The 115343-nt window shown below is 71.5% G+C and carries 90 protein-coding genes and 1 pseudogene (2 of these 91 only partly in view); 38 read left to right on the top strand and 53 right to left on the bottom strand.

Features of this window, described 5'->3' with window-relative positions; translation table 11 throughout:
* Nucleotides 1-241: the 5' portion of a DUF5615 family PIN-like protein gene (locus tag IPJ95_00955; protein ID MBK7922197.1), read on the bottom strand. It extends 131 nt beyond the left edge of the window; the window shows 241 of its 372 coding nt (coding positions 1-241); the start codon lies at nt 239-241; the stop codon falls past the left edge of the window.
* Entirely contained in the window at nt 242-466 is a 225-nt protein-coding gene (locus IPJ95_00950) for a DUF433 domain-containing protein (GenBank protein ID MBK7922196.1), read from the bottom strand.
* Nucleotides 467-713: 247 nt separating this feature from the next.
* Here IPJ95_00950 and IPJ95_00945 point away from each other — a divergent pair, with 247 nt between their 5' ends.
* Nucleotides 714-1025, top strand: coding sequence for a type II toxin-antitoxin system RelE/ParE family toxin (locus IPJ95_00945; protein MBK7922195.1), 312 nt, complete (start codon nt 714-716; stop codon nt 1023-1025).
* A gap of 12 nt (nt 1026-1037) precedes the next feature.
* Nucleotides 1038-1382 (top strand): helix-turn-helix domain-containing protein, encoded by a 345-nt coding sequence (locus IPJ95_00940; GenBank protein ID MBK7922194.1) that lies wholly within the window; start codon nt 1038-1040, stop codon nt 1380-1382.
* A gap of 173 nt (nt 1383-1555) precedes the next feature.
* Here IPJ95_00940 and IPJ95_00935 read toward each other — a convergent pair whose 3' ends face one another.
* Nucleotides 1556-2044 carry a DinB family protein gene (locus IPJ95_00935; protein ID MBK7922193.1) on the bottom strand — a complete coding sequence of 163 codons (489 nt, stop codon included), beginning with the start codon at nt 2042-2044 and terminating at the stop codon, nt 1556-1558.
* A gap of 215 nt (nt 2045-2259) precedes the next feature.
* On the opposite strand from IPJ95_00935, the gene IPJ95_00930 reads away from it, so the two are divergent.
* Nucleotides 2260-2733 (top strand): hypothetical protein, encoded by a 474-nt coding sequence (locus IPJ95_00930; protein ID MBK7922192.1) that lies wholly within the window; start codon nt 2260-2262, stop codon nt 2731-2733.
* A 136-nt stretch (nt 2734-2869) separates the two neighbouring features.
* On the opposite strand, the gene IPJ95_00925 is transcribed toward IPJ95_00930, so the two are convergent.
* The 6 genes from IPJ95_00925 to IPJ95_00900 all read right to left on the bottom strand — a co-directional run bounded on the left by IPJ95_00925 (nt 2870) and on the right by IPJ95_00900 (nt 6779).
* The gene (locus IPJ95_00925) at nt 2870-3583 is read right to left on the bottom strand and encodes a formylglycine-generating enzyme family protein (protein ID MBK7922191.1); all 714 of its coding nucleotides are present in this window, start codon (nt 3581-3583) and stop codon (nt 2870-2872) included.
* Between the two features lie 184 nt (nt 3584-3767).
* Entirely contained in the window at nt 3768-4001 is a 234-nt protein-coding gene (locus IPJ95_00920) for a BrnA antitoxin family protein (protein MBK7922190.1), read from the bottom strand.
* Nucleotides 3998-4294 (bottom strand): BrnT family toxin, encoded by a 297-nt coding sequence (locus IPJ95_00915; protein MBK7922189.1) that lies wholly within the window; start codon nt 4292-4294, stop codon nt 3998-4000. Before IPJ95_00915 ends, IPJ95_00920 begins: the two co-directional genes overlap by 4 nt.
* Before the next feature lie 1282 nt (nt 4295-5576).
* Entirely contained in the window at nt 5577-6047 is a 471-nt protein-coding gene (locus IPJ95_00910) for a DUF1801 domain-containing protein (protein ID MBK7922188.1), read from the bottom strand.
* 166 nt (nt 6048-6213) lie between these two features.
* Nucleotides 6214-6537, bottom strand: a complete 324-nt coding sequence (locus tag IPJ95_00905) for a type II toxin-antitoxin system PemK/MazF family toxin (GenBank protein ID MBK7922187.1) — start codon at nt 6535-6537, stop codon at nt 6214-6216.
* Entirely contained in the window at nt 6528-6779 is a 252-nt protein-coding gene (locus IPJ95_00900; protein MBK7922186.1) for an AbrB/MazE/SpoVT family DNA-binding domain-containing protein, read from the bottom strand. Before IPJ95_00900 ends, IPJ95_00905 begins: the two co-directional genes overlap by 10 nt.
* Nucleotides 6780-7182: 403 nt before the next feature.
* Here IPJ95_00900 and IPJ95_00895 point away from each other — a divergent pair.
* A pseudogene (locus tag IPJ95_00895) lies at nt 7183-8304 on the top strand (IS3 family transposase).
* A gap of 126 nt (nt 8305-8430) precedes the next feature.
* Here IPJ95_00895 and IPJ95_00890 read toward each other — a convergent pair.
* Together IPJ95_00890 and IPJ95_00885 are read right to left on the bottom strand one after the other, a co-directional pair.
* On the bottom strand, nt 8431-8835 hold the full coding sequence (locus IPJ95_00890; GenBank protein ID MBK7922185.1) for a DUF3592 domain-containing protein: 405 nt from the start codon (nt 8833-8835) through the stop codon (nt 8431-8433).
* A gap of 164 nt (nt 8836-8999) precedes the next feature.
* On the bottom strand, nt 9000-9401 hold the full coding sequence (locus tag IPJ95_00885) for a hypothetical protein (protein ID MBK7922184.1): 402 nt from the start codon (nt 9399-9401) through the stop codon (nt 9000-9002).
* A 16-nt stretch (nt 9402-9417) separates the two neighbouring features.
* On the opposite strand from IPJ95_00885, the gene IPJ95_00880 reads away from it, so the two are divergent.
* A protein-coding gene (locus tag IPJ95_00880) for an IS3 family transposase (GenBank protein MBK7922183.1) occupies nt 9418-10544 on the top strand; the annotation gives its coding sequence in 2 pieces (ribosomal slippage) (nt 9418-9667 and nt 9667-10544; 1128 coding nt in all).
* Between the two features lie 504 nt (nt 10545-11048).
* On the opposite strand, the gene IPJ95_00875 is transcribed toward IPJ95_00880, so the two are convergent.
* The 11 genes from IPJ95_00875 to IPJ95_00825 form a co-directional block, all read right to left on the bottom strand.
* Nucleotides 11049-11342 (bottom strand): type II toxin-antitoxin system RelE/ParE family toxin, encoded by a 294-nt coding sequence (locus IPJ95_00875; GenBank protein ID MBK7922182.1) that lies wholly within the window; start codon nt 11340-11342, stop codon nt 11049-11051.
* Nucleotides 11339-11527: a hypothetical protein gene (locus tag IPJ95_00870; protein MBK7922181.1), complete on the bottom strand. Its 189-nt coding sequence runs from the start codon at nt 11525-11527 to the stop codon at nt 11339-11341. The genes IPJ95_00875 and IPJ95_00870 overlap by 4 nt, the downstream gene beginning before the upstream one ends.
* A gap of 181 nt (nt 11528-11708) precedes the next feature.
* Nucleotides 11709-12269 carry a hypothetical protein gene (locus IPJ95_00865; GenBank protein ID MBK7922180.1) on the bottom strand — a complete coding sequence of 187 codons (561 nt, stop codon included), beginning with the start codon at nt 12267-12269 and terminating at the stop codon, nt 11709-11711.
* 199 nt (nt 12270-12468) lie between these two features.
* Nucleotides 12469-13224 (bottom strand): hypothetical protein, encoded by a 756-nt coding sequence (locus IPJ95_00860; GenBank protein ID MBK7922179.1) that lies wholly within the window; start codon nt 13222-13224, stop codon nt 12469-12471.
* A 1338-nt stretch (nt 13225-14562) separates the two neighbouring features.
* Entirely contained in the window at nt 14563-15591 is a 1029-nt protein-coding gene (locus IPJ95_00855) for a transposase (protein MBK7922178.1), read from the bottom strand.
* Nucleotides 15585-15818: a hypothetical protein gene (locus tag IPJ95_00850; GenBank protein MBK7922177.1), complete on the bottom strand. Its 234-nt coding sequence runs from the start codon at nt 15816-15818 to the stop codon at nt 15585-15587. Before IPJ95_00850 ends, IPJ95_00855 begins: the two co-directional genes overlap by 7 nt.
* A gap of 254 nt (nt 15819-16072) precedes the next feature.
* Complete coding sequence (locus IPJ95_00845; GenBank protein ID MBK7922176.1) at nt 16073-16447, bottom strand: hypothetical protein; 375 nt, start codon at nt 16445-16447, stop codon at nt 16073-16075.
* A 234-nt stretch (nt 16448-16681) separates the two neighbouring features.
* Entirely contained in the window at nt 16682-16909 is a 228-nt protein-coding gene (locus tag IPJ95_00840; GenBank protein MBK7922175.1) for an HNH endonuclease, read from the bottom strand.
* A gap of 814 nt (nt 16910-17723) precedes the next feature.
* Complete coding sequence (locus IPJ95_00835) at nt 17724-17861, bottom strand: hypothetical protein (protein MBK7922174.1); 138 nt, start codon at nt 17859-17861, stop codon at nt 17724-17726.
* Between the two features lie 233 nt (nt 17862-18094).
* On the bottom strand, nt 18095-18319 hold the full coding sequence (locus IPJ95_00830) for a DUF433 domain-containing protein (protein MBK7922173.1): 225 nt from the start codon (nt 18317-18319) through the stop codon (nt 18095-18097).
* Nucleotides 18320-18506: 187 nt separating this feature from the next.
* Nucleotides 18507-19493 carry a serine hydrolase gene (locus IPJ95_00825; GenBank protein MBK7922172.1) on the bottom strand — a complete coding sequence of 329 codons (987 nt, stop codon included), beginning with the start codon at nt 19491-19493 and terminating at the stop codon, nt 18507-18509.
* An 885-nt stretch (nt 19494-20378) separates the two neighbouring features.
* Here IPJ95_00825 and IPJ95_00820 point away from each other — a divergent pair.
* Nucleotides 20379-20981 carry a hypothetical protein gene (locus tag IPJ95_00820; protein MBK7922171.1) on the top strand — a complete coding sequence of 201 codons (603 nt, stop codon included), beginning with the start codon at nt 20379-20381 and terminating at the stop codon, nt 20979-20981.
* A 358-nt stretch (nt 20982-21339) separates the two neighbouring features.
* On the opposite strand, the gene IPJ95_00815 is transcribed toward IPJ95_00820, so the two are convergent.
* From IPJ95_00815 to IPJ95_00795, 5 genes are all read right to left on the bottom strand, one after another.
* Complete coding sequence (locus tag IPJ95_00815; GenBank protein ID MBK7922170.1) at nt 21340-21771, bottom strand: hypothetical protein; 432 nt, start codon at nt 21769-21771, stop codon at nt 21340-21342.
* Nucleotides 21772-24059: 2288 nt separating this feature from the next.
* Nucleotides 24060-25334, bottom strand: a complete 1275-nt coding sequence (locus tag IPJ95_00810) for an IS110 family transposase (GenBank protein MBK7922169.1) — start codon at nt 25332-25334, stop codon at nt 24060-24062.
* A gap of 95 nt (nt 25335-25429) precedes the next feature.
* Nucleotides 25430-26161 (bottom strand): hypothetical protein, encoded by a 732-nt coding sequence (locus IPJ95_00805; GenBank protein MBK7922168.1) that lies wholly within the window; start codon nt 26159-26161, stop codon nt 25430-25432.
* A 1120-nt stretch (nt 26162-27281) separates the two neighbouring features.
* The gene (locus IPJ95_00800) at nt 27282-27830 is read right to left on the bottom strand and encodes a DUF1801 domain-containing protein (protein MBK7922167.1); all 549 of its coding nucleotides are present in this window, start codon (nt 27828-27830) and stop codon (nt 27282-27284) included.
* A gap of 889 nt (nt 27831-28719) precedes the next feature.
* Nucleotides 28720-29712: an integron integrase gene (locus IPJ95_00795; protein MBK7922166.1), complete on the bottom strand. Its 993-nt coding sequence runs from the start codon at nt 29710-29712 to the stop codon at nt 28720-28722.
* A gap of 835 nt (nt 29713-30547) precedes the next feature.
* On the opposite strand from IPJ95_00795, the gene IPJ95_00790 reads away from it, so the two are divergent.
* Both IPJ95_00790 and IPJ95_00785 read left to right on the top strand, forming a co-directional pair.
* Nucleotides 30548-34684 carry a fibronectin type III domain-containing protein gene (locus tag IPJ95_00790; GenBank protein MBK7922165.1) on the top strand — a complete coding sequence of 1379 codons (4137 nt, stop codon included), beginning with the start codon at nt 30548-30550 and terminating at the stop codon, nt 34682-34684.
* Between the two features lie 6 nt (nt 34685-34690).
* Nucleotides 34691-37651 carry a hypothetical protein gene (locus tag IPJ95_00785; GenBank protein MBK7922164.1) on the top strand — a complete coding sequence of 987 codons (2961 nt, stop codon included), beginning with the start codon at nt 34691-34693 and terminating at the stop codon, nt 37649-37651.
* Nucleotides 37652-37737: 86 nt separating this feature from the next.
* Here IPJ95_00785 and IPJ95_00780 read toward each other — a convergent pair whose 3' ends face one another.
* The gene (locus IPJ95_00780; GenBank protein MBK7922163.1) at nt 37738-38505 is read right to left on the bottom strand and encodes a carbon-nitrogen hydrolase family protein; all 768 of its coding nucleotides are present in this window, start codon (nt 38503-38505) and stop codon (nt 37738-37740) included.
* Nucleotides 38506-38515: 10 nt separating this feature from the next.
* On the bottom strand, nt 38516-40453 hold the full coding sequence (locus tag IPJ95_00775) for a M13 family metallopeptidase (GenBank protein ID MBK7922162.1): 1938 nt from the start codon (nt 40451-40453) through the stop codon (nt 38516-38518).
* Nucleotides 40454-40901: 448 nt separating this feature from the next.
* Here IPJ95_00775 and IPJ95_00770 point away from each other — a divergent pair, with 448 nt between their 5' ends.
* Both IPJ95_00770 and IPJ95_00765 read left to right on the top strand, forming a co-directional pair.
* Nucleotides 40902-41909: a helix-turn-helix domain-containing protein gene (locus tag IPJ95_00770; protein ID MBK7922161.1), complete on the top strand. Its 1008-nt coding sequence runs from the start codon at nt 40902-40904 to the stop codon at nt 41907-41909.
* Nucleotides 41910-42258: 349 nt separating this feature from the next.
* Nucleotides 42259-42534, top strand: coding sequence for a hypothetical protein (locus tag IPJ95_00765; protein MBK7922160.1), 276 nt, complete (start codon nt 42259-42261; stop codon nt 42532-42534).
* 13 nt (nt 42535-42547) lie between these two features.
* Here the strand turns inward: IPJ95_00765 and IPJ95_00760 are convergent, their stop codons facing one another.
* The 4 genes from IPJ95_00760 to IPJ95_00745 all read right to left on the bottom strand — a co-directional run bounded on the left by IPJ95_00760 (nt 42548) and on the right by IPJ95_00745 (nt 44374).
* On the bottom strand, nt 42548-42706 hold the full coding sequence (locus tag IPJ95_00760; protein ID MBK7922159.1) for a hypothetical protein: 159 nt from the start codon (nt 42704-42706) through the stop codon (nt 42548-42550).
* Between the two features lie 225 nt (nt 42707-42931).
* Nucleotides 42932-43129 carry a hypothetical protein gene (locus tag IPJ95_00755; GenBank protein MBK7922158.1) on the bottom strand — a complete coding sequence of 66 codons (198 nt, stop codon included), beginning with the start codon at nt 43127-43129 and terminating at the stop codon, nt 42932-42934.
* Between the two features lie 221 nt (nt 43130-43350).
* Nucleotides 43351-43584 carry a YgjV family protein gene (locus tag IPJ95_00750; protein ID MBK7922157.1) on the bottom strand — a complete coding sequence of 78 codons (234 nt, stop codon included), beginning with the start codon at nt 43582-43584 and terminating at the stop codon, nt 43351-43353.
* Nucleotides 43574-44374 (bottom strand): haloacid dehalogenase-like hydrolase, encoded by an 801-nt coding sequence (locus IPJ95_00745; protein MBK7922156.1) that lies wholly within the window; start codon nt 44372-44374, stop codon nt 43574-43576. The genes IPJ95_00750 and IPJ95_00745 overlap by 11 nt, the downstream gene beginning before the upstream one ends.
* A 281-nt stretch (nt 44375-44655) precedes the next feature.
* Between IPJ95_00745 and IPJ95_00740 the strand changes: the two genes are divergently transcribed.
* Nucleotides 44656-45651 carry an aldo/keto reductase gene (locus tag IPJ95_00740; GenBank protein MBK7922155.1) on the top strand — a complete coding sequence of 332 codons (996 nt, stop codon included), beginning with the start codon at nt 44656-44658 and terminating at the stop codon, nt 45649-45651.
* A 140-nt stretch (nt 45652-45791) separates the two neighbouring features.
* On the opposite strand, the gene IPJ95_00735 is transcribed toward IPJ95_00740, so the two are convergent.
* Nucleotides 45792-48227 carry an ABC transporter permease gene (locus IPJ95_00735; GenBank protein MBK7922154.1) on the bottom strand — a complete coding sequence of 812 codons (2436 nt, stop codon included), beginning with the start codon at nt 48225-48227 and terminating at the stop codon, nt 45792-45794.
* 179 nt (nt 48228-48406) lie between these two features.
* On the opposite strand from IPJ95_00735, the gene IPJ95_00730 reads away from it, so the two are divergent.
* The 4 genes from IPJ95_00730 to IPJ95_00715 all read left to right on the top strand — a co-directional run bounded on the left by IPJ95_00730 (nt 48407) and on the right by IPJ95_00715 (nt 53548).
* On the top strand, nt 48407-50875 hold the full coding sequence (locus IPJ95_00730) for a response regulator (protein MBK7922153.1): 2469 nt from the start codon (nt 48407-48409) through the stop codon (nt 50873-50875).
* A gap of 121 nt (nt 50876-50996) precedes the next feature.
* Complete coding sequence (locus IPJ95_00725; GenBank protein ID MBK7922152.1) at nt 50997-51248, top strand: hypothetical protein; 252 nt, start codon at nt 50997-50999, stop codon at nt 51246-51248.
* A 153-nt stretch (nt 51249-51401) separates the two neighbouring features.
* On the top strand, nt 51402-52430 hold the full coding sequence (locus IPJ95_00720) for a DUF1080 domain-containing protein (protein ID MBK7922151.1): 1029 nt from the start codon (nt 51402-51404) through the stop codon (nt 52428-52430).
* A gap of 8 nt (nt 52431-52438) precedes the next feature.
* Complete coding sequence (locus tag IPJ95_00715) at nt 52439-53548, top strand: pyridoxal phosphate-dependent aminotransferase (protein MBK7922150.1); 1110 nt, start codon at nt 52439-52441, stop codon at nt 53546-53548.
* Between the two features lie 33 nt (nt 53549-53581).
* Here the strand turns inward: IPJ95_00715 and IPJ95_00710 are convergent, their stop codons facing one another.
* The 3 genes from IPJ95_00710 to IPJ95_00700 form a co-directional block, all read right to left on the bottom strand.
* Nucleotides 53582-54397, bottom strand: coding sequence for a hypothetical protein (locus IPJ95_00710; protein ID MBK7922149.1), 816 nt, complete (start codon nt 54395-54397; stop codon nt 53582-53584).
* Nucleotides 54398-54576: 179 nt separating this feature from the next.
* Nucleotides 54577-55908, bottom strand: coding sequence for an Ig-like domain-containing protein (locus IPJ95_00705; GenBank protein MBK7922148.1), 1332 nt, complete (start codon nt 55906-55908; stop codon nt 54577-54579).
* 202 nt (nt 55909-56110) lie between these two features.
* Nucleotides 56111-56821 carry a hypothetical protein gene (locus IPJ95_00700; protein ID MBK7922147.1) on the bottom strand — a complete coding sequence of 237 codons (711 nt, stop codon included), beginning with the start codon at nt 56819-56821 and terminating at the stop codon, nt 56111-56113.
* 332 nt (nt 56822-57153) lie between these two features.
* On the opposite strand from IPJ95_00700, the gene IPJ95_00695 reads away from it, so the two are divergent.
* Nucleotides 57154-57921 (top strand): SH3 domain-containing protein, encoded by a 768-nt coding sequence (locus IPJ95_00695; protein ID MBK7922146.1) that lies wholly within the window; start codon nt 57154-57156, stop codon nt 57919-57921.
* A gap of 9 nt (nt 57922-57930) precedes the next feature.
* Here IPJ95_00695 and IPJ95_00690 read toward each other — a convergent pair whose 3' ends face one another.
* The gene (locus IPJ95_00690; GenBank protein ID MBK7922145.1) at nt 57931-59529 is read right to left on the bottom strand and encodes a diguanylate cyclase; all 1599 of its coding nucleotides are present in this window, start codon (nt 59527-59529) and stop codon (nt 57931-57933) included.
* A gap of 151 nt (nt 59530-59680) precedes the next feature.
* Here IPJ95_00690 and IPJ95_00685 point away from each other — a divergent pair, with 151 nt between their 5' ends.
* From IPJ95_00685 to IPJ95_00660, 6 genes are all read left to right on the top strand, one after another.
* The gene (locus IPJ95_00685) at nt 59681-60541 is read left to right on the top strand and encodes a hypothetical protein (GenBank protein MBK7922144.1); all 861 of its coding nucleotides are present in this window, start codon (nt 59681-59683) and stop codon (nt 60539-60541) included.
* A gap of 156 nt (nt 60542-60697) precedes the next feature.
* On the top strand, nt 60698-61069 hold the full coding sequence (locus IPJ95_00680; GenBank protein MBK7922143.1) for a response regulator: 372 nt from the start codon (nt 60698-60700) through the stop codon (nt 61067-61069).
* 52 nt (nt 61070-61121) lie between these two features.
* Complete coding sequence (locus IPJ95_00675) at nt 61122-62519, top strand: hypothetical protein (protein ID MBK7922142.1); 1398 nt, start codon at nt 61122-61124, stop codon at nt 62517-62519.
* On the top strand, nt 62516-63007 hold the full coding sequence (locus IPJ95_00670; GenBank protein ID MBK7922141.1) for a hypothetical protein: 492 nt from the start codon (nt 62516-62518) through the stop codon (nt 63005-63007). Before IPJ95_00675 ends, IPJ95_00670 begins: the two co-directional genes overlap by 4 nt.
* Before the next feature lie 41 nt (nt 63008-63048).
* Nucleotides 63049-63963: an oxygen-dependent coproporphyrinogen oxidase gene (gene hemF / locus IPJ95_00665; protein ID MBK7922140.1), complete on the top strand. Its 915-nt coding sequence runs from the start codon at nt 63049-63051 to the stop codon at nt 63961-63963.
* 46 nt (nt 63964-64009) lie between these two features.
* Nucleotides 64010-66214, top strand: a complete 2205-nt coding sequence (locus tag IPJ95_00660; GenBank protein MBK7922139.1) for a GAF domain-containing protein — start codon at nt 64010-64012, stop codon at nt 66212-66214.
* A gap of 291 nt (nt 66215-66505) precedes the next feature.
* Here the strand turns inward: IPJ95_00660 and IPJ95_00655 are convergent, their stop codons facing one another.
* Complete coding sequence (locus tag IPJ95_00655; protein ID MBK7922138.1) at nt 66506-69793, bottom strand: PAS domain S-box protein; 3288 nt, start codon at nt 69791-69793, stop codon at nt 66506-66508.
* 167 nt (nt 69794-69960) lie between these two features.
* Here IPJ95_00655 and IPJ95_00650 point away from each other — a divergent pair, with 167 nt between their 5' ends.
* Nucleotides 69961-72102 carry an acetate--CoA ligase family protein gene (locus IPJ95_00650; GenBank protein MBK7922137.1) on the top strand — a complete coding sequence of 714 codons (2142 nt, stop codon included), beginning with the start codon at nt 69961-69963 and terminating at the stop codon, nt 72100-72102.
* Entirely contained in the window at nt 72099-73727 is a 1629-nt protein-coding gene (locus IPJ95_00645; protein MBK7922136.1) for an NAD-dependent malic enzyme, read from the top strand. Before IPJ95_00650 ends, IPJ95_00645 begins: the two co-directional genes overlap by 4 nt.
* 9 nt (nt 73728-73736) lie before the next feature.
* Here IPJ95_00645 and ugpC read toward each other — a convergent pair whose 3' ends face one another.
* On the bottom strand, nt 73737-74825 hold the full coding sequence (gene ugpC / locus IPJ95_00640) for a sn-glycerol-3-phosphate ABC transporter ATP-binding protein UgpC (protein MBK7922135.1): 1089 nt from the start codon (nt 74823-74825) through the stop codon (nt 73737-73739).
* A gap of 18 nt (nt 74826-74843) precedes the next feature.
* Here ugpC and IPJ95_00635 point away from each other — a divergent pair, with 18 nt between their 5' ends.
* Entirely contained in the window at nt 74844-76196 is a 1353-nt protein-coding gene (locus IPJ95_00635) for a beta-glucosidase (GenBank protein ID MBK7922134.1), read from the top strand.
* Nucleotides 76197-76209: 13 nt separating this feature from the next.
* Here IPJ95_00635 and IPJ95_00630 read toward each other — a convergent pair whose 3' ends face one another.
* From IPJ95_00630 to IPJ95_00595, 8 genes are all read right to left on the bottom strand, one after another.
* The gene (locus IPJ95_00630; GenBank protein MBK7922133.1) at nt 76210-80040 is read right to left on the bottom strand and encodes a glycosyl transferase; all 3831 of its coding nucleotides are present in this window, start codon (nt 80038-80040) and stop codon (nt 76210-76212) included.
* 18 nt (nt 80041-80058) lie between these two features.
* Nucleotides 80059-83226: a discoidin domain-containing protein gene (locus IPJ95_00625; protein ID MBK7922132.1), complete on the bottom strand. Its 3168-nt coding sequence runs from the start codon at nt 83224-83226 to the stop codon at nt 80059-80061.
* Nucleotides 83223-84047, bottom strand: coding sequence for a carbohydrate ABC transporter permease (locus IPJ95_00620; protein MBK7922131.1), 825 nt, complete (start codon nt 84045-84047; stop codon nt 83223-83225). Before IPJ95_00620 ends, IPJ95_00625 begins: the two co-directional genes overlap by 4 nt.
* Nucleotides 84044-84937, bottom strand: a complete 894-nt coding sequence (locus IPJ95_00615) for a sugar ABC transporter permease (GenBank protein MBK7922130.1) — start codon at nt 84935-84937, stop codon at nt 84044-84046. The genes IPJ95_00620 and IPJ95_00615 overlap by 4 nt, the downstream gene beginning before the upstream one ends.
* The gene (locus tag IPJ95_00610) at nt 84934-86223 is read right to left on the bottom strand and encodes an extracellular solute-binding protein (GenBank protein ID MBK7922129.1); all 1290 of its coding nucleotides are present in this window, start codon (nt 86221-86223) and stop codon (nt 84934-84936) included. Before IPJ95_00610 ends, IPJ95_00615 begins: the two co-directional genes overlap by 4 nt.
* Nucleotides 86208-87632, bottom strand: coding sequence for a Tat pathway signal protein (locus IPJ95_00605; GenBank protein ID MBK7922128.1), 1425 nt, complete (start codon nt 87630-87632; stop codon nt 86208-86210). Before IPJ95_00605 ends, IPJ95_00610 begins: the two co-directional genes overlap by 16 nt.
* Before the next feature lie 72 nt (nt 87633-87704).
* Nucleotides 87705-90617, bottom strand: a complete 2913-nt coding sequence (locus IPJ95_00600) for a TonB-dependent receptor (protein MBK7922127.1) — start codon at nt 90615-90617, stop codon at nt 87705-87707.
* Between the two features lie 99 nt (nt 90618-90716).
* Nucleotides 90717-91721 carry a LacI family DNA-binding transcriptional regulator gene (locus IPJ95_00595; protein MBK7922126.1) on the bottom strand — a complete coding sequence of 335 codons (1005 nt, stop codon included), beginning with the start codon at nt 91719-91721 and terminating at the stop codon, nt 90717-90719.
* A 225-nt stretch (nt 91722-91946) separates the two neighbouring features.
* Between IPJ95_00595 and IPJ95_00590 the strand changes: the two genes are divergently transcribed.
* The 8 genes from IPJ95_00590 to IPJ95_00555 all read left to right on the top strand — a co-directional run bounded on the left by IPJ95_00590 (nt 91947) and on the right by IPJ95_00555 (nt 102311).
* On the top strand, nt 91947-93053 hold the full coding sequence (locus tag IPJ95_00590; protein MBK7922125.1) for an alkaline phosphatase family protein: 1107 nt from the start codon (nt 91947-91949) through the stop codon (nt 93051-93053).
* 200 nt (nt 93054-93253) lie between these two features.
* Nucleotides 93254-93502 (top strand): D-alanine--poly(phosphoribitol) ligase subunit 2, encoded by a 249-nt coding sequence (dltC, locus tag IPJ95_00585; protein ID MBK7922124.1) that lies wholly within the window; start codon nt 93254-93256, stop codon nt 93500-93502.
* Complete coding sequence (locus tag IPJ95_00580; protein ID MBK7922123.1) at nt 93499-94722, top strand: hypothetical protein; 1224 nt, start codon at nt 93499-93501, stop codon at nt 94720-94722. The genes dltC and IPJ95_00580 overlap by 4 nt, the downstream gene beginning before the upstream one ends.
* A gap of 120 nt (nt 94723-94842) precedes the next feature.
* Nucleotides 94843-96300 carry a D-alanine--poly(phosphoribitol) ligase subunit DltA gene (gene dltA, locus IPJ95_00575; protein ID MBK7922122.1) on the top strand — a complete coding sequence of 486 codons (1458 nt, stop codon included), beginning with the start codon at nt 94843-94845 and terminating at the stop codon, nt 96298-96300.
* Nucleotides 96297-97613, top strand: coding sequence for a D-alanyl-lipoteichoic acid biosynthesis protein DltB (locus tag IPJ95_00570; protein ID MBK7922121.1), 1317 nt, complete (start codon nt 96297-96299; stop codon nt 97611-97613). The genes dltA and IPJ95_00570 overlap by 4 nt, the downstream gene beginning before the upstream one ends.
* Nucleotides 97614-98569: 956 nt before the next feature.
* The gene (locus tag IPJ95_00565; protein ID MBK7922120.1) at nt 98570-98926 is read left to right on the top strand and encodes a helix-turn-helix domain-containing protein; all 357 of its coding nucleotides are present in this window, start codon (nt 98570-98572) and stop codon (nt 98924-98926) included.
* Between the two features lie 58 nt (nt 98927-98984).
* Complete coding sequence (locus tag IPJ95_00560) at nt 98985-100010, top strand: hypothetical protein (GenBank protein ID MBK7922119.1); 1026 nt, start codon at nt 98985-98987, stop codon at nt 100008-100010.
* 237 nt (nt 100011-100247) lie between these two features.
* Nucleotides 100248-102311 carry a glutamine synthetase III gene (locus IPJ95_00555; GenBank protein ID MBK7922118.1) on the top strand — a complete coding sequence of 688 codons (2064 nt, stop codon included), beginning with the start codon at nt 100248-100250 and terminating at the stop codon, nt 102309-102311.
* 79 nt (nt 102312-102390) lie between these two features.
* On the opposite strand, the gene IPJ95_00550 is transcribed toward IPJ95_00555, so the two are convergent.
* Complete coding sequence (locus tag IPJ95_00550; protein ID MBK7922117.1) at nt 102391-103968, bottom strand: response regulator; 1578 nt, start codon at nt 103966-103968, stop codon at nt 102391-102393.
* Nucleotides 103969-104198: 230 nt separating this feature from the next.
* Between IPJ95_00550 and IPJ95_00545 the strand changes: the two genes are divergently transcribed.
* The 3 genes from IPJ95_00545 to IPJ95_00535 are packed head-to-tail and all read left to right on the top strand — an operon-like array spanning nt 104199 to nt 108741.
* Nucleotides 104199-106394 carry a PAS domain-containing protein gene (locus IPJ95_00545; protein MBK7922116.1) on the top strand — a complete coding sequence of 732 codons (2196 nt, stop codon included), beginning with the start codon at nt 104199-104201 and terminating at the stop codon, nt 106392-106394.
* Complete coding sequence (locus IPJ95_00540; protein MBK7922115.1) at nt 106391-107581, top strand: HDOD domain-containing protein; 1191 nt, start codon at nt 106391-106393, stop codon at nt 107579-107581. Before IPJ95_00545 ends, IPJ95_00540 begins: the two co-directional genes overlap by 4 nt.
* Nucleotides 107578-108741 carry a response regulator gene (locus IPJ95_00535; protein ID MBK7922114.1) on the top strand — a complete coding sequence of 388 codons (1164 nt, stop codon included), beginning with the start codon at nt 107578-107580 and terminating at the stop codon, nt 108739-108741. Before IPJ95_00540 ends, IPJ95_00535 begins: the two co-directional genes overlap by 4 nt.
* 12 nt (nt 108742-108753) lie before the next feature.
* Here the strand turns inward: IPJ95_00535 and IPJ95_00530 are convergent, their stop codons facing one another.
* From IPJ95_00530 to IPJ95_00520, 3 genes are read right to left on the bottom strand one after another with little or no spacing between them, the layout of a single operon-like run.
* On the bottom strand, nt 108754-109173 hold the full coding sequence (locus IPJ95_00530; GenBank protein MBK7922113.1) for an SCP2 sterol-binding domain-containing protein: 420 nt from the start codon (nt 109171-109173) through the stop codon (nt 108754-108756).
* A 2-nt stretch (nt 109174-109175) separates the two neighbouring features.
* The gene (locus IPJ95_00525) at nt 109176-110273 is read right to left on the bottom strand and encodes an agmatine deiminase family protein (GenBank protein ID MBK7922112.1); all 1098 of its coding nucleotides are present in this window, start codon (nt 110271-110273) and stop codon (nt 109176-109178) included.
* A 51-nt stretch (nt 110274-110324) separates the two neighbouring features.
* Nucleotides 110325-111212: a carbon-nitrogen hydrolase gene (locus tag IPJ95_00520; protein ID MBK7922111.1), complete on the bottom strand. Its 888-nt coding sequence runs from the start codon at nt 111210-111212 to the stop codon at nt 110325-110327.
* A 147-nt stretch (nt 111213-111359) separates the two neighbouring features.
* Between IPJ95_00520 and IPJ95_00515 the strand changes: the two genes are divergently transcribed.
* Together IPJ95_00515 and IPJ95_00510 are read left to right on the top strand one after the other, a co-directional pair.
* Nucleotides 111360-112370, top strand: a complete 1011-nt coding sequence (locus IPJ95_00515) for an Ig-like domain-containing protein (GenBank protein ID MBK7922110.1) — start codon at nt 111360-111362, stop codon at nt 112368-112370.
* Nucleotides 112371-113483: 1113 nt separating this feature from the next.
* Nucleotides 113484-115013, top strand: coding sequence for an ATP-grasp domain-containing protein (locus IPJ95_00510; protein ID MBK7922109.1), 1530 nt, complete (start codon nt 113484-113486; stop codon nt 115011-115013).
* Nucleotides 115014-115031: 18 nt separating this feature from the next.
* Here IPJ95_00510 and IPJ95_00505 read toward each other — a convergent pair whose 3' ends face one another.
* Nucleotides 115032-115343, bottom strand: partial view of a DUF1925 domain-containing protein gene (locus IPJ95_00505; GenBank protein ID MBK7922108.1) — the final stretch only. The gene runs 1632 nt beyond the window's last position; the window shows 312 of its 1944 coding nt (coding positions 1633-1944); the start codon falls outside the window, past its right edge; the stop codon is at nt 115032-115034.

Genomic DNA, 115343 nt, shown 5'->3' with positions numbered 1-115343 from the left:
CCCACACGACCGCCGGGGGCGGGCCGTGCCGCTCGAGCAGCTGGACGAAGTCCTGGTCCTTGGTGAGGACCGCCGCGGCGCGCTCCCGGGCGGCGGCGAAGATCGCGGGGTCGCGGGCGGTCAGAAGGCCGAGCTCCGCCACATGCCGGAGCTCGGCCTCGGGACTCGCCAGCCAGCGGCAGGTGGCCGGGGGGAGCTGGGCATCGACCCAGATCTCCCGGCGGGCCGGGCCCGTGCCCACCTACGCCACCAGGGTGGGGTGGTCGAAGCGGCGCGCCGCGTACTGCAGGGCCGCCGCGATGTCCTCGGCCTCGAGGTAGGGGTACGCGGCGAGGATCTGCTCCTGGGTCTCGCCGGCGCCCAGCAGGTTGAGGATATCGATGACCCGGATGCGGAGGCCGCGGATGCACGGGCGGCCGCCACACTGCTCGGGGTCGATGGTGATGCGCGAAAGCAGGTCGCCCATGGGGAACTCCTTGGATGGGCTTAAGATAGGGCCGGGCGCGCGGGGTGTACAGCCGGGGGTGGGGTAGCCAGCTAACGCTCGCGCATGACCTGCGGGGCCGCGGCGCGGTCAAGGAAGTGTACCGTCCGCCGTCTGGTCGTGCCAGCCCGGCGACAACCGACGGCCGCGCCCCGACTGGTCCATGCGCTGGGTATGCCGCGCCTGCATACGCCATTGACGTACCTACGCCAATGGTGTAGACTGTAGGATGGAACTCATTGAGACACCGGTGTTCTCGCGTCAGGTGGACGCCGCCGTGTCTGATGAGGCGTACCTGGCGCTGCAATGGCACCTCCTCCTCGCCCCCGATAGCGGAGCTCTGATTCCGGGCAGCGGGGGGCTCCGCAAGCTGCGATGGGCGTTGCCGGGGCGGGGCAAGCGGGGCGGGGCGCGGGTGATCTACTACTGGCAGAAACCCGCACACCGGATCTTCCTGGTGTTCATGTATCCGAAGAATGAGCGGTCCGACCTGACGCCGGCTCAGCTGAAGGCTTTGCGGAAGTTGGTCGAGGCCGACTGAAAGGAGGAGAGAATGCGTAAAGAGCTTTTCGAGGAACTGGTCGCCAGCGTGAAGCAGATGAAGGACATCCAGGCTGGTCGGCGGAAGCCGGGCCGGGTCACCCGGGCGGAGGACCTCGTGGGCACAGGAGCGGGGCAGATTGTGGCCCTGCGGCGTCAGTTTGGCCTGAGCCAGGCGAAGTTCGCAGCGTTGCTTGGCATCAGCACCGGGACGTTGCAGAACTGGGAACAAGGCCGACGAGCTCCTGACGGACCGGCCAAGGTGTTGCTCCGAGTGGCGGCTGCGCACCCCGAAGCACTGCTATCCGTGGGTAAGCCCACGAAGCGCGCGGGCCACCGGTCCCGCACGGCCGCCTAGCTTGGACCCCCTACCGCGGCATAACGCTCCCGCATCAGCTGCAGGGCCGCGGCGCGTTGACCTGAGTATGGGGGACAGCCGCAGGTGGTGCCAGCCCCCTACACAACCCGTTGGCCGCGCCCTGGCAACTTCACGCGGTTGTTAGCCAGCCGCAAGCGTGAATAGCAATAGTGTCACCGACCGAGAGTCCGACGTATCTGGTCTAGGTGTACCGCTTCGTGATCGAGAATGCGTCTGGCGTAACCCAGCACTGTCGCGTCCGCCCCCGTCCGCGCTCCACTGAAGGTGGCGCCACGAGACCAAGCGGCCGGCTCCAGGGAACTCAGTCGATCGACGAAGCCCACGCGTGCCTCCGAGAATGCTCGCAAGGAATCGCGAAAGCTCTGCTCCAGATAGTTCGTGCGCTTGATCCAACCCCGCGGCGAGATGTACCGAATGGTCGGCTGATCCTCCGTGATCATCCGGTCAATGCTCCGACCCCACACTTCGGCGCAGGCCCGCAAATGCGCCAGGATGTCGCGCGCCGACCAGGCACCGGGTGCGGGGTTCCGGTGAAGCTGGAGGTCGTTGCAGCCGCGTGCGATGCGGACAATCTGCCTCGGCATGGCGGCTAACGCCGTGAGTGCTCGATGGGTCTCTGACTGCACGCCAGTGGTGCTCATCGGCACTGCTCCATTCCTCACCAGGTTGTGTCGGCTGGCTAACGCCCCGCATAAGTTGCAGGGCCGCGGCGCGTCTCACTGCAGTATGAGGGTCCTCGGCAGGTCGTGCCAGCCCCAACACAAGCCTTTGGCCGCGCCCTGGCAACGTCATGCGGATGTTAGGGCGCATCCTTGGTAGTAGCGGATGGCCTTGATCACGAGTACCATAGGCCGACGTGGCGTCCTACCACTACCTCCAACTGGCGATTCCTATGCGTAAGAACGGCCTGGCGGCTATCGGCGTGGCGGGTGTTCTCGCGTGCGCCACGAGTCCAAAGCCGAGCCCCATTGTGGGCGTCTGGGTGGTCCGCCACTCCAGCGCGCCGTTCCAGTATCACATGTATGTGTTCAACGGCGACGGCACGATGCAGCAGGCGAATCCTGATGCCGGAAACGCGCGCACAAGCGACAGTGACGGGAAGGGGATCTGGGCGGTGGATGGCGACAGCATTCGCGGGAAGTGGGTAGAGATCCGAGCAGATCGGGAGACCCACGGATACATCGGCCGAGGCGAAATCAGCTTTGCGGTCGCTGTGAAGGGCGACAGTCTGAACGGCGGCGCGAGCGCGCAATTCTACGACGCGGGCGGAGCGCCGAGCGACGGACCAATCGTGGTGGACATGACGGGGAACCGTGTGAAACTGCCGTGAGCACGGATGCGGCCTAACAGTCGGCGCTTGACTTGCGGGCGCTGGGGCGGCCCCGCGGAGTGGACGGGCGACCGCGCCGAGAGCGAGCGTAGCATGGGCTCCGGCGATACTTGCGCCCGGCAAGTCCAAGCGCCAGTTAGGTTGCTGCCGACCACGGCGGCGCGAGGGCCACTCGGAAGCCGAGGCAGTCGTCGTGACCGCCTGGCTCGAGCCCATAGCGCCACCACACACGGCAGTGGAGATCCCAGCTGTGATGGCAGCCGCCTCGGAGCCGCCGTTCCGTGCCGGGCCCAGGGTACGGGCGCCCGTCGCGCGAGAGGGCCTGGAGGTCCCCGGTGCACATGTCCTGACACCACTCCCAAACGTTGCCGGACATGTCATACAGGCCGAGTTGGTTCGGCGCTTTGGCCCCTACCGGGTGAGTGCGGGTGGGGCGTGGCAGTACTTTCCGCGCGCGGTTCGCCAGTCGCCATCCTGCCTGCCAGCCAAGAAGCCCCACCAAGGCCTGATCGGCCCGTCCCCAGCGTGGTCCATACCACGCCACCGCATCGGGGTCATTGCTCCCACTAAAGGCAAGATCGTCTTGCCAATGAGGACCCCCACGGGCCGCGAATTCCCACTCGACTTCTGAAGGCAGGCGGAAGCGCAAGGTCGCATCGCCCGCCGCCATGGCTGGCAGGAGGTCGCTGGCATTGAGACGGTCGAGAAAGCCGCCGGGTCCCGCGATCTGGTCCCAGGAGACATTCTCGACGGGGTGCCGCGGACCCTGATGCACGGCCGGATTGGTGCCAGTGACGTGCGCCCAGAGCGCCTGAGTGACTGGTGTGGTGCCGAGGAAGAAGCCCGCCACCTCGAACGATCGCTGATGCGGGCCGTGGCCAAATGTATAGGAGGCCCCTGAGGTCCCAGGTACCCACGCGAGTACGAACTCGTCAGGCCCCTGCGGTCCGTCCCAGACCAGCCGTCGTGGTTCCATGTGTGTGAAATCCATACCATGCGGCAGTGCGCCACTATGGGCCCGGAGGTGCAGCAACCTAACGCCCCGCAGCAGCCTTTGAAGGCCGCCACTGAAGGTTGAGCTTGCGCCCACTGGCCGCGCAATCGCGCAGGTAGAGATTGATCAGGGTTTGGTATGCAATCCCGGTCTCTTCGGCTAGGTCCTTGAAGTAGGCGATCGTCGGCCGATCAAGGCGAATCGTCACGGACTGCTTGAGCTTGGCGGCGTAGGGGTTGGCCCGCGCCTTTGAGAAATCGTACTCTCGTTTCATTGATCCCACCTATCCGTGTATGCCCGCCGCTCCACCCGCGTTGCTTTGCGGGCAGAGATCAGGCGAATGATATCCTCCGGTGTGCGGTAGCAGTGCACGACCACGAGGAGGTGGAGCGCGGCACTGAGACCGAGAAGAATGAAGCGTTCCTCGGTGCCGGAGTGCTCTGGATCGTCGAGCAGCAGGCCGTGCTCATCGGCAAAGGCCGTCTGGGCCTCTTCGAACGTTACCCCATGCTTGCGGGCATTGGTGGCGGCCTTGCGCGGATCCCAAGTGAAGCGAAGGTCGCTCATGGGCCCAATGTATGTACGTTGTAGGGTCGAGGCAAGTCTGAGTGGGCCGGGCGAGGGGTGCAGCAGAGGGCGGCGTGAATGTCAGGGCGATGCGGTCTAACGGCCTGCGCATGACCTGCAGCGCGAGGCTCGTGAGCTTCCCTTGAGCAATCCTAGTTGCCGAGCGCTGACAGGTCCATGCGCTTGTTAGCCCGCATGACCGGCACCAGACCTACTCATCGTCGTAGCTGAAACGCCAAGGCTCGTGGCGCAAGGCCGCGCACGTATGCCTCGCGACGGCTCGAGCAACACTGCCCCGCGGTGGCACAAACTCCTTGCCCGGACCGGCAGGTGTTTGGGGATTCGTGTTCCGGGACACGACGCGGGCCTTCGACGTGTCGTAGCGCACAACCTCCAGTGGTCGCATGCCAAGTGTCACGCAGTCTAGTTGATAGCGAAAAGCTTCGGTAGGAAACCGCGCGCCAGCGGTGTCTACCATGGCAGTGTCGTACTCGTGGACAGTCCACACCTCGAAGCGCTGGGCCCCGCGCTGACGAGCGCTCAGCGTATCAAGGAAAATGTTATAACCCCAGTCGCGCTTGGACTGTTGGCGAGTGAGAGTGATCCAGTGCGCGCGATCTGATAGTGCCAGCCGGTGGGCGCAGGCCGTTGCCATGACGAAAGCACCCGCGCCGAGCGCGAATCGGGTCCAAGCTGTCACTGAGGGCCTCAGGTGTGTGCGGGCTAACGCCCGCGCATGACCAGCGGAGCGCGGCGCGGGCTGGGAAACCTACGGTGCGACGCCTGGTGGTGCCAGCCCGGCACCAGCGGACGGCCGCGCCCTGGCTGCTGCATGCGGATGTTAGACGGCGTCAGGGGTCGTGCAGGGGCTGCGCCGGGGTACCACGCGGACACCGGGATCGGCGGCGGCTGGACAGAGGGCCGGCGGGCGGCCGTCGTGGGCTGCGGTGGCGAAGTCCCGCCCGATCGGCCGCTTGGCGGCCCGGACCCCTGGCGGGCGCGCGACTGGCCAGGCCGAGGTGGGTGCCATCGAGACTGGGGTGCGGCGGGCACGGGGAACGGTCCATGCTGATCCAGTGTGCGGCCTGGGCCGCTTGGCCATGCGCGGGCCCAGTATCACATTCGCGGCGACATGCCTCACTGGGGAGTGCTTCTCCGCCGTCTAACGCCCCGCATCACTTGCGGGGACGCGGCAAGTGCGCATCAGTATGGGGGAAGCCGGCGGCCGGTGCCAGCCCCCCGAACAATCCGTTGGCCGCGCCCCGTCAAGTGCATGCGGTCGTTATACGGCGCTTCTGCTCCGACGCTCTTGGACGACCGACTTGATGATCAGCTGACCTTTACCCGTCTTCGCTAAGGGTGGCGCTACATCCTTGGCGGCCGCGCGGAGGAGCTGTTGCACGGCGGGTTCCTTGAGCACCGCAACACTGGTGACGCGGACAAAGCGATTCTGCTTGCCCGTCCCCTCGAGGCGATGTGTCGGATCTGGGAGTCGGGAGCCGTGGTAGAAGGAGATCGACACGCCGCGCGCCTGCGCGGCCACGGAGGCCAGGCAGGACGAAGCATTGAGGGCGGAGCAGAACCCGATCGCTAGGAAGTTGTAGCCGTCGTAGACCAGTTCGTTCGCGGTGGGAAAGGCGCGGCGAAGAGCCGCGCGCGTGGCGCGAATGAGGCGCTGGACTGGCGGATCAAACGGCTTGACCGACGCTCGCAACTGTTGGACGGGAGTGGCTGGCTTGGCAGGGGCTGGCATTGGAACCTCGACGGGGAACGGCGGCACCACTCAAGCCGTATAACGCCCGCGCATGACCAGCGGAGCGCGGCGCGGGCTGGGAAACCTACGGTGCGACGCCTGGTGGTGCCAGCCCGGCACCAGCGGACGGCCGCGCTCCGACTGCGTCCATGCGCTGGTTAGGCTGCTATGGCGCGAACATCTCGCCAAGCGTCTTGAGAACGGCGGCTTGGGCGGGTCGGTCGAGCGTGCCGAGGCGCCGCACCAGCCGGCTGGTATCCACAGTGCGAAGCTGATCCAGCACCACCTGCCCGGGCTTGCCACGAAAGCGGCACGATACGCGAGTAGGGTAGGACCGGCCCTTCGTAGTCATCGGGGCCACGATTACGGTGCGGAGGTGGCGGTTCATCTCATCGGGCGAGACCACGAGGCAGGGCCGGGTCTTCTGGATCTCGGCGCCGACCGTGGGATCAAGTGCCACGAGGTGGACCTCGAAGCGGGCTACCGCCATTGCCACTCGGTCCGATCAAAGCTTGTGGGAGTCTGGGGGTCGAGAAGCTGGTCGTCCCCGGCCACTGCCATCGCGCGGAAGGCCGCTTCCCAGCCGGCCCGGGGCCGGGTGGAAGAGGAGATGACCAGTCGGTCGTCCTGAACCTCAAGCTCGACTTCCTCCTGGAGACGAGCCTGCTCCAGGAGCGGCTTGGGAATCCGGATGCCCCGGGAGTTGCCGATCCGAACGATGCGTGTCTTCATGGTGGCTCAGATATGGTGTGCCCACAATGTAGCCACGGGGGCCAACCTGGCAACCGGAGGTGAGGTATTGCGCTGAGAGTAAGCAGCCTAACACCCGCGCATCACCTGCGTGGCGCGGCGAAGAACACAGGCCTGTCCGCCAAACTGAGCTAAGTCTCGAACCGGCGCAAGGCTATGCGCGCCACGTCAGGTGCATGCGCTAGTTAGCCGGCTCACGAACTCACTTGTGTCACTGGCACCCAGTCGCGATGCGCGTCTCTATTCGTTCCAAGAGCAGGCCCAATGATTGGTAACCAAACGATATGCTTACGGCGACAGAGGAGGAGTCGTACTTGACCTTTCCCCCGGAAACCGGGCCAGCTAGCATCGGAGGGTCCTGACCGGCCTTGGGCCAGGTGGACCCATGAATGGGAAACGGAAGTACACGGATGAGCAGATCGTCGCCATCCTGTTGGAGCACCCGGGGGCGTCACCGCCAAGGAAGTGATCCGGCGACACGGGATCGCGCTCGACACCTTCTACCGCTGGAAACGGCAGTACAGTGGGATGACCAAGGCCGAGCTGCAGCGGCTGAAGGCCTTGGAGGACGAGAACCGCCGGCTCAAGCGCATGGTGGCGGACCAGGCGCTGAATATCCAGGTCCTGAAGGACGCCTTGGGAAAAGAGTGGTGACGCCGGCTCAGCGGCGGGCAGTCGTCACCGAGACCCGTGCGCGGCGGGCGCTCCCGCTGCGGCGCGCCTGCCGCTACCTCGGCATCCACCGCTCGCTGCTGCAGTACCGGTCGCGGGCGGCGCCCCAGACGGCGCTGCGCCAGCGGCTGGGCGAGCTGGCGCTGGCCAAGCCGCGCTGGGGCAGTCCGCGGTTCACCTGGCGGCTGCAGCGGGAGGGTGGGAGGTGAATCACAAGCGGATCGAGCGGCTGGTGCGGGAGGAGCGGCTGCTCGTGGGCCAGCGCCCCCGGCGGAAGCGAGTGGCCGTGTCGCGGGTGCCGACGCCGATGCCGACCCGCCCGGACCAGCGCTGGAGCATGGACTTCGTGCGCGACACGACGGCCGAGGGCCGCCCGTTCCGAGTGTGGACGCTGGTGGATGACGCCACCCGCGAGTGTCCGCTGCTCCTCGTCGATCGGTCGTTGCCGGCGTGGCGCGTGGTCGAGGCGTTGGACATGCTCCTGGTGCTGCGCCGCCGGCCGCTGGCCATCGTGTGCGACAACGGGCCGGAGTTCGTGAGTCAGGCCCTGGATCACTGGGCCAGTCGCCAGGGCATCCACCTCGACTTCATTCGCCCCGGCCACCCCGTGGAGAACTGTTTCATCGAGAGCTTCAACGGCAAGCTGCGAGACGAGTGCCTCAGCCAGTACCACTTCGCCACGCTGGCCGAAGCCCGACACCGCATCGAGCAGTGGCGCCAGGAGTACAACACCGAGCGGCCGCACAGCAGCCTGGGGAACAGCACCCCAGCGGAGTACGCCGCACGCTTCACCCCCGAGGAGGGGCACTCCTCAACCCTGATCCTCCGATCCTGAGCGGCCCTGAAACGGGGGAAGGGTCAGAATGACCTGCAGCGCGAGGCTCGTGAACTGTGCCTTCCGCCAATCTATGCGCCGAGCGCTGACAGGTCCATGCGCGTGTTAGACCGCTCCCACCGGCCCCTAGGGCACTAGCACGAGGGGAATGAGGGCCCCGCCCAACCCCAGCAACACTGCGAGGACGAGCAGTGTGCTGGTCCACACGGGGACACCGGGCTGAAGCACAGCGTCCGCGGGATCGGCCGGGTTGTACGCCACCTGCACCGCCCGGCCTTTCGGATAGTGCCGGTCGAGCCACCAGCCTGCGACCCAGGGCAAGAAGGACTCTGGTGTCGCACCGAAGCGGATCCGGTCCCCGAGATACCACGTGCCGTTGACGCAGTACGTGTAGGTCAGATAGGGGCGAAACCGCAGGATGTCTCCCAGCCCAACCTCTCTGATGGAGCCAGATCCGACCACGCCGGGCGCGACTGGCCAGGATGAAGCCAACAGGCCCCTTCGGCGTTGGCGAACGGCGTGGAGCGCCAAGCCGATCCCGGGGAGGGCAAGCAGGGCCGATTGGGCTACTGGTGTCATGTCTTGATAGCGGTCTAACGTTTCCGCATAAGCTGCAAAGCGCGGCGCGGGAGCGCCAGTCTCGTAGCAATCGGATGGCCGCGCTTTGACAGCTTCATGCGGTGGTTAGATGGCGGCTAGCCGTGGAACGGCCCGGCCTTGCCGTTCTCGACTAGCCACTTAAGGAACTCGCGGCCGGCCGGTTTGATTGACACCGCACCTTGGGAAATGTCTAGGAGTTGAAATGACTGCAAGAAGCCAAGGTAGGACTCGAAGTCACTCTCGCGGTAAATCGCCGGAAAGCGTGTACGTGCATCCTCGTAGAAGGGGCGAAGGTCATCCAACGACGCGCCCTCGGGCCGGGAATTCAGGAAGTTGAGAATGGCCACCTGGCTGGCGAAGATAGCAGAGAAGACTCTTTCGAAGTGCAGCAGTATCTGGGTTCCGGCAAGAGCGCGGATGAGAGAAGTGGCCCCGGAAATCTGAACAGGGCGGATAACTGGACAGGCGGGCTCCCCGGACGAACTTTCGTCCTTCACTCCCGGAGGCATACCGATGTCCCGTCGTCCCCGTCGTAACCATGCGCCCGCCTTCAAGGCCAAGGTCGCCCTGGCCGCCCTGAAGGGCGAGGCCACCCTGGCCGAACTGGCCCAGCGCTTCGATGTGCATCCGCACCAGATTGGCCAGTGGCGCGAGCAGTTTCTGGCCGGCGCGGCCACCGTCTTTGCCGAGGGCCGCCCGCTCGACCCGCCCGTGGATGTCCAGGCGCTGCACGCGAAGATCGGCGAGCTGACCCTGGAGAATGATTTTTTAGATCGCGCGCTCGCCAAGGCCGGGTGGCCGAGCGCCAAGCGATGATTGACCGGACCCACGCGCTGCCGCTCACCCGGCAGGCGGCGGCCTTGGGGGTGAGCCGGGGGAGCGTGTACTACGTCCCGCGGCCGGTGTCGGACGCCGACCTCGCGCTGCTGCGCCGGCTGGACGCGCTGCACCTCGAGTTGCCCTACGCCGGCGCTCGCCTCCTCCGCCGGCTGCTCCGGCGCGAGGGCGTGACGGTCGGACGGCGGCACGTCGCCACCCTGATGCGCCGTCTGGCGATCACGGCGATCGCGCCCCAGCCGGGCACGAGTCGCCGGCATCGCGCCCATCCGGTCTATCCGTACCTGCTGCGCGGACGGGCGATCACGGCGCCGAATCAGGTCTGGGCCATGGACATCACGTACATCCCGATGGCGCGCGGCTTCGTCTACCTGGCCGCGGTCATGGACTGGGCGACGCGACGGGTGCTGAGCTGGCGGACGTCGATCACGCTGGACACCGACTTCTGCCTGGACGCGATCGAGGAAGCCCTCGCCCGCTTCGGCAGGCCGGACATTGTCAACACGGATCAAGGGGCGCAGTTTACCAGCGCGGCCTTCACCGGGCTGCTCCAACAGCACGGCATCGCGATCAGCATGGATGGAAAGGGCTGCTGGCGGGACAATATCTTCGTCGAGCGGCTCTGGCGGACGATCAAGTACGAGGAGGTCTACCTGCACGCCTATGCCTCGGTGTCGGAGGCCAAGGCCGGGATCGGGCGCTACCTGACGCAGTACAACACGGCACGACCGCACTCCAGTCTGGCCGACCAGCCGCCTGATGAAGCGTACTTCACGCCACGGCCCCTCCAGGCTGCGGCCTAACATGCTCGCCGATCCAGTTATCCAGCTCTGTTTGGCTGTACAGAGAAGCGGGACCACCTCTGAGAACCTGTTGGGAGTCCGCAGGGGCATCCAATTTCCGGTTCTTTAGGTCCATACGAATGCTGCCCTCTTGCTCGAGGAGCAAAGGGTTATCGTAGGTCCGAAGGAATTTCTCGACTTCCGTGCGAGTGTCGGTGGGAGCGGGGAGCTGGGCGTTGTCGTAAGTCTCCAGGCCACCCTTTCCCACCTTTCGTGTGCGACCAAGAAGGTCTGCGATTGGCCTTCGGAACACGATAATGAAGAGGACGCCGAGGGCCAGAACTACCGAAGGCCAGGTGATCAGATCGGGCATGGGCCCTCGAGGATAGGTAGGACTGCGGCCGCCATCTAACGTCTGCGCATGACCTGCAAGGCGCGGCGATACACTTCACCTAGTCAGCGCAAGGGCAGGCGCCGCGGCTTGACAGGTCCATGCGCGTGTTAGGTGGCCGTTCGGGAACCACGTCACTGGGGGAGGGGTCCGATCCTGGCTTGTCGGCCATGCACGACCGCCAGAACCGCCACCTGAGACTCGGTGACACGGTAGATGACACGATACGGGCCTTCGATGACCTCGCGAATGTCGGACCGACCCACCTCAGGTACTGCACGACCGGAGTCGGGAAAGGTGGTCAGCTGCGGCCCGCGCGCCAGAATGCGCTGAACCATCCGATCGGCGTAGAACGGGGACGTCTGCGAGATGTACTCATGAATCGCTGCAAGGTGACCCACCGCCGTCGCAGTCCAGAGAATGGTCACTTCCGACGCAGCTTGGCGACCGCCTCCTCATGGGAGATAGTGCGCCCGGCGTCAGCGTCGGCCAGCCCCGCCTCCACGGCCTGCCGGACGTAGACCTCGTACATCAGGTCGTCCCAGGAGGCGTCGGGGGGAAGCTGATCAACGAGGCGATGGGCTTCGTGCTTCAAGTCGCGGACGGGATCCATTGGAGCTCCAGGAGTGCAGACGTCCGGAATATCGCACTAGACCCGCCAGCGTGCCACTCGGCCCAGAACTTGGCCACCTAACGGCCTGCGCATGACTTGCGCCGCGCGGCTCGCGGCGCTCTCCCGCAGACTACCTGTCGGCCGCGCGGTGACAAGTCCATGCGCGGGTTAGACGGCCGCGTCAGGGATCCGGGGTGGTGTCCCCATGGTGCACCATCCGAACTGAGGCCTCCCATGCGAGATCCTTGTTGAGGAGCAGGCGCCAGAAGGCACCGAACCGTCGTGCGGTGACGACCTGGGTCTCCTCTGTCGCGCCATAGCGGCCGACATCCACTTCCAGTCGGTAGACCACGTGGGCGATGGAATCTCCCTCGAGGACAACGCCCAGCGGAATACGGGTCCAGACTGGGGGTCGGCCGTCCTCGTAGTTGGCTGGGTCGGGCAGCTTTGCGGCGAGGTACGCCGCGAACAGGTCGGCCGGGGCGAGGGTCTTCAGGGCCTCGAGGCTGGTGATGCCTGGGAACTGATCTAGGACGGGGTTGCCCGCCGAAGGAGCGTTGGTCTGCCTGGCCCTCATCTCAGCCCACGCCAGTGCCATACTGAGCTGCACCTCCTGAAAGGCCAACAGGGCGTCAGGGTGAATCAAGGAGGCGGCGCGGCTCCATTCGCGCGTGGCGAGTGCGTGAAAGAGGTCTCCGGCGACATCGGCGGGGCTTTCAGGGGGCGCGGGAGCTTGGGCCATGAGTGGGGCCGAGAGGAACGCCAGCAATAGACAGCGTGGAATGGGAACCATAGGGGCGCTGCCGTCTAACGACCCCGCATAAGCTGCAGGCCGAGGCGCGCTCGCGCAAGCGAGCAAGCCACCGTGTGGCCGTCTAGCCCTCTAGAAAACCGATGGCCGCAGGCGTGTCAGCTTCATGCGGTAGTTAGGTTGCTGCAGGTCACTCCATGGTTACGACCCGCTGCATTCCAAGGTCTGCATGATACGTGCCGGTTGAGTCTTCCAGTAGGCAGAAGAAGAGGAAGCGTCCGGTACGCCGGGGAAGGACGACCCAGATGTCCCCGTCCGGTCGGAGCGCGGCCGTCCCGGCCACCGTCCGCCCGGGAGGCGTACCGCTCTCGCCGGCGGCCCGCCAGGCCATGAAATCGGCATAGGAGCGACCGGGGGCGAGCTCGAGGATAGCGAGCTCGTGCGCGCTAGGGCCGCGATTGGTGACATGGAGCAGGCGCTCTCCCGCGGGGCTCCGGGGAAAGGCCACCTGGTAATCACTCAGGGTGACCTGGCTCGTCGCCGCGTCAGGGTGGGAGGGTGACGGCGATGCGCCCTCGACCGCGAAGGTCGCACCCATGCCCTGGAGGAGGTGGTCGCGGTGCCAGCAGACAACCGCATAGCGGCCTGCTGGGAGGTCCAGGATGACCTCGGCACTGTCGCCGGGCGCGAGGAAGCCGACACCCCCGACATCTTGCGCAAACGAAGGGTACTCATTGCCGGCGGCGGCTGAGTCCAGGTAGGTCTGGAGCGAGCTTGCCGAATCGGTGAAGCGGATTATGGAGGCTTCGTGCCAGACGGGATCCCGGTTGACCAGCCGGACTCGGGTCAGGCCGGCCGGGACGGTGCTGGGTGGCGCGAAGCGGAGGTGCTGTGCCTCAAGCCGCAGCAGAAGTGTGACCTCCGATCGCGAGCAGGCGAGCAGCACGCCGAGGCCGCAGAAAAGGGTGCTTCGGGCAGGAGTCATGGCTGAGGGCTTTGAAGCAACCTAACGCTCCCGCATCAGCTGCAGGGCGCGGCGTAGGAGTGAGAACCTACCCGGCGGTACCGGGTGGTGCCAGCCCAACGCCAGCCGTCGGCCGCGCCCTGGCAGCTGCATGCGGATGTTAGACGGCGTCAGGGGTCGCGCAGGGGCGTCCCCGGGGCACTACGCGGACAACGGGATCGGCGGCGGCTGGACAGAGGGCCGGCGGGCGGCCGTCGTGGGCTGCGGTGGCGAAGTCCCGCCCGATCGGCCGCTTGGCGGCCCGGACCCCTGGCGGGCGCGCGACTGGCCAGGCCGAGGTGGGTGCCATCGAGACTGGGGTGCGGCGGGCACGGGGAACGGTCCATGCTGATCCAGCGTGCGGCCTGGGCCGCCCGGGGATGCGCGGGCCCAGTATCACATTCCCGGCGACATGCCTCACTGGGGAGTGCTTCTCCGCCGTCTAACGCTCCCGCATCAGCTGCAGGGCGCGGCGTAGGAGTGAGAACCTACCCGGCGGTACCGGGTGGTGCCAGCCCGGCGCCAGCCGTCGGCCGCGCCCTGGCAGCTGCATGCGGATGTTAGACGGCGTCAGGGGTCGTGCAGGGGCTGCGCCGGTGCACCACGCGGACACCGAGACCGGCGGCGGCTGGACAGAGGGCCGGCGGGCGGCCGGCGTGGGCTGCGCTGGCGAAGTCCCGCCCGGTCGGCCGCTTGCCGGCCCGGACCCCCGGCGGGCGAGCGACTGACCAGGCCGAGGTGGGTGCCATCGAGACTGGGGTGCGGCGGGCACGCGGAACGGCCCGTGCTGATCCAGCGTGCGGCCTGGGCCGCCCGGCCATGCGCGGGCCCAGTATCACATTCCCGGCGACATGCCTCACTGGGGAGTGCTTCTCCGCCGTCTAACGCTCCCGCATCAGCTGCAGGGCGCGGCGTAGGAGTGAGAACCTACCCGACGGTACCGGGTGGTGCCAGCCCGGCGCCAACCGTCGGCCGCGCCCTGGCAGCTGCATGCGGATGTTAGACGGCGTCAGGGGTCGCGCAGGGGCTGCGCCGGTGCACCACGCGGACAACGGGATCGGCGGCGGCTGGACAGAGGGCCGGCGGGCGGCCGTCGTGGGCTGCGCTGGCGAAGTCCCGCCCGGTCGGCCGCTTGCCGGCCCGGACCCCCGGCGGGCGCGCGACTGGCCAGGCCGAGGTGGGTGCCATCGAGACTGGGGTGCGGCGGGCACGCCGAATGGTCCATGCTGAGCCAGCGTGCGGCCTGGGCCGCCCGGCCATGTGCGTGCCCAGTAGGGAGTGTCAGTTTCTCTGTGTATGAGCCTGGTTCACTGCCATGCCGGGACCCGGTCCCCGAAGAGGAGCCGGATGTGCCGCAGCGCCTCCACCCAGTGCTGCGGCGTGCCGAGCTTCGCCTGCGCGTTCCGCAGCGCCAGGTACAGCAGTTTGCTCGCCGCCTCCGCGGAGGGGAAGTGCCCCCGCACCTTGAGGCTCTTCCGCAGCGTCCGGTGCAGGCTCTCGATCGCGTTGGTCGAGTAGAGCAGCCGCCGGACCGGCACCGGGTACGCCAGCGCCGGGGCCAGCCGCTCCCAGTGCCGCTGCCACAGCGCCGTGATCTCCGAATGTGCTTGGCCCAGGGGACTCGCGGCCCAGTCGGCGAGGGCCTGCTGCGCGGCCGCCTCGCCTGGCGCCTGGTAGATCCCCCGCAGGGCGCTCGCCACCGCCTTCCGCTCCCGCCAGTTCACCTGCGCCAGGCTCTGCCGCACCAGGTGCACCACGCACTGGTGCACCACCGTCTGGGGAAAGACCGCGTGGATGGCGTCCGGAAAGCCGGGCAGCCCATCCACCAGCGCGATCAGGATGTCCTGCACCCCGCGCCCCTGCAGGTCGCTCAGCACCCGCTGCCAGAAGGCCGCCCCCTCCCGCCGCCGCGAGCCAGAAACCCAGCACCTCCTTCTCGCCGCTCGGCCGGATGCCCAGCGCCAGGTAGATCACCTGCTGCTGCACCAGCCCCTCGGTCCGGATCTTCACGCGGAGCCCGTCGAGCACGACGGCGATGTACACCGGCTCCAGCGGCCGCTGCTGCCACGCCGCCGCCTCGGCCAGCACCGCGTCGGTCACCGCCGTGATCACCGCCGGCGACACCTCCACCTGGTAGCACTCCTCCAGGTGCGCCTGCAGCTCCCGCACCGTCAGGCCCCGGGCGTAGAGCGACAGGACCTTCTGGTCGAAGCCCGGCAGCCGGCGCACCCCTGGGCACGAAGGCCGGCGTGAAGCTCCCCTCCCGGTCCCGCGGGATCGCCAGCGGCAGCGCCCCTCGTCGGTCAGCACCGTCTTGGGCGTGGTCCCGTTCCGGGCATTGCCGTCGGGCCCGCAGCCGGCCCCGGGGCGTACCCCAGGTGCTCGGTCAGCTCCGCCTGCAGCACCCGCTCGACCATCCGCTGTTTCAGCCGCCGGAACACCGCCTCGAGCTGCTCCGGCGTCTGCACCTGGGCCAGCAGGGTCTCCAGGGCCGCCGCCTCCTGCGGGTCCGCGGCCGGGCGCTTCTTCCGTGCCATATCCCCTCCTCCCTCCCTAGGATATGGCTCATACACAAACTTTCAAACACTCCCTGCCCAGTATCACATTCTCGGCGACATGCCTCACTGGGGAGTGCTTCTCCGCCGTCTAACGCCCCGCATCAGCTGCAGGGCGCGGCGAGATCTGGGAATCCTACGATGCGACGACAGCTGGTGCCAGTCCCAGCACGAGCCGGCGGCCGCGCCCTGGCTGCTGCATGCGGATGTTAGATGGCAGGCCGCAGGGCCCCAACCTACGAAAAATAGTACAGCCGGGCCACTGCCGCGCCAAAGGCAAAGTCAAAGGCATACCAGAACGAGAACAGTGTTGGTGTCGGCGGTGATGCAGGCGCCCTTACGCGCCCGATGGCGTGCATCGCGATGGCCGCGCTCATCGGCGCCAGTAGGAGGCTCAGCCCCGTGATCGGCCGATCGGGGGTGAGGCGGCGCGGATAGATCAGAACAGTGCCCCAGCCGAGGGCCGCACCTACGAGGAGAAAAAGCGTCCCAAGTAGGAGGTGTGACCAAGTTGTACGCTCGACGGCCCACTTCAGGGGGAGGTGCGTGAGCGCCTCGCCAAGGAACTCCAGGAGGAGGTAGAGGAGGGCTTCGAGGAGGAACTCGAGCATGATGTGCCGGGGCTAGTGCGCTGTAGCAGCGCTTGAAGGGTTGCCGGCATCGTGGGGGTACGCGGCTGGGCGGCGGCAACACCTGCGGCTGATGTTGGATGCCATCTAACACCCGCGCATCACCTGCGTGGCGCGGCGAACAACACGGACCTGTCCGCGAAGGTGAGCAATGTCTCGACCCGGCGCAAGACGCTGCGCGCCACGTCTGGTGCATGCGCTAGTTAGATGGCACGACTACATGCGCCGCCGACGTATGTAACCTGGTACCGATGAGAGGCACTCGACCTCCAGAGGTCCTTTGGCGAGATTGCATTGCGAACACAGCTGTTGAAGGTTTACGATATCGTTGCACCCACCACGTGCCAGTGGAACTAGATGATCGATATGTGGATCACTTTGCAGTTCGTGATCCAGATCCTTCTGACATAGACTGCACTTCCCTCGATCCCGAGAATGGAGCATTCGTGCCACATGCGCTGGCCATGATACGCGCTCAATCCATTGACGTGGCTCCTCGTCCTCATCCGTCCTCCCGTCAAAGCCGATCACAACGATCAACCGGGCGATGTATGCGCAGAGTTGACGATCGTGAAGGACACGATCACTGAACTCGGCGGCATAGCCTGGGCGCAATTGAGCCAAGTCAGGTTCATAGGAGCTCCAGGCTTCTTGGTAGATTCTGGCAAAACCCTCTTCGTCGAGAGTCAATCGTTCGAGGTAAGCCCAATATTCCTGTTCATCACGCGAATACAACTCCTCGAGCTCGCCGAGAACCCCGGCAATCGTGGCCCGGACGGTCCCGCGGTCGGCGATGCCATGAAAAGTGAGTAACGCGAGCAGGTCTTCGAGGAACCATGCCTTGTACTCCGGACTAAGCTCGTCAAAGTGACTGGGGCTGAACTGGAGAGAGAAGTACTCGTCGAAAATCCATCCACCAAGACAAAATGGTATACCCATCTCTAAGGGTTTGCGTAGAAGATCTTTAGGCTCTTCTCGGCCCTTCACGTGCTGCTTGACATAGTCAAACAGCGAGGTGCCTGTCCAGTTGGGGTCCTGTAGACGGGAAAGCCCAACCGAGAAGAGCCTGAGTGCTGTTGCGGAGTGTACCTCAGGACGTCCCGTCATCGATTCCAGTGGTTGAGTGCCATCTAACGGGACCGGGGTTCAGCTGCAGGGAACAGGGCAGCCCGTAACAAACAAGCGTTCCCTATGATACACCGTGGGGCCGCCTGCGTCGGAGCTCCCCACATCCGGCCCTGCCAGCTGCAAGCCCTTGTTAGCTGGCTGCCTCGCGCGGCCCTGCGATCTCGATCAGGTGCTCCCCGGCCGCGAGGAGGGCCAGCACCCGGGGCCAATGGGTAACCAGGAGCTCGCGCAGCCCGGCGTTGGTGAGGTTCCCCGCCGTGACCCACACGACCGCCGGGGGCGGGCCGTGCCGCTCGAGCAGCTGGACGAAGTCCTGGTCCTTGGTGAGGACCGCCGCGGCGCGCTCGCGGGCGGCGGCGAAGATCGCGGGGTCGCGGGCGGTCAGAAGGCCGAGTCCGCCACATGCCGGAGCTCGGCCTCGGGACTCGCCAGCCAGCGGCAGGTGGCCGGGGGGAGCTGGGCATCGACCCAGATCTCCCGGCGGGCCGGGCCCGTGCCCACCTACGCCACCAGGGTGGGGTGGTCGAAGCGGCGCGCCGCGTACTGCAGGGCCGCCGCGATGTCCTCGGCCTCGAGGTAGGGGTACGCGGCGAGGATCTGCTCCTGGGTCTCGCCGGCGCCCAGCAGGTTGAGGATATCGATGACCCGGATGCGGAGGCCGCGGATGCACGGGCGGCCGCCACACTGCTCGGGGTCGATGGTGATGCGCGAAAGCAGGTCGCCCATGGGGAACTCCTTGGATGGGCTTAAGATAGGGCCGGGCGCGCGGGGTGTACAGCCGGGGGTGGGGTAGCCAGCTAACGGCGTGCGTTTCTGCGGCGGGGCCTGCCGAGGCCCGCGCGTGCCCTCGTAAAGCTACAGCGCGTGGGCCGAGGCGTGAGGCCCCGACCGCAGCAAACGCTGGTTAGACTGACTACCGCAGTGAACGAATCACATGATCGACGAGGATGTCCTCTGTGACATAATCACCCGCATCGTACCGTCCGCCGAATATCGTTACGACCACTCCGAACTTCGGCACCACGAAGATGTTCTGGCCGCCATTACCCGAGGCATTTAGGACCTCGATGTCTCCTCGCTTGGTCTGGAGCCGAGAGTGCCACCAGAGGAGAGTGTACCCGTGACGCCCGCTGTCGGCGTCAGCGATGGGGAGTTCCATCTGTCGGGCACGTGTTGCCTCAACCCACGATGCGGGAATCACCTGCACGCCCCGCCACCGTCCTTGATTCAGGTAGAGTACGCCAAGCTTCGCGACGTCCACAGGGCGCATTCTCAGACCGGATGCGGCGGATGGTACATCCGAGGAGTCATGGACCCACTCCACGTCCGTAATCCCCAATGGCGCAAAGAGGACTTCCCGAGCATACTCGAGTAGTGGGCGTCCAGCGGCGCGCTGGACCGCAGCCGCAAGCAGTTGAGGAGATCCGCCGCTGTAGTTGAACACGGTACCCGGTGCGGAGGCGAGAGGGCGGCTCAACACGAACCGCACCGGATCCGTGCTGCGATTCATCCGGCGCTCGTCGTTACTGGTGTCCGCATACGATACCAGCTCGTTCCAGGCGAGGCCGGAGCTCATCGTGAGGAGGTGCCGCAGCGTGATACCACGCTTGCTGGACGTCGCCAGGCCTGCGTGCTCGGGGAACAAATCGAAGATGGGCTGATCGATTGGACCGAGCAGCCCGGCACCAATCGCGATCCCCACCAGCGCAGACGTGACGCTCTTCGTGATGGAACGGACGTCATGACGTGTCGTAGCGTTGAAGACCACATGCCCCTGTGGCCCCACCCCTCGGCGAACATCGCTTCCCTCGAAGTACTGCTCATACACGAGGCGGCCTTCCTTGACGATCAGCAGAGCGTGCACGTTGGGATATCTCTGCCGCTGAATCGCGATAGTCATCGAATCCAGGAGCTCGGGATCGAAGCCCACGGAAGCCGGCGTGGCCCTCTCCCAACCATCTGCTCTGCTTTCGCTGCCCACGCCAGGCCCACACCCTGTGACGATGCAGGAGAGGATGAACGATGTGGCGAATGCCACTGTTCGCACGTGGAGGCTTGGCGATGTAGAGTGCAATGAGGGCCTCTCGATCCAGAGTCGCTGCAGGCCTAGTCGTCCGGTTCAGTCTAACGCTCCCGCATCAGCTGCAGGGCGCGGCATAGGAGTGAGAACCTACCCGGCGGTACCGGGTGGTGCCAGCCCGGCGCCAACCGTCGGCCGCGCCCTGGCTGCTGCATGCGGATGTTAGACGGCGTCAGGGGTCGCGCAGGGACTGCGCCGGTGCACCACGCGGACACCGGGATCGGCGGCAGCTGGACAGAGGGCCGGCGGGCGGCCGGCGTGGGCTCCGCTGGCAGAGTCCCGCCCGGTCGGCCGCTTGGCGGCCCGGACCCCCGGCGGGCGCGCGACTGGCCAGGCCGAGGTGGGTGCCATCGAGACTTGGGCGCGGCGGGCACGGGGAACGGTCCATGCTGATCCAGCGTGCGGCCTGGGCCGCCCGGCCATGCGCGGGCCCAGTATCACATTCCCGGCGACATGCCTCACTGGGGAGTGCTTCTCCGCCGTCTAACAGCCTGCGCTTGACTTGCGGGCGCTGGGGCGGCCCCGCGGAGTGGATGGGCGACCGCGCCCAGCGGCCGGCGTGGCAGGGACTATGGCGATTCTAGCGCCCGGCAAGTCCAAGCGCCAGTTAGGCCGCGAACACGGCACGGGGCCGACTCCGCCGTGCGGATTGACTGAAACGGGCCGTGGCTTTACACTGCAAAGTACTTCTACATGGCGGCCACGATGTCGCTCTTCGACCTGCTGTTCCTGGTCCTGTTTCTCGTGGTACTCTGGACCATAGGCCGGCTCGGGATTCTCCTGGCTCGGGGACGGCGCACAGACGCGAAGGGGTTGGCCAAGCGACTCGGGTGGGGGCTCGGGGTCTACTTCGCCGCCATCGCGCTCGTCTCGCTCCTAAGTCCCCGCCGGTACTTGGGGATTGGGGACCAGCAGTGCGCAGATGACTGGTGCATTGCGGTCACTGATGGGCACCCAGATTCCCTGGATCGCGGACACTACGTTGTGGACTTCATCCTCTCGAGTCGGGCGCGCGGAATCACGCAGCGGGAGCGATTCGTGGTAGCCTATCTGCGGGACAGCACCGGGCGTCGGTACGACGCGGAGCCAGCTACCGGCGAGGTGCCATTTGATACGGCGCTGGGACCGCTGGCGTCGGTCACAACCTGGCGGCGCTACCGGGTTTCAGAAGCGTTGGGTGGACTAGGTGTCGTGATCTCTCGGGAGGGCGGATTCGACTTCCCGGGGTGTTGCATCATCGGGGACGAAGGGAGCCTGTTTCACAAGCGGACGATCGTCTGGCTGCCACGACGCACTGCTCCCGGGTGAGTCGGCCTAACCCCCCCCCCCCCCCCCCCCCCCCCCCCCCCCCCCCCCCCCCCCCCCCCCCCCCCCCCCCCCCCCCCCCCCCCCCCCCCCCCCCCCCCCCCCCCCCCCCCCCCCCCCCCCCCCCCCCCCCCCCCCCCCCCCCCCCCCCCCCCCCCCCCCCCCACCCGCGCATCACCTGCGTGGCGCGGTGCGGAACAGGGAACTATCGGCCAAGGTGAGCCGATTCTCAGTGCTGCGCAAGGCTATGGCCGCGCCACGTCTGGTGCATGCGCTAGTTAGACTGCGTCTGCCTGAGTCGTCGTAGGGCCTGCAATAGTCCGCGCGCCAAGAAGCGACCCGCGTCCGCGGTATTGGGGAGTTACGGCGCTCGCTCGTACTCGGTCAACGCCCCATAGTACGGCCGGAAGTCGAGAGACAGGTGCGACCCGTCGGTGGCGGCAAGCGCCAGTTCCTCCGGCGGAGAATTGCTAATCCAGATCCGCAGGCCGGCGGCGACCTGTTGGTAGGTGCCGTGGTACGAAATCGTGACTGCCGGAGCCGCGGTGGTGTCCGTCGGACAAACTGTTTGCACGGTGAGGAGGGCGACCCAGGAGTCGTCCGCCCCCAGGGTGAACGTGCCCGCGTTCACGTACTGGGTGCACCCTCCCGCGCTCAGGCCCACTGGGACGGTGAGTCCGTTGTACTTGCTGAGGCGATAGCTGCCGGTTATCGGGCCGGGAGCGGTACTGTCCGAGCACGCGATAGTTGCGAGTACAGCGAACGGGATCGCGAACCCGAGAATGGTCTTCATGTGGCCTCCTGATATTGATAAGCAGTCTAACGCTCCCGCATCAGCTGCAGGGCGCGGCATAGGAGTGAGAACCTACCCGACGGTACCGGGTGGTGCCAGCCCGGCGCCAACCGTCGGCCGCGCCCTGGCAGCTGCATGCGGATGTTAGACGGCGTCAGGGGTCGCGCAGGGGCTGCGCCGGTGCACCACGCGGACACCGAGACCGGCGGCGGCTGGACAGAGGGCCGGCGGGCGGCCGTCGCGGGCTGCGCTGGCGAAGTCCCGCCCGGGCGGCCGCTTGCCGGCCCGGACCCCCGGCGGGCGCGCGACTGGCCAGGCCGAGGTGGGTGCCATCGAGACTGGGGTGCGGCGGGCACGGGGAACGGTCCATGCTGATCCAGCGTGCGGCCTGGGCCGCCCGGCCATGCGCGGGCCCAGTATCACATTCCCGGCGACATGCCTCACTGGGGAGTGCTTCTCCGCCGTCTAACGCTCCCGCATCAGCTGCAGGGCGCGGCATAGGAGTGAGAACCTACCCGGCGGTACCGGGTGGTGCCAGCCCGGCGCCAGCCGTCGGCCGCGCCCTGGCAGCTGCATGCGGATGTTAGACGGCGTCAGGGGTCGCGCAGGGGCTGCGCCGGTGCACCACGCGGACACCGGGATCGGCAGCGGCTGGACATAGGGCCGGCGGGCGGCCGTCGTGGGCTGCGCTGGCGAAGTCGCGCCCGGTCGGCCGCTTGCCGGCCCGGACCCCCGGCGGGCGCGCGACTGGCCAGGCCGAGGTGGGTGCCATCGAGACTGGGGTGCGGCGGGCACGCGGAACGGTCCGGGCTGATCCAGCGTGCGGCCTGGGCCGCCCGGGCATGCGCGGGCCCAGTATCACATTCCCGGCGACATGCCTCACTGGGGAGTGCTTCTCCGCCGGCTAACGCCCGCGCATGAGTAGCGTGGCGCGGCCAGATGCGAAGAACTTACCCGGCCAACGCCGGGTGTGCCAGCAGGAAGACAACGGTCGGCCGCGCCACGCCTACTCCATGCGCTCACGTACACGGATCCTTTCGGGTTGTGTCCACCGTTCGATTCAAACGATGGTCCCCATTGCATGACCAGAGGGGGTACCAAGGCTTCGGCGAGCGAGTTGCGCGCCTCTGTCGCGGCTGCCGCGGCACGGCCTCGGGAGAAGGAGTTGAGTGCTTCTGTAAGTGTGACCGTCGTGAACACCAATGTATCTGTCTCCGGAGCCGGTGTCGCGATGTCAGGCGTCGTCGGGCCACCACAACTGGGAGCCAGCCTGGATCTGAATCTCAGCAACAGCGATGCACCGTCCGCTGGAAACGTTGCTGGGGCCATTGATCTTGGTGCCGGGAAGCACTTGGGGGTCTCTTTGAACGTTGCCGCCGGCAAGGACAAGCCACAACTTCTGGGGGGCGGAGCCTTGCATCTCGGTTACGCGATCGGCTCTGGTCCAATCCAAGGGAGCCTCGGGCTCCCGCAGCCGGCTCACATCACGAATGCGTGGTCTTGCGCCAAGGTGGGAACCGGATGCTAATGGCGTACCTCCGGTCGTTTTACGCGTTGACTGCTGCTGCAACCGTCGGCTACCTGCTGGGCGTGGCCATCCTGGTCGTCCGCGCCTGGCGATACCCGGCAAATCCCCGACGCTTGCCAGGGCCGTTCGATGTCTTTCGCCCCAAGGTATTCTCACCGGCTGGGCAGCCGTACCGCCGGCGTGCGCTACGCTTTCTCCTCTTGGGCGGCGCCATCGTGGCCTGCTGCTGGGCCATCGCCCTCCTTGCGTAGTGCCTCGGAGCACCTCCGGATTGTCGGGCCTCGCCCTGGGTGGGCGGGCCGAGTCTAGCGTCGCGTGCTCGCCGAGAGATTGCGGGGGCGGCGGGCCCGGGCTGGTTAGGAGCCTCCGGGGCCGGTGCGCATGGCGGGCCTCGCCGCGGAGAGAGAACAAGGGTGGTGGGGGCCCCAATGGTCCTCAAGACCAGCGGACACCGGTCGCTGCCGGGCCGGCCCCATTGAGTCGGATGCGAGCGCTCCTCTGCTCCATCTGCGGGGGCACGCGGAGGTCACCCCACCACCGCTGCCCCCAAGCTGTACGCGGGTGCATCGATTGTCAAAGAGCGCCGTGCAGCAGCGTGCCTGGCGGGACCGTCGCGCGACACTCACAGCTCGTCGGGCCTCGAGGGCCGTCACATCTTCATGGGCGATTCGGGTCCGAGCACGCGCCAGGGACCAGACTTGAGGGGGCGCTCGAGGCGCAAGGCTCAAGGGCGGTCAGGGCCGCGTGCTCCACGCGCGGCTCAATGTCGTCTGGAACTTACGCCGCGACCTGCCGGCGATTGCCCCGCCACCGGACTTCGTCGAAGGGCTGCCCGGTCTGCATGAGCGTGAGCAGCAGCGGCACCAGCTTCCGGGCCAGAGCGCACACGGCCTTGGTCCCCGGGATGCCCCGGGCCCGCATCGCCTCGTACTCGGGCCGGTACAGGCCCCGGGGCTGGCACCAGCGGCCGGCCAGCAGGAAGAGCTGCCGCCGGAGCATCGGCCGGCCCCGCTTGACCTGGCGCCGGCGGCCCTCGGTCGGTCTGGCCGCTCTGGCGGCCGGTGAGATTCATCCCGGCGAGCTTGAGGACCTGGCGCGGGTGCTGGAAGTCGGCCGGGGTGCCCAGCTCGGCCACGATCGTGGCGGCACAGGCGGCGCTGATCTCGGGGACCGAGAGCAGCACCCGGGCTTCGGGGCACTGGTCCACGAGCGCGACGATCCGGGCCTCGACCACGGCCAGTTGCTCCCGGACCAGCGCCCAGCGAGCGAGGAGCTGGGTGATCTCCAGCCGCCGCTCCGGCGTGGCCTGGGTGAGGGCGATCGTCTCCCGGGCTGACTGACGGAGCGTGGCTACCCGCTCGGCGGAGACGTGGCCTCGGGAGGCGGCCCGGATGTGCCGCCCCACGGCCTGTGGGGCCGCGGCGACGAACTCCTGCGGCAGCGGCCAGCGCTCCAGAATCGCCAGCGGGGTGCGCTTGTGGAGCCCGCTGAACTGCCCGAGGAACTCGGGCCACGCGAGATCGAGGACGCCCTGCAGCCGATTCCTGAACCGGGTGGCCTCGACCGTGAGCCGATGCCGCTGGACCGACAGCAGGCGCAGCTCGACGTAGGGCGTCGTCAGGAACGGGAAGCGGACGAAGATCCCCATCCCGACGAGCCGGGCGATCTGGGCCGCGTCCTTGGCGTCGGTCTTGAGCGGGCTGTTGTCCTCCAGCTCCTTGGAGCGATTGGTGTGGGCCGGGAGCACATTGACCACCGGATAGCCCCGATCGGCCAGGAACCGGGCGAAGGTGAAGCCGTGGTGCCCGGCGAACTCCAGGCCGACGAGCATCTGGGTCGGGCTGAGGCTGGGAAACAGGCCCTGCAGGTGCGCGTGGGTGGCCTCGAACCCCGCCCGGCTCACGTCCACCCGGAAGGGCCTGGAACGCCGCCCATCGGGCCCCTGGGCCACGAGGACGTGGAACTGCTTGGCCGTGTCGACGCCGACCTGCACGGGGAACTGGCGGGCGTAGGCCTGCTTCTCATCGGGGGTCATGGGGTGGCTCCGGGGTGAGGGGGCGGAGGAGCCACCGAAGACAGCGCGGGCCTCAGGGAGGCGTCAAGCGGGAATAGATGTCTGGTTAGGCGGCGCTAGTGCATGGGAGGCAACGCAGCACGGAGAAGCGTGCCTTCCTCCTTGCTCAGCAGGTACAACGCGTGGTGCGGGGCGTCGACAGCGAAACGCCAGATCCCAGTCGCTCCGGTAACACGAACGGGACGCAGCCAAGCGCCGCTTGGGCTCAGGAGGGCGAATTCCGCGGGCTCGTTGGCCCCGCCTTGCAGCAGCAGCCAGAGTGTATCTCCAACGGTGCGCCCATCCAAGAGCACCGCCGGAAAGTAGAACCCGGCCGGGCTGGTGTCACGGCGGGTGCGCTCAAACAGTCCTTCCCGCAGCCGAACCAGAACGGAATCCGGGAGGGTTGCCGTCCACAACAGCGAATCAGCCGACGAATAGCGGTCCACCGTGCCGTCCACGATATGGAGTACCCAGGCTGAGCCATCGTCGGCGAGGGCGGGAGCCGAGTAGTTCCTGAGCGCCGGGGGAATGCGACCGGCGGCTAGATCCGCCTTGCCCGCCGCGAAGTCGTACTGCAGGTCTGGGGGCGTTGAGGGGGCTCCCAGCGATGATCCAAGTTCGCCGGAGGGCCCAAACCGGAGCGCCAGCACATTGCGGAGGCCGTGACGGGCAATCACCCCGGCACCGGAAGCATTGAAGGCAACGCCGGCGATGCTGGTGCCAGGGAGCCCCCCATAGCTGCGAACGAACAACCCGGGGAGCGTGAAGACGTGGACTTGGTCGTTCCCGAAGTCCAGCACGCGCAATGTGTCCCCGGCGACCGAGAGTGCTCGTGGGGCAGCCATTTCCCCGGGGCCGCGCCCCTCACGGCCAACGGACCGTAGGACGGTCCCTTGCTGGTCGAGCACGAGGACGCGGTGGTCCCCCGGGTCGGACAGGTATATGTAGCCGGCAGTGTCTACGGCGAGATCCTCGGGCGCAGCAACCTCACCATCTGCTGGCCGCACGAGTGTGTCGGTGGCGGACAGAAGGGTGGCCGACGGATCAATGGCCGGCGCCTCCCGGCCGCAAGCGGCGAGGGCGACGGATGTGACCAGAAGTAGCGGTCGTGAGCTCACAGCGCTTCCAAGAAAGCCGCCTAACGCCCGCGCATGACCAGCGTGGCGCGGCGAGATGTGGAGAACTTACCCGGCCGACGCTGGTCGTGCCAGTCTGGAACCATCGGTCGGCCGCGCCACGACTGGTCCATGCGCTTGTTAGGCCACGCTTGTGATCACTCTAGGAGTGAGGCCCGGTGGACCTGGTGTTGGAGCAGGAGTGCGCGCACTGTGCTCCAATCCGCCCCCAGGAGTTGAGGCTGGGGAGGGGGGTCCGTGCCGATCCAGTCGAGGATGCGAATATCGGACATACCGGCCAGTTCATCGGGGTCGGTGGAGTCAACCACTGCGGCTAGCCCCCGGTACAGCTCATCGGCCGCCTGGAGGTCTGCAGAGGTTGGCGGCGCTTCTGGCGGAGGAGCGGTGGGCTCGGCCATCAAGGCCCAAAGGCTACGAAGTCCGAGCGGGGCGCCCGGCATCACGGAGTCACTAAGCATCGCCAGGGCACGGAGTTCATGACCCGGCGGGCGAATGCTGAGCGGGGTCGCAACGAGAGTCTCGGCCGCCTCGTCGAGGGCGCGGAGTCCAGCGGGTCCGAGCAGGGCAAGCAACCGGTGTCGGGTAAGGGCCTCAGCGAGGGATCCGGTCAATAGAGAGGCCGCCGATGGATAGATACCGCGGCGGTGGGCGTCCTGCACCGCGAGGGCCCATGCGTGGGGAGGCGTTGGCATAGATTGTGAGCTGCTAGTGTGGCAGCCGAGTAGCGCGACGAGTGTAACAACGCTTGGGAGTGGTCGCATAGAGTCACGTCGTGGCCTAACGTTCACGTTCAGCGGCGCGCCGTCTTTGGGCGCGTCCGCTGCAACGTGTTGTTGGGCGGCTTCTGGGTTGGCCGACGCGGGCGTTGTTTCGCCGAGACCGACTTGATCACCGTATCGCCTCGCCCGAGTGTCGGCAGAGGAGTCTTTGCCTTTCCAATTGCTGCGCGAATCAAGGCCTCCACCGCTGGACACGCCAGTGTTGCCGCACTGTCGAGACGGACGTAGCGATTCTGGTTTCCGCTTCCGAGCAGGATCCCGTCGGGATCTGGCAACGATGAGCCGTAGTAAAACGAGAGGGCTACGCCCTTCGGCGAGATGGCCAGCGAGACGAGACAGTCGGACGCGCGCTCAGTCGCTGAGAATCCGATCGCAAGGAACTGATAGTTGTCGTAGACCAGTTCGGTGGCGGTGGGAAGTCGCTTGCGGAGCGCCGCGCGGGTTGCGCGGGCCAGTCTCCCGACCGCCGGATCGTACTTGGCCATGAAGCCAGCGAGCTGCTTGGCCGGGGATTCATTGGAGGCGATCGGGTGATCGCGCTTCGGACCGCTACGCCTCATTCGACGTCTGCTGAGAAATGCCGTTTCAAAATGCCCGCCCAACGGCCCCGCATCAGCTGCAGGGCGCGGCATAGGAGTGAGAACCTACCCGGCGGTACCGGGTGGTGCCAGCCCGGCGCCAGCCGTCGGCCGCGCCCTGGCAGCTGCATGCGGATGTTAGACGGCGTCAGGGGTCGCGCAGGGGCTGCGCCGGGGCACCACGCGGACACCGGGATCGGCGGCGGCTGGACAGAGGGCCGGCGGGCGGCCGTCGTGGGCTGCGCTGGCGAAGTCCCGCCCGGTCGGCCGCTTGCCGGCCCGGACCCCTGGCGGGCGCGCGACTGGCCAGGCCGAGGTGGGTGCCATCGAGACTGGGGTGCGGCGGGCACGCGGAACGGCCCGTGCTGATCCAGCGTGCGGCCTGGGCCGCCCGGCCATGCGCGGGCCCAGTATCACATTCCCGGCGACATGCCTCACTGGGGAGTGCTTCTCCGCCGTCTAACGCCCGCGCATGACCAGCGGGCGCGGCTAGATGTGGAGAACTTACCCGGGCAGGGCCGGACGTGCCAGCCTGGCCACCGCGGCCGCGCCCTGGCTGGTCCATGCGCGTTAGCGCGGCGGCGGCGCGCGGAGCCGGCCCACGCCAGGCCCGGCGCGCGCAGGTGACTCGGCGCCCCGCCGGGGGCTGCGCGGGGCCCGCCCGCCGCGTCCCCGGGGGCGGCGTCGGCCCGCCGCCGGCGGCCCGCGGACACCGGCCCCGGGGTGCCCCGGCGGCCCGCGGCGGGGCGTGCTCCCGGCCGGCGGTGGCGCCCGGCCGCGGCCCCCCCGCCGCACCCGCACGCCTCACGGGAGTGCCCCGTCTAACTTGTGATTCTACTGCGGACCGGTCCTCGGTCACCAAGCTAACCCCTTAGCTGTGCGGCGGCGACCCCGCCCCCGGCAGCCGGTCCGCCGGGCTCCGTACCCCCAACCCCCCGCGATTCAGCACGTGGGTGTAGATCATCGTCGTCCCCACCTCCCGGTGCCCCAGCAGCTCCTGCACCGTCCGGATATCGTACCCCGCCTCCAGCAGGTGCGTCGCAAAGGAATGCCGCAGGCTGTGACACGTCGCCCGCTTCACCACCCCCGCCCGCCGCACCGCCTCCTTGAACGCCCGCTGCACCGCCGACGCATGCAGATGATGCCGACGCACCTCCCCCGTCCCCCGATCGGCATACACCCGCGTCGCCGGAAAGACCCACTGCCACCCCCACTCCCGACCCACCCCAGGGTACTTCCGCCCCAACGCCCCCGGCACCTCCACCACCCCCCGGCCCGCCGCCAGGTCCCGCCCATGCACCCGCCGCGCCGCCGCCAGCTGCCCCCGCAACAGCTCGACCGCCGCCGCCGGCAGCATCGTCACCCGGTCCCGACCCCCCTTCCCCTGCCGCACCCGGATCTCCCCCCGCGCCTCGTCCAGGTCCTTCACCCGCAAGGTCAGGCACTCCATCAGCCGCAACCCCGCGCCATACAAAAGGAGCCCCACCAACCGCATCGCCCCCCCCAGCTCCCCCAATACCCGTTCCACCTCCTCCGGCGTCAGCACCACCGGCAGCCGCGCCCGGCTCCGAGCCCAGTGCACCTGCCCCAGCGACGCCAACGGCCGCCCCACCACCTCCCGGTACAGGAACAGGAGCGCACTCAACGCCTGCACCTGCGTCGCCGCCGCCACCGCCCGCTCCACCGCCAGGTGGGTGAGGAACGCCGCCACCTCGGCCTCCGCCATCCCGGCCGGATGCCGCTTCCCGTGAAACCGGATGAATCGCACGATCCAGCCCAGGTAGGCCCGCTCGGTCCGCGGGCTATACCGCCGGAGCCGCATCTTATTACGGCACTCCTGCAGGAATACCGACTTCTGCGCCATGCACCACGGTAGCCCGGCCTCCCCCCGCCACCCCCACCCGGCCGACGCAGCACCCCCCCGCCAAAACGCGCCCCGGTCGCCAGCCCCCCCCGGGCACCCGAACCGGGAGAATTGCCGACGGAGCTGCAGTCCTTGCCCGCCGACTCGTAACCATTGCCGCCGCAGTTGCGGGCATTGCCCGCCGACCTGCAGCCACGGCCGCCGAAGTTGTCCCCGTTGCCGGAGGACCCAGGTTCCGCGCCGACGGTCCGGGGAGCCGTGCCGGCCAATCCCGGAACCCGGCCGCCCGATCCGGGAGCCATGCCCGCCGACCCGGGAGCCCTTCCGCCGGACCCAGACGGGCTGCCGGCCGATCCCGCCGCATGTCCGACTGATCCTGGCGAACGTCAGCCCGATCCCGCCGCACGGCCGACCGATCCGGTCGCATGGCCGCCCGACCCTGCGGCGTTGCCGGCCGACCCGGGAGCATTGCCGCCCGACCCTGCGGCGTTGCCGGCCGACCCGGGAGCATTGCCGCCCGACCCTGCGTCATTGCCGGCGGACCTCGCCGAATTGCCGCCCGACCCTGCGGCGTTGCCGGGCGAGCCAGCATCATTGCCGGCGCATCCGAGGGCCCCTGCCGGCCCTTGAGGGATCCTTCGGTCGCTGCGCTCCCTCAGGATGACAGCCCTTCATGACGAACCGCCGAGCCGCCGAGCCGCCTATCAATAGTTTCACCCCTCCCACCCCCCTCCCTTATACCAGCCACTGCTACCTTCGGCTCATGGCCCCAGTCAGGCGCCTGCCGCGCTGCTGCCACACCCCGTGACCGCCGTGGCCTCCCGGACGATGCACCATGCCAGACTCCCCCCGTCCTGATTCGAAACGCTCCCTCCGCTCCCTGCTCCTCCTGGGAACGTCCCTGGTCGCCTGCTTCCTCGACGACTCGACCGGCCCGCACCGCATCAACCGGGTGCAGCAGGTCGTCGTCACCGCCGCCACCCAGTTCCTGGCCCCCGGCGATACCGTCCACATGGTGGCGCAGGTCCTCGACTCCGCCGGCCGGGATCTCCCGACCGAAGCCGTCACCTGGTCCAGCAGCTCGCCCCGCGTGGCCCACGTCGACGCCCACGGCATGGTCATCGCCGACTCGATCGGCGCCACCACCATCAGCGCCACCGCCGGCGGCAAGCAGGGCCACGCCGACCTGACCGTCCAGCTCACCACCCTCTGCGCCTGCACCCGGATCCTCGACTCGACCTCGGTGCGGCTCATCGCGTGGAACGACACCACCGGCATCTACATCTTCGAGGTCCTCCGCGCCCCCGCCCCCGACACCGACTCCGGCACGATCATCGTCGGCGCCCAGGGCCAGGGCTACCTCCGCCGGGTGCTGCACCGCGAGCTGGTCGGCACCCGCCTGACCCTGCGCACCACCGAGGCGTACGTCGAGGAGGCGGTGCAGGACGGCGGCTTCGAGAACACCGCCTTCACCGACGCCGCCTCCGCCGGCGCCCTCCGCCCCGGCCAGGGCGGCTGGGTCGGCCCCTGGACCACGGTCTACATGGCCCCCGGCGTGCGTCTCATGGCCAACGGGCTCTGCTGCACCCTCGACGGCCTCGGCTTCAACCTCAAGCTCGGCGGCGCCGTGGCCGGCACCCTCGACTTCAAGGTGAACCAGGGCCACATCGACTTCCTCCCCCGCATCGACGTCGGCGCCCGCATCAGCTGGTTCCGGCTCAAGGAACTCCACGCCATCCTCCGCGGCGACCTCGGCCTCTACCTCGACAGCTACGAGATGAAGCTCGCCGTCACCGGCAGCGGCAACGTGACCGAGAAGTACAAGAAGGAAAGCGAGACCTTCATCGAGCAGCGGCGGCCCTACGTGACGTTCATCGGCCCCATGCCGGTGCTGTTCATCTTCACCAAGAAGATCTCCCTCGACCTCACCCCCACCGTCACCGCCAGCACGGTCTTCACCGGGAAGTTCCAGGCGGGCGTGGGCGTGGCGGCCGGGGTCCAGTGGAACCGCGGCGTCGGCTGGCAGCCGGTCTCCGGCGCCACCTCGCTCTTCGACGCCACCGCCCCGCAGTTCGAGGGGGTGGAAGGCGCCGCCTCGCTCCGCATCGCCGTGGTGCCCGAGCTCAACGTGCTGGTCTACGGCGTGGCCGGCCCCTACGTGAACCTCGAACCCTACGCCGAAGCCGCCGCCGCCGCCCTCCTCGGCTTCAACGCCGGCCTCCCCGTCTCCCTCGACTGGGAGACCAAGGTGGCCCTCGGCCTCAACCTCAACCTCGGCGCCAAGTTCTCGCTCTTCGGCAAGAAGGACCTGCTGCAGACCGGCTTCGCCATCCCGCTCATCCAGCCCCGGAGCCTGATCCGCAACTTCAGCGACGGCCCGCTCATGGTCCGCACCATCACCACCGGCCAGGACCTGCCCCCCTCGATCGGGCTGGCCCTCCGCCCCGCGTTCCTCGACACGCTGCCGCTGCTCAAGATCCGCGACCTCCGCCACGACACGGTGGACTCGATCATCCTCCCCAACGGGAGCCTCCAGCTCACCCAGGTCCGCTCCGGCAAGGGCTTCCCCCACCACGTGGGGCTCACCCGCCTCGCCGGGAACTGCTACGACAGCCTCCCCAACCCCGACACGGTGGCCATCGCCTCGAGCGAGATCATCGCCCTGGGCGGCACCGCCACCGACACGCTCTTCCGGGTGCACTGCATCCCGCTCGCCGACCTGCTGGTCCGCACCACCACCACCGGCCCCGACCAGCCGGCCCGCTACGCCGTGACCGCCACGCGCCGCGACACCACCGGCGTCGGCCGTGCCGACCTCCCCGAGACGATCCAGGTGCCCGGCGGCCTCACCCCCGCCGACACGGTGCTCGAGGACTTCATCCCGAAGAACCCGCGCCGCGGCGGCACCGGCCGCCTCGACCTGACGCTCAACGGGGTGCGCCGCAACTGCGCCGTGGCCCGCCCCGCCACCAACCAGCTGGTGATGCTCTCCGGTGACACGGTGGTCTCCCAGTACACGGTGACCTGCGTGCCCCTGGGGCACCTCGACCTCCGCACCGCCACGCTGGACCTGGACCCCGTGCCGGTCTCCGACACGATCCGCTACGCGCCGCTGCTCACCCCCGCCGCGGCCATCGACACCGCGCCCGCCGCCCCCGCCACCCTGGTGGCCGGCGACAGCGCGCTGCTGAGCGGGCTGGTGCCGCTCTACAACGCGAGCGGCGCCCCGGGGCGCTACACCGTGACGCTCGGCAACGCCCCCAACCGCTGCACCGACGCCGCGGCCTTTGCCCGCGTGGCCACGGTGTTCCCCGGCGACACCGCGCGCGCCGACTTCAGCGTGCGCTGCGTGGAACGGCTGCAGGTGATCACCCGCACCACCGGCCCCGGCACCGATCCCGGCGGCTACGACGTGGTGGTCACCCCGGTGCTCGGCACCCCCGACACGCTGCACATGACCGTGAACGACACCCTGGGCATCGCCGGCATCGACCCCGGCGACGTGACCGTCTCGCTCGCCGACGTGGAGCCGAGCTGCATCGCCCCCGCCGCCGTGCCGCGGCTGGTGAGCGGCCGCGACTCGACGCTGGTGACCTTCCAGGTGAGCTGCCCCGCGCCCGCCCCCGTGACCGGCCTGGCCGCCACGCGGGTGGATACCAATCGCATCGACCTGGCCTGGAACCCGGCCGCGCCCAACACCGGCGTGATCCGCTACCGGATCTACCGCGACAACGCGCTGCGCGACTCGAGCACCACCCCCGGGTACAGCGACCAGGGGCTCACCCCCTTCACGCTGCACGCCTACCAGGTGACCCCGGTGAACAGCGCCGGCCTGGAAGGCGCCCGGAGCGCCACGCTGCAGGTCCGCACCCTCGACGCCACCCCGCCCGGCGCCCCCGTGGCGCTCGCGGCCACGGCGGTGAGCGGCAGCCGCATCGACCTCAGCTGGCAGGCCGCCCCCGATCCCGAGACCGGCGTCGGCGAGTACCGGGTCTTCCGCGATGACGTGGAAGTCGGGCGCACCGCGCTCACGGCCCTTGCCGATACCGGCCTGGTGCCGAGCACCAGCTACGCCTACACGGTGCTGGCGGTGAACGGGCAGGGGCTGGTCGGGCCGTTGGCCGGGCCGGTCACGGCCACCACGCTCGACGTGACGCCGCCGTCGGCGCCGACCGGGCTCGCCGGCACCGCGGTGAGCAGCACCGCGATCGACCTGGCGTGGAACCCCGCGGATGACGCCGAGAGCGGCATCCAGGGCTACGAGGTGTATCGGGACGGCGCGCGGGTGGGCAGCACCGCCGCCACCAGCTTCAGCGACGCCGGCCTGGCCCCGAACACCGGGTACAGCTACACCGTGCGCGCGGTGAACGGCGCCGGGATCACCGGGCCGTCGAGCGTGGCCGTGCTCGTGGCCACCCTGCCGGACCAGACGCCGCCCGGCGTGCCGGGCGGGCTCAGCGCCGTGCCGCTGAGCGGCACCGCGATCACCCTGGCGTGGACCGCCGCGGGTGATCCGGAGAGCGGCATCGCCTGGTATCGCGTCTACCGCGACGGCGTGCTGGCCGACAGCACCACCGGCCTGGGCTACACCGACGCCGGCCTCGTCACCGGCACCACCTACAGCTACGAGGTGTCGGCGGTGAACGGCGCCGGCCTCGAGGGGCCGCGGAGCCCGGCGGTCAGCGCCACCACCCCGCTGCCCACCACCGGCGACCTGCTGGTGACCACCGAGACCACGGGCACCAACCTCCCCGCCGGCTACGACGTGCGGGTGGAGGGGAAGGGCGTGGGGCTGCTGCAGCCCATCGCGGCGAACGGCAGCGTCACGTTCCCGGGCCTCATCCCGCAGAGCTACTTCGTGCGGCTGCGCAACGTGCCCGGCAACTGCACCGTGGCCGGCCCGACGCCGCGCACCATCGTGGTCACCGCCGGCCTGCTGGCCGCCACCACCTTCACCGTGACCTGCCGGTAACCGCCCATGACGACCCAGCCCTCTTCCCTATATAGCGCGGCGTGGCGGCGGGCCCGTGGGCTCGCCGGCGCGATCCTCCTGCTCAGCCTGGCCTGCGACAAGGATTCCACCGGTCCCACCCCGGTGCCGCTCGCCACGAAGTCGGTGGTGACCGTCTCGCGCGACACGCTGGTCTCCGGCACCCTGGCGGACATCGTCCTCGAGAGTCGCGACAAGCAGGGCGCCCGGGTCTGGGCCGGCGGGCACACGGTGGTCTTCGCCGCGAGTGGCGGCGGCAGCGCCGGCACCCTGGGCCCCGTCACCGACCTGGGCGATGGCACCTACACCGCCACCTTCACCGGCCTCGATGCCGGGAGCGCCACCACCATCACCGCGACGCTCGACGGCCAGCCCGTCACCCAGCCGCTCCCCACCATCACCGTGGTGCCGGGGCCGTTCGCCATCGGGTCCACCGTGATGTCGGTGGTGCCGGCCACCATCCTGGTCGGCGGGCGCGCCACGCTGGAGCTCATCACCCGCGACCTGGCCGGGAATCCCCTGGGCCGCGGCGGCAGCCGGGTGCGCTTCACCATCGCCGGCGGCACCAGCACCGGCACCCTGGGCCCCGTCACCGACCACAACAACGGGCGCTACACCGCCCCCTTCACCGCCGGCAGCATCGGCACCCCGCTCACCTTCGGCGCCACCGTGGACCAGGCCACCGTCACCGGCGCCCTGCCCATCCTCACGGTGGCCCACGGGGTGAGCGCCGCCCTCTCGTACGTGCAGCTCAGCTCCGACAGCATCACCATCGACGACGGCCTCCAGGCCACGCTCCACGTCCTCGACTCGCTCGGCGTGCCGCGCACCAGCGGCGGCGAGACCGTGCGCTTCCAGGTCGGCGCCGCTGCGGGCACCGGCACGGGCACCATGGACAGCACCGTGGACCACGGCGACGGCAGCTACACCGCGCAGTTCACCTCCACCGCCGCGGGAACCCCCGTGGCCATCGGCGCCACCCTGAACGGCGTGGCCGTCGGCGGGCCGTACCCCACCGTGACCATCCGCCCGCTGCCGGCGGCGCCGCAGCAGTCCACCGTGACCGTGGGCCACGACACCGTGGCCGCCGGCACCAGCACCACCCTCACCGCGCTGGTGGTAGACCAGGCCGGCACGCCGATCACCTCGGGTGTCACGGTCACCTTTGCGCTCGCGAGCGGCGGCACCAGCGCCGGGAGCATCGGCCCCGCCACCCTGCAGCCGGGCGGCGGGTATGCTGCCACCTTCACCGGCCTCCGCGCCGGCACCCCGGCGCAGGTGAGCGCCCGCATCAACGACAGCAGCGCCATCGAGATGCTCGATACCGCCGGCGTCTCGCACCTGCCGTACATCACCGTGGTGGCGGGCCCCTTCGCCCCCGACAGCTCCACCCTCACCCTGGCCGCCCGCACGCTCACGCTGGGCGATTCCGCCATCCTCTGGCTCGCCACCCGCGACAGCCTCGGCAACACGCTGGGGCAGGGGGGACGCGCCGTCGTCTTCGGCCGGCGCGGCCGGCCCGGCGCCAGCGTCGGGATCATCCGCGGCTTCGTCGATCATCAGGACGGCCGCTACAGCGCCTGGTACGTCGCCGATTCCGCCGGCGCCGCCGATACGGTCACGGCGAGCGTGGATGGCACGTCGCTCACCTCCGGCCTGCCGGCGGTCACGGTCATCTGCAGCGCGGGCGCGCCGTCGCCGGCCACCTCGGTGGTCTCGGTGAACGACACCAGCGCCGCGCATCGGCCGGTGGCGCACGCCACCCTGCCGTCGGGGATCACCACCACCATCACCCTGCTGGCCCGCGACGCGCGCGGCTGCCCGGTGCCGGCGCCGCACGCCGTGAGCTTCGCGGCCACCGGCGGCAGCAGCACCGGCCGCCTGGGCGGCACCGTGGACCAGGGCGATGGCTCCTACACCGCCACCTTCACCGGCCTGGTGGCCGGGACGGCGCTCACCATCGAGGCGGCGCTCGACGGCGTCCCGGTCCTCTCCACCGCCGCCATCACCGTGGTCCCGGGCGACATCTCGCCCCGCACCTCGCTGATCACCATCGCCCGTGCCGAGGTCGATTCCGGCGCCTTCGCCGTCGTCACCCTCACGGCGCACGACTCGGCCGGCAACCGCCTGGTCACCGGCGGCCGCGGCATCTGGTTCCAGGTGCGCGGCGCGCCGGCGCACGGGCACGTAGGGCTCACCGTGGATCACCAGGACGGGAGCTACACCACCAGCTACGCCGCCGACCAGGTGGCGCCCGGCCTGCCGGATACCATCACGGCCGCCATCGAGGGGACCCCGGTCATCACGCCGCCGCCCACCGTCACCGTGGTGGCGGGCACCATCGCCGCCTCGCAGTCGCTGGTGACGGTCTCCGGTGGCACGCTGGTGGCGGGGGATTCGGTGCTGGTCACGCTGATCGGGAAGGATGCCGCGGGCCGTGCGCTGGTCACCGGCCAGCGGCCGGCGGTCATCGCCTTCACGCAGGCGGGTCCAAGCGCCGGCATCTTCCGGCCCGTCACCAACACCGACGACGGCAGCTACCGCGCCTGGTTCCTCGGGCGGGTGGCCGGGGCGCCCGCCACCATCGGCGCCACCATCGATGGCGTGGTGGTGAGCACGCCGCTCCCGACCGTCACCGTGGTGCCCGGCGCCGCCTCGATCGGCACCTCGGTGGTGACCGTCGCGACGGGCACCCTCGCCAGCGGCGACACCACCACCGTGACCCTCGAGCTCTTCGACCTCTTCGGCAATGTCGTGCCCGATCCGGGCCGCGCGGTGGAGTTCACCGTGGCGCCCCCCGCGCTCGGCACCGTGGGCCCGGCGGCATACCAGTCGGGCAACCGGTACGTGGCCACCTTCACCGCCGGCACAGCCGGCACCGGGGTCCTCTCGGCCCTGCTCGACGGAGTGGCGCTGCTGACGGCGCCGGCGGGGGTGGTGGTGAACTAGACAGTAAGGGCGCTAGAGGCGGTGCAGGCGGTAGAGCTTCCAGCCCTACCGCCCTACCGCCCTACCGCCTTACCGCCCTACCGCCCTTACCGCTCCGCCAGCACATACCTCGGATACCCCTCCCTCTCCGCCGCCTGCGCCGCCAGGTCGAGTGCCGCCGTGACCCACGGCTCCTCGGCGCAGGTTCGGGCCAGCACCACCCCGTCGGGGCTGATGATCCATCCGCCGCCGCCACCGGCCCCCGTCGCATCCACCCGGTTCGACGAGAGGCTGTAGCCGCCCGATCGCACCGCCGCCACGATCCCCGCCGCGAACCACCGCGCCAGCGTGCTGGCGGCGGTGGCGCGGGGGGAGAGCACCAGGTGTACGCCGGAGGCCGCGTAGTCGGTGTAGCTCTCCAGGGCCCAGAGCTCGGTGCAGATGTTGAGCCCGAAGCTGAGCCGCCCCGTGCGGTAGGCGCGGAAGGCCGCGTCGCCGCGGCTGAACCACGCCGTTTCCCAGCCGCCGGGTTCGGAAGGCAGGAAGTACTTCCGCCGGAGCGGCACCAGGCCGCGGTCGCGGGTCCAGAGATAGCCCTCGTTGTAGCGGTGGCCGTCGCGTTCCACCGGGCGGGTGCCGATCACCCGCGCGGACCCGAGCTCGGGGAGCCGCTCGGCGAGCGCCTCGCCCTGGGCCAGCGCCGCGCCCCAGCGGATCGGGTCGAAGCGCTCCGACTCCCATACGGCGTCCACCAGCGCGAACTCCGGCAGCAGCACCAGCTCCGAGCCGTGGCGCGCCACGTGGCGGCAGAGCCCAGCCCACGCCGTGGCCAGCGCCAGTGGCTCCTGCGGCAGCTCGCAGACCGTCACGCGCATGCGGCCGCCCTCACCAGACCCGCACCCGCGCCGCGGGCGCGAGGTACAGCTTGTCACCAGGCTTCACGTCGAAGGCCTCGTACCAGGCGTCGAGGTTGCGCACGGTGGCGATGCGATACATCTCCGGCGCGTGGTCGTTGCTCTTGAGCTGGGTGCGGAAGGCGCCCTCGCGGATCCGGGCCCGCCAGCTCGCGGCAAAGGCCAGGAAGAACTCCCGGTCCTGCTGCCGCCGGTACGCGGCGTCGCTGGCGCGGCTGCCCATCTGCCTGCGATGCGCGTCGAAGGCGGCGGAGAGGCCGGCCAGGTCGGCGATGTTCTCCGACAACGTGAGCCGGCCGTCCACGGCCAGGTCGGGGAAGGGCCGGTACCCCGAGAACTGCCGCGCCAGCCGGTCGCCGGCCGCCGCGAAGCCGGCGCTGTCGGCGGCGGTCCACCAGCGCCGCTTGCGGCCGGTCACCTCATAGTCCGCGCCCAGCGGGTCGATGAAGTGGCTGGCCTCGTGGCCCACGATGGCGCCGATGGCGCCGTAGGTCGCGGCATCCGAGGCCGCGGGGTCGTACTTGGGCGCCTGCAGGAGCGCCGCGGAAAAGGTCAGGGCGTTCTGCTGGAAGAGGAGCAGCGCCGCCACCGTGTGCGGCGCCATCCACCACTCCTCCGGGTCGGCGGGCTGGCCCAGCCGCGCCAGCATGCGGCGGAGGTTCCGGTCGGCCACGCGGCGCTGGTTGCCCAGGGCGTCGGCCGGGTCCACCATGAGGTCGTCGTACCCCTCCCACCGCTCCGGGTACCCCATCCCCAGGTAGAGCGCGGCCAGCTTGGCCGACGCCAGCCGCCGGGTGGCGGGCTGCATCCACGCCGCCTCCTCCACCCGCGCGCGCAGCGCGGCGACCACGCTGGCCGCGATGCCCCGCACCCGCGCCTTCCCCGCCTCCGGGAAGTACCGCTCGGCGTAGAGCCGGCCGATCGCCCCGCGCAGCGCGAGCTCGGTGGCCGCGAACGCCTGCTCCGCGCGGGGCCGCTCCGCGGTGCCGGTCACCGCGCCGTGCAGCGCGCGGGATTCCGCCGCGAAGGCGCGCGGCAGCAGCGCGGCGTAGTCGTCGAGGGCGTGGAAGCGCAGGTAGTCCTGCCACGCCTCGAGCGGCGCAGAGCCCACCTGCGCGGCCAGGCCGGTGATGGCGCCAGGCTGCCAGGCCACGATCGAGTCCTGGCCGGCGAGCCCCGCCGCCGCGAAGAACGCCGGCCAGTCCATTCCCGGCGCGCGCCGGGCAAAGTCCGCCTGGGTCCACACGCTGTCGGCGTTGGCCTCGCGGGCGGAGACCTCCGCCGTGGCCTGCGCCCGGGCCAGCGCCGTCTCCAGCGCCACCACCGCCGCGGCGCGCTCCTCGGCCCGGTCAATGCCCGCGAGCGTGAGCATCCGGCCCACGTAGCGCTGGTAGCGCTCCCGGAGTGCCTGGACGTCGGGTTCGCTGCCCAGGTAGTGCGCCCGGTCGCCCAGGCCGAGCCCGCCCTGCACCAGGATCGGGACGTTGAGGGGGCTGCCGGTGAGCGGCTTCTCCACGGCGAGCCCGAGCGGCCGTGCCGACTGGAAGATCCCCCAGTTGAGCGGGTCCACGTCGGCCCCGATGCCGCGGCCCAGCAGGCGGGAGAGGGCGGTGCGGTCGTGGAGGTGGGTGAGGCTGTCGAGCAGTGGCCGGAGCGGCGCGAGGCCGCGCGCCTCGATGGTGGCGGTGTCGAGGTACGCGGCGCGGAAGTCGGCAACGGCCCGGCCCAGCGAGCCGGCCGGCGCGTGGGCGGCGTGGTCGAGCAGATCGGCCAGCTGCTGCCGGGTCCGTTCGGCGATCTCGGTCCGCGCGTTCAAGCGTTCCCGGCCGGTGGGGATCACCGTGGCCTGGAGCCAGGCGCCGTTGGCGTAGAAGAAGAAGTCGTCACCGGGGCGGATGGTGCGATCCACGCCATCCTCCAGTGATGGCGCGCCGTGCGGGTGCGCGGATTGTGCCGCGAGCGGTGCCGCGGGCCACGCGGCCATCGCCAGGATAAGGAAGCCCGCCACCCGACGGGCAAGGCGTGGGGCGGGGCAGGAGTCTAGGTGGAAACTGGTGCATGACGTCGTGCCTCATGGAAGTGCACTGGTTGGCGGATCGACCGCCGACCCACGCGGGTGCCCCCGTCGCCGCGTGCCAAAGCCGACGACTGGCACGCGGCAGAGGGGGTACCCGGGGGGAGGCGAGATACATCACGGACCCCGTCGGCCCGGCTCGCCCCAATGCTAGGCGACGTGGCCCGCGCGCCGCGCCGCCGCCGCGCGACAGCTTTCAGGCACTTTCGGACATCGTCCGCACGGCGCCATTCCGCCGGCGCCGTAGGTGCGGTATGCTTGGCGCTCCTTCACATGTCCTGAAATGATCGCACGCGCGCCGCTCATCGACCTCCTCTTCGTCATCGCCCCGCACGCGCTGCTGCTCGACATCGCGGGGCCGGCCGAGGCGTTCCGGCTGGCCAACCTGCACCGCAAGGCGCAGGGGCTGCCGCCGCGCTTCCGGCTCGGCTACGCGGGTCCCGCCGCCACGGTGTCCACCTCGGTGGGTCTCGGCCTGGTGGGCCTGGCGCCGCTGCCCGAGCGGCTGCGCGGGCGCACCTGGGTGGTGCTCGTGGGCCAGCCCACGGCCCAGCTGGCACAGGTCACGCCGGCCATCAGCGCCATCGCGGCGTGGCTCAGGCGGCGGGTGGGGCCGGCGCTCGCGGCCCCGGAGTCGCCGCATCGGCTGCTCGCCATCTGTTCCGGCGCGCTGCTGGCCGCGCGCGGGGGCCTGCTGGCCGACCGCCGCTGTACCACGCACCACGAGCTGCTCGCCGCCCTCAAGACGCTGGCGCCGGGGGCCGCCGTGATCGACAACCGCGTGTTCGTGGTGGATGGGCCGGTGGCCACCAGCGCCGGCATCACCGCCGGCATCGACCTGGCGCTGCACCTCATCGCGGAGGAGTGCGGCGAGTCGCTGGCCGGGATCGTCGCCGAGGACATGGTCGTCTACCTGCGCCGCTCCCCGCGCGATCCCGAGCTCTCCCCCTATCGCATGCATCGCCGCCACCTGCATCCCGCGGTGCACCGGGTGCAGGACGCCATCATCTCCCGTCCCGACCGCGCGTGGGACACGGCGTCGCTCGCGGCGGTGGGGCACGCGACGGGGCGGCACCTGCTCCGGCTCTTCATGGAGCACGCGGGCGTCTCGCCGCTGCAGTACCTGCGGTCCATCCGGCTGGAGCGGGCCCGGCAGCTGCTCGAGGGGGGCGCCACGGTGTCCCGCGCGGCGGAGGGGGCCGGCTTCCGCTCGGCGCTGCAGCTGCGGCGGGCGTGGCGGGGGCAGTGGGGCGGGTCGCCGCGGGACGTGGCGCGGGGGGAGGTGGCGTGAGCGGCGCGGATGTTCCGGCCATCGCACCGCGGGGTTGCCATCTTTAGGCCGCCCTATCGTGTACCGCCAGGTATCATATCAGGGCCCCTGGCAGGCGCATGCCGGTTCCTGACCGTGTTCCCGCAGGAGTCCCGCCGCATGAGCAGCCTTCCGTTTGTCCCGGCCGCAGCCGCCGGTCTGGCGCTCGCCGCCCGTCGCCAGCGACGGCGCCCTGCCGTCGGCGAGTCCGGCTCCACGGCTCACCCCCCCGGCTAGCCGCACCCTGGCCTTCAGGTCGACGCCTGGACCACGCCCGGCTTTCCCGAGCGCTGGCACCATCCAGGGCCGGTCGACCAGGCCGGCACCCGCCGTGCCCACTGACACTGGCGCGGTGAGCACGGCGCTGGCGGGGCCCGGGGTCACCATGTGTCGGATCATGCAGAACCTGCTGCGGCACGGGCAGGCGGCGCAGGACGAGATGGCGCGGGTGACCAGCGATGCGAACGGGGCGTGGGCGGTGAGCGGCCTGCCGGGCGGGTACTACGTGGTGGAGGGGCTGACCCCCGCGGGCACGGTGGCGGCGTATGAACTGGTCGCCACGCACACCGCGGTGACCAGGACGGCGATCTGGATGCCGGTGCGGTAGGGCGGGGCGGGCGCTAGAGTCCGTGGAACAGCCGTTCGAGCGCGAGCTCGAACGGCTGTTCCATTTCGGGGGGCTGCCACCGGAGCCGGTCGGTGACGCGCCGGTCCTTCTCGGATGGGGTGGAGACCAGGATGGCGCGCTCCAGCCGGTCCACCAGCCACACCTCGCGCACGCCGAGGGCGCCGCACCGGCGTCCCGCCGTGTGTACCGCCGTGGTCTTAGGGGCCGGGAGGCGCGGCTGTAGAGTTCCCGGACGGCGAGCCAATCTTCCCGGCGAGATCCACTCCACCATTGCCGGTCGGCGGCAGCGGCGGCGCGCAGACCAGCAGGTCCGGCTCGAGGTGGGTGTCGGAACCTGCGTTCACACCTGCACCCGCCCGGTCCGACGCCGTCACGATCAGGCCGAGTTCCCGAGATAGCCTGACAGCGCCGTGAGCAGTCTGGCGGAGAGCACCTGGTGCGGCACCCCAGGCTGCGGCGTCACGAGCAGGTGCCCCTGCAGGATCTCGTAGCGTGGCCCGTCGTCCGGGAAGGCGTCGAGTTCGGCCACGGAATATCGCGGCAGCAGCGAGGGCGGGCTGGCAGGGACGGGCATGGCCATAAGCTGTGGGCTCGGCGCCGCGCACCGCGGGCAAGACGGGCTATGCCCCAGGATCGGTAGGGGCGCCGGAGGCGTGGGCACCGCAGAAAGACGCGGAAGCGGGCCAGGCTGTGCGGCCAGGCGACGGAGGCGTGGCGGAGCGGGCGGCTGCCCCTTCCCCCTTCCCGCTTCCCTTTTCCCGCTTCCCTCTTCCCGCTTCCCGTTTCCCAGTAGTGTTACTCCGCCCGCTCCCGTCCCGGCCCGCGCCAGGTCGTCCAGGCCGCGACGCCCGCCACCAGCACGTTGGCGGCGATGATCGGCTTCGCGCCGATCATCACGCCGTAGGTCATCCAGACCACCGCCGCCACCGCCTGCACCATCCGGAGCGTGCGTGGGTTGCGGCAGAAGTACGAGGCCACCGTCATCGCGGTGGCCGCCCAGCCGATCCACTGCATCGCGTCAGCGCCCATCGGTCCCCGCTCCCGTCGTCTCGCGGATGGTGAGCGAGTCGGTGCGCACCTTGTCCCACTCCTGCAGCACCAGCCCGTGCCGCTCGAACAGCGTGCGGATGGCGAGCGGGTCCCAGCCCACGATCTCCTCGAGGATCGGCACCAGCACGCTCAGCGCGTTGTCGGCCAGCACCGTGCGCCGGGCGATCGGCGTGAGGTAGCGGTTCTCCGACACCGCGATGGTGAGCCCGTCGAGCCGGTTCACGTGCAGCATCACGTGCACGTCGGAGCTGCCGTCGCCGACATAGACCACCTGGTCGCGCCCGATGGGCCGGCTGCGCCGCAGCGCCTCCAGCACCACCACCTTGCCGTAGCCCGCCGCCACCCGGGTGATGCGCCGGATCTCGCCGGTGGCGTCATCGTACTCGAACCGGGTGCCGAAGATCCGCTCCGGCGGCACCACGCCCTCAAGCGCCGACTGGATGACCTCCTCCGGCGCGGCGGAGATCACGTACAGCTCGAAGCGGTGCCCGTCGAGGTCGCGCAGCAGCTCCACCAGCAGGGGGATGTTCTTCTTGAGCCGGATCCGCTTGCCCACCTCGACCAGGTCCTGCCGGCGGACGCGGCGGTACTCCGGGTCGTGCAGCAGCAGGTACGCCAGCTCCGCCCCCTGCTGCACCAGGTGGATGTCGGCGAGCCCGGCGATGCGCTCGTGGAAGTTGTCGATGCCGAGCAGTTCGCTCAGCACGTGCCCCGAATCGTTGAAGCTCAGCGTCTGGTCGAAGTCCGTCGCCAGCAGGTACTCCTTCATGCGCAGCTCCCCTGAGGGTGGGATGCCTCTACTCCACGGGGAAAGCTAGTGAGGCGTCCCGATGGCCTGCAGGGTCCGTTCGTGGCATTGTTACTCCTGACAATGTTGTCGGTGCATGGCGGTAGGGCGGCGACCGAGCCCCCTTTGGGAGCGGCGAAGCCGCGACCCGGGGGCGAGGGAGAGGCGGTAAGGCGACGGAGCCGCTTCCCGCTTCCCGCTTCCCGCTTCCCGTTTCCCGCTTCCCCTTTCCCCATTCCCTCCCACACCTCAACTTCCCTCGCATGCCCTACACCCCCGCCCCCGCCCGCTACGACACTCCCGGCTTCTACCGCCGCTGCGGCCGGTCCGGCGTGCGGCTGCCGGTCATCGCCCTCGGTCTCTGGCACAACTTCGGCGCCCCCGACGATCCCGACACCGCACGCGCCATCATTCACCGCGCCTTCGACCTCGGCATCGCCCACTTCGACCTCGCCAACAACTACGGCCCCCCCGAGGGCGCCGCCGAGGAGACCCTCGGCCGCATCCTCAAGGAAGACCTCGGCCGCTGGCGCGACGAGCTCGTCATCTCCACCAAGGCCGGCTACTACATGTGGCCCGGACCCTACGGCGAGTGGGGCTCGCGCAAGAGCCTGCTCGCCTCGCTCGACCAGTCGCTGCGCCGCCTGCGGCTCGACTACGTGGACATCTTCTACTCCCATCGCTTCGACCCCGAGACCCCGCTCGAGGAGACCATGGGCGCCCTGGCCCACGCGGTGCGGAGCGGCAAGGCGCTCTACGCCGGGCTCTCCAACTACCCGCCGGCCGAGACCGTGCGGGCCGCCGCGCTGCTGCGGGAGCTGGGCACCCCCTGCCTGATTCACCAGCCCCGTTACAGCCTCTTCGACCGGCAGCCGGAGCAGGGGCTGTTCGCCACGCTGGAGCGGGAACAGATCGGCGCCGCGGTCTTCTCGCCGCTGGCCAAGGGGCTGCTCACCAACCGCTACTTCAGCGGCATCCCCGACGACGCCCGCGCCCGCCGCGACCCGCGCTTCCTCACCCCGGCACAGGTCACGGAAGCGGCGGTGGCCCGCGCCCGTCGGCTCGATGCCATCGCGCGGCGGCGCGGCCAGACCCTGGCCCAGATGGCGCTGGCCTGGGTGCTGCGCCATCCGATCGTCACCACCGCCATCATCGGCGCCAGCCGGGTGAGCCAGCTCGAGGACTGCGCCGGCGCCGCCAGGCTGCTCGGCTTCGCGGCCGAAGAGCTGGAGGAGATCGAGGCGGTGTTGCGGGGGTAGGGAAGGGGACGCGGGAAGCGGAAAGAGGGAAAGGGAAAAGGGAAAAGGGGCCACAGAGCCCCTTACCGCCCTACCGCCCTACCGCCCTACCGCCTTACCGCCCTACCGCCCTACCGCCCTACCGCCCTACCGCCCTACCGCTACTCCTCCCGCAACACCTTCCACGGCTCCATCGCCGCCGCGCGGCGGGCGGGGAGGTAGCTGGCCAGCAGCGCCACCGCGGCGAGGAGCAGCGGCATGGCCACGAACGTCACCGCGTCGTGCGCCGGCATCCCGAAGAGCAGGCTCCGCACCAGCGGGGCCGCGGCTGCGGCCAGCGGCAGGCCGACCAGCAGCCCCACCGCGGTGAGCCGCATGCCTTCCCCGAGCACCAGCCCCAGCACCTCGCGGCGCCCGGCGCCCAGCGCCAGCCGGATCCCGATCTCGCGGGTGCGCCGCGCGGCGGAGTAGCTGATCACCCCGTACAGCCCCGCCACCGAGAGCAACAGCCCCGCGAAGCCCAGCACCCCCGTCACCAGCGCCGCCACCCGGCCCGGCAGGAACGCCACCTGGCTCGCCTCGGCCAGCGGCGTGACGCTCACCCGCGGGGCCGCGGGATCGGCGGCGCGGACCGCCTGCGCCAGCAGCGGGGCCAGCGCGCGGAGATCGCCCGCGGTGCGCACCAGCAGCGCGCGCCGGGCCCGCCACTCCTGCGCCAGCGGGAAGTACGCCAGCGCCGGCGTGGCCTCGGTGAGCGAGGCGTACTTCGCGTCGCGCGCCACGCCGATGACCGTGACCGGCTGGTCGTTGTAGCGGAAGCTCCGGCCCAGCGCGCCGCCGTCGGGCCACAGCCGGCGCGCCATGGTCTCGTTGATCAGCGCCACGCGGCCGGCCTCGCGCGTGTCCTCGCGCCCGATGTCCCGTCCCGCCACCAGCGGGATGCGCAGCACGTCGAGGTAGCCGGGCCCCACCAGCACCTGCGAGATCGGCACCGCCTCGCGGGCGCCGTCGAGCGCCACCTCCGCGCCGCTGCTGTGGAAGGTGAGGGGCAGCTCCGTGGCCCAGGTGGACGCGGTGACGCCGGGCAGCGTCGGCAGCCGCTGGTCGAGGGCGTCGAAGAAGCGCCGCCCGGCGGCTTCGTCGAGGCCCCACGCCTCGACATCCACCGGCACCGTCGCCACGCCCTGCACCTCGAAGCCCGGGTCCACCCGCGCGGCGCGCAGCAGCCCGCGGCCGAGCAGCCCCGCGCCCACCAGCAGCACCAGCGAGATGGCGAGCTGCGCCACGATCAGCGCGCTGCCGCCGAGGCTGCGGCGGCGGCCGCTCCCCGCGCTCCCTTCCTTGAGGCGGGTCACCACGTCGAGCGCGAGCGCCTGCCGCACCGGCGCGAGGCCCACCACCAGCCCGGTGCCAAGGGCGAGCAGCAGCGCCACGCCGAGCACCCGCAGGTCGGGGGAGAGCTCGAGGCCGAGGGGGATCTCGGTGGGGAGGGGGAGCCGCTCCAGGGCGGCGGTGGCGACGGTGGCCACCAGCATGCCGCCCGCGGCGCCGAGGCCGAAGAGCAGCAGGATCTCGGTGAGCAGCTGCCGGGTGAGGCGGCCGGGGGTGGCGCCGAGCGCGGAGCGGACGGCCAGCTCGCGCTGCCGCTTGACCGCGCGGGCGGAGAGCATGGCGGCCACGTTCACGCTGGCGATGACCAGCACCAGCGCGGCGGCGCCGAGCAGCAGCGCCAGGAACTGCGCCAGCGGACCGGTGGCGTCGGGGGGCAGGCCGGTGAGCGGGGAGACGCGGAGCTCGGAGTACTGTGCCGCCCACTGAGGCTCGCCGCTGCCGGCGATGAGCGGGGCGGCCAGCGCCGTGAGCTCGGCCTGGGCCGCCGCGGGCGACGTGCCGTCCCGCAGCCGGGCCGCGGCGCGGAGCCAGGTGTCGCCGGCGTCGTTGAGTCCGCCGGCGTGCGGGCGCACCGCGCGCTGCATGTGGAGCGGCAGCCAGGCGTCGGAGAGGATCGGGTCGTCCATGCCGCGAAAGGCGGCGGGCGCCACGCCGATCAGCGTGAACGGCCGGCCGTTCACCAGCAGGTCCCGGCCCACCGCCGCGCTGTCCGCGCCCAGGTGCGCGCGCCAGTAGCGCTCCGACACCACGAGCACGGGGTGGCTGAGCTCGGTGCGATCCTCTTCCGGCAGGAAGAACCGGCCCAGCAGCGGCCGCACCCCCACCACGTCGAAGAGGTTGCCGCTCACCAGGGAGCCGTAGACGGCATCGCCGGGGCCGGAGCCGCCGCGCAGCACCAGCGACGCCTTGCCCCAGGCGGCGACGCCGCCGAGGGTCTGCGAGGCGTCGCGCATGGCGGTATACCAGGGGTAGGAGAGCGAGACCCCGTCGCTGCCGCCGGGCTGCTTGCGCTCGATGCGGATCAGCCGGGAGCCGTCATCGCTCCCCGCAAGCGGGCGGAGCACCATCGCGTTGCCGGCGGAGACGATCGTGGTGACCGCGCCGCTCCCGATGGCGATGCAGGCGACGGCCACCAGGGTAAACAGCGGGCTCGACCACAGGAGCCGGGCGGCGAGACGAAGATCTTGCCTGAGCGTGGCGAGCATGGCGGATCCGGGCAGAAGAGGGGATGGCGGCTCTACGGCTGGGGAGGGGTGGGGTTTCGGGGAGCGGGAAGCGGGAAGCGGGAAGAGGCACGCCGTCGAGCCGCCGAGTTCCCGCTTGCTCCCGCGCGCGCGGCGCTGCACATTCTCCGACCTTCCTTCCACGCCGGACCGGAGTCCCCATGCCTGCCCTCGACCGACCCGCGAGCCCTGCCGCACCGTGGCCCCTGCGGCTGGCCCTGGGCTATGGCGTCGCGTATGCGCTCTGGGCCGTGGCCATGCTCGCCGGTGCCGTGGAACGCGGGCTCGGGAACGACCTGCTGTTCATTCCCCTCTACTTTGCCGCCGCCGCGGCCGCCGCGCGGGCGGCGCGCGCGACCGACCTTCCGCGGCGCACCGCCCGGGGCTGGTGGCTGGTGGCCGCGGCGTGGCTCTGCTCCGGGGTCGCGGCCGCCCTCATGGCGCCATTGTGGCTGATCAGCGCGCCCCGGCTCGAGACGCTGGCCTCGGTACTCTACCAGGGCTACTTCCCGCTGCTGCTCCTCGGCCTCTGGCACTTCACCACCTTCCCCCAGGGCGCGCCGGCCCGCGCCCGCCTCGCGGTCGAAGGGCTGATCGCCATGACGGGGACGGCCATCCTCGCCTGGTACTGGGTGTTCCGGTTCGAGGAGGCGGCGCTGTCGCTGTGGCTGTACCTCAAGCTGGTGCTGCTGGTGTTCCCCGGCGAGCTGGCGGTGGCGCTCGGCGCCGTGGCCATCCTGCACCGGCCCGCCGGCGACCGGACCGGCCGGCCGTTCGCGCTGCTCAGCGTCGGCACCCTCGCCGCGATGGTGGCCGACCTCATCTACGAGTATGACTACCTCATCTGGTCTGCGTGGAGCGGCCCGACCGGCGACCTGCTGCTGGCCTTCGGGGCCACGCTCGTGGTGTCGGCGGCCTGGCGGGCCCGGACCGCCGCGGATGGGCGGCCCCTGCCGGCCTACGCCGTGGGGCCCGCGATCGTGCCCCACCTGGCCATCGGCGTGGTGGGCGCGCTGGCGCTGATCCAGTGGTCGCGCCCCGACCTGGAGCACCCCGCGCTGCAGGGACTGGTGCTCGGGCTGGTGGCGCTGATGGGGCTGCTGATCGTCCAGCTGGTGTTGGCCCAGCGCGAGTCCGCCATGGAAGCGCAGGCGCGGGCCGCGCAGGACGCCCGCTTCCGCGCCCTGGTGCAGCGGTCGTCCGATGCCATCCTGGTGCTCGACGCCGACGGCACGGTGCGCTACGCCAGTCCCGCCTTTGCCACGATGATCGGCGACCCCGAGGGGGCGCTGGCCGGCCGGCGGCTGGCCGACCTGGTCACCTGTGACGCGCCCGGTGGCCTCGCGGCGTGGCTGGCCAGCCCGGGCAGCCAGCCGCTGGTCCGGTGGCAGGCCGGCCCTGGCCGGCACATCGAGGCCGTGGCCACCGACCGCACCGCCGACCCGGCGATCGGCGGGGTGGTCATCAACGCCCGCGACGTCACCGAGCGGGTGCGCCTCGAGGGCCAGCTGCGCCAGGCGCAGAAGCTCGAGGTGGTGGGGCGGCTCGCCTCGAGTGTGGCGCACGACTTCAACAACGTGCTCACCGTGATCACGGCCAACGTGCACTTCCTGCGCGAGCGTGGCGCGGCGGGCGGAGAAGAGGAACTGGCCCAGATGGCCGCCGCGGCCACCCGCGGCGCGGCCCTGGCCCGGCAGCTCACCGCCCTGAGCCGCCCCCGCGCCGCCGCGACCACCACCGTGGACCTGGCCCTCGCGGCGCGCGCTATCGAGCGCACCCTCGCCTCGCTCCTCCCCTCCTCGATCGTCACCACCGTGACCGTGCCGGAGCAGACCGCCGTGGTCCGCCTCGATGAGGTCCAGGCCGAGCAGGTGCTGCTCAACCTGGCGCTCAACTCACGGGATGCGATGCCGGAGGGGGGGAGCCTGGCGGTGGCGCTGGACGTGGCGGCGCCGGCCGGCGAGCCGGCGGCCAGCTGGGCCCGGCTCGCGGTGCGCGACTCGGGCACCGGGATGTCGTCCGAGGTGCTGGCCCAGGCGCTCGAGCCCTTCTTCACCACCAAGGGCGGTGCCGGGGGCACCGGGCTCGGCCTGTACTCGGTGCAGTCCGTGGTGAGCGGCGCCGGGGGCCGGGTGGAGCTCCGCTCCGAGCCGGGCCAGGGTACCACCGTCACCGTCTGGCTCCCGCTGGTGGCCCCGTCGGTGCCGGCCTCCCGCCCCCGGCCGGCCCCCGCCGTGCCCGCCGGCGAGGGCAGCGTGCTCGTGGTGGATGATGAGGCGGCGGTGCGCCGGATCCTGGTGCGCCACCTGACCCGCGCGGGCTACCAGGTGGTGGATTGCGAGGATGGCCGGGTGGCCCTCGAGTACCTCGAGGCCAATCCCGGCGCGGTGGACCTCGCGCTGACCGACCTGGTCATGCCGGTGATGAGCGGACAGGAGCTGGCCACCCGCATCAGCGACCGCTGGCCCCGGCTGCCGGTGCTGCTGATGTCAGGCACCCCCGACATCGTCGCGGACCGCCACGAGCCCTGGGCGGCGCAACCGGTGATCGCCAAGCCGCTCGACCTCTCCGACGTGACCGAGCGGATCGCCACCGCGCTCCGGACCGACGCCCCATTCCGCGGCGGCTGAAGCGGCCGCCCTACCGCCCTACCGCCTTACCGCCTTACCGCCTTACCGCCCCCCCCGGCTCCGGGATACCTTGGAGCCGACGCTCCCACGCTTCCCCGGTCCCCTCACCCGGAGGCGCTCCATGAACCAGTGCTCTCTCTGCATGACCGAACTGCACCCCCAGGCCGTGGTCTGCGTCGGCTGCGGCGCCTCCAAGGTGCAGGTGCGCAAGAAGGCCGGCATCCTCCGCGGCCTCGCCATCCTGGGGCTCTCCCTGATCGGCCTGCTGCTGGTGATGGGCGGACGGTACCTGTACGGCTTCGCGTGCTTCGGTGGCCTGGTCCTCCTCGGCAACACGATCCCCTGGGAGACGCGGTGGGTGAAGTCGATCTAGGCGGTAGGGCGGCGACCGAGGGCCCTTCGGGAGCCGCGCAGCGGCGACCCGGGCCCGAGGGAGTGGCGGTAGGGCGGTAGATTGTATTGCCGCTTCCCTTTTCCCTTTTCCCTCTTCCCGTTTCCCTTTTCCCCCTTTCCCTCTCCCACCCCCATGCGCTTGAAGCGGCTGCCCACCCTCCCCCTGCTCGCCCTCGCGACGACCTCGCTGGCCGCCCAGTCCGGCGATGGCTGGCGGGTGCACGAGATGACCCGCCCCCATCCCGCCACCGCCGCCGCGGTGCCGGCCGCGCGGGCCGACCAGCCGCCCCCGGGCGCCGTGGTGCTGTTCGACGGTCATGGGCTGGCGCACTGGGTGGGGAGCGACGGGGCCGCGCCCAGGTGGGCAGCCACCCGGGAGTACTTCGAGGCCCGGCCCGGTGCGGGGACCATCAGCACCGTCGATTCCTTCGGCGACATGCAGCTGCACCTGGAGTGGTCGGCGCCGGCGCCGGCGCACGGCGAGGGTCAGGACCGCGGCAACAGCGGCGTGTTCCTGATGGGGCGCTACGAGCTGCAGGTGCTCGACAGCTGGCACAGCGACACCTACACCGACGGCCAGGCCGGCGCCATGTACGGCCAGCATCCGCCGCTTTACAACGCCTCGCTGCCGCCCGGCGCCTGGCAGCGCTATGACATCATCTTCCGCCGGCCGCGCTTCGGCGCCGATGGCGCGCTCCTCGCCCCGGCGCGGGTCACGGTGTTCCACAACGGCGTGCCGGTGCAGAACAACGTCGAGCTGTTCGGCCCTACCAGCTGGCTGGCCCGGCTCCCCTACGAGGCGCACCCCGACCGCCTTCCCTTCGGGCTGCAGGACCACGGACACAAGGTCCGCTTCCGCAACGTCTGGGTGCGCCCGCTGCCGGAGGAGGCCCCGCCGCCGCCACCGCCCGCCAGCCGGGCCACCACCGAGGCGGAGCGCCGGGCGCTGGTGGGCCGCTACGGCGACGCCACCGTGCGCGACAGCCTGGGCCGGCTCTGGCTCGATCTCGGCGACCAGCCGATGGCGCTCGTCGCCACCGCCGACGGGGGATGGGCCATCGAGGGGGTGGACGCGCCGGTGGAGTTCACCCGCGGCCCCGAGGGCGCGCCGGCGACCGTCACCTTCACGGTGGGTGGCGTGCGCATCCGCTTCGGCCGGTAGGAGCCCCGATGCAATACCGCCGGATGCCCATCGAGGTCGAGTCGCCGGAGGAGACCGGCTACGAGACCATCGCCTGCAACCTCGCCGAGAGTTCCATCCGCGACCGCCGCCTCGGCGACCTCGGCCTGGCGCTCGACCTCGACCGGTTGCTGCTGCTCTACGGCGACCACCGCGGCCACCCCGGCTTCCGCGCCCTGCTCGCCGCCGAGGCGGGGTGCTCCCCCGACCAGGTGCTGCTCACGCCCGGCGCGGCCGGCGCGCTGTTCATCGTGAGCACCACGCTGCTCGGCGCCGGTGACCACCTGGTGGTGCTGCGGCCCAACTACGCCACCAACCTCGAGACCCCGCGCGCCATCGGCTGCGCCATCACCTGCATCGATCTCGAGCTGGAGCGCGGCTGGCGCTACACCGCCGACGACATCGCGCGCGCGCTCACGCCCGCCACGCGGCTGGTGAGCCTCACCACGCCGCACAATCCCACCGGCACGGTGCTGCCCCGCGCGGACCTCGAGGCCATCGCGGCGCTGTGCGCCCGCCGCGGCGTGCACCTGCTGGTGGACGAGACCTACCGCGACCTGGCCGACGACCCGCCGGCCACCTTTGCCACGACGCTCGGCGAGCACGTGATCAGCGTGGCGTCGCTCTCCAAGGCGTACGGGCTGCCCGGCCTCCGGCTGGGGTGGCTGCTCACCCGCGACCGCGCCCTCAACGAGCGGTTCCTCGCCGCCAAGGAGCAGATGGTGATCTGTGGCGCGGTGCTGGACGAGGAGGTCGGGTACCAGGTCTATCGCCGGCGGCGGGAGGAACTGCCGGCCATTGCGGCCCAGGTGCGCGCCGGGCGCGACACCCTGCGCCAGTGGATGGCGGGGGAGCCGCGGATGGAGTGGGTGGAGCCGGCGGGCGGGGTGGTGGCCTTCCCCCGCATCCGCGCGGATGCCGGGGTGGATGTGGCGCGCTTCTACCAGGAGCTCAACGGCACCCACAAGACGTGGGTGGGCCCGGGGCACTGGTTCGAACGGGACGATCGCTGCATGCGGATCGGCTTCGGGTGGCCCACGCCCGCGGAGCTCGCGGCGGGGCTGGCGAATGTGAGTGCGGCGTTGTCGGTAAGGCGGTAGGGCGGTAAGGCGGTACCGCCCTCCCGGCCCCGCCTAATCTTCCATGTGCTCCGGATACTGTTCCTGCATGCACTGGGGGCAGAAGGAGTGGCTGAAGCGGGCCTCGGAGTGCGAGGAGACGTAGCCCTCGAGCTGCTCCCAGTAGCCCTCGTCGTTGCGGATCTTCTTGCAGAAGGAGCAGATCGGGAGGAGGCCGCTCAGTGTCTTGACCCGGACCAGCGCCTCACGCAGGTCGCCGACCAGCTGCTGGTTCTCGTGCAGCGCGAGCTGCAGCCGGTCGAGCGCCGCCTGCCGCTCGGCGGTGGCGGCCTGCTCGATGGCCAGCGAATGCGCAAAGGCCACCGCGAGCACCCACCCCAGCGCGAACGCCGCCGCGCCGATGTGCACCCAGCCCCAGAGCGCGGCGCCCCCGATGCCGTCCTGCACCACGATCACCCAGCTTCCCGCCAGCGCCAGTCCCGAGCTCAGGAGCCCGTAGGGCAGGGCATCGAAGAGCAGCAGCGGCAGCATCATCACCAGCACGTAGATGAACGAGAAGAGCGGGGAGCCACTGCGTCCGGTGACCAGGATGAGGCCGAGAAAGATGGCGGCGGAACCGAAGGGGGCGGCCAGCCGGATGGCGCCGATGGCCAGCGGGCCGCCCCGGCGCAGCGCCAGCGCGGTGAGGAGCAGCAGGGTGCACCAGGCCAGCCGCAGGGACAGCGCCGCGGGCGCGGCGCCGCCGGCTGCGACCCGATCCACGACGTGTGAGGCGAGGATGAGGACCGCGCCGACCACCAGGAAGGTGGCGCGCTGGCGGTAGGAGGACTCGCGCTTGGCGTCGACGTCGGCCTGCGTGGGGAGCAGCATTCGCCTGCCTGGACCCCCGTCGGGGGGGAGGTGCCCATCCCTGGGCCGGAAAACATAGGACAGGACCGCTCCCCGAAAATGGCCGCTCCGGCGCGGCCGTCAAGCGCCCATTTCTGCTTTCCACGTCAGGCATTCATGACTGCGCCCCGGCGGCGTTGCCGCCGGGGCCGTCACGCCCGCTAGGGCTGGCCCGTCACCTTCATCGGAGTGGGCGTGAAGCCGCCGGCCACCCCGAGCTGGCCGAAGGTATTGTCGCCCCAGCAGTAGAGCACCCCGCCGGCGGTGAGGCCACAGTTGTGCCGTTCGCTCCCCGTGGAGAGGCTGGCAAAGGTGTGGCCGCCCGTCACCGCGACCGGCACCGAATCCTCGGCGATGCCGATGGCGCCCAGCTGCCCCCGGTCGTTGCTGCCCCAGCACCAGGCCGCCCCGCCCGGCGCGAGGGCGCAAGTGTGGTATGTCCCGGCATCGACGGCGATGGCCTTGAATCCCCCATGGACCGCGACCGGGATCTCGGAAAAGAAGGTCTGGTTGTCCCCCAGCTGCCCCGAGTTGCCGTCGCCCCAGCACCAGGTGGTGCTGTCGGCGGCCGAGATGCCGCAGCTGTGAACGACGTTGACCCCGATGGCCAGGAAGGTGGCGGGCGGTGCGACCACCGCCATCGGCACCAGGGTGCCGGCGATGGTATCGATGCCGAGCTGGCCGTTCCCGTTACCGCCCCAGCACTGCCCGATACCGGTGCTGGTGACGGCGCAGGTGTGGGTGGAGCCGGGCGTGATCATGGCGTAGGTGGCGCCGCCGGCCACCGCGGCCGGGCCCACCGGGGTGTTGCTGAAGGTGCTGTCGCCGATCTGGCCGCTGTTGTTGCGGCCCCAGCACCAGGCGGCGCCGCCCGGCTCGAGCCCGCAGCCGTGCTCCAGCTTGAGGGCCAGCGAGGCCAGGGTCGGGAGGCCCGCCAGCTGCGTGGCGCCGGCGGCCGGGTCGACCCAGCACCACGTCTCGCCGGCGCTGGTCAGCCCGCAGGCGATGCTGTCGCCCACCGCCACCTGGGTGTAGGCGTGGCCATCGGCCAGCGGGACCGGATACGCGCTGTTGGTGTAGAGCCCCCAGCAGTACGGCCGGCCCCCGGTGGTCACCGCGCAGGTCTGGTACGGGCCGGCGTCCACCTGCGCAAAGGCCACGGTGTGCGCCGTCACGGTCAGGGTGTCGCTCACACCCTCGCTGGTGGCGGTGAGCCGCGCGGTGCCGGTGTCGGCCACCTGCAGCACCCCGGTGCTGTCGACGTCCGCCACCGCGGGGTCGAGGCTGGCCCAGGTCACGGCCCGCCCGGTGAGCAGCTTGCCGGAGGCGTCGCGGAGGGCCACGGCGTAGGGCGCGCTCTGGCCCCGCAGCACCGAGTCCGCCCCCGTGATGGCCAGGGTGGCCACCGGCTTGGGGGGCCCCGCCGTGTCGTCACCGCCGCCGCAGGCCGCCAGCGCGATCAGCAGGGTGCATCCGGGCAACAGCATCCGCATGGGTCAGGCTCCAGAAGAAAGAAGGTGGGGTCCCCGGGGGTCGGCACCCCGGCAGGAATGGCGCCATCCGTAGCAGGAATCGGACCCGGGGAGTAACGCAGGCGGGCGGGAGGTCATCTCACACGGCGGCGCGGCCGGAAAGGCGAGCGGGGAATGGGTGCCTCCCCATTCCCCGCGCTACGTCCCGGATCACGTCTCCCAGCTAGCGGCCCAGCATCTCCCCGAGCGCGGCCAGCCGGGCCGCCCAGAACGCCTTCCGCACGGCAATGTCCGCCCTGCTGCCGAGGGGCCCCTCCTGGACCTGCATCATGCTCCGGCCGCGATCCTTGGCGGTGAAGACGAACTCCACCGACGCGCCGCCGGCCGTCCGGCCGCGCGCGTACTTGTCCTTGGTGGTGCTGCGGATCGCCACCGCGCCGGGCTCGAGCCAGCGCTTCCGGCTCCGCCCGTCGCTCACGGCGCGATAGAGCCGGGCGAGCGGGACCGGGAAGGTGCGGCTCTTGTTGGCCACGTAGCCGCCCCCGCGGCGCTGGCCCTTCTCGCGGAGGCCCTTGATCCGTTCGTAGCCGACGGTCACCGACTGGGCCCACCAGCTGCCGAGCCTCCAGGTGTCCTGGATGTATCTCGCGATCCGCGGATGGGACCAGGTGTGTGCCTCGACCCGGTCGAGGGACCAGACCCAGCGCTCCCAGGTGCAGCCGGTGCCGGCCTTCACGGCCTGGTCGGACATGCCGGCGCGGGCGGCGAGATCGGAGGCGGGGGCCGGCGCGGGCACGCGGGCGGTTGGCCGGGGCGGCGCGGCGCGTCGGGGCACTGGCTGGTGCAGGAGGATGGCGCGGGCGGCGGTGTAGGATTCGCCGGTCTGCTGCATGCGCGCGCGCACCACGCGCTTGAAGTCCTTGTCGGAAGGCATGGTCTGTTCCCTTTGGTCAGGCCACGGGCCACGCCCCCCAGCGGCGGCGCCCATGGCGACGCAAAGGAATGGTCCCGCGATCCGGGAGTCTGCCCCCCTTTGCCCCTCGGGGGCCCACGCTGGGGGTGGGCCGATGGGGTTGGGCGCGGATCGTCGCCCTGCCCCTATGGTGGGGCCCGGCCCACGATCCGGCAAGCCCCGTGGCTCTTGCCTCCCCGGCCACCCCCTCCCCAGCTTTCCCGGCGGTTGACGCCAGGCCCCCGGAGGGCCGGGACCGTCCCGCACCGGCGCCGCTCCCAGAGAGCCCGGCCCACCCCTTCCCAGAGTCTGCCATGCCCCGGCTCTCGCCGCTGGCCCTTCGTGGCGGCTGCACGCTTCTCCTTGGCCTCGCGGCCTGCGGCGGGCAGTCCCCGCCCCCGGATCCGGCGCCCGTGGCCGTCCCCGACACCCAACCCCTGCCCGCGCCAGCCCCGGCGGTGGTGCGGGTGGATACCGTGACGGTCCGTGATCCCGAACTCGAGACCCGCCTGGCACGGCTCGAGCTCCGGCTGGCCGAACGGGAGGCGCAGGTGGAGGCGCTGACCGCCCGGCTCGACGACGCCCACGGCGAGGTGGCCCAGGCGCTGGCCAAGCTGCAGGGGGGCGCCACCCGGGCCGAGGCGGCGTCCGCGCTGGCGGAGGCGGAGATCGCGGTGCAGGGGATGCCGGCGGCCGGCACGGCCGAGCTGGGGGATGACCAGGGACAGGCCAGGAACCTGCTGGCCCAGAGCAACGCGGCCTTCGGGGCGGGGAACTACGGCGGGGCGCGGTACCTGGCCACCAAGTCCAAGACCCTCGCGGCGCGGGTGCGGGCCCGGGTGAGCACCCTCGATCGCGGCGGCCGCCGCAGCGGCGAGAAGCTCTTTGCCGAGCCGGTGCGCTTCCTGGTGGCCAGCCGGGCCAACCTGCGCGAGGGGCCGGGGCTCGGCACCCGGGTGCTGTCGTCGCTCGAGCGCGGGGAGCGGGTCACCGCCACGTCGTATCTCGGCGAGTGGCTGCGGGTCAAGGACAGCGCCGGGCGTGAGGGGTGGATCTTCCAGCCCCTGGTCACCCGGGACTAGCCGCCGAGCCTACGCCCGCACCCGGTCGCGGCCCTCGCGCTTGGCCCGGTAGAGCGCCTCGTCGGCGGCGGCGGTGAGGCTGTCGGGAGTGCCGCCGCTGGCCGGGGTCTGCGCCACCCCGATACTGAGCGTCACCACCCCCCCGTCGAAGGCCTCCAGCGCGATCCGGCGCCGCAGCCGCTCCGCCAGCAGCATCGCCCCCTCCAGCGCCGTCTCCGGCAGCACCACCGCGAACTCCTCGCCACCGTAGCGCGCCGCGCAGTCGCCGGCGCGCACCGCCTCGCGGGTCAGCTCGGCCACGCGGCGCAGCACCGCGTCGCCGGCCAGGTGGCCGTGGCTGTCGTTGTAGCGCTTGAAGTGGTCGATGTCGATCAGCAGCAGCGAGGTGGCGTGCTGGTGGCGGCGCGCCCGCTCGCACTCGGTGGCGAGCACCATGCCGAGGTGCCGGCGGTTGTAGAGCCCGGTGAGGGCATCGGTGATGGACAGCTGCTCCAGGTTCTCCCGGCCCTCGCGCAGCCGGGTCACCATGGTGTTGAACACCTCGGTCAGCGCCCCGACCTCCCCGCCGGTGGTGACGGGGAGGTCCACGCCCAGGTCGCCGGCGGCCACCTGCCGGGCGCCCTCGATCAGCCGGTCGAGCGGCCGCACGATCACGATGCCGAACAGGTAGGCCAGCACGCCGATCACGGCGAGCATGGCCAGGATGATCACCACGCTCATGGTCCGGGCCCGGGCCAACTGGGCGTAGGCCAGCCGGCTGGGCAGCTCCGCCACCACCATCCCGTCCAGGCTCGGCACCAGGCTGCCGGAGCCGACCATCTCGCGGCCCTCGGCATTGGCATAGCGGGTCAGGCCGCCGCTGTCCGCGAGGGCGCCGACCACCGCCGCAGCGTAGCGCGGGGCCGGCTGGCCGGCGCGAGTGGAATCGCTCGAGAGGCGGAGCTCGCCGGCGCGCGAGATAAGCTGGAACTGCAGGCCCGGGCGCCTGGGCAGCTCGGCCAGCCCGCGCAGGAGCTCCGCGGGGTTGAGCCGGGCGATCAGCCCACCCACCGCCTGCCCGGAGCCCGCGGCGATCACCGGCACCGCGACGATCACCTCGCCGGCCCCGCTGCTGTCCTGCATCCGGTGTTCGATCACCGGATCGCCCCGGCCCAGCTGCTCGGCCCAGTCGGTGGGGAGCACCTCGGGACCGAGCGCGGGTCCGGCGGTCCCAAGCACCCGGCCCCGCCCGTTCACCACGGCCAGGGCCCGATAGTCCCGGATCCGTCCGTGCACCGAGACGAGGTAGTCCTTGAGCCGGGCGGCGCCGCGGGCGTCGGACCGGCCCACGTTGTCGGACACCTCGTAGGAATTGGCGACGGCGCGCAGGTCGCCGACGGTGCCCTTGAGCCAGAGGTCCATGGTCCGCGCGGCCTGGAGGCTCGCGCCGTACAGCTCCTCCTCGAGCCGCGTGGTCATCGCCCGCTGGATCTGGGTGTAGTAGACGATCGCGGTGAACAGCGAGGGGAGAAGCCCCGCCGCCACCGCGAAGACCAGGATCTTCTTCCGGAGCGAATCGAGGCGGAGGATCGCGAGCCACCGACCGGTGCGGGGTGCCGAGCCGTTCAACCGGGGGTCGTCCTGGGTGGGGGTGAGGGGGGAGCCCCCGGAAGATGAACGGGTGCCTGGTCCCCGCCAAGAGCGGCGCGGGGATCCCGCCAGGTTCAGGGGCATGGTTTCTGCGGGTTGCGAGGGCTCACCACCAACCCTGGGGCATCCGATGCGGGCATGGCACTCCCTGGCGCTGGCCGGGCTCCTCTGGGCGCTCCCGGCGGACGCCGCCGCCCAGAAGTTCACCGGCACCTACACCATCCAGGGCCAGCAGGGCGTCGTCACCCTCGCGCTCACGCACGCGCAGGGCGGCGCCACCAGCGGCACCCTCTCCGGCAACGGGACCGTCATCCGCCTGGCCGGAAAGGCCAGTCGCGGCGAGCTCACCGGCGAGGCCGTGAGCGGCTCGAGCCGCGCCGTCTTCACCGCGACCATCGAAGGCAATCAGCTGGTCTTCGTGCTCGTGGAGCTGGGCGCCGACGGGGCACCCAACCTGGCCACCGCCACCGAGCTCCGGTTCAACAAGGTGAGCAACATCGCCGCGGCCCCGCCGGCCGGTGCCACGCCGGCCGCCCCCGCGGCGCCCTCCCCCCCGGTCGCGGGGCGCCCGCGTGCCCCCGCCGCCGCGCCCGCCCCGGCGCCGCCCGCGCCCCGAGCCTCCGCCGGCTCGCCCCAGGACCAGCAGCTGCGGGACCTGCTCCTCAGCTCCGCATGGTGCAGCTTCTCCTACAGCCAGACCAGCGGGAGCACCAACACCAGCCGCAACGTCTTCCTGGCCGATGGCCGGCTGCTGGTGAACTCCAATCACGAAGGCGGGACGGTCAACCAGTACGGCGGCGGCTCCACGCCGAGCGGCAGCGTCTACAGCCAGTCGCAGGGTGGGGGGACCTACCGCTGGCAGGTCCAGGGAGGGCAGCTCTACCTGGATGGGGGCCAGGGATTCCAGGCGGTGCCGCTGTCCATCGCGCGGAATTCCAACGGGTACCCGATCATCACCGCCGATGGCAAGGAGTACAGTCAGTGCCGGTAGGCCCGCGCCGGGGGAGGGCGTGCCGTTCAACCCTGATGGCGCAATCCCCGAACACCATGGCCCGGGTCGACGGTCCAACGGTCTCCGGGAAAAGATGAAGGCTGCTTTAGAAGCCTCTTCACCCGGCCTTCATGGGGTGATCATCAACTTTGCACGATGCGCCTGCTCGTAATTGAGGATGATTCCAAGGTCGCCGGCTTCCTGGAGCAGGGATTCCGGGAGGAGGGGTTCGAGGTCGAGGTCGCCCGCGAGGGCCTCTCCGGCTTCACCCGGGGCCGTGACGGCGCCTTCGACCTGATCCTGCTGGACTACATGCTCCCCGGGCAGGATGGTCCGGCCGTGGTCGGTGCCCTCCGCCGCGAGGGGGTGCAGACCCCGGTGCTCATGCTCACCGCCCGGGACGACCCCCGGGACATCCGTACCGCGATGGATGCCGGCGCGGACGGCTACATCACCAAGCCCTTCCGCTTCGACGACCTGCTGGACCGCATCCACGCCCTCCTGACGGCGCGCCGCCTCTTCACCTGATCCCCCGCCCCCGGCCGCCCGCCGGGGTTGCCGCACCGTTTCCGGATGCTCCATGCGATCACTGCAACGCACGCTCGCGCTGCGTTACGGCTTCACCATGCTGGTGGCGCTCGTCACCGTCGCGCTGTGGGCGTTCCTCGGCGTGCAGCGCACGCTCGCCCGCCAGCTCGACCTTGCCCTGGACGATGGCGCCGACCTGATGGTCGACGTGGTGGCGAAGGGGGAGGGGCTGGCCCAGCACGCGGGCGCGCGGGACCTCTCGGTGTTCCTCGACGAGGTCAACCGGCTGGTGGTGATCCGCGACAGCGGCGGCCGGGTGCTCGACTACAACATGCCCCTCGCCAACATCCTGCCCCTCGATTCTGCCGCCTTCCAGACCGCCCTGCACGGCGGGCACGCGTGGGCCACCAATGACTTCGCCGGACGAAGGATCCGCTCCGCCTACGTGGCCGGTCCGCCGAGGGCCCGTGGGGGGGCCGCGCCCCCCGCGGTGGTCCAGGTGGCGGCCTCCCTGCGCCCGCTCCAGACGGCCTCCGACTCCCTGCTGCTCCGGCTGGTGCTGACCGCCCTGATCGGGACCCTGCTCACCACGGCGGGGGCCGGATGGCTGGCGCGCTCCTCCCTCGAGCCGGTGGGGGAGATCGCGGCCCAGGCCCGGGCCGTGAGCGTGCGGGGCGATGGCCACCGCATCACCGTGCACGCCGACGTGCTCGAGCTGCAGGACCTCATCGCCATGCTGAACGGGATGCTGCAGCGCCTGGACGCAGCACTGATCCAGCAGCGTCGCATCATCTCCGACGTGGGCCACGACCTCCGCACCCCGATCACCGCCATGCGGGGCGAGCTCGAGGTGGCGCTCCGCACCCCCCGCTCGCCGGTGGAGTACCAGGCCCTGCTGCGCAGCGTCCTGGAGGAGGTGGACCACCTCGCCGGCATGGGCGACGCCATGATCGCGCTGGCCCGCCTCGAGGCCGGCGAGGCGATCCTCGACCGGCGCGACACCGACCTCGCCGCGCTGGTGCAGCATGAGGCCCGCCGCTTCGCGGCGCGCCATCCCGCGCTGGCGCTCGCCCCGCCGGAGACGCCGGCTCCCGCCACCTCGGTGACGGTCGATGCCCGCCTGCTGGGGCTGGCCCTGGGGCAGCTGCTGGAGAACGCCCTGCGCCACGTGCCGCCCGGGACGCCGGTGCGCGCCGGGGTCCGTGACGAGGACCACGGCGTGGCGCTGGTGGTCGAGGATGCCGGCCCCGGGGTGCCCGCCGAGCAGCTCCCCCGGCTCTTCGAGCCCTTCTTCCGGCAGGACCTGGCCCGCACCCGGGGGGGCGCCGGGCTCGGCCTGACCCTGGTGCGCTCGGTGGCGCAGGCCCACGGGGGCGCGGTGCTGGCGGACCGGAGCCCGCTGGGTGGCCTGCGTGTCCGGGTGGTGCTGCCCCGCACACCGGCCGGCTGACCGGGCGGGGGCCCAACGCCACGGCGGCGGGGCGCGTGGGCGCCCCGCCGCCGTGGCGTCTCAGGGGGTCAGACGGTGCGGGAGAAGACCGCGCGCTCGCGCGCCCGCTCGAGGTGGGCGTCGAGTTCCATGCACAGGTTGCGGATGAAGTACCGTCCGACCGGCGTCACCACGATCCGGTCTGCCTCCACCACCACCAGCCCATGCGCGGCGTGCCGCTCCACCCGCTCGAGGTCCTCGGCGTGGACTGGCACACCCAGGCGGGCGAGGCGCGCCGGCGGCTGGGCCGGCAGCAGGCGCTGCAGGGGAACTTCGACCCCTGCTGGCTGTACGCCGCCCCGGCGGAGATCCGGCGCCGCACCCGGCGGATGCTGCTCGAGATGAGCGGCGGCCCGCATATCGCCAACCTGGGTCACGGCATCCTGCCGGACACCCCGGTGGCGCATGCCCGCGCCTTCGTGGACGCGGTGAAGGACGGCGGGGCGTGATCGGGGTGGCGCCGTCGTTTGCGCCGGCGGCCGCGCGCTGGATGACCGACGTCCACGATGCGCTGACCGCGTTCTTCGTGGGCATGGATGGCGGCGGGAACTTCACCGAGGAGCGCTGGGAGCGACCCGGTGGGGGCGGCGGCGTGTCCCGGGTGCTGCTCGAGGGGAAGACGTTCGAGCAGTCGGGCGTGAACCGCTCTGAGGTCACGGGGGTGCTGGAACGCGGCATGGCCGGCCGACTGGCGCTCGCGGCGCCGCCGCCCGAGGGGGCGCGGTTCTTCGCCACGGGCGTCAGCATGGTCACCCACCCGCGGAGCCCGCTGATCCCGACGGTGCACCTCAATATCCGCTACTTCGAGCTGACCACGGCCGATGGTGAGCCGTTCGACGCCTGGTTCGGCGGTGGCACCGACCTGACCCCGACCTGGCCCTGCCCGGACGACGCCCGGCACTGGCACCGGACGCTGGCCGAGGTCTGCGATGCCCACGATCCCGTTTTCTACCCCCGCTTCAAGGCCTGGTGCGATGACTACTTCCGGAACACGCACCGGGGGGGAGAGGCGCGCGGGGTGGGGGGGGTGTTCTTCGACCACCTCCGTCCGGGCCGGGAGGGGCTTCCGGAGCGGGAGCGGCTGGCGGCCTTCGTGAATGCGATCGGCCGCGCGCTCCCGGCAGCGTACGGGCCCATCGTGGACCGGTACCGCGACACCCCCTGGGGCGAGCGGGAGCGCACCCTGCAGCTGGAGCGCTGGGGGCGCTATGTGGAGTTCAACCTGCTCCATGACCGGGGGACCCACTTCGGGCTGCAGAGCGGGGCCCGGGTGGAGAGCATCCTCATGAGCCTCCCGCCGCTGGCCCGCTGGAGCTACGGCTCGGCGCCCCAGCCGGGCAGCCCGGAGGCCGCGCTCTCGGCCATGCTGGTCCCGCAGGACTGGGTGAGCGACACTTCATACTAAGTTCGCTTGACAGAATGGCTTCCAGAGGGCCATTCTCTGTCCATTCATGGACGTCAAGCCGCTGCACCCGCCCTTCGGGGCTGCCGATCTCACCAACTGCGACCGGGAGCTTGTTCAGCTGCCCGGCTCCGTGCAGCCGCACGGAGTCCTGCTGGTGTTGCATCCCCAGAAGCTCCACGTGCTCCAGGCCACGCTCAACGCGGAGGCCGTCCTGGGGCCGTGGGGCGCCTCCCCGCTCGGCCGTTCCATCGACAGCCTCGATCCCGAGCTCGGTGACCTGATTCGCCAGCTGCGCGACAGCGACGAACTGCGCACCCCCGTGCCGGCGGCCGCGACGATCGAGTATCCCGACGGGATCCGGCGGTTCGAGGCCACCTGCGTGCGGCTCCGGTCCGAGGGGATCGCGGTGGAGCTGGAGCCGGAGGTGCCGGATCCCCTCTGCGCCCCGGGCGAGGATGTGGCCCAGCGGGTGTCCCGGGTGCTCACCGCCGGCCTTGCGTCGCTCAACGCCGCCCCGACGCTGCAGGCCCTCTATGACGAGACGGTGCGGGTGATGCGGGAGCTGGCGGGGTACGACCGGGTGATGGTGTACAAGTTTGACCCGGACGGCCACGGCGAGGTGGTGGGCGAGGCCCGCCGCGACGACCTGGAGTCCTTCCTCGGGCTGCACTACCCCTCCTCCGACATCCCCCAGCAGGCCCGCGAGCTGTACCTGCAGAACCGGGTCCGGGTGCTGGTCGACGTGGCCTACGAGCCGGCGCCGCTGTTCCCGCGGCTCTCGCCCATCTCCGGTGGCGACGTGGACATGTCGGGCTGCACCCTCCGCAGCATGTCGCCGCTGCACCTCCAGTACCTCACCAACATGGGCGTCCGGGCCACGCTCGTGACCAGCCTTACGCGGGAGGAGCGGCTGTGGGGGCTGATCAGCTGCCACCACTACTCCACCCGCCGGCTCCCCTTCGAGGTGCGGGCGGCGTGCGGCATCCTCTCGGAGATGGTCTCGACCCGCCTCTCGGCCCTCGAGGGGATGGCGCTGGCCCAGGCCGCGCTCACGGTGCGCCGGCTGGAGCAGCAGATCGTGGAGTCCCTGGCCACGACCGGGGACTGGCGCACCAGCCTCTTCATGTCGCCCCGGCTGCTGCTGCAGGCGGTGGACGCCTCGGGCGCGGCGCTGCTCTACGAGAACGACATCCTCACCGCCGGCAACGTGCCCTCCTCGCACGACATCCGGGCCATCATGGCGTGGCTCGAGAGCTACGCGCCCTCGGAACCGGTGCTGGTGACCAACGCGCTGGCGCGGATGGCGCCGCAGTTCGGGCACCTGGCCGGTTCGGCGGCCGGGGTGCTCGCCGTGGCGCTGTCGGGCCGGGGCCAGGAGTTCCTGCTGTGGTTCCGGCCGGAACAGGTGCAGACGGTGCGGTGGGGCGGGGACCCGCACAAGCCGGTGGACCCTGAGGATCCCAACCGGCTGTCGCCGCGGCGCTCCTTCGCGGTCTGGACCGAGGTGACCCGGGCCACCTCGCGGCCGTGGGCGGAGCAGGAGCTGGCCACGGCGCATTCCATCCGCACCTCGCTGGTGGACATGGTGCAGCAGGTGCAGGCGGTGCGGGTGCTCATCGCGCAGGACCAGCTGCACCAGGTGCTGCAGGCGGTGCACACCGCCCCGGAGCCGACGATCATCCTTGGCGCGGAGGGGAAGGTCCTGGTGGTCAACCGTGCCTTCCGCGCCCTGATCGGGGCGAGCGCCCCGGACATCGAGTCGGCGGAGGACCTCTGCGCGCTGTTCAGCAGCGAGGCCGAGGCGGAGACGATGCTGACGGCGCTCCGGGCGGAGCGGCGGCTCTGGTCGGCGGAGCTCAGCCTGCGGGGGGAGGGTGGGCATCCCATCCCCGTGTCGATCCGGGGCGAGCCGGTGCCGGGGGAGAATGGCCGCGACCTTGGCTACGTGATCTTCGCGACCGACGTCCGGGCCCGGCGCGACGCCGAGGCCGCGCGGCGCCGGGTGCATGATGTCCTGCGCGATGCCCGGCAGCGGTCCATCTCCGAGACCAGCGACACCAAGACCGCCAAGGACTTCCGCGAGATGATCGAGGCGATCCTCAACTCCGCCCGTCGCGCGCTGACCGAGATGACGGGTGACACCCGCATGGCGGCGCCGGGGGCGATGGCGAGCATCGAGGCGCTGACCCGGCGGGCGGCGGCCCTCGCGCTGCAGCTCGAGGGCTACGCCGCCTCGCGGCGCAAGCGTTAGTCCAGCGCCGCGAAAGATCCTGGCGTTGAGCTCGAGCGCCTGCGGCGCCGCCGGGTTGTCCCCGCCGCACCGCACCGCCCCGCCCACCGCCGCGCCGGCGGCTCCCCGCCCGCCCGATCCCCCACGCGGTGTCCGGCCGCGCGCACCGCTTCCACCCCGAGTTCCTCCTCCAGAACGTGGCCCACCTCGCGGAGCCGGACCAGCAGCGTACCATACTGGTCACGCGGGCGGGTGCCGTCAGGCGGGCGGCGCATCAGGAGACCTCGGTCCGCGGAGACTCGTGCGGCGACATCATCGGACCGCCTCCGCGGCGGGCGCCGGGTGGGCGTCGAGGCACTCCCGCACCCTGCGTCCGAGCTCGGCGGCGGTCCAGGGCTTCTCGAGGAAGCTCACCAGCGGGTCGGTCAGGATCTCGTGGGCCACGGTGCTCGCCGAGTAGCCGCTGGCCAGCAGGAACGGTGTGGGGCACTGCCGCTGCCGCAGTTCACGCAGCAGGCCGGCGCCGCCGAGGCGGGGCATGATCATGTCGGACACGACGAGGGCCACCTGGTCCCGGTGCAGGTCGTACACCTCGAGGGCCTCGATCCCGTTGGCCGCGGCCAGCACCTGGTAGCCCATCCGCTCGAGCAGGCGGGTGGCCGCGCGCCGGAGGGGCGGCTCATCCTCCACGAGGAGGATCGTCTCGTGGCCGGTGGCCAGCCCGGGGAGCGGTGGCACGGGCGCCGCCGCGGCCTCCTCGCTTACCGCGGCGATGGGGAAGTGCAGGCAGACCGTGGAGCCCTCGCCCGGGGCGCTGAAGATGTCCACGAAGCCGCCGTGCTGCTTCATGAGGCCGTACACCATCGCCATCCCGAGTCCGGTGCCGCGACCCGGGCCCTTCGTGGTATAGAACGGCTCGAAGATCCGGTCGAGGGTGTGGCGGTCCATGCCCTGGCCGGAATCGCTCACCACGATCTGGACCGTCTGGCCGGTGGGGGCCGCGTCCCAGCGGCGGCTGGGGCGCGGGTCCGCGGAGGCGGTGGAGCCGCGCCGGGCGGTGAAGACCAATGACCCGCCCGCGGGCATCGCATCCCGGGCGTTGGTGGCCAGGTTGAGGAGCATCTGCTCGATGGCCCCGCGGTCGCCGAGGACGGGGGGCAGGCGCTGGGGCACCTCCATGCGGACGTCGATGGACTCGGGCAGCAGGCGGCGCAGGGTGGCCAGCAGCTCGGGGAGGATGCGCCCCAGGTCCACCGGCCGCAGCTCGATCAGCTCCTGGCGGCTGAATGCGAGGAGCTTGTGCACCAGCTCGGCGCCGCGCGTCCCGGCGGTGGCGATCTCCTCGAGGTAGCCGACCGGGGCCCCGCCGGGCGCCAGCTCGGTGCGCAGCAGTTCCGAGTTGGCCAGGATCACGCCGAGCAGGTTGTTGAAGTCGTGCGCGATGCCGCCGGTCAGCTGCCCGACCGCCTCCATCTTCTGGGCCTGGCGCAGCTGCTCCGCGAGGCGGTGCTCGTTGGTGATGTCGCGCTGCAGGCCCACGTAGTTCACTACCCGCCCGGCGGCATCGCGGATCGGCGAGATCACCGCGTCCGCGAGGTACACGCCGCCGTCCTTGCGCCGGTTGCGCAGCGGGCCCTTCCACGGCTGCCCGGCACGCAGGCGTCCCCAGAGGTCGGCGTAGAAGCCCGCCCCCTGCTCGCCGCTCTTGAGGATGTTCGGGTTGCGGCCCAGCACCTCCGCGCGGCTGTACCCGGTGATCTGCTCGAACGCCGGGTTCACGTAGACGATGCGCGGCTCCATGTCCGTGATGATGACCGCCTCGGCCGACTGGGTGACGGCGGCGTTGAGCCGGGCCAGGTCGGCCTCGCGGCGGACCCGTTCGGTCACGTCGGTGGCGAGCACCAGCTGCGCGGGACGGCCCGCGAACCGTATGTCGTGCGCGGCGACCTCCACCTGCACCAGGTCGCCGTTGCGGCGCCGGTGGCACCACACGCCGCCGGCCGGGGTGGCGCCCTCCGGGCGGGTGAGCGCCCGGCCCAGCGCGGGCCGGTCGTCCGCAGGGCGGATGTCCTCGATGGTCATGGCCAGGAAGTCGGCCCGGCTGAACCCGTAGGTCCGGACCGCCGCGTCGTTGACCGCCAGGAACCGGAGGGTGTCGGTGTCGTACACCCACATCGGCTCCGGGTTGGCGTCGAACAGCAGGCGATAGCGTTCCTCCGAACGACGGAGGTCGTCCTCCGCGCGCCGGGCCGCGGTGACGTCCACGCCGACCAGGATGGTCCCGCCCGGGTCGCCTTCGTGCGGCGCGAAGGTGGTGGTGCTCCAGCCGAGGATGCGGTCCTCGCCGTCCGGCAGCTCGATCTGCGCCTCCACGCTCTCGCGGCCCGTGGTGGCGGCGAGCTCGGCGACCGTGCGCCAGGCGCGCGCGGCATGGGGTGCGGGTGGCTGGTCCGGGTCCATGTGGCGCCCCAGCACCTCCAGCCGGGTGCAGCCGAAGTAGTGCTCGGCCGAGCGGTTCCACTCGAAGATCACGCCGCCGGGCCGGATGCCGATGGCCACCGCGCCCTGGGCATCGAACACCCGGCGCAACCGCCCCAGCGCCTCGCGATGCTCCGCCGCCCGGGTCGCGATCGCGTCGGAGCGGCGCCAGCGCCACAGGCCGAACCCGAGCCCCGTGAGCGCCAGGACCAGCCCCACGATCACCAGCTCGAGCGGGGTGGCCTGGTCATCCACCGCGCGCTGCACCTCGGCGTTCGGGACCGACGCGACCAGGCGCCAGGCGGTCCCCTCGATCCGGCGGGAGACCTCCAGGAGCTCGGTCCCCGTGCGGCTGCGCAGCACGACCGGCGTCCCGTCGCTCCCGGCCGGCGGCGGGTCCTGCACCGCGCCGGCGACGACGACGTCGGGGCCCAGGGGGCTCACCGCGACCGACACGCCGCCGATCTCCTCGATCAGGACCAGGGCCGTTGCCGGGGGCGCCAGGGAGCGCGACGCGAGGAGCGAGTACAGGTGCGGGGCGGGATCGATCGCCAGCACCACCACGCCGAGGTGCCGGCGATCCTCCGTGACGTCTGCGGCGAAGCAGGCCATCCGACGCCCGTCCACCAGGGCCGTGAAATGCGGGCCGGAGCCCGCCCGCAGCGCGGCGACCGCCATGCCCCCGCATGCCGCGGCCCCGGCGGCGCGGCCGTCGGCGCTCGCGGTCAGCCGGGTGACCCCCTCGTGGTCGAGCACCAGGGCCGCCTCGTAGCCGTGCGCCACCAGGACGGTGCGGAACACCTCGTCCAGGTGGTGAGCGGCGGCTGGATCGGGGGTGCGGTGTCCGAGATACCGGATCAGCGACGGGAAGCGGGACAGCACCGCGGCGTCGGCCGACACGTGCCGGATCACGTCGTCGATCGCGGAGCCACGGTCCTCCGCCAGGGCGCTCAGGCGGTCCCTCCACCCAACCATGCCCGCCGCACGCTGGCGGGGCACCATGGTGGTCAGCACATAGCCCAGGATGCCAAGCAGCCCGAGGCCGCACAGCGCCACCACGCCCGGGACCCGGGACGGGGCTCTCAGGGGGCGGTCGGTCGCAGTGTGGTGGGGCTCGGTCATCGGTACATTTCCTGTCTGATTTCCGGCGGGGGCTCCATGTTCTATGATCGACCCCGGCAGGGAAGGCCTGAGGCGATTGGCGTGAAGCCGCCTTCATGACGGCGTCACCGGTGGCTCAGCCCGCGGCATTCACTTTCCACCACCTCCTGCGCCCGAACGGATGGCCGATGTCGCGCTCGCTCGACCCGATCCTTGCCCCCCGGACCATCGCCGTGATCGGCGCGTCCCGGGCCCCGAACACGATCGGCCACCAGATCCTGGCCAACCTCGTCACCTACGGGTACACCGGCACCGTCTACCCCGTGAACCCCACGGCCCCGGCCGTGCACGCCATGAAGGCGTGGCCCTCGGTGACCGCCCTGCCCGAGGTGGTGGACATGGCGGTGGTGTGCGTGCCCAAGGGGGCGGTGCCGGGGGTGGCGGAGGAGTGCGGCCGGCAGGGGGTGCGGGGGCTGGTGGTCATCAGCGCGGGATTCCGCGAGGTGGGCGGGGCGGGGGTGGAGCGGGAGCAGGCGCTGGTGGAGATCTGCCAGCGCCATGGCATGCGCCTCGTGGGGCCCAACTGCATGGGGGTGCTCAACGCCGACCCGGCGGTGTCGATGAACGCCACGTTCGCGCCCAGCATGCCGCCGTTCGGGCATGCGGGCTTCGTGAGCCAGTCGGGCGCGATGGGCCTCTCGGTGCTCGATTACGCGCAGGAGTACGGCATCGGGATCGCGCAGTTCGTGTCGATGGGCAACAAGCCGGACGTGAGCGGCAATGACGTGCTGCTGCATTGGGAGCACGATCCCGCGATCGGCGTGATCCTCATGTACGTGGAGAACTTCGGCAACCCGCGGCGGTTCCTCGAGATCGCGCGCCGGGTGACGCGCGTGAAGCCGATCATCGTGGTGAAGTCGGGCCGCTCGCGGACGGGCGCGCGGGCGGCGAGCTCGCACACCGGGGCGCTCGCCGCCAGCGACACGGCCATCGACGCCCTGCTGTCGCAGGCCGGGGTGCTGCGGGCGGAGAGCGTGGAGGAGCTGTTCGACCTGGCCATGGCGTTCGGCGGGCAGCCACTGCCGCGGTCGCGCCGGGTGGCAGTGGTGACCAACTCCGGCGGCCCGGGGATCATCGCCGCCGACGCGCTGGAGGCGCGGGGCATGACCGTGGCCGAACTCGACCCGGTGACCGTGACCCGGCTGAAGCCCCTGTTCCCGGAAGAGGCCTCGCTGCGCAATCCGCTCGACATGATCGCCTCGGCCACCCCGCCCGGGTACCGGGCCGCCCTCGACGCGCTGCTCTCCGACCCCGGGGTGGACGGAGTGATGTCGATCTTCGTCCCGCCGCTGGGCGTGCGGCAGGCGGATGTCGCGGAAGCCATCGTGGCCGCGAAGGCCGGCCACCCCGACAAGCCGGTGCTGGCGGTGCTCATGGGGCGCCAGGGCCTGCCGCAGGGCAAGGCGGAGCTGCACGCGGTGAAGATCCCGGCGTACATCTTCCCTGAGTCGGCGGCGCGCGCATTGTCGGCCATGTGCCGCCACCGCGAGTGGACCGAACGGCCCGAGGCGGCGGTGGAGGCGCTCCCGGTGGAGCGGGCCCGCGCGGATCGGGTGGTGGCGCTGGCCCGGGCCCGGGGCGCCACGCGGCTGGACGAGCTCGAGGCGCTGGAACTGCTCACGGCGTACGGCATCCCCACCGCGGGCGCGCTGCTGGCCCGCAGCGCCGACCAGGCGGTGCGCGCCGCCACCCAGCTGGGCTTTCCGGTGGTGATGAAGATCGTGGCCCCCGCCATCATCCATAAGAGCGACGTGGGGGGCGTGCAGGTGGGCGTGGGCGGCGTGGACGAGGCGTACGCCGCGTGGGACCGGATCATGGCCGGGGCGCGCGCCGCGCACCCCGACGCGGCAATCACCGGCGTGCTGGTGCAGGCGATGGTACAGGGCGGGCGGGAGCTGATCGTGGGCATGAGCCGCGACCCGTCGGTCGGGGCGCTGCTCATGTTCGGCCTGGGCGGCACCCTGGTGGAAGTCCTGGGCGACGTGGTGTTCCGGCTGGCCCCGATCCACCGGCTCGAGGCGCGCGACATGCTCCATGGCATCCGCGGGGTCCGGCTGCTCGGCGCGGTGCGCGGGGCGCCCCCCGCCGACCTGGCCGCGCTCGAGGACGTCCTGCTCCGGGTGTCGCAGCTCGCTACCGACTTCCCCGAGATCAGCGAGATCGACCTCAACCCGGTGCTCGCCTTCGCCGACGGCGCCTGCGCGGTGGATGCGCGGGTGATGCTCTCACCGCTTGCCGATCCCCTCCCCCCCGACCCGGCGCACCCATGACCGACCGCCGCCCACCGATCGACTACCTGCACGACCCGCGGCTCAACAAGGGGACCGGCTTCACCGACGAGGAGCGGGACCGCCTCGGCCTGCGCGGCCTGTTGCCGCCCCGCGTAACCACCCAGCGGGACCAGCTCGAGCGGGTGCTGGAGAACTTCCGCCGCAAGCCGTCGGCGCTGGAGCAGTACATCTACCTGATCAGCCTGCAGGACCGCAACGAGCACCTGTTCTACCGCACCGTGATGGAACACGTCGAGGAGATGATGCCCATCATCTACACCCCGACCGTGGGCGAGGCCTGCGTGCGGTTCGGGCACATCTTCCGGCGGCCCCGCGGCCTGTACATCACGGCGCGCGACCGGGGCCGGGTGCGCGAGGTGCTCGCCAACTGGCCCGAGCCGGACGTGGCCATGATCGTTGCCACGGACGGCGAGCGGATCCTGGGTCTCGGCGACCTCGGCGCCAACGGCATGGGCATCCCCGTTGGCAAGCTGGCCCTCTACACCGCCTGCGCCGGCGTGGACCCGGCCCGCTGCCTGCCGGTGGCCATCGACGTGGGGACCGACCGCGCCGACCTGCTGGCCGACCCGCTCTACCTGGGCCTCCCGGAGCGGCGGCTGCGCGGCCCGGCGTACGACGAGCTGCTGGAGGAGTTCGTGGCCGCGGTGCAGGAGGTCTTCCCGCGGGCGGTGATCCAGTTCGAGGACTTCGCCACCGAGAATGCCGTGCGCCTGCTGGCGCGCTACCGCGACCGCGCCTGCTGCTTCAACGACGATATCCAGGGCACGGCGGCGGTGGCGCTGGCGGGGCTGCTCTCGGCCACCCGCATCACGGGCCAGCGGCTGACCGACCAGCGCGTCCTGTTCCTCGGCGCCGGCTCCGCGGCGATGGGCATCGCCAGCCTGATCGTGGCCGCCATGCTGCGGGAAGGGCTCACCGAGGCGGAGGCGCGGCAGCGCTGCTGGCTGGTCGACGAACACGGCCTGCTCACCGCCGACCGGCCTGGCCTCACGGAGTACCGGCGCCCATGGGCCCACGCCCACGCTCCGGTGCCGGACCTGCTGGGCGCGGTCGAGGCGCTGCGGCCCACGGCGCTGATCGGCGTCTCCACGGCGGCCGGCGCGTTCACCGAGGCGGTGATCCGCGCCATGGCCCGCCACCGCCCGCGGCCCGTCATCTTTCCGCTCTCCAACCCCACGAGCCGCGCCGAGTGCACGGCCGAGGAGGCGTACCGCTGGTCAGAGGGGCGGGCCATCGTGGCGAGCGGGAGCCCGTTCGGGCCGGTGACACTCGGCGGGCGCACCTTCACCCCGGGCCAGGGCAACAACGCGTACATCTTCCCCGGCGTGGGGCTCGGGGTGATCGTGGCCGGCGCGCGGCGGGTGACCGACACCATGTTCTACGCCGCGGCGCGGACGCTCGCGGGGCAGGTAAGCCCGGACGCCCTCGAGGCCGGGCGGCTCTTCCCGCGGCTCCGGGACATCCGGAGCGTCTCGGCGCTGATCGCGGTGGCCGTGGCGGAGGTGGCGTACGAGGAGGGGCTGGCCAGCGTGCCGCGGCCGGCGGATCTCCGCGCGGCGGTGGAGCGCTCGATGTACGACGCGACGTACCCGACCTATCCCTGAGCGGGGGGCTCAGCCCACCCGCGCGTCGGTGACCCCATCGAACCAGTGCAGCGCCTCCGGCGGCACGGCCAGCTCGATGGTGGCCCCGCGGCGGGCGGTGGCGATGCCGTCGAGGCGCGCCGTGAGCGGCACCCCGGCGGCGTCCAGCGTCAGGATGGTCTCGCTGCCCAGGGGTTCCACCTCTCCCACCTGCGCCACGATCGCGCCCTGCCCCGCCGGGCGGAGCGCAAAGGACTCCGGTCGCACCCCCAGCACCATGGGGTGGCCCGCGGGGCGATCGGGGCGGTGCCCGGCCGCCGCGAGGGGCAGCCGGAACCCGTGCGACTCACCGACGAAGGCCTCGCCCTCCAGCCGGCCCCGCACCAGGTTCATCGGCGGGCTGCCGATGAAGGTGGCCACGAAGGTGTTCACCGGCCGCTGGTAGATCGCGAGCGGCGCGTCGACCTGCTGCACCCGCCCATCCTTCATCACCACGATCCGGTCACCCAGGGTCATGGCCTCGACCTGGTCGTGGGTCACGTAAATGGTGGTGGCGTTGAGCCGGCGGCGGAGCGCCGCGATGTCGCGGCGCATCTGCACCCGCAGCTTGGCGTCGAGGTTGGAGAGCGGCTCGTCGAACAGGAAGACCTGCGGCTGGCGCACGATGGCGCGACCCACCGCCACCCGCTGCCGCTGGCCCCCGGAGAGCTGCCGCGGCTTGCGCTCGAGCAGCTCGTCGAGGCCCAGGAGCCGGGAGGCCTCCGCCACGCGCCGGGTGATCTCCCCCGCTGGCAGCTTCCGCAGCGTGAGGGCAAAGGCGAGGTTCTCCCGCACCGACATGTGGGGGTAGAGGGCGTAGTTCTGGAACACCATGGCGATGTCGCGGTCGCGGGCGGCCACGTCGTTGACCACCCGGTCGCCGATGCGGATGGTGCCGCCGGAGATCTCCTCGAGGCCCGCGATCATGCGGAGCGTGGTGCTCTTGCCGCAGCCCGAGGGCCCCACCAGCACCACGAACTCCCCGTCGGCCACCTCGAGGGAGACGTCGTGCACGGCCACCTGCTCCCGGCCCGATTCAACGTATATTTTGCGGACCGCCTCCAGCAGCACTCGGGCCATCTGACCACCCCTGCGAGAATGTCCGACACCTATCGCTTCCCCGACGGCTTTCTCTGGGGGGCCGCCACCTCGGCCTACCAGATCGAGGGCTCTCCCCTGGCCGACGGGGCGGGGCTCAACATCTGGCACCGTTTCTCCCGGACTCCCGGCATGATCACCGGCGGCGACACCGGCGACATGGCCTGTGATCACTACCACCGCACCGCCGCCGACGTGGAGCTGATGCGGGCCCTCGGCCTCACGGCCTATCGCTTCAGCGTGGCCTGGGCCCGGGTCCTCCCCGAGGGGCGGGGCCGGGTCAACCCGGCGGGGCTTTCCTTCTATGACCGCCTGGTGGACCAGCTTCTCGCCGCGGGGATCCGGCCCGCGGTGACACTGTACCACTGGGACCTGCCCGCCGCCCTCGATGATCAAGGTGGCTGGCTCAACCGCGACATCGCCGGCTGGTTCGCCGAGTACGCCGACGTGGTGGTCCGCACCCTGGCCGACCGGGTGGCCCTCTGGACCACCCTCAACGAGCCCTGGGTATCCGCCGACGGCGGCTACCTCTACGGCGTGCACGCCCCGGGGCACAAGTCGCTCTTCGAGGCGCCGCTCGCCAGCCACAACCTGCTCCGCGCCCACGGCGCGGGGATGCAGGCGATCCGCGCCGCGGGTGGCCGGCAGGCGGGACTCGTGGTCAACCTCGAGCCCAAGTACCCGGCCTCGGACCGGCCCGAAGACGTTGCCGCCACCCGGCGGGCCGAGGTGTACATGAACCGGTACTACCTCGACCCGGTCTTCCACGGCGCCTATCCCGACGAGCTGCGCGAGGTCTTCGGTGAGGCCTGGCCGGCGTTCCCCGCCGCGGACTTCGACCTGATCCGGCAGCCGCTCGACTACCTCGGCATCAACTACTACACCCGGTCGGTCACCTGCCACGACCCGTCGGTGTGGCCGATGCGTTTCGGCCGGGTGCGCCAGCCCCAGCAGACCTACACCGAGATGGACTGGGAGGTGTATCCCCAGGCGCTCACCGACGTGCTCGGCTGGGTCACCGCGCGGTACGGGCGCATCCCACTCTACATCACGGAGAACGGTGCGGCCTTCGCGGACGCGCCCGCCGCCACCGGTCCCGTGGTGGACGATCCGCTCCGGGTGGACTACTACCGCGGGCACCTGCGCGCGGCGCACCAGGCCATCCGGCAGGGCGCGGACCTGCGCGGGTACTTTGCCTGGTCGCTGCTCGACAACTTCGAGTGGAGCTGCGGCTACGCCCGCCGCTTCGGGCTGTACCACGTGAACTTCGCCACCCAGCAGCGCACCCCGAAGGCGAGCGCGCGGTACTACGCCGAGGTCATCCGCACCCATGGGGCGTCCCTGGCCGGCTGACGCCCCTCCCGGCTCACCGCTCCCGGTAGGCCGGCCCCACATCCTCTCCCAGCACCACCCGCACCGTATGGCTCCGGCCGTCCTTGAGCAGCGGGAGCCAGACCGCGCCGTCGCGTACCTCGGCCGCCGCGTCATCCACGGTGGCCACGGTGCGCTCGGGTCGCCGGGGTGACTGCTCCACGCTGATCTCGTAGCTGGTCGCGCCGCCAGGCAGCCGGTAGTGGATGCTGTAGCCCGGCCACTCGGCGGGGATGCAGGGGCGCAGCGCGATCTCCTCGCCCCGCACCAGGGTGAGGCCGAGCACCGACTCGAGCGCCACCCGGAACATCCAGCCCGCCGAACCGGTGTACCAGGTCCATCCGCCGCGGCCGAGGTGCGGCGCCACGCCGTAGACGTCGGCGGCGATGACGTAGGGTTCCACCTGGTAGATGCGCACGTCGCCCGGGGTGCGGGCGTGGGTCACCGGCGAGAGCATCTCGAGGAGCCGGGCCGCCCGGTCGGTGCGGCCCGCCTCGGCCAGCGCCCGGACCGCCCAGAGGGCGCCGTGGGTGTACTGCCCGCCGTTCTCGCGCACGCCCGGGAGGTACCCCTTGATGTAGCCGGGGTCGTGGGGGGTGCGGTCGAAGGCCGGGGTCAGGAGGCGGATGATGCCGTCACGCTCGGAGACCAGGTGGTCCTCCAGCGAGTTGAGCGCCTGCGCGGCCCGATCGGCGGGCGCGGCGCCGGACAGCACCGCCCACGCCTGCGCGATCGCGTCGATCTGGCACTCGTCGCTCTTGGCGGAGCCGAGCGGGGCGCCGTTGTCGTACCACGCCCGGCGGTACCAGGCGCCATCCCAGCCGTCGGCATTGAGCGCCGCGCGGAGCCGCCCCTGGTAGTCGCGATACCGGACGACGCGCGCGGCGTCGTCGCGGGCCGCCGCCAGCGGCAGGAAGGCGTCGAGGATGTGGTAGAGAAAGAACCCCAGCCATACGCTCTCGCCCTTCCCCTCGCGGCCCACCCGGTTCATCCCGTCGTTCCAGTCGCCGGTGCCCATGAGCGGGAGGCCGTGCACCCCGCGGGTGAGCGAGCGGTCCAGGGCGCGGCAGCAGTGCTCGTACACGGTTCCCGACTCGCCCGCCTCGGTGGGGAGGAAGAAGGTCTCGTCCTCGCCCGGGTGCAGGGCGGGGGCGGTGAGGAACCGGGCATCCTCGTCGAGCACGGAGGTGTCGCCGGTCTGCTGCACGTAACCCGCCGTGATGGACGGCAGCCAGAGGAGGTCGTCGGAGAAGCGGGTACGGATCCCCTTGCTGAGCGGGGGGTGCCACCAGTGCAGCACGTCGCCCTCGACGAACTGGTGCGAGGCGTGGAGCACGATCTGGCGCCGGGTCAGGGCCGGATCGAGGTAGACCAGCGCGGCGGTGTCCTGCAGCTGGTCGCGGAAGCCAAACGCGCCACCGCTCTGGTAGAATGCGGAGCGGCCCCACACCCGGCAGGCGAGGTTCTGGTAGGCCAGCCAGCCATTGACCATCAGGTCGAGGGGCTGTGAGGGGGTCCGGACCTGGACCCGGCCGAGCAGGTCGCGCCAGAAGGCCACGATGCCGTCGAAGGCGCCGGTGACCGCGGCCTCGCCCTGGTAGCGGCGCAGCAGCGCGCGCGCGGCGTCACGCCCCGGCGCCTGGCCCAGCAGGAAGACGCACTCGGCGCTTGCGCCCGGGGCGATGGTGAGCGCCACCCGGGAGGCCGCGCAGGGATCGAGGCCGGCGCCGGCCCGGCCCTCGAGCGGGACGCCCGCCAGCACCGCGGCCGGGCGGGAGGGATCGCCGCCCTGGCCGAGGAACTCGGCGCGGTCGGCGGTGGTGTCGAGGAGCGCGGCGCCGGCCAGCGGCAGCACGGCCGCGAACGCGATGCGCGCCGAGAACTCCCCGTTCCATGGGTTCATCGCGAAGAGGGCGCCGGTGGCCGGGTCGCGCTCGGTGACGACATACCGCGCGGTGTCCTGGCGCAGCCCGCCGAGCACCCACTCCGCGTAGTGGGTGAGCTCCAGCTGTCGCGCGGTGCGGCCCAGGTTGGCCACCCGCACCCGCACCAGCTTCACGCCGTCGTGGCGCGGGACGAAGCTGGTGACGGTCTGCTCCAGCCCGTCGCTCCGGTGCTGGTGCACCGTGTAGCCGAAGCCGTGGCGCACCTCGTAGTCACCCGGCCCGGGGACGGGCCCCGGCGTCGGGGACCAGACCCGGCCGCTCGCCGGGTCGCGCAGGTAGAGCGCCTCGCCGTGCGGGTCGCCGACGGGATCGTTGCTCCACGGCGTGAGGCGGTTCTCCCGGCTGTTGCCGCTCCAGGTGTACCCGGCGCCGCCCTCGGTGACGAGGAAGCCGAGTTCCTCGTTGGCGATCACGTTGGTCCAGCTGAGGGGCGGACGCTGGTGCGTGCCCTTGGCCCAGGGCAGGCGGATGACGTACTCCCGCCCATCGGCGGAGAAGCCGCCGAAACCGTTGAAGAACTGGAGCGGCTCCGGCCGGCTCTGCTCGCGCGGGGTGGGCGCCACGTGGGGCCGGGGGGCGGGAGCGGGCGGGGCGGCCGGGGTGGCGGCCCGGGCCTGGCCCATGGTGTGGCAGGCGGTGCGCGCCGCCAGGCGGTGCAGGTCGGCCGGCACCTCCACCGCGTGGCGCAGCAGGGTGACCGAGCCCTGGCCCCGCGCGGTGGGGAGGTTGAGCTCGCGCACCTCATCCAGAAGCACCAGGTAGTCCACCGGCACCCCGATGGCCCGCCAGTAGTTCACCACGCGGGCGAGCCCGATCGCTCCCAGGCGGTCGGCATCGGTGGAGACCCGCGCCAGCACCAGCGGATGCCGCCCCGAGAGCCCCAGCGCCCTGAGGTCGGCCACCAGGAGGGGGCTGGGCGCGGGCAGCGCAGCGCCGGGCTCCGGCACCACCCCGCCATAGCAGAGCTCACCCGTGAGGTGCGGGAGCTGCTGGCGCCAGGCCTCGGTGAGGCCGGCGGCGTGCAGCGCTTCTGCCGCCCGCGCGGCGGCCGCCGCGAATACCAGGTCAACGCCCTCCGGTCCCAGCACGAGGCCGCCGAGCACGGCCTCGCGGTCGTGGCCGGCGGCGAGCAGCGCCGCCAGGCGCACCGATCCACCGGCCGGGATGGTGACGTGGCGCCGCAGGGCCAGCACCGGGTCGAGCACGTTGCCGGTGGTGCCGGAGAGCCGGGCGCCGGGCTCCAGCGCCGCGGGATGCTGCACGCCCCGGCCCCGGCCGATGAACCGCGCCCGGTCCGTCTCCCATTCGGCGCGGGGCGGGCGCGTGGCGCCCGCCAGCTGCAACCCGTGGCCCAGGTACACCGGGCGCTCCGAGGGGCTGCGGGGGCGGCGGCGCGCCAGCAGGGCCTCGGCGCCGGGCACCTGCTCCGTCTGGACGAACAGCTTGGAGAAGGCGGGATGCCCGGCGTCGGCCGCGGGGTGATTGAGCGCCACCTCCACGTAGCTGGTCACCGCCACCCGTCGCGGCGTGACCGCGTGGTTGTAGAGGGTGAGCACGCGCAGCTCCCGGTCGGCCCCGGGGTCCACGCACACGTCGAGCCGGGTGCTCACGTCCCCATCGTGCCGCCACACCCGGGCCCGGCCGCGTCCGGCCTCGCCGCCGCCGCCGTCCGGAGCGCCACGCATCGGCGAGGTCCCGGCGCTCCACGCCAGGCCCCGGTCGAGGTCCTGGATGTAGAGCAGCACCCCTTCGGCGTCGCGGGTCCGGTCGCGGCTCCAGCGGGTGAGCGCCAGGTCGTCGAAGAGCGAAGCGCCGGTGCCGGCGCCTGACAGGATCACCCGGTACCGGCCATTCGACAGCAGCGCTGCGCGGGGTGTCACGGACACCCTCCCTTGCGATCAGTAAACAACGACGACCTCCGCCGGCACGCGGCGGAGCAGGACGACGCCATCGGATGGCGCCGGCTGCGCCACGCCATCCACCAGGACCTGACGGGGCGGGGGTCCGCCCGGCACCATCACGCGGATCCCGCCGGGCGGCGGCCGGAGCCCGGCGCCGAGGCGCACCCGCACCGACGTTTCCTCCCGCCGCGCCGTGTAGCTCAGCGGGCCCCACCAGGTGCCGAGGCGCTCCACGCGGACCCCCTCGCCCTCGAGCCAGCGGGGATCGAGCCCGGCGCCGAGCACCAGCGACCCGTCCGCCTCATCCTCGTAGGCAAAGAGGTCTGCGGCGGAGCGGAGGAAATCCGATCCCACCCAGGTGTGCGGGCTGTCCCCGATGAACTTGAGCACGCGGCGGTCGTGCCAGACCACCTCCGGCCACTGGTTCCAGCCCGTCGGTTCCTGGTCGGCCAGGAACTGCTCCAGCAGCGCCCGGGCGCGGTCGGGCCACCCCAGCCGGAGCAGGGTCCCCACCGTCCGCAGCTCGTACGGCGTGTAGTTCTCCCAGGTGCTGCCGCTGTCGGCCCGGGCACGCGCCTGCCGCCAGTAGCGCGCGAAGGTGGCGCGGAGGGCCGCGTCGGGCACGATCCCCTGCAGCCCGCCCGGCGACACCGCCACCGTGGTGGAGGTGGCGTCGAAGTCGCCGAGGTCGGCGGCCCCGGGGAGGTAGTCGATGCCGTCGCGCGCCATCACCCGCGCCCACGAGGCGAGCAGGTCGGCGCGGAACGCGTCGCGCAGCGCGCCGTAGCGGCTGGCCGCCGCGGCATCACCCAGGACCTCGGCCATCCGGGCCGCGTCGGTGAACCCCCGCAGCGCGAAGATGTCGTCCCAGTACGAGTGCATGGGCTTGGCGGAGTACCCCTCGTGGCTGATCGAGGGCGGGAGCAGGCCGAAGAATACCTCCCCGGGCCCCGAGCGATACTCCCCGGTCCGGCGGGTCTGGCGCAGCGAGTCGAGGTAACTGACCGCGGCGGTCACGTGCGGCCACAGCTCTCGCACCAGCGCGGTGTCGCCGGTGTGCCGCCAGTACTCGGCCACCAGGTACACCAGCTGGCCATGACTGTCGTGCTCGGGCACGGGATCGGCCCCGCGCGCGTCGACGCAGCAGGGCACCTTGCCGCTGGGATACTGGAAGCCGGCGAACCAGCGGACGAAGTCCCGCACCACCTCCGGGTGCCCGAACCGGAGCAGCGCCGCCGAGGTGAGCGAGCCGTCCCGGATCCAGGAGCGCTCGTAGCTGCGCGACCCGGGCTGGATGCTCGGGCCATCGCGATTGACCAGGATCCACGCGAGCGTGCTCTCGATGGTCCGGGCCAGGTGCCCGCCCGAGGGCGGCAGCAGGATCCGGGTCCGCTCCAGCCGCTCGTGCCACCAGCCGCGGGTCTCGGCGAGTGCCTGCTCCACGACCGCGGGATCGTTGGCCGGGAGGGCCTGGCGGCCACCGGGAGTGAGCGGCACCTCGAGATAGACGGACGCCGAATCGCCCGGCCCGAGGGTCAGCGGCCACGCCAGCGCCGCCGAGGCGGCACCGAAGGGGTCGCGGGCACGGGTCGCCACGGGGAGCGTGCCCCGCAGCAGGTGGGACGCGATCTCGCCGGCATCGAAGCTGGTGGCCCCCACCGCCCCGGGCCGGGTCAGCGGGATCACCAGGCGGTCCGCGTTCACCTTGAGGGCCCGGCCGGTCCACCGCACGCTGTCGATGCGGGCGGCGCCACCGCTGGTATTCAGGAACTGGCTGGGCGGGTTCACCTGGAAGGGCCGGACCGCCGCATAGAGCGTCGGGGTGCGCGGCGCCTGACCCTCGTTCCGCAGGCGGTAGCGCAGCACCAGGTTCGGGTGGCTCGGCTCCCCGACGGCGAAGGCGGTGACGGTGAGCGAGAGCCCTGGCATGCGCCAGGTAGTGGAGGGGATGGGCAGCACGCCATCCTCGAGCGTGGGCTCGGGGATGACGTCGTGCCAGCTGAGGGTCCGGCCCCCGTCCCGCAGGAACGGCTCCACCGAGAAGTCGCCCTTGCCCACCTCGGCCGCGCCATCCTCGCCGAAGAGCGCCTCCTCGCGCGCGGCATCGAGGCCCACGACGGTCCAGTACGCGCGTCGGCCGCTCCAGTACCGGGGGAAGCTGCCCGCGGGGGCCAACGCCGCAAGCGCCCCGAAGAAGGCGTTGCGGGTGGCGCCCCACGCCAGCGGCTGCACCACGACCTCGCCCAGCGCAAAGCGGCGACCGGCCAGCGCGTCGCGGAGCAGCAGGCGGAGCCACCGGGTCTCGGTGTCCGGGAGCTGGAGGTCATCGCGGCCACCGTTGCCCTCGGTCACCCGGCGCACCGTGCGCCAGGCGCGCCCGTCGTCGGAGAGCTGCACGTCGTAGGTGGCGGAGGCCCCGCCCGGGCGCCAGAAGAGGGAAAGGCCGCCGAACTCTCGCGGCCGCCCGAAGTCGATGGTCAGGGCGCGCGGCGGGCCGCCGGTCGCCGTGTCGCGGGCCCCGCCCGCCGCGTTGCGCCAGGCGGTCGAGGTATCGCCATCGACGGCCAGGGCGGCGGGAGCGCCCCGGAGGCTGCTCCAGGCCCGGGCCAGCGGGGCGCCGGTGTAGGGACCGGCCACGGGGAGGGGGGTGAGTTCCAGTTCGTCGAACCAGACGGTGCCGCGGCCCCCCCGGCCGGCGGTGATCACCAGCTCCAGCGCCGCGACGTGGCCCAGCTCCCCGCCCCCTTGCGGGCCCCAGGCATAGGTGATCTGGCGCTTGCGGATCGTCACCCGTCGCCAGACGCCGTCGAAGGACCGGTCCCGCTCGGTGTACCACCAGACGTTCTCTCCCGAGGCGTCGACCAGCTTGAACTCGAGGGTGTTCGCGGGCCCGGTGGCGCGGAGCCAGAAGGTGAAGGCGTAGTTGGCGGGGAGGTCGACCGGCAGCGTGCGGCGGGCGATCGCGTAGCCGCCGCCGCCCTGGAAGTCGAAGTCCATCCGCAGCGCGTGGCCGCGGTGCCCCAGCTCGCCCCGCAGCGTGGCCCGCACGCCATCCGCGGGGTGGGCGCTCCACGCCTCCGGCCGCTCGAAGCTGTCGAGCAGCCGTGGCGCGAGGGTGTCGGCCTGGCCGCCCAGCCCGGCCACCAGCAGCAGTGCGGCGATCATCCCTTCACGCTCCCGGCCATGATGCCCTGGATGTAGTAGCGCTGCAGGAAGAGGAAGGCGACGAACACCGGCAAGACCGTCACCACCGCGCCCCCCATGATCAGCTCCACGTCCTGCACGTGCTCGCCGGCCAGGTTGGCCAGCGCCACCGGCAGGGTGTAGCGCCGGTCGTCGCTGAGGACGATCAGCGGCCACATGAAGTCGTTCCACGCGGACAGGAAGGTGAACACGCCGAGGGTGGCGAGCACCGGGGCGATCGCCGGCAGCACCACCGAGCGGAACAGCCGCCACTCCCCGGCGCCATCGAGGCGCGCCGCGTCGAGCAGGTCGTCCGGGATGGAGAGGGCGTACTGTCGCACCAGGAAGATGCCGTAGATCGGGGCGAGCACCGGGATCATCGCGCCGAACAGCGTGTTGATGAGCCCCATCTCGCGGAGCAGGAGGAACATCGGCAGCATCGCCACCTGGCCCGGGACCACCATCCCGTAGAGCAGGGCCCGGAAGAGCGGCTGCCGCCCCCGGAAGCGCAGCTTGGCAAAGGCGTACCCCGCCATCCCGGTGAGCAGCACCCCGAGGAGGGTGCCGCCCACCGCGATGATCAGGCTGTTGAGGAAGTAGCGGCCGAGGTGCTGGCTCTCGAACAGCGCGCGGTAGTGCTCCAGCGTCGGGTCGGAGGGGACGAGCGGGGGCGGCGCGTGGTTGGCCTCGCCGGGCGCCATGAGGCTGGCCGACACCATCCACAGGAGCGGCCCCGCGGCGAAGCCCGCGCCCACGAGCAGCAGGGCGTGCAGCAGCACCGTGCGGAGCAGGCGGCGGCTCATGCCACGGGCTCCCGCCGCAGCCGCAGCTGGATCAGCGTCCCGGCCAGGGTCAAAAGGAAGAGGACCACCGCGATCGCGGTGGCGAAGCCCAGCCGCCACCAGCGGAAGCCCTCCTCGTACATGAGCAGCATCAGGGTGAGGGTGCTCTTGAGCGGCCCGCCCTGCGTCATCACGTACGGCTCGCTGAAGACCTGGAAGCTCGCGATCATCGTGACCACGCCCACGAAGACGAAGGTCGGCCCGAGCATCGGCACGGTCACGTGCCGGAACCGGTGCCACGCCCCCGCGCCATCGAGCTCCGCCGCTTCGTACAGCTCCTCGGGGATGTTCGACAGGCCGGCCAGGAACACCAGCATGTTGTAGCCGAAGTTCTTCCACACCGAGACCAGCACGATCGCCGGCATGGCCCACGCCGGGTGGCCCAGCCAGTCGATGGCCGGCAGCCCCACGGCCTGCAGCAGCGCATTGAGCGGGCCGTACTGCGGGTGGTAGACGTAGCGCCACACCAGCGCCACCGCCACCAGCGTGGTGACCCACGGGGCAAAGAAGGCGCTCCGGAAGAGCGGGCGGAACCGCACCAGCTTCGAGTGCACCAGCACCGCCGCCACCAGCGAGGCCAGCACCGAGAGCGGCCCGCCCAGCACCACGAACCAGGTGGTATTGCGGAGCGCCGTCCAGAAGAGCGGGCTGTCCCACAGGGTGCGGTAGTTCCCGAGGCCGATGAACCGCGTGCTCCCCGGATCGCCGATGGAGTAGATGTCGAAGTCGGTGAACGAGAGCCCGAAGGCCGCCAGCACCGGCAGGACGAAGAACACCGTGATGAGGGCCAGGGCGGGCGTGATGAAGAGCCACCCCGCCCGCGATTCCGCCCGCGCCTCGGGGCGGCTCACCGCTCCGGCCCCGGCCGCCGGGCCAGCAGGTAGCGCCGCCGCTCGAGCAGCCGGTCCACCTCGCGGTCGAGCGCGGCGAGCGCCTCGGCCGGCGTCACTCCGCCGCGCACCGCCGCCTCCGTCTGGTCCATGATCTTGGTGGTCACCTGCTCCCACTCCGGGACCATCGGCGTCGGGACGGCGCGGGTGAGCTGCACCCGGAAGGCGGCCGCCGCGCTGTCGGCAGCCAGCGCGCTGTCGGCCCAGGCCTCCCGGCGGGCGGGGAGGTCACCGGTCAGGTGGTAGAACCGCGCCTGCTGGGCCGGCTGGGAGAGGTAGCGGACCAGGTCCCACGCCAGCGCCTGCTGCCGCGAGGCGCGGAAGATCACCAGGCTCGCCCCGCCGGCGAGCGACACGCCGGAGGCCGCGCCGGTGGGGCCGGGGAGCGGCGCGGTGGCCCAGGCGTGCTGCTGGTCGGCGGGAATGCGGCGGCGGAACTCGCCCAGGTTCCAGGGGCCGCTGATGTACATGCTGAACGTGCCCCGGGCGAACTCCTGGTAGAGGTTGGCGATCTCGGTGTTGGACACCGGCGGCGCCAGCCCCTCGCGGTACAGGTTGAGCATGAAGTCGAACGCCCGCGCAAAGGCGCTGTCGCCGAAGGCGCCGCGCCCGTCCGCGGTGAGCAGCGGGGAGCCCTGCTGCAGCCCGAGGATGGCCTGCGGCGGCCACTCGTTGAGCGGGAGGAAGATGGCGTACCGCCGCTCGCCCCCCAGCCGCTTGAGCGCGCGCATGGCCTCGAGCCAGCCGGCCCAGTCCTCCGGCATGCGGGCGTAGCCCGCGCGGGCCAGGAGGTCCCGGCGGTAGAAGAGCACCCGCGTATCCACGTACCACGGGATCCCCCACAGCCGGCCGTCCACCACGTTGGTGGCCCAGATCCCGGGGAAATGCCCGCTGGTGTCCATGTCCGCCGCGGCGCGCTGCAGGCTGTCGAGCGGGAGCAGGGCGTCCAGGGTCACGAGCTCCGGGACCCAGGTGTTGCCCAGCTGTGCCAGGTCCGGGGTGGCGTGGCCCACGTGCGCGGTGAGGAGCTTCTCGTGCGCCGCGCTCCAGGGAATCTGCTGCACCTCGACCCGCACCCCCGGGTGCCCGCGCTCCCAGTCGCGCACCAGCGCCTGCACCACCTCGCCCTCGCGCCCGAAGGCCCAGAAGCGGAGCGTGGTCGCAGGTGCGCCGCGCTCACCCCCGCAGCCCAGCAGCAGCGCCGCCAGGAGGGCTGCCGCGCCGGCGCGGTTCACGAGCCCAGCCACCCTCCGGTGAACCCCGCGCGGCGCAGCCCCTGGATGAGGTACGGGCTCTTCCGCATGTACTTCCAGACAAAGTCGCGGCGGTAGTTCGCGGTCATGGCGACGATGGGCCCCTGATCCAGGCCGAGGTAGTCGGTATCGAACCACCCCACACCGGGCACGATGCGCCCCTGGCTCGGCGTCACGCCGGGAAATTGGAAGGTGGGGTTGAAGGCATCGACGAAGCCGTACTGGCCGAAGAGCGCGTCGCCGTAGGTCTCACGCATGGCCACCAGGGTGGGGAGCACCACCTCCGGCGCGAAGGGCAGGGACGAGGCGGAGGCCATCGGGGAGATCGTGCCGTCGTCCCGGACCTCGGTGAAGGAGGCCCCCCGCGCCGCGTAGGTGAAGAACCGCCGGTCCCGGCCATTGTAGGGCAGCGTGACGTCGGCCGGGCCGTCGGACGCCGAGATCCCCCACGCGTCCTTCCCGTAGCCGCGCCACCCGTCGGGGTTGGCGATGGCGTAGGCCCGCTGCGCCAGCGTGGCCCGGCGGCTGTTCTCGAAGTAGTCGAGGCCCCGCGACCGCATGTAGGGGTCCTGGATGCCACGGAAGTCCACCCACACGTGGGAGAACTGGTGCCCGAACAGCGGCGCGAACCCGACGTGGGCCTGGCCGTGGTACGTGCCCCACTGGTATGTGGCGCTCCACGCCGCCCAGGCGGTGCTGTCCACCGGGTGGGTGGGGGAGCCCAGGGCCAGCAGGTAGACGATCATGGCCTCGTCGTAGCCCCGCCAGTCGAGCGGCTGCCAGCCGTCCTCCGGCTTCCAGCCCATGTTCACCAGGGGCGGGGTCCGCTGCGCCCACTGCCAGTCGGCCCGGCGGTAGAGCGAGTCGGCCAGGGCGCGGATGCCGGTCTCGGTGGCGTCAGGGCCATCGTAGTACTCGCGGCAGAACAGCACCCCCGCCAGCAGGAGCGCGGTGTCGATCGTCGACAGCTCCACGTCGCGGAAGCGGGCGCCCGAGGGCATGTCGAGGAAATGGTAAAAGAACCCCTGGTGGCCGCTCATCCCGGTCGCGTCCGGTCCCTGGGGCGCTTGCCAGAACCACGCGAGGGTGGTCTTGGTGCGCTCGGCGGCCTCGGCCCGGGTGATGTAGCCCCGCTCGACGCCGATCGGGTAGGCGGTGAGGGCATACCCCACCGCGGCGATACTCGAGAAGCTCGGCGTGGGCCAGCGATCCGGCGTCAGGCCGGTCGTGGGGTCGGTGCGTTCCCAGAAGAAGTTGAAGGTGCGCTGCTCGAGGGTGTCGAGAAACGCCAGCTCCAGGGCGGTCGGTGGGGCGGCGGCCGCGGGGCCGGGGGCGTCGCCGCACGCGGCGGCGAGCAGCGGAAGGCACAGGGCCAGCACGGGGGTGCCGCGACGGAAGGACATGGGGGAGCCCCGCGCAGGGGGTGAAGCACCGCGGAGGGCCGGAAGGCCCCCCGCGGCTTGTGGTGAGGTGACTTAGAAGGCGTACTCCATGCCGAGCTGGAACCGGCGGGCGTCGCTGACCACGCACCCCGCCTTGCCGAAGTTCGGGTCGGTCTTGGAGCCGGTGTTGTAGCACCCGAAGTTCTGGTAGTTGAAGGCGTTGAACAGGTCCACCGTCACGCCGAGGGTGTTGCCCCCGAAGTTCGGGAAGTCCTTCCGGACGCGGAGATCCACCATCCGGTACGCAAACGCCCCCGGGACAATGAAGTTGTAGCGCTTCGGTGTAAAGCCCCCGCGCTCATAGCCGGTGCCGCAGAAGCGGGCCGGGCAGCCCACGTCCGAGCGGTTGCCGCTGCCCAGGGTGACGAGACCGCCGAACTGGATGCCATACAGGAACGGTACGTCCATGATCCAGTTGGCCACGATGCGGACCTTCTCGTCGTTGGCCGGGTGCTTGGGAATGTTCTTGGTGTTGGGAAAGGCGAACAGGTCGCCCAGGGCGTCGACGCCCTGCACCGAGCGCTCGGCGTAGGTGAGCGCCAGCCCGGCGCCCCAGCCGAACCTCTCGCTGGTGCGGCGGTAGGGCCGGTCCACCTGCACCTGCAGCGCGTCATACCACGTCTTCCCGTCGCTGGTGGAGTAGATGAAGTTGCTGAAGCCGTGGTTGCTGATCGGGAAGCTGGTGCAGCAGGAGCCGTCCGGGTTGAGGCCGAAGTTGGCCCAGTTCATGGTCAGCTGGTCCACGCCGCGGACGCCGACGTAGGTGGCGCTGGCCGTCACGCTGCCGAACACCCGCCGGATGCCCAGGTTCCACTGCCGCGACTTCGGGGCCTTGACCTTGTTGTCGATCAGCCAGGCCTCGGGCGTCCCGGTGGTGTGCACCAGCTGGTCCAGGGTGGCCCGGTCGGCGTCCAGGTAGGAATCGTTCCACGCCACCTCGCCGGTGCCCGGGGCGGAATCCGGGTGGGCGAAGTTCACCGTGAAGGTGGGGTGCGAGAGCTTGAGGGTCTCGTCCACCGACACGTCGAAGATCGTCCGGTCGTAGTAGATGCCGAAGCCGCCGAAGATCGTGGTCGTGTTCGCGTCGTCGAGCGCGTAGGAGAACCCGACCCGCGGCTGGAGCGCGCCCCCGAACGGCGAGCGATCGGAGCCGTTGGTGGTGTAGCGGTTGAGGTCCAGCGGGCTCGGCAGCGAGTCGTTGTACCGCGTCAGCGTGTCGATCACGTTCTGCGGGGTCTTGTAATCGGTGTTGAACATGTTCGTTTCATAGTCCCAGCGCACGCCCAGGTTGAACGTCAGGCGCGAGGTCGGGCTCCAGTCGTCCTGCAGGTACAGCCCGATCTTGGTGTTCTTGGTGTCCAGGTTCGGGTTGCCGGTGCCGTAAACGAGCTGGTACGGATTGCGGAAGGCGTAGGAGAGCCCGTTCAGGCTGTCCCGGTACATGAAGCGGGGCGTGCCGTCGTTGTCCTTCACGATATCGTAGGTCACGAAATCGACGTTCACGCCGGTCTTGATCACATGCTGCCCGCCGGCCTGGAAGCCCGAGTAGGTCAGGTCGTCCCGGAAGCCGATCCGCTTCTGGAGGAAGTCCTGCGTGCTCAGGTCGCTGCCGATGCGGTTGTCGGTGTTGTTGTACTGGTAGATCCGCGACGCCAGGCCCCCGGTGGCGGGCTCCGGGTTCCGGCGGAAGTGGCTGTAGTCCACCTTGGCCTCGTTGAGCCAGGCGCCGCTGAACCAGTTGTACCGCAGCTGGCCGATCGACACGTTCTGGCGGAAGTTGACCGCCGACTGGAACGACCGGGTGCCGCCGAAGTCCCGCTCGTCGGTCTCGCGCCGGGTGCTGAAGCTGAGCTCGGCCGAGGAGTGCGCGCTCACCGCGTAGGTGGCCTTGCCGAAGAACAGCGACTCCCGGAACGGCGAGGTGAAGGCGCCGTTGTAGCCCGCCAGGTCCACCGAGTCGAGCGCGGCGAAGCCGGTCGGAGTCGGCGTCATGGCCACCCGGTTCTGCCGGTTCTGGTAGTTCCCCTCGTAGCTGCCGAAGATGTGCAGCTTGTCCTTGATGAGCGGGCCGCCCGCGCTCAGGCCCACCAGGTAGCGGGCGTACTCGGGCTCCTTGAACGCCGGGTTGTTGGTCTTGTCGGCCCGCTGGAAGCTGTCGAGCGCCACCAGCCCCTTGTCCTGGTAGCTGAAGAAGGCGTTGCCGGACCAGATGTTGCCGCCCGACTTGGTCTGCGCGGTGATGATCGAGCTGCTGGAGTTCTGGTACTCGGCCTTGAAGTTCTGGCTGATGACCCGGTACTCCTGGATCGCGTTGCGCGGGAACGGATTGCCGCGGCTGGCATCCTGGCCGCTCACGCCGCCGCCGGTGAGGTCGTTCTTGAGGCTGGTGCCGTCGATGAACACGTTCACGGCGTTCGGGGACTGGCCGCCACCCTGGAAGGTGCGGGTCTGGCCGTTGATACGGTCCTCGGACGTGGTGACGCCCGGCGAGAGCGCCGCCAGGTCCAGGAAGTTGCGGCTCGGAGTCGGCAGCTTCTCGATCTGCTCCGCCGTGACGTTGGTGGCCACTTCCGAGGTGCGGGTTTCCGCCGCCGGGGCGGCGATGACCGCGATCTCCTCGAGCTCCACCGCCTGGTCGGACAGCGTGAAGTCCTCCAGCGCCACCGCGCCGATCTGCACCCGCACCCGCCGCACCTGCGGCGCGTTGCCGATGTGGCGCACCGCCACCTCGTACAGCGCCGGCGGCAGGCCCGGCAGTACGTAGAAGCCGTCCGCCCGGCTGGTGGTCGAGCGGCTCACCCCGGTCTCGGGGTTCCGCGCGGTGATCTCGGCCGCGGCCAGGGGGCCGCCGCTGGCGGCCTTCACGTAGCCGCGGATCGTGCCGGTCGTGTTCTGGGCGGAGGCACCGTCCGCCGCCAGGATGAGGAGCCCGAGCAACGCGAGCATCCCTCCCAGCCATCGTCCTACGGTTCTCGGGGTCATGCAGCCTTTCCTCCGGGGTGGTGAATCACGCTGCGTCACGCGGGCGGGGGCCTCAGGGGGAGCCTAGCCCGCCCGCGCGCCACATGAGCGCCGCACGACCAGGGTCGTGGGCAACATCTCACGGCGGGGATCCTGCCCGGGCCGGCCCTGCAGTCCCGCCAGGAGCCAGTCGGTCGCGCGCCCGCCGAGCGCGCTGATGTCCACGTGCACCGAGGTCAGCGCCGGGTCCACATAGCGCGCCATCGGGATGTCATCGAAACCGGCGACCGCCACCTCGCCCGGGACCCGGACCCCGGCGTCGCGCAGCGCCGCCAGGGCGCCGATCGCCATGCCGTCATTGGCCGCGAAGACCGCCGTCGGCCGCCGGGACAGGGTGAGCAGCCGCCGCGCCGCCGCGTGCCCCGCCGCCTCGCTGAAGTCGCCCGGCAGCTCCAGCGCCGGGTCGGCCTCGAGGCCGCGCTCGGCCACGGCCGCCCGGTAGCCCCGCAGCCGCTCCGCCGCGTCGAAGTTCTGCTCCGCGCCGCGGATGATCGCGATGCGCCGGTGTCCCTGGCCCGCCAGGTGGGACACCATCGCCGCGGCCCCGTCGAAGTTGGCGATGCCCAGGCTGTCGTACCCGGTGTCCGTCGGGGGGCAGTTGAGCAGCACGACCGGGAACCGCTCCGGCAACCCGCGGCGGCTGGCGCCGGCGTCCATGTCCGGCGACATCACGATCAGGCCGTCCACCCGGCCCCGCATCGAACGCAGCGCGGCCTCCAGCGGCCGCCCGCCCTCCCGCGCGCTCGAGACCAGAACGTGGTACCCCTCCTGCTGGGCCCGCTGGTCGATGCCGCGGATGACTTCCGAGAAGAACTCGCCGTAGAGATCGGGGAGCAGCACCCCGAGGGTGTGGGTACGGCTGGTGATGAGGCTGCGGGCCGCCCCGTGCGGGCTGTACCCCAGCTGCTGCGCCACCAGCTGCACCCGCTCCCGGGTGTCGTCCCGGACCAGGTCGCTGTCGTTGTAGACCCGGGAGACGGTGGCAACGGAGACCCCTGCCAGCCGGGCGACGTCCTTGATAGTGGCCATGCGAGCGGCTCGCTGAGCCGGAGGCCCGGCACCGGCACATGGGGTGTGCGGTGGTACGGGCGAATCTGTGTGTCTCGATATGAAACGGGCTCCGACTGGCTTGTCGGTGCGAGGGGCATGTAAACGTTTACATATTCTCCAAATTTGTCAAGATCCAGCAACACCGGCGGCAGCCCGCCGACCGATCACGCTACTTTGTCTCCTCTCCATTCCACGGCCCAGACGATGCCTCTCCCGCCCCGCGCGCTGCTGTGCTCCCTGCTCGTCCTCGGCGGCGCCGTCGGTCTCCGCGCCCAGGCCCCCGCCGACGCCCGCGTCATCCTCATCACCTTCGACGGCATCCGGGCCGAGGACTTCTTCGGCGGCCTCGATACCATCGTGAGCGCCCGCGAAGAGGACAGCGGCATCTACGACCTCGAGCGCCTGCGCCGGGACTACTGGCGCGACACCCCCGAGGCCCGCCGACGGGCGGTCATGCCCTTCTTCTGGGACTCCCTCGCCCCCCGCGGCATGGTGCTCGGCGACCCCACGCGCGGCAGCTCGATGCGCATCACCAACTCCCATGGCTTCTCCGCGCCCGGCTACCAGGAGATCCTCACCGGGCACGCCCAGCCCGACGTGACCAGCAACGACCAGCGCCGCTATCCGCATCGCACGGTGCTCGAGCACGTCCGCGCAACGCTGCGCCTCGCCCCGGAGCGGGTCGCCGCCTTCACCTCGTGGGAGAACTTCCGCTTCTACGTCGCGAGCCAGGAGGGCGCGGTCTTCGTCAATGCCGGCTACGACAGCATCCCCGCCGACCGGCAGACGCCGATCATGGCCCGGCTCCTCGGCGTGCAGCCCCGGGCCCTCGCGCTGTGGGAGGGCAGCCGCCTCGACGCCTTCACCGGGGCCCTCGCGCTGGAGTGGCTGCGACGGCACGATCCCCGGGTGATGTACCTCGCCTTCAACGACACCGACGACCTGGCGCACAACCGCCGCTACGATCGGGTGCTCGACGCGCTGCACGCGCTGGATGACTTCCTGCGCGAACTGTGGCAGACCGTCGAGTCCCTCCCGGCCTATCGCGGCCGCACCACCATCATCCTCACCACCGACCACGGCCGTGGTCACACCCCCCGCGACTGGACCGACCACGGCGAGGACGTGCCGGGCTCCGAGACCATCTGGCTCGCCGTCATCGGTCCCCGGACGCCGGACCGGGGCGTGGTGGCCGGCGTCGCGGCCACCCAGGCGAACATCGCGGCCACCCTGCTCGAATGCCTGGGGCTGCCGGGCGCGGGCTGGAGCGCGGAGACCGCGCCGCCGGTGGCGGGCGCATGCGTCCGCTGAGCTGCGGGCGACATGACAGTTAGGTGAATTGAGAGTGCATGCCTCGCAGATTCCACAGGTGGCTGTGACACGCCGACCACGGCGCGCCCGCTAACTCCTTGCAGTCATGGGTTCATGAACGGCGCTTCCCGCGGTCCGCGACTTGCCGCACGGGAGGCGCCGCTCACGTTCCCGACCCACGTCCCGGACGATCCATGACGATGTCGCTGTCCCTTGCCGAGCGGGTGCTTGGCCGCCTTGCAGTCGTCGCCGAAACCGACGAGGTCCGCACCGACCTCGAGCTTCCGCTCTACGCCGACCACGTGCTCGACTCCATGAAGACCGTCGAGCTCATCGTGGCCCTGGCCGAGGAGTTCGGCCTCGACATCTCGCCGGCCGAGCTCGAAGCGGACACCTGGGCCACCCCGGCGCGGCTGATCGCCTGGATCGAGGAACGGGTGCCCGCGTGACCCCGGCCGCCCCGCCCGCCGGGGTGGCTGGCGCACACCTGCGACCCGCGGCGCTCGCGCTCCTGCTGACCGGTGCGGTCGCCGCGCTCACCCTCGTGGCGGCGCGCCGCGCCCTGGACCGCCAGGTCGAGTCCCTGCTGCCGCGCGCCTTCGAGCAGAAGTCGATGGGGCTGGCCTTCCAGCGCCGCGCCCTCCAGCGCGACAGCCTCCTCCTGCTGTACGGCAGCTCGGAACTCAACCAGTCGGTGCCCTACCGCGCGGGGGACTGGTTCCGCTCGGCGCCCACCGGCTTCCGCGTGGTCCCCGTGGGGCGGAAGGGCACGCTGCCCATCCATCACGCCCAGTCCTTCTATGCGCTGGGCGCGGCCCTCCGGGGCAAGCGCATCGTGATCGAGGTCGCGCCGAACGTCCTGACCCATCCCGACGGCTTCTTCACCCGGGGGATGTTCGCGGGGAACTTCTCCCCGCTCGCGGCCGGGGCGGTGGCGTGGGGGCCGCCGACCGATACGCTCGCGCGCCGGATCGCCCACCGCATCCTGGATTTCCCCCTCGCGCTCGAGGCGGACCCACTGCTCCAGTTCGGCCTGGAGACGGTGGCCGACGGCCGCCCGGGCGACCGCGCCTTCGCCGTGCTGTTTCGCCCGCTGGGGCGGCTGCAGGGGGCGGTGCTCGGTCTCGAGGACGAGATCCGGCTCTGGGGCGCGGGGTGGGTGGCCCGGCGCAAGCGGCTGCAACCCGCCGCCGAGCCCGGGCCGCCCGACTGGCCGCGCCTCGCCGCCGCGGCGGAATCGCTGTACCGCACGGAGGCCGCCTCCAATCCCTACGGGATCGAGGACCGCTACTTCCTGGCCCGCCGGTCCTACTTCGAGTCGAAGCGGACCCACGCCCCGCCCGTGCCCGACCTCGATACGCTGCCCGCCTGGCAGGACCTGGAGCTCGAGCTCGACCTGCTGCTGCGGGCCGGGGCCCGGCCGCTGGTGGTGAACGTGCCGTACATGGGGCGGCTGATGGACTACCGCGGCTCCACGCCGGAGGAGCGGCAGGAGTTCTATGACCACCTGCGCGCGGCCTGTGCCCGGCGCGGCGTGCCGGTGGTGACCTTCGAGGAGCACGACATGGACCAGTGGTTCCTGCGCGATGATGGCGGGCACCAGTCGCCCAAGGGCTGGGTCTACACCAACCAGGCGCTGGACGCCTTCTATCATGACCGCCTCCGCTAGTCCGCGGGCCCGCTTCGCGGCGCGGCTCGCCTTCTACCTCGCCGTCCAGCTGGGGCTGCTGGCGATGGCGGTGCTGCACGCCTTCGACACGCCCAGCTTCATTTACCAGGCCTTCTGAGCATGGACCTCATCGCGCGGATCGAGCGCCGGGGTCGCGAGACGCCCGACCGGGTGGCGCACCAGAGCGGGGCGCGCTCCATGACCTGGGGCGAGCTGCTGCGCCGGTCCCGGGCCCTCGCGGCGTGGCTGGCCACCCACCTCCCCGACGACGCCTCGCCGGTGGTGGTGCGCGGGCACAAGGAACCGGAGATGCTGGTGGCGTTCCTCGCCTGCGCGCGGACCCGCCACCCCTACGTGCCGCTCGACACCGGCCTCCCCCCCGCCCGCGCCGAGCGCATCGTGGCGCTGGCCCGCGCGCCGCTCACCCTGGAGCCGGCCCGGATCGCCGAGCTCTCCGCCGGCGACCATGGCGAGCCGCCGGTCCGCGCCGTGGGCCCGGACGACCTGCACTACATCATGTTCACCTCGGGCTCCACCGGTGACCCGAAGGGCGTCCCCATCACCCGCGGCAACCTCGAGCACTTCCTGGCGTGGATGCTGGCGGAACAGCGGCCCGCCGACGGGGGCACCTGGCTCAACCAGTGCATCTTCGGCTTCGACGTGTCCCACATGGACACCTACCTCTGCCTCCTCACCGGGGGCACCCTGGTCAGCGTGACCAAGGAACAGGTGGCCGACCTCAAGCAGCTCTTTGCCATGCTCGGCAGCTCCGGCGTGACCGAGTGGGTCTCGACGCCGGCGTTCGCGCAGCTGTGTCTCGTGGAGCGGAAGTTTGCCCGGGGGATGCTGCCGGACGTGCGCACGTTCCTCTTCTGCGGCGAGGCGCTGCCGCCGGACACCGTGACCCAGCTCCTGGACCGTTTCCCCGGGGCGGAGGTGTGGAACACCTACGGTCCCACCGAGGCCACCATCGCCACCACTTCGATTCGAGTGGATCGCGAGGTCGTGGCCCGCTATGCGCCGCTCCCGATCGGACGGCCGATGCTGGGGAGCCGCGTGGTGATCCTCGACGCCGAGCGGCGCCCGGTGCCGGCCGGCGAGCGGGGCGAGATCGTCATCGCGGGACCCAACGTGAGCCCGGGCTACCTGCACCGCCCCGACCTCACTGAAAAGGCGTTCTTCCGCTTCGAGGGCGCGCCGGCCTACCGGACCGGCGACTGGGGGCACGTCCGCGACGGCCTGCTGTTCTGCGAGGGCCGGATGGACTTCCAGGTGAAGCTGCACGGGCACCGGATCGAACTGGGTGACATCGAGGCCAACCTCTGCGCGCTGCCCGGCGTGGCCGGCGCGGCCGTGCTGCCCGTGGAGAAGGACGGCCGGGTGGATGCCCTGGCCGCCTATGTCATGCTGGCCGACGCCCCCGCGGGCACCGACCGGGAAAAGGCCACCCGCCTGCGCGAGGCGCTGGCGGCGCGGGTGCCGGCGTACATGGTGCCGCGGAAGTTCCTGTTCGTGGAGGCGTTCCCCATGACGCCCAACGGCAAGATCGACCGCAAGGCGCTCGCGGCCCGCCCGTGACGCCCTACGCCTCCTTCAGCTACTTCGCGCTGGTGGCGCTGCTGGTGGCGCCCGCCGTCTGGCTCGGCTGGCGTGGGCGCGCCGCCGGCCGCTGGATCCTCGCCAGCGCGCTGCTCATGCTGGTGGTGCATCACGCGCCCAGCAGCAACCTGGTCCCCGGGCTGGGCCGGATCCGTGACCTGTGGGTGGTGCTCGCGTTCGGCGCCTGGCAGTGGCTGCTGGCCCGGTGGCTGCTGGCCGGCGGAGGCAAGAAGGCGCCCGCCGGCCGGTTCCGCGCGGCGCTGGCGCTCGCGCTCCTCCCCCTGGTCGCGGTCAAGCTGGCGCCGGTGCTGGCCCCCGCGTCGCGGATCGGCTTCCTCGGCGTCTCATACGTCTGCTTCCGCGCGCTCGACGTGCTCTTCGCGGTGCGCGACGGCCTGGTCACCACCCTGGCGCCCGGGGCCTACACCGCGTTCGTGGGCTTCTTCCCCGCGCTGTCCTCGGGGCCGATCGACCGGTTCCGCCGCTTCCTCAAGGACTACGAGGCCCCGCGGAGCCGCGTCCAGCTGCTCGCCGACCTCGACCACGCGGCGTGGCAGCTGCACCTCGGGCTGCTGGCCAAGTTCATCGTCGCCGCGCTGATCAAGCAGTACTGGATGGACCCGGCGGCGAAGCTCCCGGGGCTGGGCGGGATGCTGTCGTACATGTACGCCTACAGCGCCTACCTGTTCTTCGACTTCGCGGGCTACAGCGGGATCGCCATCGCGGTCAGCCACGCCTGCGGCATCCGGGTGCCGCCCAACTTCAACCGGCCCTACCTGGCCACCAGCATCCAGGACTTCTGGAACCGGTGGCACATCAGCCTCTCCACCTGGTTCCGCGACCAGATCTACATGCGCTTCCTGCTCGCCAACACCAAGGCGGGCTGGCTCAAGGACAAGCAGCTCGCGGCGTCGGCGGGCTTCGGGATCACGTTCCTCCTGATGGGACTCTGGCACGGGATCGCCTGGCACTACGTGCTGTACGGGCTCTACCACGCCGTGCTGCTGTCGGGGCACGGGTACCTGGGGGCGGGCGCTCAAGGACCAGCCCTTCACCAAGGGGCGCGCGTGGACCGCCGCGAGCTGGCTGCTGACCATCAATCTGGTCTGTTTCGGGTTCCTCCTCTTTTCGGGACACCTGACGGCTCCGCATGGGCAGGTGCCGCGCTGAGTCGCCGCAGGCCCTGGCTGGCCCACCACGCCACCACCAGCAGGAAGCCCGCCCGTAGCGCCGGCCCGGCCGTCGGCCCGCCCCCCAGCGCCGCGGCCATGTGCGGCGCCGCGAACCAGTAGAAGAGCCCCGCGCTGAGCACGGACAGGACCCGGATGGCCGGGACCACGCCGGTTCGCAGGAGCGTCAGCAGCAGGAGCACGGCCAGCCACGACAGGGCCACCCCAGCCAGCACCTGGCCGTAGGCTCGCGCCAGCGACGCCGGCCCCGGGTCGGGCAGCAGGCCGAATCCCACGATCAATCCCGGAAACCCCGCCACGAACAGCCCGGGTGCCGACCGGAGCCAGCGGCCCGCCTGCCGGCGGCCGCCGCCCAGGGCCACCAGCGCCTCCCGGGGTGCCCGGTCCACGCAGCCCACCGTGGTGCAGCGGACGCAGGGACGGCAGCGGGTGTCGCCGAGGTGGAGCAGCGGCGCGTGCCCGTAGAGCCGCTCCACCGGGAGCACCGGGCAGAGCGCGTTGCAGAAGCCGGCCTTTGCGGGTCGCGTCCGGCCCACCAGGTACGCCATCGCGCCGAAGGCGAGCAGGGTGGCGGCCATCGTCCGGCCATCGAACTCGAGGAGTACGCGCCGCGCGGGGATGATCCCGAGCAGCAAGGTGATGCCGATCGCGTTGAGGCGGGCCCCCGCGGCCCGGCCCAGGGTCTGGCCCTCGCGGGCGGGCCCGCCGAGGAGATCGAGGGTGGCGAGGGGGCAGGCGGCTCGCCACAGTGACGGGGAAAGGAAGAAGGTCACCGGGAGCAGCGGGATCACCACGGCCCACACCAGCCGGAGGGTCGGGGCGGGTGCCAGCAGCAGGCCGGCCAGCACGGCCGCCAACCCGAACAGCCCGGGCCAGCGCAGCCAGTGGCGCCAGGGATTGGGCAGGGGCGGGTCGTGATCGGGTGGGGCGAGGGGGAGCGCGCGCATCAGCTGGTACAGTGTGCCGCCGGCGATGAAGGCGGCGTGAGGCACCCGTGAACGGGGGAGCCGCGCGGGGACTTGCGGCCGTGGTGTGTAGTGTGTAGTATCTACTACACGATGCCTGAAAACTTCGGCGACTTCGTTCGCCACCGGCGGGAGATGTTGCGGGCCGGGGACCCCCGGTTCTCCGTGCGGCAGGTCGCCGCCCGGGTGGGGCTCGAGCCCTCGTATCTCAGCAAGATCGAGCGGGGGGAGCAGGCCCCGCCCTCGGAGGAGTCCATCCGGGCCCTGGCGGGAGACCTGGGCATCGATCCCGACCTGCTGCTGGCGCTGGCCGGAAAGGTCGGCTCGGATCTGCAGAAGATCATCCTCAAGCGGCCGCAGCTGTTTGCGGAGTTGCTGCGGGACCTGCGGCACCTCCCGGACCACGCGGTGCTCCGGCTGGTGCGCGAGGTGCGGGACGGCAAGTGGTAGCGGGACTCCGGCGGCCGGGGTGGTCGCGGAGCGCAGGCAGGACCACCGGGGAGGTTGTGTGATCGAACTGACCAATGACGCGCTGCAGTTCCGCTTTCCGGCGGTGCATCCCGGGGCGCGGCTGCACATCGATTTCCAGCGGACCCTCCGGATCCCCGACGACGGCCGCGACTATCCGCTGCCCCCGGGGCTCGGACGCTTCCCGCTGCGCCACGTGGACGACGTCGCCGGCCACGTGCCGGCCGTCTGGCTCGAGCATGGCGGCGTGATGCTGCCCATGTCCCAGGCCGAGGCGCTGTGGCTCAACTTCTCCGCCCCGCGGCTGGAAGACCGGGGCACGGCCTGGCCCTGCGCCATCCGGATCGCCACCGGAAAGATCGACGCGGTGACCGGCAAGCCGTGGGTGTCCGGGCTCGACCGCGGTCCGCAGAATTACCTGGTGCACCCCGGCCAGCCCTGGCTCGACGGGTACTGCGTGGAGCGTGGCGTGATCCGGCAGTTCGTGGCCATGCCGCTCGGCGAGGGGTACACCGCCGAGGAGCAGCTCACGGGGCGGGGGGAGCACGGGGGCATCCAGGTCCAGGTGTTCCCGATGAAGCGGGCCGCCTTCGAGCGCCGCTTTCCCCCGCGTCCGCCGCGCCCCGCGAAAGGAGAATCCCGCCTCTTGTGCCGGGAGGCCGGGGCGGCCGTGTGCGCCGCGCCGATGGAGATGGGGCTCGCCGCCGGCGGCCGGATGCGGCAGGAGATCTACGCCGACCGGTTCGAGCTGTCGGACTGGGACCTGGAGCAGGGGAGCCGGGTGTTCGTGCACCTGACCAACTCGGTGGTGTGGCAGGCCATCACGGGCCAGGCGCCTCCAGGCCGCCCGCCGACCGCGGCGGACTACAGCCGGGCCGGGCTGCCCTGGTTCGACTACTACGACGAGGCGCGGCAGCCCGTGCCGGGGTCGGAGCTGCTGCGGCGGTTGCGCAGCGTGCTGGAGCTGGGGGCGGCGCGGGGGAGCGCCCCGCTGCCGGAGAACGACGCCGCGCCCCCTGGCCGGGTGGTCCGGCTGCCGGACCGCCGGGTCCGGGAGTGGCGCTGAGGGGCGCTGCCGGGGGGCGAGAACGGGGGCTGCGGAGGGGCATTCGGGGGGGCGGCCGCACGGCCGCCCCTCCGCTTGTTCCGCCCCGTCGGCTGGTTATCTTCCCCGCCGCCAGTCCGCGCCCCCGTGCGCGACACCCTTTGCCTGAGGGCCCCACCGGTGACCACCCCTGCGACGAGCGGCCAGCTCGAACCCGTGGACGCATTGTACAGCCGCGACGTCTTTTCGCGCGCGGTGATGCGCCAGCGGCTCCCCAAGGACGTCTTCAAGCGCCTGATCAAGACGATCGACCAGGGCGCACCCCTCGATCACAGCGTCGCCGACGTGGTGGCGAACGCCATGAAGGACTGGGCGATCGAGAACGGGGCGACGCACTACACCCACTGGTTCCAGCCGCTGACCGGCCTGACGGCCGAGAAGCATGACAGCCTGATCTCTCCGGACGGCCAGGGCGGGGTGATCTTCAACTTCTCCGGCGACGAGCTGGTGCAGGGCGAGCCTGACGCCTCGAGCTTCCCGTCGGGCGGGCTGCGCGCCACCTTCGAGGCCCGCGGCTACACCGCCTGGGACGTGACCAGCCCGGCCTTCCTGGTGCGGGGCACCGGCACGGTCACGCTGGTGATCCCCACGGCGTTCGTCTCGTGGACCGGCGAGGCCCTCGACACCAAGATCCCGCTCCTCCGCAGCATGGAGGCGCTGTCGCAGCAGGCGCTGCGCATCCTCAGCATCTTCGGCACCAGCCATGGCGCCACCCGGGTGTTCACCACGGTGGGACCGGAGCAGGAGTACTTCCTGATCGACCGGGAGCTGTTCTGGCAGCGCCCGGACCTGGTCATCTGCAACCGGACGCTCTTCGGCACCCGGCCGCCCAAGGGCCAGCAGCTCGAGGACCAGTACTTCGGCACCATCCCGGCGCGGGTGCTCGCCTGCATGGCGGAGGTGGAGCGGGAGCTGTGGGCGCTGGGCGTGCCGGTGAAGACCCGCCACAACGAGGTGGCGCCGGCGCAGTACGAGATCGCGCCGATCTTCGAGATGAGCCAGCTCGGCAGCGACCACCAGATGCTGACCATGGAGACGCTGCGCCGGGTGGCGCCGCGCCACGGGCTGGCGGCGATCCTGCACGAGAAGCCCTTCGCGGGCGTGAACGGCTCGGGCAAGCACAACAACTGGTCGATGGCCACCGACAAGGGCCACAACCTGCTCGACCCGCAGGACGACACCCACACCAACCTGCAGTTCCTGGTGTTCCTCTGCTCGGTGATCCGGGCCGTCGACCTCCATGCCGAGCTGCTGCGCGGCTCGATCGCCTCGGCGGCGAATGACCACCGGCTCGGCGCCAACGAGGCCCCGCCGGCGATCATCTCGATCTTCCTCGGCGACATGCTGCAGGACATCCTCGACCAGGTGGAGAAGGGCCAGCTCAAGCGGACCCTCAAGGGCGGCGTGATCGACCTGGGCGCCCGGACCCTGCCCACCCTGCCGCGGCACTCCGGCGACCGCAACCGCACCAGCCCGTTCGCGTTCACCGGCAACAAGTTCGAGTTCCGCGCGGTGGGCTCCAGCCAGACGATCGCCTGGCCCAACACGGTGCTCAACACGATCGTGGCCGAGTCGCTCGACGTGGTGGCCACCGAGCTGGAGCGGGCCGTCGGCAAGAACCCGACCCCGGCCCGGGTGCAGTCGGCCGCCATGGCGCTGCTCAAGAAGCTGGTCAAGCAGCACAAGCGGGTGATCTTCGGCGGCGACGGCTACTCCCAGGCCTGGCACGATGAGGCCGAGCAGCGCGGCCTGCCGCACCTGCATGACACCGTGGATTCGCTCGCGGCGCTCAAGGCCCGGAAGTACTCCGACCTGTTCAAGAAGTACGGCGTGCTCAACAAGTCCGAGTACGACAGCCGGCTCCTGATCGCCTACGAGAAGTACAACAAGGAGCTGACCATCGAGGCCGAGACGATGAGCACGCTCGGCCGCACCCACATCCTGCCGGCCGCGCTGCAGCACCAGCGGCGGGTGGCCGACGCGGCCGCGGCCACCGAGGCGGCCGGGGTCAAGTGCCACGATACCGTGGCCGCGCTGGGGCAGTTCGTGAACCTGGTCTCCCGCTTCCAGGAGTCGCTGGCGGCGCTGGAGAAGGTGGCCGGCCACCACGACGACGACCCGGCCAAGCACGCGGCCTGGATCCGCGACAAGGTGAAGCCCGCCATGGCGCAGGTCCGGACCTACGCCGACGCGCTCGAGAGCCACGTGGCCGACGACCTGTGGCCGCTGCCCTCCTACCGCGAGATGCTGTTCCTCAAGTAGGCGGACCGCGGGCGCGGGACGGCGAACGGGGTGGGTCCGTGAGCGGACCCACCCCGTGTCGCGTCGGGGACGGCCGCGGCTACGCCGGCTGGTCCGCGACGGCCCCCGCGTCCAGCGCCTCCTGCACGGTCTTGAGCAGGTCCCGGGTGGCGAACGGCTTGGCCAGGAACCGGACCTCGGGGCCCAGCGCGCCGCGGCTGGCCAGGGCGTCGTCGGTGTAGCCGGACATGAAGACCACCTGGAGTCCCGGGTGGGAGAGCTTGAGCCGCTCCACCAGCTCCCGCCCGTTGAGCTCGGGCATGACCACATCGGTGAGGAGGAGGTGGATCGGCTCGCGGAGGCGCGCGGCGAGCTCGAGGGCGGCGTGCCCGTTGGCGGCGCTGTGGATCCGGAAGCCGCGCCGCTCGAGGACCTTGCGCACCAGTTCGCGCACCGTGTCCTCGTCTTCCACCACGAGGATCGTGCCCAGGGCGCTCCCGGCGGGGGCCGGCACCATCCCGGGGATGAGCGGCGTGGGCTGCTCCGCGCCGGCGCGGGGCAGGTACACCCGGAACACGCTGCCGTGCCCGGGCTCGCTGTAGACCGCGATGTAGCCGCCACTCTGCTTGACGATCCCGTACACCGTCGAGAGCCCGAGCCCGGTGCCCTTGCCGACCGGCTTGGTGGTGAAGAACGGCTCGAAGATCCGGCGCTGCGTCTCCCGGTCCATGCCGGAGCCGGTGTCGCCGACGGCGAGCATGATGTATGAGCCGGGGCGGGCGCCCTGGTGCAGCCGGGCGAACTCATGGTCGAGGTCGGCGTTGGCCGTCTCGATCGTCACGGTGCCCGGCCCCTGGATCGCGTCGCGCGCGTTCACCACCAGGTTGAGCAGGATCTGCTCCACCTGCACCGGGTCCGCCTCCGCCCGGCCGGTGCCGGGCCGCGGTTTGACCACCAGCTGGATGTCCTCGCCGATCAGCCGGCGGAGCATGCCCGCCATCTCGTTGGCGGCGCCGGCCAGGTCGATGGCGCGCGGCTTCATCACCTGCCGGCGGCTGAAGGCGAGCAGCTGCCGGGTGAGGCCGGCGGCGCGGTCGCTGGCGCGGTGCACCTCCAGCAGGTCCTGGCGCCGCGGGTCGTCGTCGGGCATGTCGTCCAGCACCAGCGCGGTGTAGTTGCCGATGACGGTGAGCAGGTTGTTGAAGTCATGCGCCACGCCCCCCGCCAGCCGCCCCACCGCCTCCATCTTCTGCGACTGGAACAGCTGCTCCTGGCTCTTCCGGAGCTCCTCCTCCGCCCGGCGCAGGTCCGAGACGTACGCCAGCCCATGGCTGGCCGCGGCCAGCACGCCGTAGGCGACGCCGTTGCCGATGGCCTGGTCCAGCCCGAGCCGCAGCGCGGCGGCTCCGAGGCCCAGCCCGGCCGGGAGCCACCCGGCCAGCCACCAAGCCGCCACGCTGATCCCCGTGTGCAGCGCGCTCAGGCCCACCGCCGCCGTCAGGTGCAACCCCGCGACCTCGACGGCCGACCTGGTGCGATGTGCCCGCATGGCGACGCGCCGGACCAGCCCGAACAGCGGCACCCACAGCACCCACTCGAACAGCGCGGCGCCCACCTGGGACGGGACGCCCCCGGCGGGCCGGATCATGGCCGGCGCCGCCAGGGACAGCGCAGCCATGGCCGTCCCCAGCGCCGTGATGGCGATCAGTACCCGCGGCGGACCGCCTCATCGGCCGCGCGCGGCGCCGGGGTGGGGGGCGGAACGGGTTCCTGCTGGGTGCCCATGTCTGGAAGCTTCGGCCGGCGGGACCACCGGCTTGAGGGGGCGGGACCGGGGGCGTCGGAGCGGGTCGGGATGCCGATACTGGGGACGTGGGCCGGGTCGGGCGTGGCATCCGAGGGGGGGGCATGGCGGTTGGCGAACAGGCACCGGACACCGGTCCGGCAGTGGCGGAACGGCACGGGCCGGGCGATCCGCTCTGCGCCACCGACCTGCTGCGCCTGCTGGCCGACAGCCTCCCCGCGGCGGTTTTCGTGAAGGACCTGCAGGGACGGTACCGGCTGGTGAATCGCGCCGCGGCCGCGGCCAGCCACCGGTCGGCCGCGGAGATGATCGGTTCCACGGACGAGGAGCTGTTCCCGACCGCCGTGGCCACGCGGCTCCGGGCCTATGACGCGGAGACCCTCCGCGCCGCCCGCACCGAGACCGTGGAGGAGACCGTGGCGGCCGAGGGCGGCATGGTGCGCCACCTGGTCACCAAGATCCCCTGCCGGGACGCGGCCGGCGGGCTCGCCGGGCTGCTGTGCATCGCCCGTGACATCACGGTCCGGGGCACGGCGCCGGGGCCCGCCCGCCCCGAGACGGCCCGGCTCACCGGCATCATCGACCTGCAGCAGGCGGTGCTCACCGCCGGGCTCGAGCCCGACGAGGTCATGCAGCGCATCGCCGACTCCGCGCGGGACCTGCTGGCCGCCTCGGGCGCGGCCGTCCTGATGGAAGACGCCGGCGACCTCGTCTTCCGGTCCACCAGCGGCATCGCCACCCGGGTGCAGGGGATGCGGGTCCCCGTGGCGGGGAGCCTGGCCGGCGACACCCTCGCGCACGGCCTGCCGGCGCGCTCCGACGACACCGAGGCCGACGCCCGGGTGCACCGGGCGACGACGCGGACGCTGGGCAGCCGTTCGATCCTCACCGTCCCGCTGCGCGACGGGCGACGGTCGATCGGCGTCCTGACCGTGATGCACCTGGACCCTGCCGCCTTCAGTGACGCGGACGAGCAGGCGCTGCTGCTGATCGGGGGCATGCTGAGCGCCGCCCTGGCCCGTGCGCTCTCGTTCGACGCCAACCGTCGGCTGCTCGAGGAGCGGACCGCCACGCTCTCCGCGCTGCGTGGCAGCGAGGAGCGGCTGCAGTCGGCCATGCGCGCGGCCCGGATCGGCGTGTGGGACTGGGACCTCCAGCGCCAGGAGATCACCTGGCTCGGCGAGCACGCCTCCCTGTTCGGCTTCGGTCCCGGCGAATTCGACGGCGGCTACGAGACCTTCATGGCGCGGGTGCATCCCGAGGACCGCGCCGGGCTCGACCGGGCCATCACCGCCGCCATCACCGGGCTCACCGAGTACACCCACAGCTTCCGGGTGGTCTGGGGCGATGGCACGGTGCGCTGGCTGACGGGGCGGGGACAGGTGCATGGCGACGCGGACGGGACGCCGACCCGCATGGTGGGCGCGGTCACCGACATCACCGCCCGCCGGGCCCTGGAGCACCAGGTGCTGCAGGCGCAGAAGATCGAGGCGATCGGGCAGCTGGCCGCCGGGATCGCGCACGAGATCAACACGCCGACGCAGTACGTCGGCGACAACCTCCGCTTCCTCCAGGGCGCCTACGGCGACCTCATCACCCTGCTCACCGCCCACCGGGCCCTGGCCGAGGAGGCGACGGCGGCCGGGCTGGCCGTCGGGCCGGTGGCCGCGCTGTGGGAGGGGGTCGACGCCGACTTCGTCCTCGAGGAGGTGCCCCGCGCGGTGGCGCAGGCGCTCGAGGGCGTGGAGCGGGTCAGCGAGATCGTGCGGGCCATGAAGGAGTTCAGCCACCCCGGCGGCACCGACCCCGTCCCGGTGGACCTCAACCGCGCCATCGAGAACACCGCGGCGGTGTCCCGCAATGAATGGAAGTACGTGGCGGACCTGGCCTTTGACCTGGACCCGGCGCTGCCGCCGGTGCCCTGCCTCGTGGGCGAGATCCAGCAGGTGCTGCTCAACCTGGTGGTGAACGCGGCGCACGCGATCGCGGACGCCGCCCCCGACTCGGGTGACCGGGGCCGGATCCTGGTCAGGACCCGGGTGCACGAGGACGTCGTGGAGATCCGGGTGCAGGACTCGGGCACCGGCATCCCCCTGGCGGTCCAGCCGCGGATCTTCGACCCCTTCTTCACCACCAAGGAGGTGGGGCGGGGCACCGGCCAGGGCCTTGCGATCGCCCGCGACGTCGTGGTGCGGAAGCACCGCGGCACGCTCACCTTCGAGACCGAGCCCGGCCACGGGTCCACGTTCATCGTGCGCCTGCCGCTGCACCCCGACGACGACCTCCGGGAGCGGGGATGATGCGCCGCATCCTGTTCGTCGACGATGAGCCGCGGATCCTGGAGGGGCTCCGGCGCATGCTGCACGGCGAGCGCGGCCACTGGGACCTGCGCTTCGCGGGCAGCGGCGCGGCCGCCCTGGCCGAGCTGGCCCGCGAGCCGGCCGACGTCGTCGTCACCGACATGCGCATGCCCGGGATGGACGGGGCCGAGCTGCTGGCCCGGGTGGCGACGGTCGCTCCCGACGCGATCCGCATCGTGCTGTCCGGGCAGACCGACGACCTCGCCAGCACCCGCACCGTGCCGGTGGCCCACCAGTTCCTGACCAAGCCGTGCCAGGCCCAGGTGCTCCGCGAGGTCGTGGAGCGCGCCTGCGCCCTGCGCGAACTCCTCGCCAGTCCCGGGCTCCGGCGGCTCATCGGAACCGTCGACACCCTGCCCTCGGTGCCGGCCATCTGGCACGAACTCGGCCGGGTGCTGAGCGATCCGGCGTCCAGCGTGGGGCAGCTCGCCGAGATCATCGAGCAGGACGCCGGGCTCTCGGCCCGGGTGCTGCACCTGGTCAACTCCGCCTTCTTCGGCCAGCGGCGCCAGGTCACCAGCGTGGCCCAGGCCACCTCCCTGCTCGGCACCGGGCTCATCCGGTCGCTCGCCCTCGCCCAGCACGTCTTCTCCACCGGGTTCACGGCGACGGCCGTCGGCTGCACGGTGGAGGCGGAACAGGCGCATGGGCTGGCGGTGGCGCGGCTGGCCCGGGCGCTGCCGGGCGATGCCGCCCTGGCCGAGACGGCCTTCTCCGCCGGGCTGCTGCACGACGTGGGCAAGCTCATCCTCGCCACGCGCCTGCCCCAGGCCTTCGCGGATGACCTGCGGCAGAGCCGGGCGCTGCAGGTGCCGCTGCATGACATCGAGCTCCGCCGTGCGGGCGTGACCCATGCCGAGGTCGGTGCGTACCTGCTTGGCCTCTGGGGGCTGCCGCACCCGGTCCTCGAGGCGGTGGCGCATCACCACCGGCCCGGTCGGGTGATCCCCGGCGACCGGCGCGTGGTGCTCGCGGTGCACGTGGCGGATGCCCTGATCCACGAGCGCGACGAGGGCGCCGGGCGGGCCGCGGCCCGGCTGGACCTCGAGGTCCTCGCCCACGCCGGCTGGTCGCGGCGGCTCGACGAGTGGCGGGCCCGCGCGGAAGAGCTGGAGGCCGACGGATGACGCCCCCGCTGCCGCGCGTGCTATGCGTGGACGATGAGCGGCACGTGCTCGAGGGCCTGGGCCGGGTGCTGCGCCGCGAGTTCGAGATCGTGCCCGCAGTGGGGGGCGCCGCGGCGGTGGCGCTGCTCCAGGGCGACCACGGCTTTGACGTGGTGCTGAGCGACATGCGGATGCCGGGCGTGGACGGGATCGCCGTCCTGGGTGCCGCGCGCCGCCTGGTGCCCGACGCCACCCGGGTGCTCCTCACCGGCCACGCCGACCTCCGCTCGGCCATCGCCGCGGTGAACGAGGGCCAGATCTTCCGCTTCCTCACCAAGCCCTGCCCGCCGGAAGTGCTCGGCGCCGCCCTGGGCCAGGCGGTGGCGCAGCACCGGCTGGTGGTCTCGGAGCGGGAGCTCCTGGAGCGCACCCTCAAGGGCAGCGTGCAGGCGCTGCTCGATGTCCTCGGCCTCGCCAATCCGGTGGCGCTCGGGCGGGCGGCGCGGGCGCGGCGGCTCATCGGCGCGCTCGCCACGCTGATCGGCTTCCGCGACCGCTGGCAGATGGAGATGGCGGCGATGCTCTCGCAGGTGGGCGCCATCGCCCTGCCCGCCGCCACGGCCGAGCGGCTCGCCGCCGGCGCCCGCCTCTCCCCCGAGGAGGAAGCCCAGGTGGCCGACATGCCGGCGGTGGCGCTGCGGCTCATCGCCGAGATCCCGCGGCTCGACGAGATCCGCGCCATCCTGGGACACGTGCACCTGCGCTACGCCGGCGGGACGGCCGAGCCACTGGTCCGCGGTGACGACATCCCGCTCGGCGCGCGGATGCTGGCCGTGGTCCTCGCGTACGACCGACTCACGTCGGGCGGCCACGCGGCGGCGGAGGCCCTGGCCCGGTTGCAGGCGCACCAGGGCTGGTACGACCCCGCGATGCTTGCCGACCTCGCCACCGTGACCGGCGCGGAGGCCGGGCGCGAGATCCTCGAGCTGCGGCTCCAGGACGTGAAGCTGGGGATGATCTTCGTGGACGACGTGCGGACCGCGGAGGGGACCCTGCTGGTGGCGCGCGGGCAGGAGGTGACGCCGGGGCTGCTCGGGCGGGTGGAGAACTACTGGTCCGCGCTCGAGTTGCCGGCCCCGGTGCGGGTCACCCAGCCCGAGGCGACGGCGCCCCGCGGCTGAGGCCGTGGAGGCTCAGGCGTCCACGGGGAACTCGGCCGGGATGGCGGCGGCGGTGCTCACCAGCTCCTTGGCGGCGTTGACGAAGGGCAGCAGGTCGGCCAGCGCGCCCTTGGTGAGCTTGAGCCTGCCGGTCATGATCGCCAGCAGCGGCGGCGTGGCCCCGGTGAGCACCTGGCGCCAGGCGGCCGGGGTCCCGGTGAGCACGTAGCGCGCCGGCGCCTCGTCGGCCGCCACCGCGCCGTGGGCCGCGCGACACTCCCCATGCCACAGGTCGAGGAAGACGAGCCGTTCCGGGGCCCCGGGCGCCTCGGCGAGCATCCGGAGCAGCACCGCCCCTTCCCAGGTGGCTGCGGCGGCGCGGTACGCCGCGTTCTGGTTGAGCGCCTCGCTGCAGGCCCGGGCCCAGTCGTCGGAGAAGATGGGAACGGTCATGCTCAGGCCGCCGGCCACTGCTGGGTGACGCAATGGAAGCTGCCGAGGCCCCAGGCCAGGGCGGTCGAGTCGAGCAGCACCACGCGCCGGGAGGGAAAGCAGCGCTGCAGCGCCTCGCGGGCAATGGCATCGGTCGGCGGGTGGTAGGCCGGCAGCAGCACGATGCCGTTGGCGATGTAGAAGTTGGCGTAGCTCGCCGGCAGCCGCTGGCCGTCGACGTGCATGGCCGGCGGCATGGGCAGGGTCACCACCCGCAGCGGGCGGCCGTCCTGGTCGCTCATGCGCCGGAGCCGCTCCAGGTTGTCCCGCAGCGGGGCGAAGTTCTCGTCGCGCGGGTCCTCCTCCACCACGGTGACCACGGTGGTCTCGTCCACGAAGCGGGTGAGGTCGTCGACGTGCCCGTCGGTGTCATCCCCCGCGATGCCCTCGCCCAGCCAGAGGATCCTGGTGACCCCCAGGAAGTCGCGCAGCCGCTGCTCGATCTGCTCCCGCGAGAGTCCCGGATTCCGGTTGGGGTTGAGCAGGCAGCTCTCGGTGGTGAGCAGCGTGCCCTTGCCGTTGACGTCCAGGCTGCCGCCTTCCATCACGATGCCCGGGTGGTACACCCGCAGCCGGAACCGCTCCGCGATTCGGGTAGGGATGACGTCATCGCTGTCGAATGGCGGGTACTTCCCCCCCCACGCGTTGTAGCCCCAGTCCACCACCGCCTGCTCCCGCCGGCCCGAGGCCGTCTCCCGCAGGATGAAGCAGGGGCCGTGGTCCCGGCACCAGGCATCGTTGGTCGGGTGGTGGTGCAGGTAGGCGGTCCCCTTGCCGGCGCCGCGCGGCGGCTCCGTCCCCGGCGGGAGATCCACGACGGCAACCGCGGCCGCGGCCAGGCGGCGGGTCACGTCGGCGGCCATCTCCGGACCGGTGACGTTGATGTGGACCTCCTCCTGCGGCACCAGGTGGCGGACCAGCTCCACGAACACGCCCGGGACGGATTCGAAGTGGTCGGGCCAGGAGGATTCCCGATGGGGCCAGCTGAGCCAGGTGCCCCGGTGTGGGGCCCACTCGGCCGGCATGCGGAAGCCCTGGGATGCGGGGAGCGGGTGGGACATGGTTCCGTGACGGTGGAGGGGGGCAGGCGCGGTGGCGCCCGCCGTGGATGCCTAGTCGATGTAGCGCCGGGTGAGGTCGCCGTAGGACTCCACCCGGCGGTCCCGCAGGAAGGGCCAGTGGGTCCGGGCGAAGTCCACCTTCCGGGTGTCGATCGGCACGATCAGCGTCTCCTCGCCGGTGCCCGCTTTGGCGAGGATCTCGCCATTGGGCGCGCAGACGAAGCTCCCCCCCCAGAACTCGATCCCCTCGTTGGGCCCCGGCTCGTGCCCCACCCGGTTCACCGACGCCACGAAGACGCCGTTGGCGATGGCGTGGCTGCGCTGGATCGTCTCCCACGAGGCCTGCTGCGCGGCGCCGTACTCGGCCTTCTCGGGCACCAGCCACCCGATGGCCGTCGGGTAGAACAGCAGCTGGGCCCCGGTGAGCGCGGTGAGCCGTGCCGCCTCGGGGTACCACTGGTCCCAGCAGATGAGCACCCCCGCCTTGACGAACTTCGTGTCCCAGGAGCGGTAGCCGAGGTCGCCGGGGGTGAAGTAGAACTTCTCGTAGAAGTTCGGGTCGTCGGGGATGTGCATCTTGCGGTACTTGCCGAGGTAGCTGCCGTCGGCGTCGAGCACCGCGGTGGTGTTGTGGTACAGCCCTTCGGCCCGCTTCTCGAACAGCGACGCGATGAGCACCACGCCGAGCTCCTTCGCGAGCCCGCCCAGCCGGGCGGTGCTGGGTCCCGGGATCGGCTCCGCGAGCTGGAAGCAGCCGTGGTCCTCGGTCTGGCAGAAGTAGGGGCTGCGGAAGAGCTCGGGGAGGCAGATGACCTGGGCCCCGCGGGCGGCGGCGTCGCGGATGCGCTCCACCGCCGTGGCGACGTTGTGCTCCGGGTCGGCGGTCATGCGCATCTGCACCAGGCCGAGGGTCACCTGGGCGGGAAGGGAAGTCGACATGGGGCGGAAAGATAAGGCGGGCCGGGGGGAAGGGGAGAGCCCGCGCCGGGGCGCGGCGCGGGGAAACCGGCGCTAGATTCCGCGCGTACCATCCCCGGCCCCCTCAGGCCGCATGCGCACCCACCACCCGAACCCCCGCGGCATCCCATGCTGACACTTGCCCTTGCCCTCCTGCAGGCCCCGGTTCCCATCGCCCGGGTGGAAGTGGCGCCCCCCACGCCCGAGGTGACCATCGGGCAGACGCTGCAGCTCACCGCCCGCGCGCTCGACGGCAACGGCCAGCCGGTTCCCGGCGCCCGCATCGGCTGGTTCAGCGACGGCGAGGGCGACGTCGACTCCACCGGCCTCGTCCGCGGCGGCTTCCAGGGGTACATCTCGGTGACCGCCGCGGCCAGCGTCCCGGGGATGGCCCGGCCGGTGTTCGGCATCGTGCGGGTGCGGGTGCTGCCGGGCAGCCCGGCGCGCGTGGCGCTCGACGCCCCCGCCGGCCCGCTGCTCGTCGGCAGCCGGCTCACGCTGACCGGGACCGCCTACACGGCACAGAACGACCGGCGACACGATCCGCTCACGTTCTCGTCGAGCAACGCCCGGGTGGCGAGCGTCACCCCTGACGGCCGGCTGCGGGCGGTGGCGCCGGGCCGGGCCACGATCACGGCGCGGGCCGGCAGCGCCAGCGCCACGGTCGGTGTGCAGGTGATCCCCGCCACGCTGAGCCGGCTCGAGGTGGAGCCCGGCAGCAGCGCCGCGCGGACCGGCGACGTGGTCCGCTTCAAGGTCGCGGGCCGCTCGGCCACCGGGCGTGCCGTGGACGGGCTTCGCGGTGCGCTGGTCGGTCGAGGGCGGCGAGGGCGTGGCCCAGGTGGACGCGAGCGGCGCCTTCGTGGCGGAGCAGCCGGGGCGCTACACCGTCACCGCCACCGCCGGCGCCTACACCGCCGACGCGGTGGTGACGGTCCAGCCCCGGCGCGTGGGCCGTGGCATGGAGGTGCTGGGCCGGGTGCCGCTGGCGTTCCGCGGCGCGGAGGTCTGGGTGCATCCCTCCGGGCAGTGCGCCTACATGTCCACGATCGCCGACCGGGTCTACGTGATCAACGTCGAGGATCCCCGCGCCCCGCGGATCGTGGACTCGATGATGGTCGACGCCCAGATCGTCAATGACATCATGACCACCGAGGATGGCAAGTTCGGCGTGTTCTCCCGCGAGGGCGCGAGCAACCGGAAGAACGGCCTCAAGGTCTTCGAGGCGAGCGACCCCTGCCACCCGAAGGTCATCGCCGACTACACCGAGACCGTCACCGGCGGGGTGCACTCGAGCTACGTGAGCCGCGGCCACGCCTACATCACCGATGACGCCACCGGGTCCATGCGGGTGATCGACCTGCAGGACCCCTGGCACCCGAAGGAAGTCGCGCGCTGGCAGACCGAGCAGGCCGAGGCGGGCCGCTACCTGCACGACATCGCCGTCACCGACGGGCTGGCGTATCTCTCGTACTGGAACGACGGGCTCATCATCCTGGACGTGGGCAACGGCCTCAAGGGCGGCAGCCCGGAGCACCCGGTGCTGGTGTCGCAGTTCAAGTACGACCTCAACGAGGAATACGCCCGGATCGACCAGCTCTACGGGCTGGGCGCCCGCGGCACCCACACCGCGTGGCGGGCGGGGAAGTACGTCTTCGTGGGCGACGAGGTCTACGCCTCACGCGAGGCCCGCGGGCTGGCCGACGGGAACGACCTGACCTGGGGCAAGCTCCACGTCATCGACGTCTCCGACATCGAGCACCCGCGGAAGGTGGCCTGGTACGAGCCCACCGACGGCGGGGTGCACAACGTCTGGGTGGAGGGTGACACGCTCTACCTGGGCAACTACCACGGCGGCGCGCGGGTGCTCGACATCTCGGGCGAGCTCAAGGGGGACCTGCTGCGGCAGGGCCGGGAGATCTCGTGGATCTTCACTTCGGATTCCATGGGCGCCCGCAAGCGGTCCACCTTTGCGTGGGGCGCGGTGGTGAAGAACGGCACCATCTTCGTCCCGGACATCAACACCGGCCTGTGGATCCTGCGCGTGGAGCCCAAGGCCACCCAGTTCACGCCCTGAGGCGCAGGGGCGGGGAGCGGCGGCCGCGCGCGGCCGCCGTGCCCCGCCGCCGGACCCCCGCCCGCTCTGAACCAAGCTTCACGCCAACCTCACGCTGACGCGCACCGCCCTTCCGTAGGGTGGGTAGGCGGGAGCCGGACTCCCGCCCATCGTCCCCCACCCCGGGGGGAGCGCGCATGATCCCCCATCCGCCGTTCGCCAGCCAGCTGACCCTCGAGGAGGAGCTTGCCCGCTTTGAGCGGCTCAAGCCCCGGCTGCGTGATGTCTGGCAACTGCTGGCCTCCGACGACGACGCGCCCTGCACCACGGTGGTGGTCCCCTCGCTCACGCTCGACCAGCGGGAGCTGGCGCAACTGCACGGGGCGAGCTTCTACGAGGAGCGGCTGCTCTTCCTGTTGATCCGGCTGCGCAATCCGCGGGCGCACGTGGTGTACGTGACCTCCCAGCCGGTGCACCCGGTCATCCTCGAGTACCTGCTCAACCTGCTGCTCGGCATCCCCGCCAGCCACGCGCGTGCCCGGCTCACCATGCTGTGCGCCTTCGACGGATCCCCCCGGCCGCTGACCGAAAAGATCCTGGAGCGGCCCCGGCTGATCGAACGGATCCGCTGCGCCATCCGCAACCCGGCCCAGGCCTACCTCTCGGTCTTCAATGCCACCCCGCTCGAGCGGAAGCTCTCGGTGCTGCTCGGCATCCCGCTCAACGGCGCCGATCCCGCGCTGGCGCCGCTCGGCAGCAAGTCGGGGAGCCGGAAGCTGTTCCAGGAGGCGGGGGTGGCCTGCCCCGCGGGGTACGAGGACCTGCGCGACGATCACGACGTGCTCGATGCCCTGTGGAGCCTCCGCCGGGAGCGCCCCCAGGTGCGCCGGGCGGTGATCAAGCTGAACGAGGGGTTCTCGGGCGAGGGCAACGCGACCTTCCGCTACCCCGTCGCGCCCGACCGGATGGCGCTGGAGCGCGCCTTCCGGCGGGTGAGCTTCGTGGCCCGCGGCGAACGGCGGGAGCGGTTCTTCGCCAAGTTCAGCGAGATGGGCGGGATCGTGGAGGAGTTCATCGAGGGCGCGGAGACCCGCTCCCCCAGCGCGCAGCTGCGCACCAGCCCCGACGGCGAGGTGCTGCCCCTCTCCACCCACGACCAGATCCTCGACCCCGAGACCGGCCAGATCTTCCTGGGCTGCCGTTTCCCGGCGGCCGACGACTACCGGCAGGCGGTGCAGGAGGCCGGGGTGGCGGTGGGCAAGGCCCTGGCCGCGCATGGCGTGGTGAGCCGGTATGGGGTGGACTTCATGGTGCGCCGGGCGGCGCCGGGCGCGCCCTGGGAGGTCTTCGCGATCGAGATCAACCTGCGGCTCGGCGGCACCACCCACCCGTTCCTGGCGCTGCGCTTCCTCTGCGGGGGCGCCCTGGAGCCGGAGACCGGCCTCTACGCCTCCACCAGCGGCCGGCACATGTACTACCGGGCCACCGACAACCTGCACGCCAGCCGCTACCGCGGGATCTCGCCGGAGGACCTGCTGGAGATCGTCACGATCAATCAGCTCAACTTCAGCCATCGCACCGAGACCGGCGTCCTGTTCCACATGATCGGGGCGCTGAGCCAGTACGGGAAGGTGGGGCTCACCGCCATCGGCAACAGCCACGCCGAGGCCGACGCGATCTACGCCCACACCCTCGCGGTGCTCGAGGCCGAAACGCGCTACGGCTGAGCGGGGCGCGCCGGGCGCCTAGCGCGGGCCGGGAATCAGCTCCAGCCGCGCCTCGGTGGTGTCGGTGGGCCACCCGAAGCATGCGGCCCGCCCCTGCACGGTCCGCTCCAGCTCCTTCTCCGACTTGGCGGTGGTCACGATCGGGTAGGCCCAGACGGTGGCCGCCGGCTCGGCGGTGATCTCGAGCGGCCCGCCGTAGCTCACCTCCACGGTGAAGGCGGTCTCCGGTCCCAGCGCGGCCGGCACCCAGCGGTACTCCGCCACGATCCCGCCGCCGCGCCGGAAGTGATACCGCTTCTCGAACACCGGCACCCCCGCCTCCACGGCGCG

Source organism: Gemmatimonadota bacterium (assembly GCA_016713785.1).
Classification (GTDB): Bacteria; Gemmatimonadota; Gemmatimonadetes; order Gemmatimonadales; family GWC2-71-9; genus JADJOM01.
The sequence above is the reverse complement of the archived record's forward strand: the minus strand, read 5'-3'. Positions and strand labels throughout refer to the sequence as shown.

Excerpts from the sequence above, each read along its gene's own strand:
- IPJ95_00950 (MBK7922196.1), bottom strand. The coding sequence starts at position 466 with ATGGGCGACCTGCTTTCGCGCATCACCATCGACCCCGAGCAGTGTGGC.
- IPJ95_00945 (MBK7922195.1), top strand. The coding sequence starts at position 714 with ATGGAACTCATTGAGACACCGGTGTTCTCGCGTCAGGTGGACGCCGCC.
- IPJ95_00940 (MBK7922194.1), top strand. The coding sequence starts at position 1,038 with ATGCGTAAAGAGCTTTTCGAGGAACTGGTCGCCAGCGTGAAGCAGATG.
- IPJ95_00935 (MBK7922193.1), bottom strand. The coding sequence starts at position 2,044 with ATGAGCACCACTGGCGTGCAGTCAGAGACCCATCGAGCACTCACGGCG.
- IPJ95_00920 (MBK7922190.1), bottom strand. The coding sequence starts at position 4,001 with ATGAAACGAGAGTACGATTTCTCAAAGGCGCGGGCCAACCCCTACGCC.
- IPJ95_00915 (MBK7922189.1), bottom strand. The coding sequence starts at position 4,294 with ATGAGCGACCTTCGCTTCACTTGGGATCCGCGCAAGGCCGCCACCAAT.
- IPJ95_00910 (MBK7922188.1), bottom strand. The coding sequence starts at position 6,047 with ATGCCAGCCCCTGCCAAGCCAGCCACTCCCGTCCAACAGTTGCGAGCG.
- IPJ95_00905 (MBK7922187.1), bottom strand. The coding sequence starts at position 6,537 with ATGGCGGTAGCCCGCTTCGAGGTCCACCTCGTGGCACTTGATCCCACG.
- IPJ95_00900 (MBK7922186.1), bottom strand. The coding sequence starts at position 6,779 with ATGAAGACACGCATCGTTCGGATCGGCAACTCCCGGGGCATCCGGATT.
- IPJ95_00870 (MBK7922181.1), bottom strand. The coding sequence starts at position 11,527 with ATGGATCCCGTCCGCGACTTGAAGCACGAAGCCCATCGCCTCGTTGAT.
- IPJ95_00865 (MBK7922180.1), bottom strand. The coding sequence starts at position 12,269 with ATGGCCCAAGCTCCCGCGCCCCCTGAAAGCCCCGCCGATGTCGCCGGA.
- IPJ95_00850 (MBK7922177.1), bottom strand. The coding sequence starts at position 15,818 with ATGGCACGGAAGAAGCGCCCGGCCGCGGACCCGCAGGAGGCGGCGGCC.
- IPJ95_00845 (MBK7922176.1), bottom strand. The coding sequence starts at position 16,447 with ATGCTCGAGTTCCTCCTCGAAGCCCTCCTCTACCTCCTCCTGGAGTTC.
- IPJ95_00840 (MBK7922175.1), bottom strand. The coding sequence starts at position 16,909 with ATGCTCCATTCTCGGGATCGAGGGAAGTGCAGTCTATGTCAGAAGGAT.
- IPJ95_00830 (MBK7922173.1), bottom strand. The coding sequence starts at position 18,319 with ATGGGCGACCTGCTTTCGCGCATCACCATCGACCCCGAGCAGTGTGGC.
- IPJ95_00825 (MBK7922172.1), bottom strand. The coding sequence starts at position 19,493 with ATGACTATCGCGATTCAGCGGCAGAGATATCCCAACGTGCACGCTCTG.
- IPJ95_00820 (MBK7922171.1), top strand. The coding sequence starts at position 20,379 with ATGTCGCTCTTCGACCTGCTGTTCCTGGTCCTGTTTCTCGTGGTACTC.
- IPJ95_00815 (MBK7922170.1), bottom strand. The coding sequence starts at position 21,771 with ATGAAGACCATTCTCGGGTTCGCGATCCCGTTCGCTGTACTCGCAACT.
- IPJ95_00810 (MBK7922169.1), bottom strand. The coding sequence starts at position 25,334 with ATGACCCCCGATGAGAAGCAGGCCTACGCCCGCCAGTTCCCCGTGCAG.
- IPJ95_00800 (MBK7922167.1), bottom strand. The coding sequence starts at position 27,830 with ATGAGGCGTAGCGGTCCGAAGCGCGATCACCCGATCGCCTCCAATGAA.
- IPJ95_00795 (MBK7922166.1), bottom strand. The coding sequence starts at position 29,712 with ATGGCGCAGAAGTCGGTATTCCTGCAGGAGTGCCGTAATAAGATGCGG.
- IPJ95_00790 (MBK7922165.1), top strand. The coding sequence starts at position 30,548 with ATGCCAGACTCCCCCCGTCCTGATTCGAAACGCTCCCTCCGCTCCCTG.
- IPJ95_00785 (MBK7922164.1), top strand. The coding sequence starts at position 34,691 with ATGACGACCCAGCCCTCTTCCCTATATAGCGCGGCGTGGCGGCGGGCC.
- IPJ95_00780 (MBK7922163.1), bottom strand. The coding sequence starts at position 38,505 with ATGCGCGTGACGGTCTGCGAGCTGCCGCAGGAGCCACTGGCGCTGGCC.
- IPJ95_00770 (MBK7922161.1), top strand. The coding sequence starts at position 40,902 with ATGATCGCACGCGCGCCGCTCATCGACCTCCTCTTCGTCATCGCCCCG.
- IPJ95_00755 (MBK7922158.1), bottom strand. The coding sequence starts at position 43,129 with ATGCCCGTCCCTGCCAGCCCGCCCTCGCTGCTGCCGCGATATTCCGTG.
- IPJ95_00750 (MBK7922157.1), bottom strand. The coding sequence starts at position 43,584 with ATGGGCGCTGACGCGATGCAGTGGATCGGCTGGGCGGCCACCGCGATG.
- IPJ95_00745 (MBK7922156.1), bottom strand. The coding sequence starts at position 44,374 with ATGAAGGAGTACCTGCTGGCGACGGACTTCGACCAGACGCTGAGCTTC.
- IPJ95_00740 (MBK7922155.1), top strand. The coding sequence starts at position 44,656 with ATGCCCTACACCCCCGCCCCCGCCCGCTACGACACTCCCGGCTTCTAC.
- IPJ95_00735 (MBK7922154.1), bottom strand. The coding sequence starts at position 48,227 with ATGCTCGCCACGCTCAGGCAAGATCTTCGTCTCGCCGCCCGGCTCCTG.
- IPJ95_00730 (MBK7922153.1), top strand. The coding sequence starts at position 48,407 with ATGCCTGCCCTCGACCGACCCGCGAGCCCTGCCGCACCGTGGCCCCTG.
- IPJ95_00725 (MBK7922152.1), top strand. The coding sequence starts at position 50,997 with ATGAACCAGTGCTCTCTCTGCATGACCGAACTGCACCCCCAGGCCGTG.
- IPJ95_00720 (MBK7922151.1), top strand. The coding sequence starts at position 51,402 with ATGCGCTTGAAGCGGCTGCCCACCCTCCCCCTGCTCGCCCTCGCGACG.
- IPJ95_00715 (MBK7922150.1), top strand. The coding sequence starts at position 52,439 with ATGCAATACCGCCGGATGCCCATCGAGGTCGAGTCGCCGGAGGAGACC.
- IPJ95_00710 (MBK7922149.1), bottom strand. The coding sequence starts at position 54,397 with ATGCTGCTCCCCACGCAGGCCGACGTCGACGCCAAGCGCGAGTCCTCC.
- IPJ95_00705 (MBK7922148.1), bottom strand. The coding sequence starts at position 55,908 with ATGCGGATGCTGTTGCCCGGATGCACCCTGCTGATCGCGCTGGCGGCC.
- IPJ95_00700 (MBK7922147.1), bottom strand. The coding sequence starts at position 56,821 with ATGCCTTCCGACAAGGACTTCAAGCGCGTGGTGCGCGCGCGCATGCAG.
- IPJ95_00695 (MBK7922146.1), top strand. The coding sequence starts at position 57,154 with ATGCCCCGGCTCTCGCCGCTGGCCCTTCGTGGCGGCTGCACGCTTCTC.
- IPJ95_00685 (MBK7922144.1), top strand. The coding sequence starts at position 59,681 with ATGCGGGCATGGCACTCCCTGGCGCTGGCCGGGCTCCTCTGGGCGCTC.
- IPJ95_00680 (MBK7922143.1), top strand. The coding sequence starts at position 60,698 with ATGCGCCTGCTCGTAATTGAGGATGATTCCAAGGTCGCCGGCTTCCTG.
- IPJ95_00675 (MBK7922142.1), top strand. The coding sequence starts at position 61,122 with ATGCGATCACTGCAACGCACGCTCGCGCTGCGTTACGGCTTCACCATG.
- hemF (MBK7922140.1), top strand. The coding sequence starts at position 63,049 with ATGACCGACGTCCACGATGCGCTGACCGCGTTCTTCGTGGGCATGGAT.
- IPJ95_00660 (MBK7922139.1), top strand. The coding sequence starts at position 64,010 with ATGGACGTCAAGCCGCTGCACCCGCCCTTCGGGGCTGCCGATCTCACC.
- IPJ95_00655 (MBK7922138.1), bottom strand. The coding sequence starts at position 69,793 with ATGACCGAGCCCCACCACACTGCGACCGACCGCCCCCTGAGAGCCCCG.
- IPJ95_00650 (MBK7922137.1), top strand. The coding sequence starts at position 69,961 with ATGTCGCGCTCGCTCGACCCGATCCTTGCCCCCCGGACCATCGCCGTG.
- IPJ95_00645 (MBK7922136.1), top strand. The coding sequence starts at position 72,099 with ATGACCGACCGCCGCCCACCGATCGACTACCTGCACGACCCGCGGCTC.
- ugpC (MBK7922135.1), bottom strand. The coding sequence starts at position 74,825 with ATGGCCCGAGTGCTGCTGGAGGCGGTCCGCAAAATATACGTTGAATCG.
- IPJ95_00635 (MBK7922134.1), top strand. The coding sequence starts at position 74,844 with ATGTCCGACACCTATCGCTTCCCCGACGGCTTTCTCTGGGGGGCCGCC.
- IPJ95_00625 (MBK7922132.1), bottom strand. The coding sequence starts at position 83,226 with ATGATCGCCGCACTGCTGCTGGTGGCCGGGCTGGGCGGCCAGGCCGAC.
- IPJ95_00620 (MBK7922131.1), bottom strand. The coding sequence starts at position 84,047 with ATGAGCCGCCGCCTGCTCCGCACGGTGCTGCTGCACGCCCTGCTGCTC.
- IPJ95_00605 (MBK7922128.1), bottom strand. The coding sequence starts at position 87,632 with ATGTCCTTCCGTCGCGGCACCCCCGTGCTGGCCCTGTGCCTTCCGCTG.
- IPJ95_00600 (MBK7922127.1), bottom strand. The coding sequence starts at position 90,617 with ATGCTCGCGTTGCTCGGGCTCCTCATCCTGGCGGCGGACGGTGCCTCC.
- IPJ95_00595 (MBK7922126.1), bottom strand. The coding sequence starts at position 91,721 with ATGGCCACTATCAAGGACGTCGCCCGGCTGGCAGGGGTCTCCGTTGCC.
- IPJ95_00590 (MBK7922125.1), top strand. The coding sequence starts at position 91,947 with ATGCCTCTCCCGCCCCGCGCGCTGCTGTGCTCCCTGCTCGTCCTCGGC.
- dltC (MBK7922124.1), top strand. The coding sequence starts at position 93,254 with ATGTCGCTGTCCCTTGCCGAGCGGGTGCTTGGCCGCCTTGCAGTCGTC.
- dltA (MBK7922122.1), top strand. The coding sequence starts at position 94,843 with ATGGACCTCATCGCGCGGATCGAGCGCCGGGGTCGCGAGACGCCCGAC.
- IPJ95_00565 (MBK7922120.1), top strand. The coding sequence starts at position 98,570 with ATGCCTGAAAACTTCGGCGACTTCGTTCGCCACCGGCGGGAGATGTTG.
- IPJ95_00555 (MBK7922118.1), top strand. The coding sequence starts at position 100,248 with ATGCGCCAGCGGCTCCCCAAGGACGTCTTCAAGCGCCTGATCAAGACG.
- IPJ95_00550 (MBK7922117.1), bottom strand. The coding sequence starts at position 103,968 with ATGGCTGCGCTGTCCCTGGCGGCGCCGGCCATGATCCGGCCCGCCGGG.
- IPJ95_00545 (MBK7922116.1), top strand. The coding sequence starts at position 104,199 with ATGGCGGTTGGCGAACAGGCACCGGACACCGGTCCGGCAGTGGCGGAA.
- IPJ95_00540 (MBK7922115.1), top strand. The coding sequence starts at position 106,391 with ATGATGCGCCGCATCCTGTTCGTCGACGATGAGCCGCGGATCCTGGAG.
- IPJ95_00535 (MBK7922114.1), top strand. The coding sequence starts at position 107,578 with ATGACGCCCCCGCTGCCGCGCGTGCTATGCGTGGACGATGAGCGGCAC.
- IPJ95_00530 (MBK7922113.1), bottom strand. The coding sequence starts at position 109,173 with ATGACCGTTCCCATCTTCTCCGACGACTGGGCCCGGGCCTGCAGCGAG.
- IPJ95_00525 (MBK7922112.1), bottom strand. The coding sequence starts at position 110,273 with ATGTCCCACCCGCTCCCCGCATCCCAGGGCTTCCGCATGCCGGCCGAG.
- IPJ95_00520 (MBK7922111.1), bottom strand. The coding sequence starts at position 111,212 with ATGTCGACTTCCCTTCCCGCCCAGGTGACCCTCGGCCTGGTGCAGATG.
- IPJ95_00515 (MBK7922110.1), top strand. The coding sequence starts at position 111,360 with ATGCTGACACTTGCCCTTGCCCTCCTGCAGGCCCCGGTTCCCATCGCC.
- IPJ95_00510 (MBK7922109.1), top strand. The coding sequence starts at position 113,484 with ATGATCCCCCATCCGCCGTTCGCCAGCCAGCTGACCCTCGAGGAGGAG.